Origin of the sequence: Chlorobium sp. KB01, assembly GCF_001975465.1 — a bacterium.
Classification (GTDB): domain Bacteria; phylum Bacteroidota; class Chlorobiia; order Chlorobiales; family Chlorobiaceae; genus Chlorobium.
On record NZ_MPJE01000066.1, the window covers coordinates 1 to 115,343 of the forward strand.

Annotated in this window: 107 protein-coding genes, 3 tRNA genes and 2 pseudogenes (1 of these 112 running past the window's edge); 41 read left to right on the top strand and 71 right to left on the bottom strand. The window is 49.3% G+C overall.

Annotated features, from left to right (window positions below):
* Together BOO20_RS06500 and BOO20_RS06505 are read right to left on the bottom strand one after the other, a co-directional pair.
* Positions 1 to 1,445, bottom strand: a 1,445-nt coding sequence (locus BOO20_RS06500) for a VCBS domain-containing protein (RefSeq protein ID WP_144277132.1), incomplete at its 3' end; no start/stop codon positions are given.
* A gap of 730 nt (positions 1,446 to 2,175) precedes the next feature.
* On the bottom strand, positions 2,176 to 2,868 hold the full coding sequence (locus BOO20_RS06505; protein WP_076791495.1) for a YukJ family protein: 693 nt from the start codon (positions 2,866 to 2,868) through the stop codon (positions 2,176 to 2,178).
* Between the two features lie 170 nt (positions 2,869 to 3,038).
* Here BOO20_RS06505 and tkt point away from each other — a divergent pair, with 170 nt between their 5' ends.
* Positions 3,039 to 5,063: a transketolase gene (gene tkt, locus BOO20_RS06510; protein ID WP_076791497.1), complete on the top strand. Its 2,025-nt coding sequence runs from the start codon at positions 3,039 to 3,041 to the stop codon at positions 5,061 to 5,063.
* Positions 5,060 to 5,878, top strand: coding sequence for a 6-phosphogluconolactonase (gene pgl, locus BOO20_RS06515; RefSeq protein WP_076791498.1), 819 nt, complete (start codon positions 5,060 to 5,062; stop codon positions 5,876 to 5,878). The genes tkt and pgl overlap by 4 nt, the downstream gene beginning before the upstream one ends.
* Here the strand turns inward: pgl and zwf are convergent.
* The 8 genes from zwf to BOO20_RS06555 form a co-directional block, all read right to left on the bottom strand.
* Positions 5,869 to 7,305: a glucose-6-phosphate dehydrogenase gene (zwf, locus tag BOO20_RS06520; protein WP_076791500.1), complete on the bottom strand. Its 1,437-nt coding sequence runs from the start codon at positions 7,303 to 7,305 to the stop codon at positions 5,869 to 5,871. The two genes, pgl and zwf, sit on opposite strands and share 10 nt — an antisense overlap.
* Before the next feature lie 10 nt (positions 7,306 to 7,315).
* Positions 7,316 to 8,215 carry a phosphogluconate dehydrogenase (NAD(+)-dependent, decarboxylating) gene (gnd, locus tag BOO20_RS06525; protein WP_076791502.1) on the bottom strand — a complete coding sequence of 300 codons (900 nt, stop codon included), beginning with the start codon at positions 8,213 to 8,215 and terminating at the stop codon, positions 7,316 to 7,318.
* 32 nt (positions 8,216 to 8,247) lie between these two features.
* Positions 8,248 to 11,247, bottom strand: a complete 3,000-nt coding sequence (locus BOO20_RS06530) for a response regulator (protein ID WP_076791503.1) — start codon at positions 11,245 to 11,247, stop codon at positions 8,248 to 8,250.
* 147 nt (positions 11,248 to 11,394) lie between these two features.
* Positions 11,395 to 12,537, bottom strand: coding sequence for a glycosyltransferase family 1 protein (locus tag BOO20_RS06535; RefSeq protein ID WP_076791653.1), 1,143 nt, complete (start codon positions 12,535 to 12,537; stop codon positions 11,395 to 11,397).
* A gap of 134 nt (positions 12,538 to 12,671) precedes the next feature.
* A complete protein-coding gene (locus tag BOO20_RS06540; RefSeq protein ID WP_076791505.1) occupies positions 12,672 to 13,142 on the bottom strand; it encodes an aminoacyl-tRNA deacylase in 471 nt (156 codons plus the stop codon).
* A gap of 246 nt (positions 13,143 to 13,388) precedes the next feature.
* Positions 13,389 to 13,937 carry an outer membrane protein gene (locus tag BOO20_RS06545; protein WP_076791506.1) on the bottom strand — a complete coding sequence of 183 codons (549 nt, stop codon included), beginning with the start codon at positions 13,935 to 13,937 and terminating at the stop codon, positions 13,389 to 13,391.
* 88 nt (positions 13,938 to 14,025) lie between these two features.
* Positions 14,026 to 14,787, bottom strand: coding sequence for a patatin-like phospholipase family protein (locus BOO20_RS06550; RefSeq protein WP_076791508.1), 762 nt, complete (start codon positions 14,785 to 14,787; stop codon positions 14,026 to 14,028).
* Positions 14,788 to 14,848: 61 nt separating this feature from the next.
* Positions 14,849 to 16,225, bottom strand: coding sequence for an aldehyde dehydrogenase family protein (locus BOO20_RS06555; RefSeq protein WP_076791509.1), 1,377 nt, complete (start codon positions 16,223 to 16,225; stop codon positions 14,849 to 14,851).
* A 194-nt stretch (positions 16,226 to 16,419) separates the two neighbouring features.
* Here BOO20_RS06555 and BOO20_RS06560 point away from each other — a divergent pair, with 194 nt between their 5' ends.
* From BOO20_RS06560 to BOO20_RS06580, 5 genes and pseudogenes are all read left to right on the top strand, one after another.
* Positions 16,420 to 17,175 carry a TerC family protein gene (locus BOO20_RS06560; RefSeq protein ID WP_076791511.1) on the top strand — a complete coding sequence of 252 codons (756 nt, stop codon included), beginning with the start codon at positions 16,420 to 16,422 and terminating at the stop codon, positions 17,173 to 17,175.
* A gap of 131 nt (positions 17,176 to 17,306) precedes the next feature.
* Positions 17,307 to 19,730, top strand: a complete 2,424-nt coding sequence (locus tag BOO20_RS06565) for a Lon protease family protein (protein WP_076791512.1) — start codon at positions 17,307 to 17,309, stop codon at positions 19,728 to 19,730.
* 18 nt (positions 19,731 to 19,748) lie between these two features.
* The gene (locus tag BOO20_RS06570) at positions 19,749 to 20,603 is read left to right on the top strand and encodes a universal stress protein (protein WP_076791513.1); all 855 of its coding nucleotides are present in this window, start codon (positions 19,749 to 19,751) and stop codon (positions 20,601 to 20,603) included.
* A gap of 169 nt (positions 20,604 to 20,772) precedes the next feature.
* Positions 20,773 to 21,651, top strand: coding sequence for a site-specific DNA-methyltransferase (locus tag BOO20_RS06575; protein WP_076791514.1), 879 nt, complete (start codon positions 20,773 to 20,775; stop codon positions 21,649 to 21,651).
* Positions 21,611 to 22,347 (top strand): annotated as a pseudogene (locus tag BOO20_RS06580) (PmeII family type II restriction endonuclease). Before BOO20_RS06575 ends, BOO20_RS06580 begins: the two are co-directional and overlap by 41 nt.
* Before the next feature lie 72 nt (positions 22,348 to 22,419).
* On the opposite strand, the gene BOO20_RS06585 reads toward BOO20_RS06580, so the two are convergent.
* The 11 genes from BOO20_RS06585 to BOO20_RS06630 form a co-directional block, all read right to left on the bottom strand.
* Complete coding sequence (locus tag BOO20_RS06585; RefSeq protein ID WP_076791516.1) at positions 22,420 to 23,220, bottom strand: RNA methyltransferase; 801 nt, start codon at positions 23,218 to 23,220, stop codon at positions 22,420 to 22,422.
* Positions 23,217 to 24,026 carry a hypothetical protein gene (locus BOO20_RS06590; protein WP_076791517.1) on the bottom strand — a complete coding sequence of 270 codons (810 nt, stop codon included), beginning with the start codon at positions 24,024 to 24,026 and terminating at the stop codon, positions 23,217 to 23,219. Before BOO20_RS06590 ends, BOO20_RS06585 begins: the two co-directional genes overlap by 4 nt.
* A 122-nt stretch (positions 24,027 to 24,148) precedes the next feature.
* Positions 24,149 to 25,345, bottom strand: coding sequence for a M48 family metallopeptidase (locus tag BOO20_RS06595; RefSeq protein WP_076791519.1), 1,197 nt, complete (start codon positions 25,343 to 25,345; stop codon positions 24,149 to 24,151).
* Between the two features lie 311 nt (positions 25,346 to 25,656).
* Positions 25,657 to 26,490, bottom strand: a complete 834-nt coding sequence (locus BOO20_RS06600; protein WP_076791520.1) for a caspase family protein — start codon at positions 26,488 to 26,490, stop codon at positions 25,657 to 25,659.
* A 383-nt stretch (positions 26,491 to 26,873) separates the two neighbouring features.
* A complete protein-coding gene (locus tag BOO20_RS06605) occupies positions 26,874 to 27,245 on the bottom strand; it encodes a hypothetical protein (protein ID WP_076791522.1) in 372 nt (123 codons plus the stop codon).
* 399 nt (positions 27,246 to 27,644) lie between these two features.
* Positions 27,645 to 27,791, bottom strand: a complete 147-nt coding sequence (locus tag BOO20_RS12865) for a hypothetical protein (protein WP_158068733.1) — start codon at positions 27,789 to 27,791, stop codon at positions 27,645 to 27,647.
* 259 nt (positions 27,792 to 28,050) lie between these two features.
* Positions 28,051 to 28,626 carry a flavodoxin family protein gene (locus BOO20_RS06610; protein ID WP_076791524.1) on the bottom strand — a complete coding sequence of 192 codons (576 nt, stop codon included), beginning with the start codon at positions 28,624 to 28,626 and terminating at the stop codon, positions 28,051 to 28,053.
* A complete protein-coding gene (locus BOO20_RS06615) occupies positions 28,627 to 28,827 on the bottom strand; it encodes a hypothetical protein (RefSeq protein WP_076791525.1) in 201 nt (66 codons plus the stop codon).
* Positions 28,828 to 28,919: 92 nt separating this feature from the next.
* Complete coding sequence (locus BOO20_RS06620; RefSeq protein WP_158068734.1) at positions 28,920 to 29,345, bottom strand: PIN domain-containing protein; 426 nt, start codon at positions 29,343 to 29,345, stop codon at positions 28,920 to 28,922.
* Positions 29,336 to 29,611 (bottom strand): hypothetical protein, encoded by a 276-nt coding sequence (locus BOO20_RS06625; protein WP_076791528.1) that lies wholly within the window; start codon positions 29,609 to 29,611, stop codon positions 29,336 to 29,338. Before BOO20_RS06625 ends, BOO20_RS06620 begins: the two co-directional genes overlap by 10 nt.
* Before the next feature lie 318 nt (positions 29,612 to 29,929).
* Positions 29,930 to 30,607 (bottom strand): hypothetical protein, encoded by a 678-nt coding sequence (locus BOO20_RS06630; protein ID WP_144277133.1) that lies wholly within the window; start codon positions 30,605 to 30,607, stop codon positions 29,930 to 29,932.
* 313 nt (positions 30,608 to 30,920) lie between these two features.
* Here BOO20_RS06630 and BOO20_RS06635 point away from each other — a divergent pair, with 313 nt between their 5' ends.
* Together BOO20_RS06635 and BOO20_RS06640 are read left to right on the top strand one after the other, a co-directional pair.
* A complete protein-coding gene (locus tag BOO20_RS06635) occupies positions 30,921 to 31,103 on the top strand; it encodes a hypothetical protein (RefSeq protein WP_006367239.1) in 183 nt (60 codons plus the stop codon).
* Between the two features lie 24 nt (positions 31,104 to 31,127).
* Positions 31,128 to 31,703, top strand: coding sequence for a GIY-YIG nuclease family protein (locus tag BOO20_RS06640; RefSeq protein ID WP_076791531.1), 576 nt, complete (start codon positions 31,128 to 31,130; stop codon positions 31,701 to 31,703).
* Between the two features lie 12 nt (positions 31,704 to 31,715).
* Here the strand turns inward: BOO20_RS06640 and BOO20_RS06645 are convergent, their stop codons facing one another.
* Complete coding sequence (locus BOO20_RS06645) at positions 31,716 to 31,997, bottom strand: hypothetical protein (RefSeq protein WP_076791533.1); 282 nt, start codon at positions 31,995 to 31,997, stop codon at positions 31,716 to 31,718.
* Positions 31,998 to 32,109: 112 nt separating this feature from the next.
* Positions 32,110 to 33,255, bottom strand: coding sequence for a lipid-A-disaccharide synthase (gene lpxB / locus BOO20_RS06650; RefSeq protein ID WP_076791534.1), 1,146 nt, complete (start codon positions 33,253 to 33,255; stop codon positions 32,110 to 32,112).
* Positions 33,256 to 33,421: 166 nt separating this feature from the next.
* Here lpxB and BOO20_RS06655 point away from each other — a divergent pair, with 166 nt between their 5' ends.
* The 5 genes from BOO20_RS06655 (at position 33,422) to BOO20_RS06675 (ending at position 37,336) form a co-directional block, all read left to right on the top strand.
* Positions 33,422 to 34,804, top strand: coding sequence for a phosphoglucomutase/phosphomannomutase family protein (locus tag BOO20_RS06655; protein ID WP_076791655.1), 1,383 nt, complete (start codon positions 33,422 to 33,424; stop codon positions 34,802 to 34,804).
* A 241-nt stretch (positions 34,805 to 35,045) separates the two neighbouring features.
* On the top strand, positions 35,046 to 35,588 hold the full coding sequence (locus tag BOO20_RS06660) for an RNA polymerase sigma factor (RefSeq protein WP_144277136.1): 543 nt from the start codon (positions 35,046 to 35,048) through the stop codon (positions 35,586 to 35,588).
* Positions 35,589 to 35,653: 65 nt separating this feature from the next.
* Positions 35,654 to 36,043: a hypothetical protein gene (locus BOO20_RS06665; protein ID WP_144277134.1), complete on the top strand. Its 390-nt coding sequence runs from the start codon at positions 35,654 to 35,656 to the stop codon at positions 36,041 to 36,043.
* A gap of 86 nt (positions 36,044 to 36,129) precedes the next feature.
* Entirely contained in the window at positions 36,130 to 36,720 is a 591-nt protein-coding gene (locus BOO20_RS06670; RefSeq protein WP_076791539.1) for a Spy/CpxP family protein refolding chaperone, read from the top strand.
* Between the two features lie 70 nt (positions 36,721 to 36,790).
* Positions 36,791 to 37,336, top strand: coding sequence for a Spy/CpxP family protein refolding chaperone (locus tag BOO20_RS06675; protein WP_076791540.1), 546 nt, complete (start codon positions 36,791 to 36,793; stop codon positions 37,334 to 37,336).
* A 2-nt stretch (positions 37,337 to 37,338) separates the two neighbouring features.
* On the opposite strand, the gene BOO20_RS06680 is transcribed toward BOO20_RS06675, so the two are convergent.
* Positions 37,339 to 38,850, bottom strand: coding sequence for a lipopolysaccharide biosynthesis protein (locus BOO20_RS06680; RefSeq protein ID WP_076791542.1), 1,512 nt, complete (start codon positions 38,848 to 38,850; stop codon positions 37,339 to 37,341).
* Between the two features lie 22 nt (positions 38,851 to 38,872).
* Positions 38,873 to 39,217 (bottom strand): hypothetical protein, encoded by a 345-nt coding sequence (locus tag BOO20_RS06685; RefSeq protein ID WP_040433854.1) that lies wholly within the window; start codon positions 39,215 to 39,217, stop codon positions 38,873 to 38,875.
* A 123-nt stretch (positions 39,218 to 39,340) separates the two neighbouring features.
* Between BOO20_RS06685 and BOO20_RS06690 the strand changes: the two genes are divergently transcribed.
* A complete protein-coding gene (locus BOO20_RS06690) occupies positions 39,341 to 40,321 on the top strand; it encodes an SIS domain-containing protein (RefSeq protein WP_144277135.1) in 981 nt (326 codons plus the stop codon).
* A 136-nt stretch (positions 40,322 to 40,457) separates the two neighbouring features.
* On the opposite strand, the gene sucD is transcribed toward BOO20_RS06690, so the two are convergent.
* Entirely contained in the window at positions 40,458 to 41,357 is a 900-nt protein-coding gene (sucD, locus tag BOO20_RS06695; RefSeq protein ID WP_076791543.1) for a succinate--CoA ligase subunit alpha, read from the bottom strand.
* A gap of 49 nt (positions 41,358 to 41,406) precedes the next feature.
* Complete coding sequence (gatA, locus tag BOO20_RS06700) at positions 41,407 to 42,831, bottom strand: Asp-tRNA(Asn)/Glu-tRNA(Gln) amidotransferase subunit GatA (protein ID WP_076791545.1); 1,425 nt, start codon at positions 42,829 to 42,831, stop codon at positions 41,407 to 41,409.
* 222 nt (positions 42,832 to 43,053) lie between these two features.
* Here gatA and BOO20_RS06705 point away from each other — a divergent pair, with 222 nt between their 5' ends.
* From BOO20_RS06705 to BOO20_RS06715, 3 genes are all read left to right on the top strand, one after another.
* On the top strand, positions 43,054 to 43,902 hold the full coding sequence (locus BOO20_RS06705) for an isoprenyl transferase (RefSeq protein WP_076791547.1): 849 nt from the start codon (positions 43,054 to 43,056) through the stop codon (positions 43,900 to 43,902).
* Positions 43,903 to 43,925: 23 nt separating this feature from the next.
* On the top strand, positions 43,926 to 46,415 hold the full coding sequence (gene bamA, locus BOO20_RS06710) for an outer membrane protein assembly factor BamA (protein ID WP_076791548.1): 2,490 nt from the start codon (positions 43,926 to 43,928) through the stop codon (positions 46,413 to 46,415).
* Positions 46,416 to 46,525: 110 nt separating this feature from the next.
* The gene (locus tag BOO20_RS06715) at positions 46,526 to 47,035 is read left to right on the top strand and encodes an outer membrane protein (RefSeq protein WP_233120915.1); all 510 of its coding nucleotides are present in this window, start codon (positions 46,526 to 46,528) and stop codon (positions 47,033 to 47,035) included.
* Between the two features lie 67 nt (positions 47,036 to 47,102).
* On the opposite strand, the gene BOO20_RS06720 is transcribed toward BOO20_RS06715, so the two are convergent.
* From BOO20_RS06720 to rpsT, 9 genes are all read right to left on the bottom strand, one after another.
* Positions 47,103 to 47,696 (bottom strand): bifunctional nuclease family protein, encoded by a 594-nt coding sequence (locus tag BOO20_RS06720; RefSeq protein WP_076791550.1) that lies wholly within the window; start codon positions 47,694 to 47,696, stop codon positions 47,103 to 47,105.
* 80 nt (positions 47,697 to 47,776) lie between these two features.
* The gene (locus BOO20_RS06725) at positions 47,777 to 48,763 is read right to left on the bottom strand and encodes an electron transfer flavoprotein subunit alpha/FixB family protein (RefSeq protein ID WP_076791551.1); all 987 of its coding nucleotides are present in this window, start codon (positions 48,761 to 48,763) and stop codon (positions 47,777 to 47,779) included.
* Between the two features lie 12 nt (positions 48,764 to 48,775).
* Complete coding sequence (locus BOO20_RS06730) at positions 48,776 to 49,531, bottom strand: electron transfer flavoprotein subunit beta/FixA family protein (protein WP_076791553.1); 756 nt, start codon at positions 49,529 to 49,531, stop codon at positions 48,776 to 48,778.
* A gap of 138 nt (positions 49,532 to 49,669) precedes the next feature.
* Positions 49,670 to 49,751 (bottom strand) — tRNA-Leu (locus tag BOO20_RS06735).
* Positions 49,752 to 49,784: 33 nt separating this feature from the next.
* Positions 49,785 to 49,857, bottom strand: a tRNA-Lys gene (locus BOO20_RS06740).
* A 281-nt stretch (positions 49,858 to 50,138) separates the two neighbouring features.
* Positions 50,139 to 51,428: a transcription termination factor Rho gene (gene rho, locus BOO20_RS06745; protein ID WP_076791555.1), complete on the bottom strand. Its 1,290-nt coding sequence runs from the start codon at positions 51,426 to 51,428 to the stop codon at positions 50,139 to 50,141.
* 321 nt (positions 51,429 to 51,749) lie between these two features.
* Positions 51,750 to 53,018, bottom strand: coding sequence for a folylpolyglutamate synthase/dihydrofolate synthase family protein (locus BOO20_RS06750; protein ID WP_076791556.1), 1,269 nt, complete (start codon positions 53,016 to 53,018; stop codon positions 51,750 to 51,752).
* A gap of 9 nt (positions 53,019 to 53,027) precedes the next feature.
* Positions 53,028 to 53,630 carry a Holliday junction branch migration protein RuvA gene (gene ruvA / locus BOO20_RS06755; protein WP_076791558.1) on the bottom strand — a complete coding sequence of 201 codons (603 nt, stop codon included), beginning with the start codon at positions 53,628 to 53,630 and terminating at the stop codon, positions 53,028 to 53,030.
* Between the two features lie 118 nt (positions 53,631 to 53,748).
* Complete coding sequence (gene rpsT, locus BOO20_RS06760) at positions 53,749 to 54,024, bottom strand: 30S ribosomal protein S20 (RefSeq protein ID WP_006366037.1); 276 nt, start codon at positions 54,022 to 54,024, stop codon at positions 53,749 to 53,751.
* 257 nt (positions 54,025 to 54,281) lie between these two features.
* On the opposite strand from rpsT, the gene glmM reads away from it, so the two are divergent.
* Both glmM and BOO20_RS06775 read left to right on the top strand, forming a co-directional pair.
* Positions 54,282 to 55,694, top strand: coding sequence for a phosphoglucosamine mutase (glmM, locus tag BOO20_RS06770; RefSeq protein ID WP_076791659.1), 1,413 nt, complete (start codon positions 54,282 to 54,284; stop codon positions 55,692 to 55,694).
* Between the two features lie 43 nt (positions 55,695 to 55,737).
* Positions 55,738 to 57,558, top strand: a complete 1,821-nt coding sequence (locus BOO20_RS06775; protein WP_076791561.1) for an ABC transporter ATP-binding protein — start codon at positions 55,738 to 55,740, stop codon at positions 57,556 to 57,558.
* A 228-nt stretch (positions 57,559 to 57,786) separates the two neighbouring features.
* Here BOO20_RS06775 and BOO20_RS06780 read toward each other — a convergent pair whose 3' ends face one another.
* Entirely contained in the window at positions 57,787 to 59,055 is a 1,269-nt protein-coding gene (locus BOO20_RS06780) for an FtsX-like permease family protein (RefSeq protein ID WP_076791562.1), read from the bottom strand.
* Between the two features lie 183 nt (positions 59,056 to 59,238).
* Between BOO20_RS06780 and fni the strand changes: the two genes are divergently transcribed.
* The 7 genes from fni to BOO20_RS06815 all read left to right on the top strand — a co-directional run bounded on the left by fni (position 59,239) and on the right by BOO20_RS06815 (position 65,005).
* Entirely contained in the window at positions 59,239 to 60,312 is a 1,074-nt protein-coding gene (fni, locus tag BOO20_RS06785; RefSeq protein ID WP_076791564.1) for a type 2 isopentenyl-diphosphate Delta-isomerase, read from the top strand.
* Between the two features lie 11 nt (positions 60,313 to 60,323).
* Positions 60,324 to 61,322, top strand: a complete 999-nt coding sequence (locus tag BOO20_RS06790; RefSeq protein ID WP_076791661.1) for a polyprenyl synthetase family protein — start codon at positions 60,324 to 60,326, stop codon at positions 61,320 to 61,322.
* A 30-nt stretch (positions 61,323 to 61,352) separates the two neighbouring features.
* Positions 61,353 to 62,480 carry a DNA-processing protein DprA gene (gene dprA / locus BOO20_RS06795; protein ID WP_076791566.1) on the top strand — a complete coding sequence of 376 codons (1,128 nt, stop codon included), beginning with the start codon at positions 61,353 to 61,355 and terminating at the stop codon, positions 62,478 to 62,480.
* A gap of 246 nt (positions 62,481 to 62,726) precedes the next feature.
* On the top strand, positions 62,727 to 63,269 hold the full coding sequence (locus tag BOO20_RS06800; RefSeq protein ID WP_006366044.1) for an OmpH family outer membrane protein: 543 nt from the start codon (positions 62,727 to 62,729) through the stop codon (positions 63,267 to 63,269).
* 9 nt (positions 63,270 to 63,278) lie between these two features.
* Complete coding sequence (gene lptC / locus BOO20_RS06805) at positions 63,279 to 63,830, top strand: LPS export ABC transporter periplasmic protein LptC (protein WP_076791568.1); 552 nt, start codon at positions 63,279 to 63,281, stop codon at positions 63,828 to 63,830.
* Positions 63,831 to 63,846: 16 nt separating this feature from the next.
* Positions 63,847 to 64,233, top strand: a complete 387-nt coding sequence (gene panD / locus BOO20_RS06810) for an aspartate 1-decarboxylase (RefSeq protein ID WP_076791570.1) — start codon at positions 63,847 to 63,849, stop codon at positions 64,231 to 64,233.
* 31 nt (positions 64,234 to 64,264) lie between these two features.
* Positions 64,265 to 65,005: a sugar phosphate nucleotidyltransferase gene (locus tag BOO20_RS06815; protein WP_076791571.1), complete on the top strand. Its 741-nt coding sequence runs from the start codon at positions 64,265 to 64,267 to the stop codon at positions 65,003 to 65,005.
* A gap of 151 nt (positions 65,006 to 65,156) precedes the next feature.
* Here the strand turns inward: BOO20_RS06815 and BOO20_RS06820 are convergent, their stop codons facing one another.
* The 17 genes from BOO20_RS06820 to BOO20_RS06900 form a co-directional block, all read right to left on the bottom strand.
* On the bottom strand, positions 65,157 to 65,654 hold the full coding sequence (locus tag BOO20_RS06820; RefSeq protein WP_076791573.1) for a VOC family protein: 498 nt from the start codon (positions 65,652 to 65,654) through the stop codon (positions 65,157 to 65,159).
* Positions 65,632 to 65,985: a DNA-directed RNA polymerase subunit omega gene (locus BOO20_RS06825; protein WP_006366049.1), complete on the bottom strand. Its 354-nt coding sequence runs from the start codon at positions 65,983 to 65,985 to the stop codon at positions 65,632 to 65,634. Before BOO20_RS06825 ends, BOO20_RS06820 begins: the two co-directional genes overlap by 23 nt.
* Positions 65,986 to 66,004: 19 nt before the next feature.
* Complete coding sequence (gmk, locus tag BOO20_RS06830; RefSeq protein WP_076791575.1) at positions 66,005 to 66,583, bottom strand: guanylate kinase; 579 nt, start codon at positions 66,581 to 66,583, stop codon at positions 66,005 to 66,007.
* 4 nt (positions 66,584 to 66,587) lie between these two features.
* A complete protein-coding gene (locus BOO20_RS06835; protein ID WP_076791662.1) occupies positions 66,588 to 67,475 on the bottom strand; it encodes a YicC/YloC family endoribonuclease in 888 nt (295 codons plus the stop codon).
* A 90-nt stretch (positions 67,476 to 67,565) separates the two neighbouring features.
* Positions 67,566 to 67,835 (bottom strand): 30S ribosomal protein S15, encoded by a 270-nt coding sequence (gene rpsO, locus BOO20_RS06840; RefSeq protein WP_076791576.1) that lies wholly within the window; start codon positions 67,833 to 67,835, stop codon positions 67,566 to 67,568.
* 45 nt (positions 67,836 to 67,880) lie between these two features.
* Positions 67,881 to 68,846 (bottom strand): bifunctional riboflavin kinase/FAD synthetase, encoded by a 966-nt coding sequence (locus tag BOO20_RS06845; protein WP_076791578.1) that lies wholly within the window; start codon positions 68,844 to 68,846, stop codon positions 67,881 to 67,883.
* Between the two features lie 17 nt (positions 68,847 to 68,863).
* Positions 68,864 to 69,586: a tRNA pseudouridine(55) synthase TruB gene (gene truB / locus BOO20_RS06850; RefSeq protein WP_076791579.1), complete on the bottom strand. Its 723-nt coding sequence runs from the start codon at positions 69,584 to 69,586 to the stop codon at positions 68,864 to 68,866.
* 21 nt (positions 69,587 to 69,607) lie between these two features.
* Entirely contained in the window at positions 69,608 to 69,973 is a 366-nt protein-coding gene (gene rbfA / locus BOO20_RS06855; protein WP_076791581.1) for a 30S ribosome-binding factor RbfA, read from the bottom strand.
* Positions 69,974 to 69,991: 18 nt separating this feature from the next.
* The gene (infB, locus tag BOO20_RS06860; protein ID WP_076791583.1) at positions 69,992 to 72,697 is read right to left on the bottom strand and encodes a translation initiation factor IF-2; all 2,706 of its coding nucleotides are present in this window, start codon (positions 72,695 to 72,697) and stop codon (positions 69,992 to 69,994) included.
* A 65-nt stretch (positions 72,698 to 72,762) separates the two neighbouring features.
* Positions 72,763 to 74,313, bottom strand: a complete 1,551-nt coding sequence (gene nusA, locus BOO20_RS06865; RefSeq protein WP_076791584.1) for a transcription termination factor NusA — start codon at positions 74,311 to 74,313, stop codon at positions 72,763 to 72,765.
* 113 nt (positions 74,314 to 74,426) lie between these two features.
* Positions 74,427 to 74,948 carry a ribosome maturation factor RimP gene (rimP, locus tag BOO20_RS06870; protein WP_076791586.1) on the bottom strand — a complete coding sequence of 174 codons (522 nt, stop codon included), beginning with the start codon at positions 74,946 to 74,948 and terminating at the stop codon, positions 74,427 to 74,429.
* A 124-nt stretch (positions 74,949 to 75,072) separates the two neighbouring features.
* Positions 75,073 to 75,282, bottom strand: a complete 210-nt coding sequence (locus tag BOO20_RS06875; protein WP_076791588.1) for a hypothetical protein — start codon at positions 75,280 to 75,282, stop codon at positions 75,073 to 75,075.
* 106 nt (positions 75,283 to 75,388) lie between these two features.
* A complete protein-coding gene (locus tag BOO20_RS06880; RefSeq protein WP_083694585.1) occupies positions 75,389 to 75,643 on the bottom strand; it encodes a glutaredoxin family protein in 255 nt (84 codons plus the stop codon).
* Positions 75,640 to 76,929: a histidine--tRNA ligase gene (hisS, locus tag BOO20_RS06885; protein WP_076791589.1), complete on the bottom strand. Its 1,290-nt coding sequence runs from the start codon at positions 76,927 to 76,929 to the stop codon at positions 75,640 to 75,642. Before hisS ends, BOO20_RS06880 begins: the two co-directional genes overlap by 4 nt.
* A gap of 102 nt (positions 76,930 to 77,031) precedes the next feature.
* Positions 77,032 to 77,502 (bottom strand): PTS sugar transporter subunit IIA, encoded by a 471-nt coding sequence (locus BOO20_RS06890; protein ID WP_076791591.1) that lies wholly within the window; start codon positions 77,500 to 77,502, stop codon positions 77,032 to 77,034.
* 125 nt (positions 77,503 to 77,627) lie between these two features.
* Positions 77,628 to 78,449: a phosphatidate cytidylyltransferase gene (locus BOO20_RS06895; protein WP_076791593.1), complete on the bottom strand. Its 822-nt coding sequence runs from the start codon at positions 78,447 to 78,449 to the stop codon at positions 77,628 to 77,630.
* 10 nt (positions 78,450 to 78,459) lie between these two features.
* A complete protein-coding gene (locus BOO20_RS06900; protein WP_076791594.1) occupies positions 78,460 to 79,431 on the bottom strand; it encodes a CPBP family intramembrane glutamic endopeptidase in 972 nt (323 codons plus the stop codon).
* Positions 79,432 to 79,688: 257 nt separating this feature from the next.
* Here BOO20_RS06900 and BOO20_RS06910 point away from each other — a divergent pair, with 257 nt between their 5' ends.
* The 3 genes from BOO20_RS06910 (at position 79,689) to BOO20_RS06920 (ending at position 82,901) form a co-directional block, all read left to right on the top strand.
* Positions 79,689 to 80,768 carry a glycosyltransferase family 4 protein gene (locus BOO20_RS06910; protein ID WP_076791598.1) on the top strand — a complete coding sequence of 360 codons (1,080 nt, stop codon included), beginning with the start codon at positions 79,689 to 79,691 and terminating at the stop codon, positions 80,766 to 80,768.
* Between the two features lie 17 nt (positions 80,769 to 80,785).
* Positions 80,786 to 81,835, top strand: a complete 1,050-nt coding sequence (locus BOO20_RS06915; protein ID WP_076791599.1) for a glycosyltransferase family 9 protein — start codon at positions 80,786 to 80,788, stop codon at positions 81,833 to 81,835.
* Positions 81,836 to 81,923: 88 nt separating this feature from the next.
* Entirely contained in the window at positions 81,924 to 82,901 is a 978-nt protein-coding gene (locus BOO20_RS06920) for a hypothetical protein (RefSeq protein WP_076791601.1), read from the top strand.
* Positions 82,902 to 82,912: 11 nt separating this feature from the next.
* Here BOO20_RS06920 and waaF read toward each other — a convergent pair whose 3' ends face one another.
* From waaF to BOO20_RS06960, 8 genes are all read right to left on the bottom strand, one after another.
* A complete protein-coding gene (gene waaF / locus BOO20_RS06925) occupies positions 82,913 to 83,893 on the bottom strand; it encodes a lipopolysaccharide heptosyltransferase II (protein ID WP_076791603.1) in 981 nt (326 codons plus the stop codon).
* A gap of 57 nt (positions 83,894 to 83,950) precedes the next feature.
* On the bottom strand, positions 83,951 to 84,820 hold the full coding sequence (locus tag BOO20_RS06930; protein ID WP_076791604.1) for a glycosyltransferase: 870 nt from the start codon (positions 84,818 to 84,820) through the stop codon (positions 83,951 to 83,953).
* A 2-nt stretch (positions 84,821 to 84,822) separates the two neighbouring features.
* Complete coding sequence (locus BOO20_RS06935) at positions 84,823 to 85,635, bottom strand: glycosyltransferase family 2 protein (RefSeq protein ID WP_076791605.1); 813 nt, start codon at positions 85,633 to 85,635, stop codon at positions 84,823 to 84,825.
* Entirely contained in the window at positions 85,607 to 86,365 is a 759-nt protein-coding gene (locus BOO20_RS06940; RefSeq protein WP_076791607.1) for a glycosyltransferase family 2 protein, read from the bottom strand. The genes BOO20_RS06935 and BOO20_RS06940 overlap by 29 nt, the downstream gene beginning before the upstream one ends.
* Positions 86,344 to 87,438: a glycosyltransferase family 9 protein gene (locus BOO20_RS06945; RefSeq protein WP_083694588.1), complete on the bottom strand. Its 1,095-nt coding sequence runs from the start codon at positions 87,436 to 87,438 to the stop codon at positions 86,344 to 86,346. The genes BOO20_RS06940 and BOO20_RS06945 overlap by 22 nt, the downstream gene beginning before the upstream one ends.
* A 70-nt stretch (positions 87,439 to 87,508) precedes the next feature.
* On the bottom strand, positions 87,509 to 88,336 hold the full coding sequence (locus BOO20_RS06950; protein WP_076791609.1) for a glycosyltransferase family 2 protein: 828 nt from the start codon (positions 88,334 to 88,336) through the stop codon (positions 87,509 to 87,511).
* Positions 88,337 to 88,396: 60 nt separating this feature from the next.
* Positions 88,397 to 90,322, bottom strand: coding sequence for an ABC transporter ATP-binding protein (locus BOO20_RS06955; protein WP_076791610.1), 1,926 nt, complete (start codon positions 90,320 to 90,322; stop codon positions 88,397 to 88,399).
* Between the two features lie 91 nt (positions 90,323 to 90,413).
* On the bottom strand, positions 90,414 to 91,319 hold the full coding sequence (locus BOO20_RS06960; RefSeq protein ID WP_076791612.1) for a lysophospholipid acyltransferase family protein: 906 nt from the start codon (positions 91,317 to 91,319) through the stop codon (positions 90,414 to 90,416).
* Positions 91,320 to 91,427: 108 nt separating this feature from the next.
* On the opposite strand from BOO20_RS06960, the gene rfaE2 reads away from it, so the two are divergent.
* From rfaE2 to ptsP, 6 genes are all read left to right on the top strand, one after another.
* On the top strand, positions 91,428 to 91,949 hold the full coding sequence (gene rfaE2 / locus BOO20_RS06965; RefSeq protein ID WP_076791667.1) for a D-glycero-beta-D-manno-heptose 1-phosphate adenylyltransferase: 522 nt from the start codon (positions 91,428 to 91,430) through the stop codon (positions 91,947 to 91,949).
* The gene (locus BOO20_RS06970) at positions 91,936 to 96,471 is read left to right on the top strand and encodes a translocation/assembly module TamB (RefSeq protein ID WP_076791614.1); all 4,536 of its coding nucleotides are present in this window, start codon (positions 91,936 to 91,938) and stop codon (positions 96,469 to 96,471) included. The genes rfaE2 and BOO20_RS06970 overlap by 14 nt, the downstream gene beginning before the upstream one ends.
* A 64-nt stretch (positions 96,472 to 96,535) precedes the next feature.
* Positions 96,536 to 97,783, top strand: a complete 1,248-nt coding sequence (gene coaBC / locus BOO20_RS06975; protein ID WP_076791615.1) for a bifunctional phosphopantothenoylcysteine decarboxylase/phosphopantothenate--cysteine ligase CoaBC — start codon at positions 96,536 to 96,538, stop codon at positions 97,781 to 97,783.
* A 4-nt stretch (positions 97,784 to 97,787) separates the two neighbouring features.
* On the top strand, positions 97,788 to 98,444 hold the full coding sequence (locus BOO20_RS06980; protein ID WP_076791617.1) for a uracil-DNA glycosylase family protein: 657 nt from the start codon (positions 97,788 to 97,790) through the stop codon (positions 98,442 to 98,444).
* Complete coding sequence (dnaB, locus tag BOO20_RS06985) at positions 98,441 to 99,967, top strand: replicative DNA helicase (protein WP_198935429.1); 1,527 nt, start codon at positions 98,441 to 98,443, stop codon at positions 99,965 to 99,967. Before BOO20_RS06980 ends, dnaB begins: the two co-directional genes overlap by 4 nt.
* 9 nt (positions 99,968 to 99,976) lie before the next feature.
* On the top strand, positions 99,977 to 101,782 hold the full coding sequence (gene ptsP / locus BOO20_RS06990; protein ID WP_076791619.1) for a phosphoenolpyruvate--protein phosphotransferase: 1,806 nt from the start codon (positions 99,977 to 99,979) through the stop codon (positions 101,780 to 101,782).
* An 18-nt stretch (positions 101,783 to 101,800) separates the two neighbouring features.
* Here the strand turns inward: ptsP and BOO20_RS06995 are convergent, their stop codons facing one another.
* A complete protein-coding gene (locus BOO20_RS06995) occupies positions 101,801 to 103,909 on the bottom strand; it encodes a peptidylprolyl isomerase (RefSeq protein WP_076791620.1) in 2,109 nt (702 codons plus the stop codon).
* A gap of 46 nt (positions 103,910 to 103,955) precedes the next feature.
* Entirely contained in the window at positions 103,956 to 104,615 is a 660-nt protein-coding gene (locus tag BOO20_RS07000) for a protein-L-isoaspartate(D-aspartate) O-methyltransferase (RefSeq protein ID WP_076791670.1), read from the bottom strand.
* Between the two features lie 142 nt (positions 104,616 to 104,757).
* On the opposite strand from BOO20_RS07000, the gene BOO20_RS07005 reads away from it, so the two are divergent.
* Positions 104,758 to 105,366 carry a DUF123 domain-containing protein gene (locus tag BOO20_RS07005; RefSeq protein WP_076791622.1) on the top strand — a complete coding sequence of 203 codons (609 nt, stop codon included), beginning with the start codon at positions 104,758 to 104,760 and terminating at the stop codon, positions 105,364 to 105,366.
* 51 nt (positions 105,367 to 105,417) lie between these two features.
* Here BOO20_RS07005 and BOO20_RS07010 read toward each other — a convergent pair whose 3' ends face one another.
* Complete coding sequence (locus tag BOO20_RS07010; protein ID WP_076791623.1) at positions 105,418 to 106,290, bottom strand: hypothetical protein; 873 nt, start codon at positions 106,288 to 106,290, stop codon at positions 105,418 to 105,420.
* 124 nt (positions 106,291 to 106,414) lie between these two features.
* Entirely contained in the window at positions 106,415 to 107,368 is a 954-nt protein-coding gene (gene ftsY / locus BOO20_RS07015) for a signal recognition particle-docking protein FtsY (RefSeq protein WP_076791625.1), read from the bottom strand.
* A gap of 109 nt (positions 107,369 to 107,477) precedes the next feature.
* Between ftsY and thiL the strand changes: the two genes are divergently transcribed.
* From thiL to BOO20_RS07030, 3 genes and pseudogenes are all read left to right on the top strand, one after another.
* Entirely contained in the window at positions 107,478 to 108,545 is a 1,068-nt protein-coding gene (gene thiL, locus BOO20_RS07020; RefSeq protein ID WP_076791626.1) for a thiamine-phosphate kinase, read from the top strand.
* Between the two features lie 112 nt (positions 108,546 to 108,657).
* Positions 108,658 to 108,743, top strand: a tRNA-Leu gene (locus BOO20_RS07025).
* 125 nt (positions 108,744 to 108,868) lie between these two features.
* Positions 108,869 to 110,242: pseudogene (locus BOO20_RS07030) on the top strand (TrpB-like pyridoxal phosphate-dependent enzyme).
* 64 nt (positions 110,243 to 110,306) lie between these two features.
* On the opposite strand, the gene BOO20_RS07035 reads toward BOO20_RS07030, so the two are convergent.
* Positions 110,307 to 112,844: an ATP-dependent Clp protease ATP-binding subunit gene (locus BOO20_RS07035; RefSeq protein ID WP_040433213.1), complete on the bottom strand. Its 2,538-nt coding sequence runs from the start codon at positions 112,842 to 112,844 to the stop codon at positions 110,307 to 110,309.
* 173 nt (positions 112,845 to 113,017) lie between these two features.
* Here BOO20_RS07035 and BOO20_RS07040 point away from each other — a divergent pair, with 173 nt between their 5' ends.
* Positions 113,018 to 113,488 carry a hypothetical protein gene (locus BOO20_RS07040; RefSeq protein ID WP_076791628.1) on the top strand — a complete coding sequence of 157 codons (471 nt, stop codon included), beginning with the start codon at positions 113,018 to 113,020 and terminating at the stop codon, positions 113,486 to 113,488.
* Positions 113,489 to 113,498: 10 nt separating this feature from the next.
* Here the strand turns inward: BOO20_RS07040 and BOO20_RS07045 are convergent, their stop codons facing one another.
* The 4 genes from BOO20_RS07045 to glpK form a co-directional block, all read right to left on the bottom strand.
* Positions 113,499 to 114,317: an SDR family oxidoreductase gene (locus tag BOO20_RS07045; protein ID WP_076791629.1), complete on the bottom strand. Its 819-nt coding sequence runs from the start codon at positions 114,315 to 114,317 to the stop codon at positions 113,499 to 113,501.
* Positions 114,318 to 114,332: 15 nt separating this feature from the next.
* Positions 114,333 to 114,653, bottom strand: a complete 321-nt coding sequence (locus tag BOO20_RS07050) for a hypothetical protein (protein WP_076791631.1) — start codon at positions 114,651 to 114,653, stop codon at positions 114,333 to 114,335.
* Between the two features lie 109 nt (positions 114,654 to 114,762).
* On the bottom strand, positions 114,763 to 114,984 hold the full coding sequence (locus tag BOO20_RS07055) for a cysteine-rich CWC family protein (protein ID WP_076791632.1): 222 nt from the start codon (positions 114,982 to 114,984) through the stop codon (positions 114,763 to 114,765).
* 44 nt (positions 114,985 to 115,028) lie between these two features.
* On the bottom strand, positions 115,029 to 115,343 hold the 3' end of the coding sequence (gene glpK / locus BOO20_RS07060; RefSeq protein ID WP_076791634.1) for a glycerol kinase GlpK. The gene runs 1,137 nt beyond the window's last position; 315 of the gene's 1,452 nt are visible here — the last part of the coding sequence; the start codon falls outside the window, past its right edge; it ends in the stop codon at positions 115,029 to 115,031.

The window sequence follows — 115,343 nt, forward strand, 5'->3', positions numbered from 1 at the left end:
AGTGTGCTGCTGCTTGTCGCTCCCTGGTCATCCGTTACCGTGTAGGTTGCTACAAGATCCTTCGTCTCACCTGCGGCAAGCGACTGATAGGCTGCGTTGGATGGATCGAAGCTGTAGCTGCCATCTGCATTAATCGTGAGACCGGCTACTGCTGCATCCTGTGAGTAGGCTGCTGTATGCAGGGTATCGGCATCCGTTGAGGTAACATAACCCGTCACCACTGCACTGCCTTCTATTGCGGAGTTTGTCGATAGTGCGGCGACCGGTCCATCATTCGTTCCGGTTACGGTGATCGTCTCTGTCTGTGTAACCGAGGCTCCTTTTGTATCAATGACACTGTAGCTTACAAGAATGGTCATTGATTGACCAACCGCAAGGTGGTTGAAGGCTTCGTTGGCAGGATCAACAGTCAGCGTGCTGCCGCTCAAACTTACTCCGGCCGGAGGAGTGCTGATGGCCAATGCACTATCAACGCTGTAGGTAACGATGCTTCCGACGCTCAGCGTATCAGCCGTGTCGACATCACTCGCACCGCTTAGCAGGTTCAGGGTGTAGGATGCTGTACCTTCTGCTGCCGTAGAGAGCAGCGCACCTGCCACCGTTGGTGCATGGTTGACAGCACCACCCTGGTTATGCTCTGCCTCTTCATGCTCATCGCTTTCATGATGATCATCTTCACCATGATGGGAATCGTCGTTATCGTGATGATCACCCTCACCTTTATGCGAATCATCGTTATCCCGATCCCTGTTGTTTTCGTTCCTGGAGCTTTTCGGCGAATCATCAACCCCCTGTAACGTCACCACGATCTCTTTGGTAGTACCGTCAGCAGTGTTAACCGTAAAGGTTTCAGTTGCGTTCGCCTTGCCTCCTCCAAGTTCCTGAAGTTTGGCATTGTCCGCAGTGTAGCTCCACGAACCATCTTTACTGATACTGAACTGTCCGTATTCGCCCTTCACCGAGTTCTGTGCAACAAAGGTGGCTGCACTGTCAATATCACTCGCACCCAGCTTCCCGTTAACACCATAACTACCGCTGTCTTCGGTGATAAGACCGGTACTTGTACCCGAAATAACAGCAGCATCATTCACCGCGGTCACATTGATCTTCAGGCTGCTGGCTGAACCCGTTTCACCCCTTGCATTCAGAACTTTAAAGCCGATGGAGGTGTAATCCTTCCCGTTTTCATCCTTGTCCGGAACGAACATCAATTTACCTGCGGCAATATCAGCAGCCGAAATCACCTGTTTTGCCGCAACATCCACCCAGCCTGTCCCGTTGAAATATTGCAATGATCCGTTACTCTCAGGAGTCGTTATCTGAACTCTGAGCGGATCACTCGCAACAGGATTATAGTTCTTAATGAAGTCGGAAATTTTCAGAATAAGGGAAGTGTCTTCAAGAGTTGTGACACTCGAACTGTAGGAATTGTTGGCGGCACTCATAATATGCTCCTTTCTGTTTTACAAAAGATTATGTGATTGGTATAAAAAAACTGAATCAATTGGCCTCACAGGGCAAAATCATAGTTAAACTCATCAGGCGATTATATAAATGACCTATACATGACTATATTTTATATATATCACCACACATCAAACCATAATAAATACACACAAAACAGCTATACATTAACGCTTATTAACACGATCCGAATCCGAACTTTTCACGACAATAACTCTGTCATTTTTTTGCTCTGCCTATTTGAAATCTTATCTGTCAACCGCCTAAAAAAGACGCCTATCCTTTTATTTTTTAAAGGATTATAATTTCACAATAGCACGAATAAAATATTTCAAACAGATCAAATCGCTTTATTCTCGATTAAAAAATTCTATTACGCGAATTTTCGTAACAGACATTTCGCGTCAAAATAAACCATACAAATACCAGCCACTCGAAAAACATATAACAGGCCGGCACAACAATATCAAGCAACTACTATACCAAACCGATTCAGTCCTGTTTACCCCGGTAAAAAGGAGCAAAATCGTATCAGTTTGATACACAGGTGTTTCAAAAGAAAGTGTATCACTGCAAGACTCGACAGCGGATAAAATCGGGTGGAATTGAAAAAGTGGGTACAGAGACATCGTAATAAACAGCAAGTTCATCCCGATGATCAGAAAATGATGCAGAAAGAGTAACTATATAGATACAGGTATATATTCGCAGCTAAAGAGCATGAGAGTGAAGAGCAAGTGACTCAGGGGCTGTTGAGGGGGAAGGAAAAAAGCTTTGGGTGTTGAATTTGCATAAAAAGGCGGCAAGGGTATGATCGCGGCGAAGAACAACAACGGCTCCATCCTGCCAGATTCCGTTTTCTGCATACCATTGACTTTGAGGTGGATCACCCTGATTCTGATGAATGTTGTGAACTCCGTTTCCGGTCCGGAAGGGCTCACCGAATATGAAGAGCTTCCGGGAGTGCATAAGCAGGAGTTCAAGATCCCTGAATGCCGCAAAACCCGTCCCGTATTTCCAGGCTTCACAGAGAGGGGATTCCGGTTCCGGACTCTTTTCGATGGATCCAGACACATGGTTAGCCGAAACAGAGCTACATGTTGGCTGAAGTTCCGGAGTGCGATAGTAATCCAGGGCACCGGAACCCGGCTCTGAATCAAGAGGGTGCCATCCATCCTGCAGGCGAAGGAGAGCGTGAAAAGCCTCGGGAAGAAGCTCTATCACCCGCCATTGCATCCCGTGAGCATCCCTTTTACTGTCAAGATCTACCGGACAACGAAAAACTCTTTTTCCGGCCTGCACTTTCAGATTACAGTGGTAGTATTTTCGCCTGCTGAAAGGATGATCACAATAATAATTGTAGAGGGTGCCGACCAGAACACCATAGCCATCGAAAAGAGCCATAACGATTCGTTTGCATGAATCCGGGTTATCGGAAAACGATAAGAGAAGTTACGCAACTGCCACAGAGAAGCAAGCCGGAATTCTGACAACGGAACCTTTGGATGGCTTCATGCGGTTTATCTCATCGAGGTTGTTACTTTCAGGCACAAGCAAACCTGAACCGTTCATGCATGCATAACCGTCCAGTTGACATGAAAACCATCAATACGGTAAGAGTGCTTGCCGTTGACATGGTGGAAAGAGCAAAATCGGGTCACCCCGGGATGCCTCTCGGAGCTGCGCCTATGGCCTGCGTGCTCTTTACCCGAATTCTGATTCACAATCCAGCCAACCCCCGCTGGCTGAACCGGGACCGCTTTGTCCTTTCAGCCGGACACGGTTCAGCCCTCCTCTATGCACTGCTCCATTTGAGCGGCTATGAACTGAGTCTGGATGATCTCAAAGCCTTCCGCCAGTGGGGGAGTAAAACCCCCGGCCATCCCGAGTATGGCCATACTCCGGGCGTTGAAACCACAACAGGTCCCCTCGGGCAAGGAGTTGCCACTGCGGTAGGCATGGCCATCGCTGAACGACATACTGCCGCGCTTCTGAACCGCGAAAAGCTTAAACTGATTGACTACTGCACCTATGTCATCTGCAGTGATGGCGACCTGATGGAGGGAATAAGCAGCGAAGCCTCCTCTCTGGCCGGTCATCTGAAACTCGGCAAGCTGATCTGCCTCTACGACAGCAACAGCATCTCCATTGAAGGCTCAACCAGACTCGCCTTTACAGAAAATGTCGGGGAACGTTACCATGCTTACGGCTGGCATGTTGAGCATCTTGACGGCAACAATCCTGAGGCTATAGAAGAGGCCCTGATCCGCTCAAAAAATATAACCGACCGCCCATCACTCCTCATTGCAAAAACCAATATCGGTTTTGGAAGCCCTAACAGGCAGGACAGTGCCGCCGCTCATGGCGAGCCACTCGGTGAGGAAGAGGAGAAACTGCTGAAAAAAGTGTTCGGGTTCCCGGAAGAAAAATCCTTTTATGTTCCGCCCGAGGTTCAGAACGAGTTTGACCAGGTAAAAACGAAGGGGCGTATTCTGGAAAAAGAGTGGATGGAGTTGCAGCACGAGTATCAGCAGACTTTTCCGGATTTATGGGGTGCGCTTGAAGAACGGCTTGCCCGGCGAATGCCGGAGGGGTGGAGAGAGCTGATGCCGGAATTCGACTCATCTGCCGGATTGGCAACCCGTCAGGCATCAAAAAAGATTCTCGAAAAACTCGCCGGAAAAATCCTTTTCCTTGCCGGAGGTTCTGCCGATCTGGCCCCCTCCTGCGGTACCCTGCTCAAGGATACTCTTGACTTCAGCTCTGAAACTCCGAACGGTGCCAACCTCCATTTCGGCGTCAGGGAGCATGCCATGGGGGCAATTATCAACGGCATGGCCCTGTCGGGCATCATCATTCCGTACGGTGCAACCTTTCTCGTCTTTGCGGACTATATGAAACCCGCCCTTCGACTTGCGGCACTGATGAAGGTTCACTCCATCTTTCTCTTCACGCACGACAGCATTGCTCTCGGTGAGGACGGGCCAACACACCAGCCGATTGAGCAGCTCGCCATGCTGAGGGCACTGCCCGGCTTTACAGTGCTGCGCCCGGCCGATGCCAATGAAACAAAAGCCGCATGGAAAGAGGCGCTCACAGCCAGAGCTCCTGTTGCTCTCATTCTCTCACGGCAACCGCTGCCGGTACTTGACGAAACCCGTTTTCCTGTCACTGCAGGAGTTCCGAAAGGGGGATACATCCTCTCTGACTGGCATCCGGAATCACCCTCACCTGAACAAGCAGCCATACTCATCGCAACCGGAGCGGAAGTGCATATCGCCCTTGATGCGCAGCGACTGCTTGCATCGGAAGGCATACCTGTCCGGGTAGTCTCGATGCCATCAACAGGGCTTTTTGACCTTCAGCCGGAGACATACAGAAACGCAGTACTGCCACCGGAAATAACCAACAGAGTTGTCATTGAAGCCGCATCACCTTTCGGATGGCACAAGTATGCCACAGAGAGAGGAAAAATCATCGGTATAGATCATTTCGGAGCATCAGCCCCCGGAACCATTACGCTCAAGGAGTTCGGGTTCACCGCTGATCATGCCGCAGAAACAGTAAGGAAACTGATCAATGGAAATGGAAACAGATGAACAACCAAAAGAGAGAGAAGAGTTTTTACAGCGGAAGTGTAGCGGCAATGACGGAACATGCCGCAGCGCTCATCATCACCGAAGCTTACCGATCAATTGCTGATCGAGGGAGATTCTCTCTTGTGCTTGCAGGCGGCAACTCTCCCCGTCCGCTCTACCGCCAATTGGCCGGGGGTATAGCGAGGGGACACCTTGAGCATTACGGCCTCCGGCTGCCGGAACCCGGACAAAGCAGGCAGAAAGGGAAACTCATACATATGCCCTGGCAGCAGACCTGGCTCTTCTGGGGGGATGAACGATGCGTACCTCCCGGTGATCCGGAGAGCAACTACAGAATGGCGGAGGAGACACTGCTTCTTGATACCCCTCTTCCTGTTGACCATCTCTTCAGAATACCTGCAGAGCAGGCTGATGCCGGACGGGCTGCAGAAGCATATGAAACCACAATCCGCTCCTTCTTTTCAACCCCCGGTCATCCTCATACACCGGAGAATATTCCGGCTTTTGATCTTCTCCTGCTCGGCCTCGGCGAGGATGGCCATACCGCATCACTCTTTGCCGACAACATTCAGGCACTTCAGGAATCAACGCGTTTGGCCGTAGCCGTGGATGCACCGAATGGAAACCCTCCGGGAAAGCGAATCACCATAACCCTCCCGCTGATCAACCATGCCCGGAATGTACTCTTTTTCACTTCCGGCAAAGCAAAAGCCCGGCTGGCGGAAAAAATATATCGCAAAGAGGAGTGCGAACTGCCGGCATCCCTCGTCTCCCCCGTCAACGGGCGACTCTTCTGGTTTACCACTCAGCCATAGATTCGCTGCGCTGCATCAGGTCCACCCGAGTGAACAGGGTATAAGGAAGGTTCCTCACCGCCGATTGCCTCCCGTATGGAGTCTATAATAGCCCACGAGTATTCGACACTGTCCTGACGGATAAAGTTCATCTGCTCACCTGCCATGGCATCAAGCAGCAATCGGTGATAAGGCGTTAAACCTGAATCGGAAAAAGAGGTTCTGTAATCGAATTTCATATAAACGGGATCAGTGATCACCTCTTCTCCGGGGCGTTTTGCTCCAAATCGCAGTGCGATGGTCTCTTCGGGCTGAATCCGCAGAATCACCTGATTGGCCGTATAGCTGCAGCTATCGGCCATACCGAAAAAGTTTTGGGGAGGGCACTTGAAGGTAATAACGATCTCGGTCACCGTTTCAGCAAGGTTCTTGCCTGCCTTTACAAAAAACGGGACATCTTTCCATCGCCAGTTGTCAATTAAAAACTTTACCGCAGCAAAAGTCTCAACCTTCGAACCGGCAGCAACATTTTTTTCACTGCGATAGCCTTCATACTGACCGAGAACAACTGATGTTTCAGCACTGTCAGACGAAAAATGACGGATCGAACGAAGTACCTTGGCTTTTTCATCGCGCACAGCATCAGCAGAAAAATCAACAGGCGGCTCCATGGCTACAGCGGCAAGCAGCTGAAGGGCATGATTCTGCATGATATCGCGCAAAAGCCCGGTCTCTTCATAAAAAGAGCCCCGGTCACGGATACCGAACTCCTCCGCAATGGTAATGGATACATTGGCTATGTAGTGGCGGTTCCATAAGGGCTCAAAAATCCCGTTGGAAAAACGAAAGACCATGATATTCTGTACCGTCTCCTTGCCGAGGTAGTGATCAATACGGAACACCCGCTCTTCGCTGAACACCTCACCAATCACATGGTTCAGTTCCCGCGCCGTCTGCAGGTTCCGGCCATAGGGTTTTTCAACAATTATTTTGCGCCATCCGCCACAGAAAACCGTTTTCTCTCCAAGTCCGGCACTTTCAAGGTTCCGCACAATAACCGGGGCCAGAGCGGGGGGGGTTGCGAGATAGAAAAGAAGATTCGTGCAGATACCCCTCTCTCCGGATACATCCATCAGCTCATTGTGCAGAGCATGATAACCGGCAACATCCTCAAGATCGACTCTGATATAAAAGAGCTTTCGGCTGATCTTCAGAAAGTCGGCCTCATCCTGAAGGGTTTCGGGCGAGAATCGTACAAGCTTTTCATGCACAAGGGAACGAAACTTCTCATGAGAAAGCTCTGCCCTGCCGACCCCGATAATGCGAAACTCCACCGGCATCTCTCCCCAAAGAGCCAGTTCACAAATCGAGGGAAAGAGTTTGCGGGCAGCCAGATCACTGTTTGCTCCGAAAATAACAAGGGTAAAATTATCGGGTTTTGCCTGCATGAGAACTCCTTTATGACTTGGCGGAAGAGCTGTGGCCGCCAAACTCATGGCGCAGTGCGGCCACAACCCTGTCGGAAAGATTATCGTCAGAGCGGGAGCGGAAACGGCTGAAAAGTGAGGCTGCAATCACCGGAATAGCGACTTCATGCTCCAGAGCAGCTTCAACAGTCCAGCGCCCCTCACCGGAATCGGCAATCCTTCCGCTGAGCGTGTCAAGAGCGGGATCCTTCTGAAAAGCACGGACTACCAGATCCATCAGCCAGCCCCGGATAACCGAACCATTCGCCCACACTTTTGATACCTCATGAAGATCATAGTCATAACTGCTTGACGCAAGCAGATCGAACCCTTCACCCATAGCCTGCATCATACCATACTCAATACCGTTATGCACCATCTTGGCAAAGTGGCCGGAGCCGGAGCTGCCCATATAGCCGTAACCGTTTTCAACGCAGAGATCTTTAAGCAGCGGCGCGATAAACTCATAAGCTCCCCTGTCACCACCGACCATAACACATGCACCGTTCAGCGCTCCTTCAAGCCCGCCACTGGTACCTGCATCAAGAAAATGAATGCCATGCCCACCCAGATATTCCGCCCGCTTTACGGAATCGACATAAAGAGAATTGCCTCCGTCAACAACAATATCACCCTGCTCAAGCAGGGGCACAAGCCGCTCTATGGTCGTATCGACAGGCACACCGGCCGGTACCATAAGCCAGATGAGTCGTGGAGAAGCAAGCATACCGGCGAGCTCCTCAACAGAACCTGCTGCAACAGCACCTTTTAAAGCCAGAGCGAGAACCGCTTCATCAGCAAGATCATAGACAATAAGCTCATGACCGCACTGAAGAAGATGCTGGGTCATATTGAACCCCATTTTCCCGAGACCGATAACTCCTGCCTTCATAATTCCAGATCATCATTATTTCAAACAGCTCCTTAACCGCCACCCGCCTCGCACCACCCGGAAGCCTCTACTCTCTCTTTAAAACGCAGGTAACTTGCATTTAAATCCCGAAGGAGTTCATCAATACCGGTTAAATCTCCCGACCTGGCCCCCTGCTCTATTATAGCGGCACTCCTGCTCAGCTCCTGACCTCCAACAGTTGCTGCGGCACATTTAATCGTATGCGAAAGGATACGGACTCTCTCGGTGTCATGCTCTGCCGCAGCTGCCTGAAGCTCTGTAATCTGAAGAGCAGCTTCAAGAAGAAACTGGCCAATGATAATAAGGATAATCTCCCGGTCATTCTGAAGGCGGAAAAGAACATCATCGATCAGAAAGACATCATCGGTTGAAAGTGCATCCGCACCATCCTCCTTTGGACTCTCCCGGACAAACAAACCGGGAAAATAGCATTCGAGAATCGCCTGGAAATCGGATTTTTTCAGAGGCTTTGCCATAAAGTCATCCATACCCGCTTCAACGCACTTCTCCCGGTCTCCTTTCATGGCATTTGCGGTCATGGCCACAACAGGAATATCCGGAGAACTGAGCAGGGTGTGATCCTTGCGAATACGGCGGGTAACCTCATAACCATCAATTTCAGGCATCTGGCAATCCATAAACACCAGATCATATCTCTTTTGACGCATGGCATCAATTGCCTCCCTGCCATTGGCGGCAACATCGGGAAAACAGCCGAGTTTACCGAGCATGGAAAGAGCTACTTTCTGATTGACAACACTGTCTTCAGCCAGAAGAACATGCAGGGGAAGCTGCTCCGGAGTCACAGCCCCACCTGAAGAAACTTTGCTTTCATATTCCGGTTCCACAATTGCCTCCCTTTCGATATCAAATGCTTCAGCCACCATTCTGCAAAGCTCCCTGCGCCTGACCGGTTTCTGAAGAAACCTGAAAATCCGGTCACCAAACTGTTTTTTCATCTCCTCCTGAGAGCCGATCGGCACCAGAAGAATGACGCGAATACCCTCTGCTGCAAACGGCATGGCTTCAAGCAGGGCATTGAGAGCTGCAGCTTCCTTTTTAATAAACTGTACATCAAGCAGAATGACCCCGCATGGTGAGGGGGATTTTGCCGCCTGTTCCAATACATTCCGGGCCGCTTCCCGATCATCGGCTTGAGAAGAGAGAGCGCCCCATGAATCCAGAAGCGACACAAGCATGGTTCTCAAAAAGGGGGACGGGCTTATTACCACTACTCCCTTGCCCTGCAAGCGCTCTTTTCCGGGGAGGCTGTGCTCCTTCTGCAGAGGTTGCTTTTCCAGACTTACATCAAACCAGAATGAGGCTCCACTTCCGGGCGCACTTTCCACATGAATGCCCCCGCCTCCCATCTTCAGGACAAGATCATTTGAAATTGAAAGACCCAAACCGGTTCCTCCGAATTTTCTTATGTTTGAACCATCTGCCTGGGTAAAAGGCTCAAAAATTTTCTGGAGCTTGTCTGCCGAAATTCCTATCCCGGTGTCACGGACATTGAATCGGATAACCGCATTTCGATCGGTTTGCTTCTGCATCATCACCTTCAGCACAACCTCCCCGCCCTCCGGAGTAAATCTGAGCGCATTACCGATAAGATTGACAAGAATCTGGCGAATTCTTGCAGGATCCCCTTTCAGTGAAAACGGGAGATCCAATCCGGTGATCAGCAAAAGCTCAAGACCTTTGGCTCTGGCTTCAAGTCCCAGAACACCACAGATCTCTTCCAGAAGATCGAACAGGTCAAAATCGATGGTATCGAGCTGAAGCATGCGCGCCTCAATTTTTGAAAAATCAAGAATATCATTGATGATTTTAAGAAGATTGCGACCGCTTCCGTTAATGATCTCAACATAGTTCCTCTGGTCGGTCGAGAGTCGGGTTTCAAGCAGGAGATCAGCCATACCGATAACGCCATTCATCGGCGTGCGGATTTCATGACTCATATTGGCAAGAAACTGACTTTTGGCCGCATTGGCCGCTTCTGCATTTCTTGCCCTCTCCTCTGTCAACCGCATTGACTCCTCAAGCTTCCGATTGGTTTCGATAAGTTCTTTTCGAGCCTGGTTGGCATCCTCAATAAGATTCAACAGTGCGGTTCTCTGATGTTTTCGGTAGATAAGATCGCTCTCACGGGAAGTCTCGTCACTGCCAATGTCAAGAAAATCGAAAAGCCCGGCTTTCTCAATAGCCAGCAGATGATCTTCAAGAGTAAAATCCTCCACCTTATCCTCTGAAACCATCCCGTCTGTATCCATACGGCTCTCCTCCTCCCTGCTTCTGCCCGCACGAAGTTTTTCGAGTTCTGCTTTCATCTCAATATTACGCAGCTCACGACCGACCATAAGACGGTTGAACCGTTCAAGATCATGAAGCGAGTGCTTAAGGTCGAGCTCCATCTGCTTGCGTTCCGAAATATCAGAAGCAAGAATAACCACAAAACCGACCTTTTCACCCTGGAAGCAGGGTGCAAATCTGGACTCAACCTCGATAGTAGCGTCATTGCCGGAGTGGATAAATCCGGACTCGATCACCCTGAGACGGCCAGTTTCAAATACCGTGTCGAGAGTCTGGAGATACTCCTCCCGACAGGGCCCGATAATATGATCAGAAAGATTTGCACCAACCGTGAGTGTACCATGAAAACATGGCATGGAACGGTTTACATAGATGATCCGGTAATCACGATCAACAGCAATAATGGTATCAGGGCTGTTAACAAGCACGGATGCAAGGGTATTTTCACTCTCCCTGAGCGAACCGAACGCCTCCTCTATCCGCTCACAGGAAAGCTCTCGTTCGATACTCTTCTCCTCAAGGCAGTGTTGAACATCAAAAAACTCTACGGACTGGCGTATGAGCGTACTGTTCTGATGGCGGAGAGCTGCCTGATTTTCAATCAGCTCCTGCTCTGTCTCGCATCGTTTCCGCAACTCGCGTTCGAGCTCATCAATGCGCTTCTGAAGCTCATGATAGAGGGGCTTCTTCATGACCATATGGAAGTGTCAATAACAGTTGGTCGGCATGGTACCACATGCACTTCTCCACCATAAAATTGAAGGGAGGTTCAGGTTGTCAACACCTTCCGGAAACACATCGCCGAAATGGAGTAACGTAACCCGATCCCGGCAGAACCTCCGCTGCTACAACCCTGCAGGAGCGGTTGACTGCCTGACCAGTTTGCTGTAGTGGTCAATAACAACACCGTTAACGGCAGACCATGATTGCGCTTCGGCATAGGCAAGCCCGAGGGACCTCAACTCGCTGTGCAGCCCTGAATGCTCGTGCAACTCACGGCATTTTGTAAAGAAATCCTCAACATCACCGGCACGGGCAACAACTCCCCCTCCCGATCTGTCAATAATATTCCTGCACCCGCCGCCATCAGAGACAACTGCCGGAAGTCCGGAGGCGAGCGCCTCGAGGGCAACATTGCAAAATGCCTCCGTGGTTGAAGGGAAAAAAAAGATATCACCGCTTGCATAAGCCTCCGGAAGTGCAACTCCGGTAAGATAACCGGTAAAAATTGCGTCCGGCATTCTTTCTCTCATCTCCTCTTCAGCAGGGCCGGACCCGATAAGCACAAACTTGACACTCCTGGCAAAGCCCGACTCCATAAACCGGTCATAAACCCGCATAACAACCTCTATATCCTTGTAAAGCACAAATCTTCCTGCATAGACAATAACACTCTTGCCGGATGCATCCCACGCTTCACGAAGTTTTTCGGAACGGCGCAATGGATCAAAAAGCTCCCGGTCTATACCCCTCGACCAGATTTCGACATTGTTGATATCTTTGTCAAGAAGTTTTCGCCGGACACTCTCGTTAGGAGCAAGAACCACATCACAGTTGTTGTAAAACCATGTCAGATATTTCCATGCATATTTTTCGGCAAATCCAAGATGGTAATAGCTGAGATAAGAGGGGAAATCGGTATGAAAGGCTGATGCCACCGGCAATGATCTTTTTCGGGCATAGAGAAGAAAGGCTCTGCCGATAATATCCGGTGTCGAGATGTGAACAATATCAGGCGCAAACTCGTCAAGCTGCCGCATTGTTTCCGCATTGAAAAACCCGATTTTGTAGTCAGGATAGAGCGGAAGGGGTACCGCCGGCATTTTGTGAACCGTCAATCCATTATGATTATCCCGGTTCGATACATCAGGAGACCAGACGGTAAGCTCATGGCCGTTTTTCCTGAATGAAGCCACAAGCTGATAGATCGATTTTACAGCACCATCCTTGTCCTTGACATAGGTTCCCGAGTATAAGGCAATCTTCATAAAGGGAGAAACAAAACAACTATAGAGCAATGCAATTGTCATGACAACGATATCATGACAACCTTTTCCCGAGCCTCAGGCTGACATCAAGGAAGGTAACATTTCCTGCTGAAAAATCCAGTTTGACCGCTCATTCACTTTACATCGAGAGCAAGCCGTGCAACTTCAGGATGAACCAGCCGTCGGTAATCTTCATAGGAGAGCCGCAAAAGCTCATTATGCGAGCCGGCATTGAAAGCGATTTCATCATCCTCCTCAAGTTCTTCTGCAACATAGACGTCCATGCCATAGAGATTGCCAAAGGGCGGCATGGCTCCAATTTCGCATTCGGGAAACAGGCCGGCAAACTCCCGCTCTCCTGCGAGCTCAACATCCCGCGTTCCTGTCACTTCCCGTAAACGCTCGAAATCAAGCTGACGTGAAGCAGGCAGTACGACCATAGCCATGGTGCCGTTTATGCTGACCATGACCGTTTTGGCAAGCTCTTTTCCCGGAACATGAGCCGCCGCTGCGATTTCCTGTGCTGTATAAGCCGGAGAGTGGCTGAGCACAAAATACCGGACAGCATGACTGTCAAGGAACTCCCTCAATTTGCGGATAGGCATGGCAACCTCACTTTTTTTAGCGGTTCACTACAAAACACCGGCCTTTCAACTCAAACAGAAAAAAGCCGGATTTGCGTACTGCTCCAGACGGTCGGTACTTCGACTCTCTAAAAAAAATCTGATCCTCAAACTATCCCGGGCATACTGAAGTTCCTGCCACGATAGAGACTTAGTAATCCTGAAAAAATCAATACCCGTTTACTGAACCGCTCAGCCAGCTAAATGAACACCCGAAGTCGGCTCTTTTCAGAGTCCGATTCTCAAACCAAGCGACACATTATGACTACCGATGCTGTATCGGCTGTTTCCGGTAAGCTGCGGATCGGAAGCTGAAAAATACCGGTACCTGAGATCAATGTTAACCAGAGGCGAAACACTGAATCCTGCTCCGGCACCTGCCTGCCAGGCAAAAACCCTGTCGCTGACCGTCTTGCCGGCTCCGTTATCATCATTGAACGTTGCCACACCAAGACCGGCAGTTACAAACGGTTTTACCTGTGCGAGCGGCAGCTCAAGATCATAATAGCCATTGGCCATATAGGTCGTCATGGAGATATCCGCAAGAGAATTTTTGAGCGCATTTTTCTGATATCCGAGCTCAGCTTCAAACCGGTATCTGCCACGGTCAAGTCCGGCAGCGCCGGTAAGCGCATAACCGGAATCATAGTACCTGTCAATAGAACTCAGCATGGCAAGCCCGCCGGAAAAACTCGCATAGGGCATGGCAGCATCGGCGGTACCGCCTGTAGCGGCAAGTGCAAGCACTCCAAGCACTATTCCATATAATCTCTTCATCAGTGACCGTTCTCCGTTACAACGTTAAAAAAACGCCTGCTTTTACCGGTAAAGTAACACATTACAAAGAGCTTGCCAAGCTATGGAGCTACCGGTTTTCACCAGCCCATCCGCTCAATACGGGCAGAGCAGCACGGTAACCCGCATCCATGAGATCCGGCACCTGGCTGACATCCAGAAGGCTGAATCCCGAAAGATCCGGCAGAATCGATAAATCTGCATCTGCAATCTGTAAGGCAGTGGTATTGATGATGGTACTGTAAAAGGCATTGAGCAACAGGTCAATAATGTTGTCGGGCTTTTTATAGCAATGGGAAGCAAGCAGATCAACACAGATAACCGATTCAGCACCACCTTCGATCAACGGAGAGACCGGAACATTTTCCATAAGAACCCCATCGACAAGCAGCACCCCGTGATAATCTACAGGCTTGAAAACACCCGGAATACAACTGCTTGCCATAACGGCCATAGCTACATCGCCTTCGGTAAAAACAAATTTCCTGCCCGCTCCGATATCAGTAGCTACAATTGATAGCGGAATCCGGGCATCCCTGATATCCCGTTTTCCAAGCAGATCAGTGACCATCGTCCCGAATTTCTTGTTTGACAGAAGACCGAACTGAGAAAGAGCCAGACCCGAAAGATCAACCCAGTCGATAGCAAGGGCGATATCACGTATCTCTTCCCAGCTTTTTCCGAAAGCGTAGAGTGCCGCGATAAATGCACCGATACTGGTACCGCTGACCATAGAGAGGTGAATATCCAGTTCACTCACGGCCCTGAGTACTCCTACATGGGCTGCACCGAGCACCGCTCCACCTCCGAGCGCAAGCGCTGTTTTTTTCATAATTTTCCGAAGAAACCGGTTTTACGTTTAAAGGAGCACGCTGATTATCCTGCCATCGCCCCTACTGAAAAAGGGTAACAAGCATTTTAAGCAACCTGAACTTCAACCTGCCGTAAGGCGGATAGCGCAGAGCGGGATCAGGATTGAGTGAACGCTCCAGAATACTCCGCTGAAAAGAGAAGGTATCAAAGCCAGCCCTGCCGTGATAAGCACCAAATCCGCTGCTGCCGAGACCGCCGAAAGGAAGATGGTGCATGCTCGCCTGAAAGAGCAGATCATTAATACAGACTCCGCCCGACCTGGAGTGCAGCAACACCTTCTCCTGCACGCTCTTGACAGAAGAAAACAGATAGAGTGCAAGGGGTGCTTTTTCTCGCCGGATGCAGCTCAATGCTTCTTCAATACCGGTATAGGCAATAACCGGAAGAAGAGGGCCGAAAATCTCCGACTGCATAAACGCGGAGTCCATGGAGGACCCCTGCAAAATAGTCGGCGGGATGTAACACTCGCCATGGTCGGTAAAAACTCCTGCAGACGGCACCGAACCTGCAAGCAGCTTTTCAAGCCTTAAAAAATTATATGCGTTTCCGATACGGGGAAAATCAGGGCTTGAACGGGGATCATCACCGTAAAAATCGGCAAGTGCCTCATGCATATACCTGATCAGCTCAGCCTCTTTCTGTTCTTCGACCAGAACATAATCCGGTGCAATACAGGTCTGACCGGCATTTAAAAACTTTGCCCACACAATACGCCGCGCAGCCACCCGGAGATCGCCCGATCCATCCACAATACAGGGACACTTCCCGCCAAGTTCCAGCGTCAGGGGTGTCAGATGTTTCGCCGCCGCATGCATGACCTCCCTGCCGGTCATCCGGCTTCCGGTATAAAAAATATAGTCAAACCGCTCTTCCAGCAGGGTGCGGGACTCTTCAACCCCGCCCTCAACAACACAAAGCGCACTCCGGTCAAGATAATCTCCAACCCCTGAAGCAATGACCGCTGAGGTATACGGCGCATGTTCCGAAGGCTTTACGACCGCACAGTTACCCGCAGCAATTGCGCTGATGAGCGGAGCAAGCGTAAGGTTCAGGGGGTAGTTCCATGCGCCGATGATCAGCACAACACCATATGGTTCGGGGCGGTAATAAGCTGTTGCCGGCTGATAGAGGAACGGAACAGCAACCCGTTGATGCTTCATCCATGATTTCAGATGCTTCAGGGCAAAGCGGATTTCACTCCGGAGGTATCCCGTCTCAGTCAAAAAAGTCTCTGCCGCTGACTTCCTGAAATCAGCATGGAGTGCCGCAGCGATCTCTTTTTCCCGTTCAACAAGAAAGGTTTCAAGCGCCAGCAGTTGTGAGCGCCTCCATGTAAAATTGCGTGTGGTGCTCGTCTCAAAGGTGGTTCGCAACAACGCAGTAACAGAATCCCTCATAACAGATTGTGATAACCAGGTTCAACCCCTGCTTTCAGAAAAAACGCCATGACGGGGCTGTAGAAAACAATGTAATGAAATCACCGGAACCTGTCCTGCTCTCCTACACACTGTTTGCCGGATGGAATCCTGTTCGGTACATTACGGTTTGATACAAACATGATACAAACACCTGCAACGCTTATTACGCAACTATGGAATGGATCACACAGCCGGAAGCATGGATCGCCCTTGCAACCCTTACGGCGCTTGAAATTGTTCTCGGCATTGACAACATTATCTTTATTTCGATTATAGTCGGACGGCTGCCGAAAAACCAGCAGCAGAAGGGAAGAATTATCGGGCTTGGTCTGGCCATGTTGACCAGAATAGCTCTCCTGCTCTCAATCACCTGGGTTATGGGGCTCACTGCCGGCCTTTTCAGCGTTCTTGAGCACCATGTTACCGGCAGAGACCTTATTCTGATCGGCGGCGGTCTCTTTCTGCTGGCAAAAAGCACCCAGGAGATCCACCAGAGCCTTGAGGGGTCGGAAGAGGAGAAAAAACGCGCCTCAGCCGGCAGCTTTGCCGTCACCATGCTGCAGATAGCCGTCATCGACATTGTTTTTTCGCTTGACTCCGTCATCACTGCGGTCGGTCTCGCCAAAGATGTGGAGGTGATGATTATCGCCATCATGATCTCGATCGGCATTATGATGGTTGCCTCAAAATCCATCAGTGATTTTGTCGAGGAGCACCCGACCATCAAGATGCTCGCACTCAGCTTTCTTATTCTTGTCGGCGTCACCCTGCTTGCCGAGGGTGCCGGTTTTGAGATACCGAAGGGGTACATCTATTTTGCCATGGCCTTTTCCGTTTCGGTTGAAATGCTCAACATCCGTCTCCGCAAAAAAACCGCAACACCGGTACATCTGCATCCGACGATGAACATTGACGGGGAGAACGCATAATCGGTGCTATGGATACAACAATTGCCCTTATGCAGTAGTTGAAACCTCCGCAAACGTTATAACGGTTGTGGAGGTTTTGTATTTTACAAGGAAAGCCGCGACCAGGATCAACCCAAACAGGAGCGATCACGATGTCTCTTCCAGAAAAGCTCTCTCCGGAAAAACTCTACAAAACCTGTAACCCCGGGGAATTCAGCTTCCTCAGTACAGCCGACCTTGACGGCCCGATAAAAGCCACCGGCCAGGATCGGGCCTTTGAGGCCATAGCCTTCAGCATGGGCATAAAGCATGACGGCTTCAATTTGTTTGCCCTCGGTCCAAACGGCACCGGAAAACAGACCGCAATCATGCAATTTCTTGCTACGATTGCCCCTCTCGCACCGGTACCATCCGACTGGTGCTATGTCAATAACTTTAAGCATCCGAGACACCCCGGGGCATTGAAACTTCCGCCAGGAAAAGCTTCAACGCTCTCCCGTGATATGGAGCACCTTGTCGAGGCGCTCCTGACCGTTATACCCTCGGCTTTCAGCAGTGAAGAGTATCAGGTTGAGGAAAAGAATATCCGCGAAAAATTTCAGGAACATCAGGCCGAAGCCTTTGAAGATCTCGAAAAAAAAGCTGCTGAACAGCACATTGCACTGATAAGAACTCCCGCAGGATTTGCCTTTGCGCCCGAAAAGAACGGAGAGGTACTCAAGCCCGAAGAGTTCATGAGTCTCAACAAAAAGGAGCGGGAGGCAATCGAGAAGGAGATCACAAACCTTAAATCGGCCATGCAGCTCATCATGGTCCAGATCCCGAAATGGCAACGTGAAACACAGGAAAAGATCAATGAGCTCAACCGCAACATTGCCAATTTTGCCGTCAAACCCCTGATGGCTGAACTCAAAAACAGCTATGCCTCACTCAGCGAGGTCATCGAATATTTTGAGACGCTGGAAAATGACATCATTGAAAACTTCGACCAGTTCCTTGAAAAAGAGCCCGATCCAAGAGAGATGCTGCTCGGGCTCTCTACCGGAAAATTTCAGCAGAAAGGCGCACTGCTCAACCGTTACCGGATCAACGTCATTGTTGACAACAGCAAGAGAGAGGGGGCTCCGGTCGTTTACGAAGACAAACCCGCCTGCCAGAATCTGGTCGGGGACATTGAACACATATCACAGATGGGCACCCTTCTCACCGACTTTACCCTGATCAAACCGGGTGCCCTGCACCGGGCGAACGGGGGCTATCTGCTGATTGATGCAAGAAGATTGCTGCTTGAGCCTCTTGCCTATGAAGCGCTCAAAAAAGCCCTGAGAACACGCCAGATTCGCATTGAATCACTGGCACAGCTCTACAGCCTTGTCAGCACAGTATCGCTTGAACCGGAACCGATTCCGCTCGATATCAAGGTTATTCTTATCGGGGAGCGCCAGCTCTACTATCTGCTCAACGTCTACGATCCTGACTTCAGTGAGCTGTTCAAAGTCGCTGCGGATTTTGAAGATGAACTCCCCTTTGACGGTGACGGAAAGCTTGCCTACGCCCGCATTATCAGCGCCATCGCCAAAACGGACAAACTTCGTCATTTTGACCGAGGTGCGGTGGCAAGGGTGATTGAGCACGGCAGCAGGATTACCGGGGACTCCACAAAACTGAGTGCGCACCTGCAAAGCATCAGCGATCTGGTACGGGAAGCCGACTACTATGCCGCATCGGCCAAAAGAAAGCTGGTCAAAGCAGCCGATGTTCAGAAGGCCATTGATGCAAGAGTGCTGCGCTCTTCCAGAATCCAGGAAAAGATCAGGGAGGCAACCCTGAAAAACGCTATCCTCATCGATACGGAGTCGGAAAAAGTCGGCCAGATCAATGGACTGGCCATCTACTCACCCGGAGGTCAGAGCTTCGGGCACCCCGGAAGAATAACGGCAAGAGTCCGGCTCGGGAAAGGAGAGGTTATTGATATTGAGCGGGAAGTAGAGATGGGCGGACCGATCCACTCAAAAGGAGTTTTGATCCTTTCAGGCTTTCTCGGGGCAAGATTCGCCATCGATCAACCGCTCTCGCTCTCCGCATCCCTTGTGTTCGAGCAGTCATACAGCGGAGTGGAGGGCGACAGTGCATCGTCAGCCGAGCTCTATGCACTGCTCTCGGCCCTCTCGGGAGTACCCATCCGGCAGTGGTTTGCGGTAACCGGATCGGTGAATCAGTTCGGTCAGGTTCAGGCAATCGGCGGAGTCAATGAAAAAATCGAAGGGTTTTTCGACCTCTGCAACGCAAGGGGACTGAGTGGAAAACAGGGAGTACTGATACCAGCTTCAAATGTTGACAACCTCATGCTCCGAAGCGATGTGGTCAATGCAGCAAAAAAAGGGCGTTTCTCTATCTATCCGGTGACCCATATTGATGAAGGCATTGAGCTGCTGACCGGCGTTCCGGCAGGCGTATTGGATAAATCCGGCAACTACCCCCCCGGTAGCGTCAATGGCATGGTTGTAGCGAAACTGAAGGAGATGGCAGAAAAAATCAGAAAATTCACGGCATCGTCAAGCGATGACGAAGATTAACCATGCACAGGAACAACAATGAAACTCCTGATACCGCCCGAAGAGCATACTATACTCTTCCGCCATATCACCGTAGCACTCGACTGCTCGCCACACAGCCTGGCTTCACTGACAGCCGCAGCCGAACTTGCCCGAAAGATGCATGCCGACCTGACCGGCATTTTTGTCGAAGACATCAATCTGTTCCGGATGGCCGAACTCCCCTGCAGCCATGAAATACGGATGTACACCCCGGAACCGGAAAAAATCGATACGCTTCAGCTCGAACGCTCGGTTAAAATCCAGGCAAAAAAGGCTGAAAGCTCCCTGCAGCGTGTCGCAGGAGAGTGTAACGTGGAGTACTCATTCAGGGTCTGCCGTGGTGTGGTAACCGGAGAGGTGATCGCTGCCGCACTTGAAGCAGATCTGCTTGTTCTCGGCCGCAGCGGACGCTCGCCCTCATGCCGGAAAGGACTTGGCTCAACAGCAAGAAAAGCACTTGCAGAAGGCAAAAAGCCGCTCCTCTTCATGCGCCCCGGAATTCCCGCAAAAGCAGGGCCGATACTGGTTCTCTATGACGGTTCGGAAGGCTCAAACCTCGCACTCTCAACCGCTCTGGCACTTATGGAAAAAGAGCAAATACTCCATATTCTGATCCTTGCAGAGAGCTATGAAAAAAGCCTTGGGATAGAGCGTGAACTATCGCAAAACAGGGTTCTCGCCGATACCGTTGCCGAGTACCACCATCTGCCACCAAAAAACGGAAAAACCCTTGAGCGCTACATCCGTATGGCAGCCTCCGGCATGCTTGTTCTCAGCGACAGCATGAATCTTCCCCGTGAGTCAGTCCATGAACTTGTCCGGGAACTCGACTACCCCGTACTGCTTGTATAACAGAGTGGTGAGGGATGAGTGGATAAGTGGGAATGAATTTCGTATACCATCATGAGTTTCAGATTTTTGAAATTCCGGCGCCTCCGTTAAATCAGAAAAAAATGTAAGTTTCATCCAGCACGATATGACTCGTAACCTGTGAACACCTTACAGCTTTGAACATTTACAGATGGAAATAAGAACTGATCTCTACCTTGGGGACTGCACTGAACTGCTCAAACAGTTGCCGGATGACTCGGTAGATTTGATATTCACCTCCCCACCCTATGCTGACCAGCGAAAGCAAACCTATGGAGGATTTCATCCTGATGATTATGTCGAGTGGTTTTTACCGATATCCCTGCAACTTTTGAGAGTACTCAAGCCCACAGGTACCTTTGTTTTGAACATCAAAGAGAAGGTTGTCAATGGTGAACGCAGCACCTACGTGATGGAACTCATTCTGGAAATGAGAAAACAGGGGTGGCTCTGGACTGAAGAGTTTATCTGGCATAAAAAAAACTGCTATCCCGGGAAATGGCCCAACAGGTTCAGGGACTCCTGGGAACGACTTATCCAGTTTAACAAAAACAAGCAGTTCTATATGAATCAGCAGGCTGTTATGGTTCCTATGGGTGATTGGTCGAAAAGCCGGCTCAAAAACCTGAGCGATACCGATAAAATCAGAGATGAATCGAAGGTTGGCAGCGGGTTTGGAAAAAACATTTCAAACTGGATTGATCGGGAGATGGCCTATCTGACCAATGTGCTGCATCTCGCCACAGAGTGCAACAATAAAAAGCACAGTGCGGCATTCCCGGAAGATCTGCCTGAATGGTTTATAAAGCTGTTCACAAAGGAAGGCGATACCGTACTTGATCCCTTCATGGGTTCCGGCACTACAAATGTAGTTGCGCAAAGAATGAAGAGGCACTCCATCGGTATTGAAATAATGGAAGAATACTACGCGGTGGTAGTAAAAGAGTTGAAACCCGTTGAACTCTATCTGCTTGAAAAAAAGGATAACTATGACCCCACTTGTACTGAGCGACGTATCAGCGTACGTTGAAGAGAACATTGGAACTTTTCACCAGAAAAGAATCGCAACACTTAATAACCTGAGCCTGTCGAGGGTGCTGAAAAGAAAAAATCCGTATCTCTTCAAGGCAAAGTCTGTACAGACTGCCCAAGAAATAGTCAAAGGGCTGGTGGATGCACATATCTCGTCGAACGAGGAGACTGTTTTGGCGACTGGCTTGAAGGGCTGGCCATTTTTATCAACAGCAAGGTTTATGGCGGATGGAAATCAGGTATCCCCGGAGTTGACCTTGAGTTTGACAGGGATGGCAAACGCTGCATTGTCAACATCAAGTCCGGGCCGAACTGGGGAAACAGCAGCCAGATTGCCAAAATGAAATCGGACTTCAAAACAGCGGCAAAAACCCTGCGCACCAGTAATTCAGGAGTTCAGATTGTTGCCGTCAACGGTTGCTGCTATGGCAAAACGATAAAAGCCGACCAGGGCGACTACTTCAAATATTGCGGGCAGACCTTCTGGGAGTTTATCTCCTCTTCACCCATGCTCTACACCGAACTCATCGAACCATTGGGGCATATGGCCAGACAGAAAAATGAAGAGTTTCTTCAATCCTATGCCTGCATGCTCAACAGGTTCACGCGACAATTTGGTGACGAGTTTTGTGAAGAGAGCGGAACCATAGACTGGAAAAAGCTGGTGGAGTTTAACTCTTCAGCCTCCCGGTAGATGGAAATGAGGGATGAGTGGAAAGTGATGAGTAGAAAGTGGTGAGTGATGAGAAGAAAAAAAATGCCGGAATCAGGCGAGGGCCATTCGTTCGATGAGTATGGCGGCTGAGATGGCGGCGTTGAGCGATTCCACACCTGCTGTTTTTCCCGAGTGTGGTATCCGGACAAGCCGGTCGGAGAGCGTCTGAACCTGTTCACTCACCCCGTTGGCTTCATTGCCGATGACCAGCACCTGTTTTTCAGGCCGGGAGCTGAACTCCCTGAAATCCTTTCCCTCAAGCGAAGCGGAAACAATACAATAACCAAGCGCCTTGAGCCGCTTGAGTTCATCGGCAATATGTTCAACCCCGTAATGAGGTATGGCATAAATGCTTCCGGCTGAAGAGCGAACCGTTTTCGCGTTGTACCGGTCAACCGTTCCTCCACTGCAGATCACGCCGTCCGCTCCGAACCAGACCGCTGTTCTGAGTATGGTTCCCACATTGCCGGGATCCTGTACATCATCAAGCACAACTATAAAGGATGCCCCCTTTTTTCCTTCACCGAAGGGCTCCGGATCGGGCTGCTGTCGAAATACACCGAAGACACCCTGAGGAGTTGTGGTCTGGGCAAGCTGCGAACACTCTTTGTCACTTATCGAAAAAACTTTTCCGCTGAAAGCGTGAGCAAAACCCATATCATCCGACTGCGTCTCACGAATCAGAAGGGCAACAAGCATCTCTTCATCCGGAAGGTTCCGGCAGAGTTCGGTGACGGTGCGAAGCCCTTCTGCAAGAAAAAGCCCCTCCCGCTCCCGCTGTTTTTTCTGATGGAGTCTTGTATATTTGCGCAGTTTTTCCTTGCTGAGCGACTCCCGTTCCTGCCGCTTCATACGTTCGTGCCCGGTTTTTTCAGCTTTGAAAAGACCGCCTTGGGGTCATGCGAAAAATCCGACGGCATCGGGCCGGTTCGCTTTGAAAGGGCTTCACTGTCAAGCTCAACACAAAAACCGTCATCTCCTTCACTCTCTGTACTGCTCATGCTTCGCTGGATATAGAGATCAAAACTCTCGCTGTCAAGCGAAAAACCGTCGATGACACACTCTTTTTCACCAATACTACCGGTTTCATCCCGGTTCTGGAGGCACTCCGCTTCAGCCATCTGACTGAGCCGCTGAATCACCTCCTCTCTTGAAAAACCCTCACCCCTGCCAAAACCGGCTTTGGCCAACTGCCTCCTGAATGCGGCATCATCAAGCTGCTCCAGCGTCCGGAGAAGGGTTCCGAAACCGCCATACATCCGGGCAACCTCCCTGATCATCCCGTCAAGTGAATCAATATTGAGCGATGCAGGTTTGGTGTCGCTGCCAACAGGTGCCGGAGCCTGAGCTCTCACCTTTGCACTCCGCGCAGCATGATCACCGGTAAACTCGTCGTCAACCGAGTACTCCTTCAGACGATCCTGCATGACTCCGGCACTTTTCTGCCGCAGACGGCGCATGGAAACGGACTCAATCTCCGGCCGCTCCCGTAACAGAAGCTTTGCAACAATCACCATACCCGTCAGCGCAACCGCAACGATAAAAGTGAACAGTATCAGCTCAAGCCGGAATCCATAAAACGTTACAACCAGAAGCTCGGCAGCAATGAGTCCGGCAAAAAGAAAAAGCAGAAGTTTCAGAAAAAATCGTTCCTCCATATCATTCAATACCCTCGAATTATACCGTTAAAAGCTTTAAAAGAAAGAAGAACCGGAACCGATAACAATACAACTCCCTGCCGGTTCCGGCCATTCAGTAAATGTACATGTTATTTTTTCAATCAAGCCTGAAGGCAGGGATATTTTTCGATCCAGGCCTTCAAAAACCGCTCCTGTTCCTTTTTTCTGACAGCATATTCATTCTGCCCTATATGAAAGTTTCCGGCTCTTTTGGTTTCAGGAAGACGGACAGAATCCGGCATGTCAAAAAATCGATCATGAACAAAGCATGATTGACGAACAAAGCTCCAGACAGCGTCCCGCAAAAACCACTGGTCGATGTTGGGTGTTTCAACCGCTCTGGAGGTGTAGCCATCAGCCAAAGCCGAGAGTGATGGCAGAACTCCTGCCACACCACCCCACATACCCGCCAGCATCAAATCCGTATGCGTCCACCAGTCTCTCATGACATGGAACCATTTATCGGAATTCAGCCATTCAAAAACGGCTCCGGCTTCACGCATACCAATAACCGAATCCACATCGCGAACCATAAAGTAGCCAACCGAAGGATCATCTGCCACAGCAAACCGCCAGCAGAGTCTGGTTTTAATATCAGCGCTGGAAGGTTTTATGACAACCTTCCCGTTCAGTATCTGCAGCAGCTCAATAAATGGTTGCGGTACGGAATTATCAACATAAAACCGGAGCTCCCAATCAGGATAAAACTCTGGAGCCAGAAGCAGATTACGGAGTGCTCCGCGTAAATATCTATGGTTGGTTCCCCACAGGGAGAAGGCTATAACACTCTTTTTATCATCTTTCGCGGCAAACGTTTGAGTTTTTCCCTTCGGAAGTGACCAGTTTTCAGGCAGGGATGGCGCGGCACTATCCTTGATTTCAAGCGATTTTGTTCCTGCTCGACGGGCACTGGTGAATTGACCAAGATTAGCGTATGCATTTGCCAGAATATCGTAAGCAAGGCTGTTGGCCGGATCTTTTTTGATTACCTCTTTTGCACGCTTGACGGCATCCTCGCTCTTCCCTGAACGGGAGTGACAAACCGCCGCGTTGAGTAAAACCTGTAAATTAGCCGGAGTGCGGGTTCGCTGCTGCTCAAGAATCGTTGCGGCTGAAGGATAATCATTGACAAGAAAAAAATAATAGGCCAACTGTAACACCAGATCAACCGGTTTTTCCTCCGACTGAATGGCATTGATTTCGCCGATGGTTTCCTGAATAGCTTCAGCGCGGTTATTACTTAACCATTTTTGATGTGCGGATGCATTCCATCCGGAAGGAATCGTGGTAGTAGCCATATCAAGAATCTTTCTTTGGGACACCTCTATTTAATTGTATCGAAACCCGGCTGACTTGAAGCTCAAAGGGGAGTTCAGCAAATTTACAAGATATTGTTCAAATAGCAGGCGTCAAACTACTGATCAGCCTCACCGTGACCTGATACTCCCTGAAGCAGCGTCGCAGCAAAAGGATTTTTGCCATGAGATGGCCGCCTTAATGACAAAGAGACCTCCATGTTTCTCCTTCCTGATAAAAACGTAAAAGGGAAGAGGCTGCCCGAAAGTCGCCTCTCCCCTCTTGTAAAAACAGTTATGCCGTTAAAGCACCATCAGCCGGGTTTCAACTGGCGCTTCGTGGCCTCACACTCAAGTTGCGGAATCTGGTTGTATTTTCCCTTCTTCAGGTCGGCACGAATTTTGACCAGAAGATCTGCCCTTGAGAGTGCATTCTTGCATGCATACATCTGCTTGCAGAAATAGTAGGTGAATGCTCCATGCCAGCCCCCGGCAATATTGGCATCAGCACTTGTCTGGTCGGCACGGCAGGCTGCCCAGAGGATATTATGAACCATACCTTTTTCAAGCAATCCGTGACGAAGTCCGCGAGACCGCCTGCTGTCAACCTCAAGGAACGCTTTGAGAGAAGGGGGCGGCAGATATCGCGGAGTGCGGTCAAGCAGCATGTCAATCGCCTTCAGACCGGTACCGCTGTGGCAGGTATCGAGATAGACTTCAAGAAGCACATTCTCAGGCAACTGAATAAAAAGATCACGCAGCTCATCATCAAGGATAATGTGATTCTTGTCCCACTGGTTTCCGGACTGGGCCAGGTCATAAGGACAAAAGGCCTCATCGGCCCGGTCGGGCTCATCACCGCTCAGATCCGGTACCTGTGTGCCATGGCTTGAGAGGCTGAAGATCAGATAGGTATACTTCCCGGCCTTGGCTCCATCCACCATCGCTTTCAGGCTGCTTATAATGGCAGCTTTTGTAGCCTGGGCATCCGTAAGCACCGTGATATCGCTTTTTTTAAAACCAAGCAATTTCTGCAAAAGCGCTGACATCTCGTTGGCATCATTGACACAGCCCTGCAACGCTGCACTGGGAAAGTTCTTGAATTGATTGATTCCGACACACAACGCCTTTTTTTTCGAAGCGGCCATAGCTATCCTCCTTTATGGTGAGCTGACATAATGAAAAAAGAGACCCGGCAACCAGCAGGTCGAGCCATTTTAACAATACATGATTACTGAAAAACCGTTTGACTCGATTTCAACAAGTTTCTGCTGCTGAAGTGAAGGTCGTAACTGATTTCGCGTGAGAAATGCAGAAGTTTTGAGGAGTGAAGGCTGATAGCTCACCACATCAAAACACCGGTTTGCGATATCAGTTGTAATATAGAGTGCCTGTTAACGAAATCAAATGCAGTATGCCGATCTGTCTTACAACAGGTGATAGCCAGTACAAATAATAGAAGGTCTCTCGTTCAGCAGACTGTTCGTTCTGCTCCAGCAGAGCATTGTGGTAAAAACACTGCCTGGGAATGTCAAGCCGTTTTCCAGTCAAAACCAACTACTTTTCCATTAAGCTCATCCGGCACGAAATAATAGTGATCAGTTGGGGTATGAATCCCCAGGAACTTGGCCTTCCAAAACACAAAATGAGCTGAATCGGTAAATTTACTGATCGCAAGCTTTATTGTTTTTGGGCCATGGTCTGCATCCTGGGTTTCAACCCAACCAATACTTTGGTCATAAACACCGGAAATGGTGTCCACTGCTTTCCACCAGGTGACTGCCTGAGCGGTACTGAGACTGATAGTGATATAGCCAACCTCTCCGGCACCGTAGGTCAAGGTAACGTCATCACCATCAACTTTGATCGTAGTGTTTTTGTGGGGTAGCGCATAGATTGCCATGGTGGTGTCCTTCTTTTTTTATTAATTATATTACTAAATAACAACACGTTACAGATTAATTCGTGTTTTCTGCGAATCAATGCGTTATATGCTGTTTAACCTCTTTATTTCACAACAGATAAATTTACATCTATTATCGCAAAATAAAACACTCCATACGCATCATTCTCACTTCTTATAGAAACAAAAAAAGGAAACCCCTTTCTTGAAAAGTGGGGGGTACTGCTAATGAATCGAGACATATTGCGAGACAAAAAAACCGATCAAAATACGTTCCGCTTGTGTGAATTTTTGTGTCAAGCCGGAAGGCTGGATGAAGCTGCTTCTGTGGTTGTACAGGAATATTATGCCCAGACGACGGATGGAGGGCATCCGCCGCTCTGCTTCATGACGATGGATTCACTTTACATTTTCTTTGGTTCCGCTGCTTGATACGGCGAGCATGATGCCAATACCAACTGCTATGATGACCCCGATAGCTGTCCAGACAGTCCCGACAGTGGCAAGAACATCCAGTTGCCAGAGCGCGGCAAGGACTCCGCCCATCAAAATCACATAGCCAACAAGGTAAATACCGGTTCATTTCATAACCATCCTCCCATTGAATTTAACATGAATTCACTCCTGGATATCTGCATCCGTTCTACATCATGAGTTCTAAACCATCTGCGCCTCCTGAGAGTGCAGAAAGGGATCAGAGTGCGCTATCAGCAAAACTCCGTTGCAGTTTATGGGTCAGGGGATAGAGAAGAAACTCATTTAAAATAATGGGGAGATGCGGTGTATATCAGGGGGAGGTGAGTTGTTATGTATTCAGTTTTTTCAGCAGCCAGGCCATGTTCTGCCCGAGAACCTGCATGGTATGCAAACCATCCTTGTCTTCCGATACCTCGCCCTTGTCAAATCCGATACCGGTATTCCAGTAGCAGGAGCCCGACACAACCATCTCCTCAATCAGGAAGAAATCCGTGATGGCATTATAAACATTGAGCGCCCCCTCGCGACTGGCCGACACAACAGCAGCGCCAACCTTGCGCCTGAACATGTTGCCATTGGCGCACCCGACAGCTCCGGCTCGGTCAATCAGCGCCTTGATTTCGGTGGTAACGTTGGCAAAATAGGTAGGCGAACCGATGATGATGCCGTCTGACAGCACCATCTTTTCAATACAACTGTTGATAATATCGTCATCAATAACACACCGCCGATTTTGTCTCTTCCAGCACTCATTGCAAGCCGTGCATCCCCGGACAAGTTCTCCGCCGATCCGGATAATCTCCGTCTCTATCCCCTCTTTCTGAAGCTCACCCAGCACACAACTGACGAGAATATGCGTATTGCCACCATCCCGCGGACTGCCATTTATCGCAACTACTTTCATTTAGAGATCCCTAGTTTTGCCTGCCTGATGTTCGGCAAATGCCTCATTGATAAGTAAAGCGAGTTTACCGGCATTTGAATCATCTTCCAGTTGCTTATCCCAACGCTCCTGATCGAATTCAAAAAACCAGTCGCGAAGTTTGGCAAATGAAGTATCATCCAGTGAAGCGATTTGTTGTTCCAGTAGATCAACAAAAGCCATACACCCCTCCCTCGTTTATTAAAGGAAAAATAGTGCGCCGGAAGATCATAATCCACCAGGATTGGGACTAATTCGACCAGCGGTTGGTCGGGCTATCTCTGAGTCAAGACGTTATAAACATGAAGCGGCTCGACCTTGCTGAAAGCTCGGTCTTCAGTTAAAAACAGATGCTCGGATTCAAGTGACAAACAACAAGCCGCTTGAATAGCATCAGGAGTTTTCAATCCAAAACCGGCACGAATTCTCGTTGCACTATCCAGCACTGTGCGTGACAGATCAACAATTTGTAAACTCTCAGTAGAAAAAAACTCATCATAACGCTTCAACACCGCCGTATTTTTGTCACGCAATGGAGCAACACGGCACTCAAGCAAAGCGAGAGCGCTTACTGCAATACTGACATCTGAACAAGTATTGTAAAGTGTTTGAACTGTTTGTTGAACTCGTGCGGAAAGTATAGCATCACCTTCAATAAGGTAGATGAGGACGTTGCTGTCAAAAAACAGAATCACCGGCACTCCCAGGAACTCCGTTCTTGCGAAATTTGCTTGTCAATTTCATCTTGTGAACGGGTACCGACAGGCTTGAAATCCATTATCCAGCGGACAGCATCCGCATTATGCTTTCTGGACTTCTTTTGCACCAAAGTCTGGTACTCAGACTCAAGCATAACTACTGCTGCTGGCTGGTTGTGCTTCAGAATATGCACAGGCCCAAAAGCAAGCGCCTCCTCTATAGCAGCAATGCCCCTGCGCTTGAGTTCAACTGCACTGAGTGTATTCATGGTTATTGCGTTTTCGACTATTGATCCTTCGATCACTCAGAAATATACAGAGTTTCAAATACTATTCTGGCTTCGAACTTTTAAATGACTTTTCCTTGCCTGAGCTTTATGACAGTCATAAAAATCCACTTCGTTTTGCTAAAAAAACGTATTTCAGATTAACTCGTCAAGGTAAAAAGTTAACCGAAAGATCGGAGTCCACCGGCATTGTGCCCGATACAACAATGAAGTATCCTGCCACAGACATTCTCAAGAGTAAGGAACTACGAGCAAAACTCATCAGAAAACCACCGTTTTGTAATATCAGATTACTGGCTATCACTTGGAAATGTAAGCAGCAACAAGGGATCCGATAGTGCCAAGAATAATCGCAAAAATAGATGAAAGAGTAAGTGCTAACAATGGATGTAGTTTAATCACGTCTGCTATTTGGTAATACAGATGCTTCTTGATTCCCTGTATTTCCTTTTTAACGGTAGCCAAGAACTCATTGGGCACTTGATCCCCGCTGGCAGCAACACAACAAGACTCACAAAGTATAGGATTGTTAGATGAAAATATTATATCTGTTTTTATACCAGCCATATCAAAAATACACCCTTTGGTTTCGTGGTGTGCAAAGCTGGACAACTCCAATATTGAAGGAAAAACTCTTTTTCTTGTATACATCAAAGCGCATCCATAAATCAGCCTCAATACTGCATTCTCCAACGGGATATTACATGAACGAAGTGCATCAGCTATTTCAAAAAATGACATGCACGCCACATTGTCTGCAAGTCTTCTAAAATAATAGTTGTCTTGCAAAGGGACATTAAGGATGTAGAGCGTCATTTGTGCATCTGATGTAACTGGAGCGTTACCTGAAAGCACTCTGTCAGAGTACCCCCAACTTGGCAGATCAGAATCACCATTAAGTGTTATTGTATCTATCCTCCCTTCATGAATCTCCCATATATCTGACTTCCATCTGAGGCAAAACATCTCGATTGCCAACAGATTTCGACAACTGCAGGTAACATTAACTCGCTAACTCAACAAGGCATTTTCTCCATTTCCATCTGAGGCAAAACACTGTCTGTATCTAAGTCAGGAGCTTTGTGGCCGAGAATACGCAAAAAAAATCGTCAGTTTCATATTGTGTCCATAAACCGTAATTTAGTTTTTAACTCCCTCAATTTCATTATTTCACAATAAAATAACAAGCAATATACGCCTGTATGCCAGATGCAACTGCGACCTGCCCCGCATCGCATCTTTTCGCTATATTGCCCGATAATGCATCGATCAATTTAAAAGAGACCCACCCATGGCCATGACCGTCGAGATCAAGAACGGCAAGCTCTGCATAGAGATTGACCTTGAAAAGCCCACACCCTCTTCGTCAGGCAAAACGCTTGTTGTTGCAAGCACACGCGGCAATGCTGTCACCGAGGTGATGGTTGACGGCAAGCCGGTGACCATAGGTCTGAACGCCTATATCAAGAAATAAATCACTTATTGACAGAACTTTTGCATGAGCACCGTTTTTTCCCATCCCCAGTGCCTCTTTTCAAGAGCTGAGATACTCTCCAATCCAAGCCCTGTCGCAAAAGCACATGGCGTCTACGCACTCTTTTTCAAGGAGATCCCTCCCGGTGTCCCCGTTGAAGGCTGCCTGACTCACGAAGGGCTGAACCTGCTCTATATCGGGAGTTCGCCCGACAAAAAAGGGGATAAATACGCTGCACAAACCATTCAGCAGAGGGTTCGCTACCACTTCAACGGCAACGCCGACGGCTCCACACTGCGCCGTTCTCTCGGCATCCTGCTCGCAAAAACGAGCGGATTCCCGCTCAAAATGGTTGGTAACGGCAAAAAGATGACACTCACCAAACAGGGAGAGGAGTGGCTTGACCGGTGGATGGCGGAGAACACCTTTGCCGCGTGGGTGGAAAATGACAAGCCGTGGGATCTTGAGCATCAGCTCTTCCAGGCCATTTCGCTGCCGCTGAACATCCAGGGCAACAAACATAACCCCTTTGCGGCAGAGCTTATCCGATTACGGGCAGAGTCAGTGATAAACGCAAAATATGCTCCGGTAGCCGAGTAGGAAGAAGCGCGGCTACCCTTTCTTCGGAAACTTGAGCAGATCAAACAGAAAGCCGAACATGCCGGTGATGCCGTGCAATGCGTTGCTGAACCATTGTCCCAAGTGCTGAAAAGCCTCAAGCGTGTGCCCTCCGGTAAGCTGGAGATATGCTGCATAGAGCACCAGAATGGCGGCAACGACAATAAAGAGTCGCATGATCCTTCTCAGAAAGGAGAAGACGATGATGATCGAAATAATGACGGCAATAAAAAATATAACCGGGTGTGCGACGAGATAGGCAACTGCTTTTTCCATTCCTGATCAAACATTTATATGGACACAACCTTACCGTTTTATTTATCAGCACTGTAGGGGCGAAATATCGGTAGCGCAGGGTGCAAACCCTGGGTTGATGGATGCGTTTCATTCATTGTAAATATTCCTGCAAGATAGCCGCAATCTTGTGCGACGGCGATGCTCCGGCAAGCCGGTCACGGGTGGCAAGCAGCTCGCGACGCATCGAAGCGGCAAGATCCGGGCTGTCGAGAATCATCGAAGCCTGACGGAAAATCTCCGGACCGTTAGCTTCATGCTGGATCAGCTCCGGCACCGCCCTTTCGCTGCTCAGAAGCCCTTTGGCCACAATATTGGCGAGTGCGATATTTTTCAGCTTGACCAGCCGCCGGCCAATCATGTAGTTAAGCGCTCCCGTCCTGTAGACAACAACCATGGGGCAGCCGAAACAGAGGGTTTCAAGGGTTGCGGTGCCTGAGGTGACGAGAGCCACGTCACTGTACTGCATCACCTCATAGGCGGCGCAATTGACAACCGTAAGATCGCTGTACTCCTTCATGATACTGTAGGCTGCAGCATCAAGATGCGGTGCACGGCCGAGCAGAAAAACGACCCGGTACTTCCGGTTAAGCAGACGTGCAGCTTTGAGCAGTTCAGGCAGAATGTGCGAAAGCTCCTGCTTGCGGCTCCCGGGGAGCAGGCCGACCAACCTGGTTCCGGGCTGGATTCCATGGCTCCCGGTAAACGACTCCTTTGAAGGCAGAGAAAGTTCTGCCAGCTCTTCAATAACCGGATGGCCGACAAATTCCGCATTGATCCGGTGACGGCGGAAAAAATCGACCTCGAAATCAAAAATAACAAGCAGTCGGTCAATGTAGCGGCGGATCGCCTTGACCCGCCCCTCTTTCCAGGCCCAGACCTGCGGAGAGACGTAGTAGATGACCGGTATACCAAGTTCATGAAAAAAGCGCGCCATGACAAGGTTCATGCCCGGATAATCGACAAGAAATGCGGCTCGGGGTTTTTCCCGGCGTACCGCCTCCTTGAGGTCACGAAAAACCCTCCGGAGAAAGAGCGAATGCTTGAGCACATCGACAAAACCCATGATGCTCATCTGTGCTGTATCGTAGAGCAGCTCTGCGCCGAGAGTGCGAAGTTTCTCGCCTCCGATGCCAAAAACCCGGATGTCAGGTTCAGCCTTCAGCAGTTCACTGATGACTCCGGCAGCATGCAGATCTCCGGAAACTTCTCCGGCCAGGACAAAAAGCTTGATGGGCATCAATAACAATAGCTAAAAACAATATTCTGAATCAGTTACAGGCTTTTCCGAATAATCGCGACGCCTATAATTGGATCAACCGCAAAGAAACCGTATTTTGCGCTTTATTTTTATTGCAACTCCCTCCGGAGTTTTCATTCCCATTATATCAAAATCAATAAATAGAATGCAAGTTAAATTCGGAACTGATGGATGGCGCGCGATCATAGCCAAGGATTATACATTTGATAACCTGAAACTTGCAGCACTTGCCTCTGTACGCTACTTTCTCGGGCATCCAAACCGGGCAAAAGGAGTCTGTGTCGGCTACGATACCCGCTTCATGTCAAAAGAGTTTGCGGCATATACCGCCGAGGTCTTCTCGTCACAGGGACTGAAGGTCTACCTCTCCGACAGCTTTGCCTCCACTCCGGCTGTCTCTCTCTATACAAGAGAAAAACAGCTTGCCGGAGGAATTGTGATCACCGCTTCACACAATCCTGCAATCTATAACGGGTTCAAGGTAAAGGCCTCCTACGGCGGCCCGGCACACCCGGAAGTCATTACGGAAATCGAAAGTTACCTCCCGCTCGTGGACCCGGCAACAGAGATCAAGGCTGATAACAAACTGATCGAAATGGTTGATATGAAAGGGTTTTATGTGAGCTATCTGAAAAGCCGCATTGACCTGCCGCTCATCCGTGAATCAAGACTGAAAATTGCCCATAATGCCATGTTCGGCGCCGGGCAGGATCTCATCAAGAACCTCTTCGATGAGTCGATGGTCAATTGCTACCACTGTAGCCTTAACCCCGGCTTTGGTGGCATCAACCCTGAACCGATGCCGCAGTATATCGAAGAGTTCATTGAGTTCTTCAAGGAGGTTGAGACCGATGTAGCCATTATCAATGACGGTGATGCAGACCGGATCGGCATGCTCGACGAAAACGGGGCATTTGTTGATTCCCATAAACTCTTTGCCATAATTCTGAAAGATCTGGTCGAGGAGAAGCACCAGAAGGGCGAAGTTGCAAAATCATTTGCACTGAGTGATATCATCGACAAAATCTGCCGCAAAAACAATCTCATCCTTCACGAGTTGCCGGTCGGCTTCAAGCATGTCAGCAAACTGATGACCACCAATGATATTCTTATCGGCGGCGAAGAGTCGGGCGGCATAGGCATTACCTCGTTTCTTCCGGAACGCGACGGTGTCTATACCGGACTGTTGGTCCTTGAGATGATGACCCGCAAGGGAAAAACCCTTTCGGAGCTGGTGCAGGAACTCTACGATGAGTATGGATTTTTCTGCTTCAGCCGTCATGATCTGCATGTCAGCGAAGAGAAAAAGCAGGCAATAATTGCGAAGGCTTCAACCGGAGATCTTGAAACCATTGCCGGGTACAAGGTGCTGAAATTCAACGATCTCGACGGCTACAAATATCACTTTGAAGGAGGATGGATGATGATCAGGCCATCCGGCACCGAGCCGATTCTGCGTCTCTACTGCGAAGCGGACTCCCGGGAGAAGGTAGAGAAGGTGCTTACCTTTGCGGCAAAACTGGCCTGAACCGGCTCCGACATTCAATATAACACCCAGGGCCCTGAACTATCGGGGCCCTGGTTTTTCAGGCAAAAGTCGAGTCTGCATTTTTTTCAACTATCCGCGCATGAATTCAGGGCACTCAACGTCCAACATGCAACGGGTTCTTGAAACCAGGTAGCAGATCAGGTTCAATGCAGTGATGAATGATAGAGCAGATGCGACAATTGCCGCAAAGGCAGAAACAAGGTCATTTCAGAAATCGGGTATGACGTCAAAAGAAGTTCTCTTCAAAAGCCTTGTTGCCGAACATCAGGAGATGGTAATCAATACCTGCTACCGGTTTGTCTTTAACCGTGAAGATGCCGAAGATCTGGCTCAGGATGTCTTTGTAGAGGTGTTCCGTTCCCTTGAACAGTTCAGGGAAGAGTCAAAACTCTCAACCTGGATATACCGGATCGCCGTAACCAAATCACTTGACCACCTGCGCAGGATAAAAAGAGTCAAGCGGTTCGGCACCTTGAAAAGAATGATCGGTGTTGAGGACCCTTCGGCAGAACTTCCTTCTCCAGTCTGCGAAAATCCTGCCGAAGCATTGGCCGAAAGCGAACGGGCAACAATACTGCAGGATGCACTCAACCGGCTGCCCGACAGCCAGAAAGCGGCGTTTCTGCTCAGCAAGCAGGATGGTTTCAGCAACCAGGAGATTGCCGATATCCTCAAAACTACGGTATCCGCTGTAGAGTCGCTGATTCACAGGGCAAAAAAAAACCTGCACGACAGGCTCTATAGCTATTATCAAAACCATTGATTTTTTATGGAGGCTCGCACAAGGTTTTCAGAAACCTGTCGTCGAACTCAATGAAACAGGAATACATGATGAAACAACAGAACGAAAACATAGAGAGAGCGGTCGGCAAAACCCTGCAACTGCTTGATGAGCTGAAACCGCTTGAGGTGCATCATCTTTTCAGAGTGCGGCTTATGCAACGGATTGAAGGTGAGTTCGGCGAGGGATCGAAAAAAGGAAGCTCTGGTTTCAGCCGCTACTTTGATGTCCGGCTTGCCTTGATGGCTCTGCTTCTTGTCATCAATCTCAGCACTGCGCTGCTCTCACTCAAGAGTAATACGACACAGTTTGGTGCGGGAATCAGCGAACTGCTTGACAACATGGGTGATGACTATACAACCCAGGAGTTTGCCTACTACGACCAGACAGCAACGCAATCAGCTGATACAGGAACGGATAATAACCCGGCACAATAAAGCGCTTCGGCGTGTTGGCTGAAAGAACTATTTTTTTACCGTCACTGATGACTATGAAACATTCTAATAAGACAAATAGAGAAACGATGAAAAAGAGCATGATGATGATAATAGCCGCCGGGCTTCTCGGGTTCACTACCGCTTCGGCTGCACCTGCAACAGATTCCAGCCGTCCTTCAGATGCCGATACGGCCTCTGTTCGGGGGACGATGTGCAATCCTCCGGTTAACGGACAAAACGGGGGACAGAATCAATGGCAGCAAAATGGCTACTGTCCGGGACCGAATGGGCCGATGCAGCAGATGAGAAAACCGGGAGCAAGGGGAATGAACTTCGGTGCAAGAGCCTGTCAGCAGCAGCTCAAGCTTGATGATCGCCAGAGCGAGCAGATGGCAAAGCTCCAGAAAAAACATTTCGAGCTTATGGCAGCCGAACACCGGGAGCTGACAACTCTTAACCGCGAGCTTCGTACAGCGTCACTCAAAAGCAACCCTGACAGAAGAGTGATTCAGCGCCTCTCGGAACGAATTGGCAGAAAGCATGCAGAGCTGGCACGCATGAAAAGCCGCCATATCTCAGAAGTCGGCTCAATTTTGAGCCCGTCACAGCGCAATGAAATGCAGAAGATGATCGAGAGTCGTCCGATGCGCGGCAATTGCGGCACAAAGTGCCTGTAAGCAGAACCGCTCCTGATTTTCACCCCGGGAAGGGAACATGAATTCCCGGGCAACCTGACCTGATGATATCATGAATTTTCTTACTTCAAAGCGAGTTGTCACAACGCTGGTCGTTTTTCTTGTGCTGCTCAATATCGCGCTGCTCGGGTTTTTCTGGCGGCAGAACAGCTGCACCTTGCAACCAGCCGGCACCGGTGCCCGCCAATTCCATCGTCAGAATCCGTTTACTCTGCCGCTTGGTCTGAGTGAATCGCAAACCGTCAGTTTCCAGCAGCTCCGCCAGAAACATTTCCGTAAAGTGCAGCCTGATATGGAGGCGATCGGTGTGCTGAAAAAACAACTGGTGGAAGAGGCGCTGAACGATAAGCCTGACAGCGGAAAGATCTCGACTCTGGCCGCCAAAATCGGTTCACACCAGGCTTCGATAGAGAGAGAGCTTGCCCTTCATTTTTATGAACTGGCCAAGATATGCAAACCGGAACAGCGGGACTCTCTCAAAAAAGTACTTGATCGTATCTCCACAAGAAGATTCTCCGGCAGTCGAGAACGAGGGGGCTTCAACCACCCGACAGGTCAGAGGCGGTTTCACCCTGAAGGTCAGGGCGGCCCGAGATAGCGCTACCTCCCGAATTTTCCCCTCACCCGGATGGCAACAAGTGCAGCCTCTTCACGAAAGAGCAGCACGGCACAAACAAGGTAGAGGAGGAGCAGTCCGGTGTTCAACACAATTGCCGAACCTGCCAGAGGCACAGCGGATGGAAACATGCTCTGAAACCAGGCCAGGGCAACTCCCGCAGCAAGAAAGAGGCCCAGCTTGAGCCAGTCATGGCTGACAGGAAAGAGCCTCAGGGAGTACCATGCCATAACAAGGCACATCATGAATGTACCGGCAACAATAGCATAGGCAGCTCCATCCATGCCGCCGAGAGGGATGAGCCACCAGCAGCAAAGGGCAGTCACCGCAGCTCCTGAGAAGGTTACAACAGGCAGATAACGGGTATTGCCGGTAATAAGCAACCCTGCAGAGAGATTGGTGGAGACCATATCAAACACATAGCTTAAAAATATCCAGGGCAGAACCGAAAGGCCGATCCAGTATCGGGGAGGAAGGAGATAAAAGCTTCCCCCGTAGTGATAACGGACAAGGTCGGGGACAAACAAAGATGCGGCAAGCGCCAGAAACATGGTAAAAAGGGTAGAGATACTCAGGATATGCCGGAAAAGTTGTTTAGCATCAGGATCCTTCGAATGCTGAAGGAAAAAGGGCTGCCAGGCAAAACGGAACACCTGGATAAAGAGCTGAAGCACCACACCGAATGCTGCAATACGTCCATAGATACCGACAATATCCGAAGCCTCGAACCCTTTGCCATATATCCTTTCAATTTCCGCAGGTGATATCCTGATCAGGATGTTCCGGTCAATGAGGTGAATCAGTAGGCCGGCAATCCCGGTCGGAACGTAGGGAAGGCCGATGCGCAGCATTTCACGCAATTGCAGGGTTGAGAAAAAGAGCCTGAACTGCTGAAAAACGGGCACGACAAAAATCAGGCTGACTAAAGAACCCAATGCCTCTGCAATAAACACACCGTGCAGCCCGGCATTGAACTGAAGAATAAGCAGCAGAGCACTGATGACAACGGCAATAACCCCGCCGACTCTTGCCACGGCAAATTGCAGCGCCTTTCTTTTGAGACGAAGTTCCGCAAAGGGTATGACAAGAAGGGTATCAAGCCATAAAATCAGTGCCGCATAGCGGATAAATGGGAAATCAGAAGCCGACAGGCCTATCAATCGGGAAATTTCGGGAGCAAAAAGTGCTATCAGCAGGGCAAAAAGGGTCGAGGTAAGAAAAAGGCAGATAAACGCCGTTGAAAAAAGCCGGGTTTCATCTCTCTCCCTGCTGGAGGAATCAGAGGCAACCTTGAGATATGAGGTCTCAAGCCCATAGGAGAACAGAACATTGGCGAGCGCTATGTTGGCATAGACAATGGTCTGTATACCATTATCGAATGTCGTCAGCTTGTTTGCGTAAAGGGGAACCAGAAGATAGTTGAGACTGCGGGCAAGAATGGAGCTCACACCGTAGATAACTGTATCCTTGAAAAGAAGTTTCAGTTTTGAAAGCATGCAGTAAACAGATCAGAACACCTTAAACCGTATCATTATTTTTGTCGGACACACCATTGCCATTGCTGGCCTCCTTGCGCAACCGGAGTGCCTCCTCATCAATCTGAAACCTGCCATCCTTTTGTATCACGGGTATTTTTGAAATAACATCCCTGAGGTGGCGCTGAGCCTCCTGCTGATGCTGTTTGAGTTTTTCAAGTTCATCCCCGTAGAGACCGACCGGATTATCCTTGTCAATCAGCGTATCCCTCAAGGACTCTATCTGCAGATTCTGCTCCCTTTTCATATATCCGACAAACCTGGTGAAGAGAAAAGCAAAGACGGCAAATAATATCCAGGATAAAAACATCAGAACGACCCAACTCATACACAAAAAGCTTTATGATTAGCAAAGCAACTCATAATTGTTCAATTTAGCCGATATTACAGTTTATAAAAACAGAAACCGATCATCTTTTCGTCATTTGAAGCTACAATTTTTCTGGTAACTATGAGCGCAACGTCACAGAACCTGCATATAACAGAAACCGGCAAATCAATACTCATTCAGGAAGCACGGGCAATTCAGATGATGGCAGAGCGACTCGACAGCCGTTTTTCAGGTGCAGTTGAGCTGCTTGCATCGTGCAGCGGAAAAATCATCATCTCCGGTATGGGCAAATCCGGCATAATCGGCCAGAAAATTGCTGCAACCATGGCATCCACCGGATCGACCGCTCTTTTTCTTCATCCCGCAGATGCCGCGCATGGTGACCTGGGAATTGTCAGTCGTGGTGACGCGGTCATCTGCCTTTCAAAAAGCGGCACTACCGATGAATTGAACTTTATCCTGCCCGCCCTGAAAGAGATAGGGGTATCAATCATTACCATGACTGGCAACCCGCGTTCATTTCTTGCCCAGAATGCCGATATCATGCTCGACACCGGTATTGAAAAGGAGGCCTGCCCATACGATCTTGCTCCGACCACCTCAACCACAGCCATGCTTGCCATGGGAGACGCGCTGGCCATCGCCCTCATGCAACGGAAAAATTTCACCCAGCGGGATTTCGCACTGACTCATCCCAAAGGATCACTCGGACGCCGTCTGACCGTAAAGGTTTCAAGCGTCATGGCCAAAGAGAGTGCCGTCCCTGTTGTAGATGAACAGGCTTCTGTGACCGAACTTATCCTTGAAATGACCTCAAAACGGTATGGTGTAAGCGCGGTTGTTAATGAAGATGGGCGACTCACCGGCATATTTACCGACGGTGACCTTCGCCGCCTGGTTCAGAATGGCACAGAGTTTCTCAGCCGCACCGCCGGTTCGGTCATGACACCGAATCCGAAAACCGTTACAACGACAACCCTTGCCAAGGAGTGCCTTGATATCCTTGAAACCTACAGGATAACACAGCTTATGGTGTGTGACAGTGAACATCGGCCGGTCGGGCTTGTGCACATTCACGACCTGATTACACTGGGGCTTTAGGAACCGGGGGAAGGTATTGAAGAACAGGACAAATGGGACCTATAGAAGAAAAACGCGGTTTTTAACAAGGATCTTTCTTCGTGAAAAAGGGCGACCACACAGGGTCGCCCCTACACAAAATTCATAATCTCTTCTCTTATCGTCCAAGAGCCTTGAGCATGGCTTCACCGAGATCTGCCGGACTGTCAACTACATGAATGCCTGCGGCTTCCATTGCTTTTATCTTGTCTTCAGCAGTTCCTTTTCCGCCTGAAACAATTGCTCCTGCATGCCCCATCCTGCGTCCGGGAGGCGCAGTACGACCGGCAATAAATCCTACAACCGGCTTTTTGAAATGTTTGCTGATATACTCGGCAGCCTCCTCCTCGGCACTTCCGCCTATCTCGCCAATCATAACGAGACCTTCAGTCTCCTCATCATTGGCAAAGAGTTTAATGGCATCAATAAAGCGCGTACCGATGATCGGATCACCGCCAATACCGATACAGGTTGACTGACCGAGACCGACCTGGCTTAGCTGATGCACGGCTTCATAGGTCAGGGTGCCGCTGCGGGAGACCACTCCGATAGTCCCCTTTTTATGAATAAAGCCCGGCATAATACCAATCTTGGCTTCGCCCGGAGTAATAACACCGGGACAGTTTGGTCCGACAAGCACAGCACCTTTTTTCTGAACAAATGCATAGGCTTTCATCATATCATTGACCGGAATACCCTCGGTAATACAGATGATCACTTTAAGTCCCGCATCAGCAGCCTCCATGATGGCATCGGCAGCAAATGCCGCCGGCACAAAAATAACGGTTGCATTGGCTTCCGCCTTTTCCACCGCATCGCGCACGGTGTTAAAAACTGGCACCGGTCGGCAAAACTTGTCCTTTTCATTACCGTGATAGAGCACGCCGCCTTTTCCCGGAGTAACACCGGCAACGACATTGGTTCCATATTCAAGAATCTGGGAGGTATGAAAGGTACCTTCTCCACCGGTAATTCCCTGCACGAGCAGGCGTGTATCCTTGTTAACTAAAACACTCATAGAGCCACTGATTAGTATTGATGGTTATAAAATACGCCCTAAGAAATTATCAGGAAGCCTGCATATGTCTGGCTATACCAAGCAGTTTCCCCTCCTCGAAAAAGTTACAGATAAGGTGAAGACCGACAGGCAGGTTGAGGCTGTCGAATCCGACAGGCACACTGACAGCCGGCATACCGACAATACTGGCCGGAACGGTAAAGACATCAGCAAGATACATTTCAAGCGGATCTCCGGTTTTGTCACCGATACCGAATGGCGGAAACGGAGAGGTCGGTCCGGCAATGACGTCAACCTTCTCAAGCGCTTCACGATACCTGTCCTGAAAGACTCTTCGTACCTGCTGGGCCTTTTTATAGTAGGTATCGTAGTAACCGGCGGAAAGCACATAGGTTCCAAGCATGATCCTGCGTTTGACCTCCCTGCCGAAAGCTTCCGTTCTGGAGTTCACATACATAGCCGCAAGATCTTCCGCACAGCCTGAGCGATAGCCATATCTTGCTCCGTCAAAACGGGCAAGATTGGATGAAGCCTCCGCCGTGACCAGAATGTAGTAAGCCGCGATTGCATAATCACTTTCAGGAAGGGTTATATCAACAAGCTCCGCGCCCTTGTCACGGAGCTCATGAAGCTTGCCCTTTACAAGGCGGGCAACATCAGAATTGAGGCTTTCGTGAAAGAACTCCGAAGGAACTCCGATCCTGAGACCTTCAACAGAGACCGCTGCCATGTCAGCGCGATAGTCGGGCACAGCATGCAGTGAAGAGGTGGCATCATGCTCATCCTTGCCGGCCATGACCTCAAGCACCAGAGCCGCATCATCACAGTTCATGGCAAGAACCCCTATCTGATCGAAAGAGGAGGCAAATGCCACCAGACCATAACGGGAAATACGTCCATAGGTCGGTTTCAAACCGACAATATTACAGAAACCTGCAGGCTGGCGGACAGAGCCCCCGGTATCGGAACCAAGAGCTACCATTGCCAGACCATTGGCCACTGCCGCCGCCGATCCTCCCGAACTGCCGCCGGGCACCCGTGTTTTATCAAAAGGATTGGGAACATTGCCGAATGCCGAATTCTCATTCGAACTGCCCATGGCAAACTCATCCATATTGGTTTTGCCAAGAAAAACAGCATCAGCCTCTTCAAGGCGCAGAACGGCTGTTGCATCGTAGACACTTTCGTAATTCTCAAGAATTTTTGATGCACAGGTGAGTCCGGCTCCTTTTATAGCTATATTATCCTTTATAGCTATCGGCATACCGAACAGTTTTCCGGGGTTACCCCCTTCCAAGAGTTTCCTGTCAAGGGCTTTTGCCCGGTCAAGTGCCTGCTGATGGAAAACAGTTATATAGATATTGTCAGCGTGATGCTGATCAATACGGTCCAGATAGAGACGAACGACCTCCTCACAGCTTATTGCCCGGGAGAGAAGTCTGGAACGTAGATCCTCGTAACCACTTAATTGCACGTCAGTTATAAATTATTTTATGATAAGATTTTGCCGCGTCGATTGCTGCTCACTTTAACAATGAAAATGAGGATCTTACTACAGGAGCTGTGATCTGTCTAAAGTTTGTATAATAAGAAATAACTGCATATTATTCACTCAATTTAAGGTGTTTTCGTCTTCTGAAAACATCAGCGGCTTAGGTTCTCGTAGTCCCGTAAGCTATAAGGAGTAAAGAGCGTTATGGCTATAATCAAGACAATGGCTCAATCATCATCATTCAAGCCCCACTGGTTTTCAACTGACAGTGACACCTCTGACAAACGGCTGCAAGCCGAACTGAAATCATCCTGCCAACTCCCCTGTCATATTGCCATAATTATGGATGGAAACGGCCGGTGGGCCCGTTTAAAGGGAAAAACAAGACTTGAGGGTCATATTGCCGGTGTGGATTCAGTCAGGGATGTTGTTGAGGCCGCCTCCCAGCTTGGCATCAAATACCTTACCCTTTTCACGTTTTCTACAGAGAACTGGAACCGGCCCGAAAAAGAGATTTCAGCCCTGATGCAGCTTCTTGTCAGAGTTATTGGTCGCGAAACCAAAAAACTGCATGACAACAACATCCGGCTCAATGTTATCGGAAACATAGCGCGACTTCCTGAAAAAGTGAGAGCAGTGTTGCAAAACACCATGGAACTCACCAAAAACAATAACAAACTTGTACTGAATATAGCGCTCAGCTACAGCGGGAAATGGGATATAGTCCAGGCCTGCCGCTCCATGTTTTTTGAAATACAGGCTGGAAATATTGATCCGGATGCTATTGACGAACAGCTGCTCTCATCCTACCTCTCTACAGCATCAATGCCCGACCCCGAACTGCTGATCAGAACCAGCGGTGAGTTCAGGATAAGCAACTTTATGCTCTGGCAGAACGCCTATTCGGAAATATATTTCACCAATGCCTACTGGCCTGACTTTCGTCGGTCGCAGCTTTATGACGCCATACTGGAATATCAGAACAGGGAACGCCGATTCGGGCAGACAAGTGAACAGATTCAGAAAAAAAATATAGCTTCAACCAAGCACTAAAAGGATTGATACCTACGTAATTCATGAAAAAAACGCAACCACTGATAACGTTAGTTCTGACGGCCCTTGCATTAAATTTTACTGTAAATACTGTTGAGGCAAAAAAACGCACAAAGGTTACTGAACCGGCGAAAGCCATTGAAGCAAAACAGAATTCGTTCACGGTAGCAAAAATATCTTTTGTCGGACTGGAGACACTGAGTGAGCAGGAATTAACGGCAAGCCTTCCGGTCAAAGTCAATGACCGGATCACCATACCCGGAACGGAACTCTCCGGAGCAATGCAATACCTCTGGCAGCTCCAGCGCTTCAGCGATATCAGTGTTGAAAAAAACGATCTCGGCCAGGGCAGGATCTCCCTCAGGTTTACGGTACATGAACTGCGGATTCTTGATAAGGTAACCTTTGAGGGAAACAGAAAGTACAAAAGTGATGAACTGCTTACCAAAACCGCGCTTGTAACGGGTCAGAAAATCAGCGAGCAGGATCTGCTGACTGCGGCAAATAAGATCGAAAAGCTCTATGCCACAAAGGGCTATCTGACCGCCGGTGCAGAGTTTACTCTGAAGGATAATGGCAAAAATCATGTCTCCGCCCACTATACAATAAGTGAGGGGGCAAAGGTAGCTATAGAAAAAATAACCTTTCATGGCAACACGGCTTTCAGTCAGAATAAACTGAAAGGGGTGTTCAAGGAGACTTCCCAGAACTCCTGGTGGCGCAAAATCTTCGGCGCACCAAAGCTTGACAAGGATAAATTCAGCGATGACAAGAACCTTCTCGAAGAGTTTTATCGCAACAACGGCTATCGTGATGTAAGAATTCTTCGTGATTCGCTCAGCTACACCGCTGATAAAAAAGGGGTATTTCTTGACATTTTCCTTGAAGAGGGCCGCAAATACTCTATCCGCAACATTACATGGAGTGGAAACACCAAGGATTTTGCTACAACAGCAATACTCAACAACAACTTCAGGATCAAAAAGGGTGATGTCTACAATGCCAGAATGATTCAGGAACGGCTGAATTATTCCCAGGACAACAGTGATATCAGTTCACTCTATCTGGATCGCGGGTATCTGGCATTCAATGCAAAACTTGACGAAAAAGTCGTAAAACCCGACTCCGTAGATCTGGCGATCTCCTTACGGGAGGGGGAGCAGTTCCAGCTGAATACCGTCAACATTAAAGGCAACAGCAAAACGAAGGACCATGTGATCCGCCGCGAGCTCTACACGATACCGGGAGATATGTTCAGCCGCAGTAATGTGGTGCGCAGTATCCGGGAGCTCAACATGCTCAACTACTTTGAGCCGGATCGGATATCACCGGACGTTCAGCAGAACCCGGAGAACAACACGGTTGATTTGACCTACAGTGTAACGGAAAAGCAGACCGACACCTTCAACGCTTCGGTAGGATACGGGAACACCGGCTTCACCGGTGCCCTTGGTGTCACCTTCAATAACTTCTCCCTGAAGGATATTTTCAACCCGCAAGCCTACAACCCCCTGCCGCACGGTGACGGTCAGAAACTCGGACTGCAATGGCAGTTTGGCAGCTATAATTATAACACGTTAAGCCTCTCATTTTCTGAGCCATGGGCATTCGGCGGCCCGACAAACGTAGGATTTACAGCTTTTAAAACCCATAGTGCATACGATTATACCAATGACAGCGTCGACAACCCGACGGTCATTGACCAGTTGGGTACAACACTCTCTGTCGGAAGACGACTGACCTGGCCTGACGACTATTTCTCCATCAACTGGAAGCTGAAATATCTGAACAGCAAAGGCGGATTTCTCAGTTTTATCGATCTGCCTGCTGATGCCCCGACAGAAGCCAATGAGTATTCCATAACGCAGACTTTTGGCCGCAACAGTATCGACAGCCCGATCTATCCCAGAAAAGGAAGTAAAAATATCTTCACGGCTCAGCTCGCCGGAGGCCCGCTTCCCGGTTCGGTTGATTTCTATAAATTATCGGTGAACTCCAGCTGGTTCTTCCCGATCTCAAAAAAACTGGTACTGAACCTCTCCTCACAGCACGGCTACCTCTCAACATTCAGTGACAGTGATTATATCCCCTATACCGAATATTTTTATATGGGAGGCAGCGGCATGTCCAACCTTCCTACCATACCGCTCAGGGGATATGACGACCGGAGTCTTGGTTCACCTCTCGGCAGCACCAGCTCCAGTTCCACCCTCTATGCAGGAAAGATTTATTCCAAATTCACTTCGGAAGTGCGCTATCCGATCACCATGTCTCAATCGGTAAGTATCTATGGACTTGCATTTGTTGAGGCAGGTAACCTCTGGCGTAGCAAAGGGGAAGTGAATTTTTCAGACCTGAAAAAATCTGCCGGACTTGGCCTGCGACTCTACCTGCCGGTTATCGGGCAGATAGGTCTTGATTATGGTTACGGATTTGATGCCGTTAAAAGCATTCCGGCCAAGACAAAACAGGGATGGGGACTTCTCTTCAGCTTCGGCACGGCGAATGAATGAAATCAACTATGATCATAGTACGGTAATTTGTAAATTAAAGTGAACTATACAGAGTTAACCTATGTTCTATAGTATGATACGGTACGGAAATTTAACCTAACACAGGAGAGATGATGAAGAAAACTTATTCACTGCTTATTGCAGCTTTGGGATTGACTCTTTCGGCTGCACCAGCTCTGGCTGCAGACAGATATGTAAGCCTTTTCGGTGGTGCTTCGAAAATCAACAGCGGCTTATTGGACACAGGTCTGGCAGCAACAGCTGCACTTGGATGTGATTACGGAAGCAACCGGGTTGAGGCTGAAGTAGGTTACCAGAGTAACGGCTATAAAGCCAACACAAACGATGTGAAAGTTCTTACACTCATGGGCAATGGCTACTATGACATCGACCTTGGCGGTGTTGATCTCTATGCAACCGGTGGACTTGGTGTGGCTGAAGCTTCAGCAAATTTCGTAGGAAGCAACAATACCAATCTGGCATACCAGTTTGGTGCCGGTCTTGCCGCGCCGATCGGTGACAAGGTAAAGCTTGATGCACGGTATCGCTACTTTACAACTGTTGACAATCCGGCTCTCTCAAGCCACAGCGCCATGCTTGGACTTCGGGTAAGCTTCTGATCTGAACAGATGAACCTGAAAAAGGAGGCTTCGAACCTCCTTTTTTTTTCAAAAAAACCATACCATCTCAAGAGCTGCTTTTCAGGCGCGACAGCTCATCACGAAGTCTTGCCGCCTCTTCATAGTTCTCATTGCTGATCGCTTCATTAAGCGCATTCTGAAGTTCATCAAGCCGTGTATCCAGACTTGACGATACCAGCGGCATCTCCTCTTCGGCTTCAGCCGGGATCTCCTCTTCTCCCTCCTCCTTCTGCTCCTCTCTTATACCGGCCTCATTCATAATCTCTTCAGTAACAAAAAGGGGTGCATTGAACCTCACCGCAATAGCAATGGCATCACTCGGGCGGGCGTCGATTTCATGCACTTCACCATTTACCTCACAGACAACCTTGGCATAGAAGGTTTCATTATGCAGCTCATCAATAATGATTTCATTGACATGCAGATGAAATGCATCGGCTATATTTTTGAAAAGATCGTGAGTAAAGGGACGCGGGGGTTTTATGTTTTCAAGTTTCAGTGCAATGGCCTGTGCTTCAAACCCGCCAATAATAATTGGAAGCTTGCGCTTTCCCTCCAACTCATAAAGAATAAGGGCATATGCTCCATTGGTATGTGGACTGGTAGAAAGTCCGAGAATATCTACCTGAAGTTTACGCATCGGCTTACAAAAAATATTTTACGTTATACCCGAAAATGAAAAGCCTATCCGGATATTTATTAACCATAAGGTACTGTTAATCATTTCTTCTTCAAAAATTCCTTTAGCGCTTCGATCAGTTTTGGCAGCACAAGATGCACATCACCCACAATACCATAATCTGCAACCTGAAAAATTGATGCATCCGGATCACTGTTTATTGCCACAACAATTCCTGCTGAAGCGATCCCTGCAAGATGCTGGGGAGCACCGGAGACTCCACAGGCAAAATAGAGTTGCGGCGCAACCGTTTTGCCTGTCTGACCTATCTGCTCAGCATGAGCTCGCCACCCTTCATCAACAGCAAATCGGCTCGCGCCGACTGCTCCGCCAAGAAGAGCTGCAAGCTCTTCAAGCAGGGCAAAGCCCGCGCTGCTCCCCATTCCTCTGCCTCCGGCAACAATGATACCGGCTTCGGCAATATCAAGGCTGTTCTGGCGAAGAACAATCCTGCGAAGTTCAGCAAGAAGGTTATCGCTGCTGTGGTGATGCTGCGCTGTCGGCATCACCTGAACGGTGCCGTCGGCAGAAGAGCGGGTGACCATTCCCCGCGAAGGCGAAAGAGTATAGATGCTGATATTTCGTTGCGGTGAGAACGAAGCCGTGGCCAAACCCGAATAAACCGGACGAAAAGAACCGTCAGGATACCCCTGCCGGTTGAAAAGAAGATCTCCCGAGAGCAGTGAAGCCTTAAGCAAGACTGAAAGTCGAGGAGCCAGATCCCTGCTTAGAGATGAATCAGCAAAAAAGAGTGCGGAAATACTCTCCTGCGTGATCATCGAGGCAACAATGCGGGTATAGGATTCCTGCTGGTACGGGCGGAGCAGCTCTGCATTTGCATGATAAACGACCCCGTCTCCGGCAAGGAGATCGCCAATCGGCTGCCTGTCCAACGGGCCGACAAGAAGTCCGGTCACTATTGCGCCCGCAGATAAAGCCGCGAACTCCTGAACCCTGTTCCATGCAGCAATAGAGGATTTTTTCAGAACCCCCTCCCTTTGCTCCAGAAATACCAGAAATTTTGTCATGGTAACGGTTTATTAATCGCCCGAAAAAAGAGGGAACTCATTGGAAAGGAGCAGTACCAGATCCTTTTCATCCTCTGCAAATCGGCATACTTTTTTCCGTTCAAGCGCTTTAAGGTCACTCATGAGAACCAGAGGAGCCACGTCGACCGATACAGTTAAAAGATCTATCGGCTTTTTCCTGGCCTCCATGACGGCTTTGACCGTTGTTTTCCGGGGCTGATTCAACCCTTTTTCCGCACTGATCACGACAGGATAGTGAAGCTCAATCTGCTCAACCCCCCCCTCAATCTCCCGCTCAAGATGCAGATGCTCACCCGAAAGATTCAGCGAAGTTACGCCGCTTACGGATGCTATACCCAGCAATGCTCCAAGCATTGAAGGAACCTGTGCACTCTGAAAGTCGGTAGAGCTTTTCCCGCAAAAAACAAGGTCGGGAATAATCCCTTCATAAAATTCCATCAGCGCACTCTTCAACTGCAGGGCTCTCAGATAGGGATCAGAGGGTTCAGTTGCACTCACGAGAACTGCCCGGTCGGCTCCCAGTGCAAGCGCTTTGCGCAGCATATCTTTTGCCGACAAAGGAGCAACAGTGAAGACGGTTACCAAACTCCCCGCAATACGCTCTTTAAGGCTCACCGCTTCCTCAAGGGCATACTCGTCGTATGGATTGATAACCTCGTTGATTCTCGAACGGTCTAATGCTCCGTCAGCAAAACCGATAACCGACGCACTATCAGGCACCTGACAGAGACATACAGCAATATTCATGATGGGTTCCCTTGATTCCTGACTGTTAGAACAGAACGATCTCCCTTGAGATGCTTCTGTATAGACAAAATAAGAGCGAAGGAGAAGAAAAAAATGCAAAAAAAAAGCCGCGAAAACGCGGCTTTAATGATGAACAAGTGCCCGAGAGGAGATTCGAACTCCTACACCTTTCGGCGCTACCCCCTCAAGATAGTGTGTCTACCAGTTTCACCACTCGGGCTTGTCAAAATCCAGAAATAACAATACACATCAGTGAGAATAGAAGGACTCGAACCTTCGACCCTCTGCTTAAAAGGCAGATGCTCTACCGACTGAGCTATATTCTCAACCAATAACAAAAGTACAGACGTACCGGAACTTATTTGTTCTGGTATCTCAAGCGCTTCTTGTGCCGGTTCTTGCGACGCATCTTTTTGCGCTTGTGTACCGCCATTTTATGACGTTTTCTTTTTTTTCCGCAGGGCATGTAGTAAATGTCTTTCCACTTGTTTTAAAGGCAGATAATATAGGAAGTTTTCCCAAAAGCGCAAATACAAATTCATCCTTAAACAGTATTTCATTTTAAATAATGGTGTTGCAAACGATCCCGTCCGGCTTGAGAGCACAATCATGCATTCATGTATTTGAAAAAGTCCTTGTTGTCCTTTGTATCGGCCATTTTCTCTCGCATGAACTCCATACATTCGATCGGATTCTTGTCGGCAAGATATTTTCTGAGAAGCCATGTTCTGGAAAGCTCTTCCTGTGAAAAGAGCAGCTCCTCCTTTCGGGTGCCGGAACGGAGAATATCAATGGAAGGAAAAATCCGCCGTTCGGAAAGGCGGCGATCAAGCAGCAGCTCCATATTACCGGTACCCTTGAACTCTTCAAAGATAACATCATCCATACGCGAACCGGTATCAACAAGTGCTGTGGCTATAATAGTAAGACTGCCCCCCTCCTCAATATTACGGGCTGCACCGAAAAAGCGCTTGGGTTTGGTCAGCGCATTGGCATCAATACCACCGGAGAGAATTTTTCCGGAGTGTGGAATGATGGTATTATGAGCCCGTGCCAGCCTGGTAATAGAGTCGAGCAGTACCACAACATCCCGGCCAACCTCTACAAGCCGCTTGGCCTTCTCCAGCACCATATCAGCTACAAGGACGTGGCGTTCAGGATCCTCGTCAAACGTTGAACTGACGACCTCGGCAGGCACACTGCGTGCCATATCGGTTACCTCTTCAGGACGTTCATCAATGAGCAGCACAATAAGGTAGACCTCGGGATGATTTTTGATAATCGCATTGGCAATCATCTGCAGGAGCATGGTCTTGCCGGTTTTCGGCTGCGCAACAATCAAACCTCTCTGCCCCTTGCCGATTGGAGTGAAAATATCCATAATGCGCCCGCAGTATTCCGACTGCCTGGTTTCGAGCTTGAGCCGTTCGCGGGGAAAAAGAGGGGTGAGATTTTCAAAATAGGGACGCTCTCTTGTGATTTCGGGATCATTGCCATCAATGGTGTTGATCTTCAACAGTGCAAAGAAACGCTCACCCTCTTTCGGTGCCCGGACCTGGCCGGATACCGTATCACCGGTACGCATGTTGAAGCGCTTGATTTGCGAAGGAGAGACATATATATCATCAGGAGAGGAGAGGTAGTTGTAGTTGGCTGAGCGTAAAAAACCGTACCCTTCCGGGATAACCTGAAGAACACCGGTATTGACCATGACATTGCCACTTTCAGAATCGCTGTTTTTCTGAGACTGGGCTTCGATAATCTTGAAAATCAGCTCCTCCTTCCGCAACCCTGCCGCCATAACACCAATTTCTTTGGCTAAAGCATGCAGTTCAAAAACTTTCTTTTTCTGGAGCATATTGATGTCCAGACCTTTAAAAACCGGATTGTTCGACATTGTAATGGGATTCAACGCTTGTTATTCAAAAAAAATAAACAGGAAAAGATGAGGATAGCCCGTCATATCCGGACGGCATATCCACAATCATGGTCAAAACCAGCATCTTCGACGGGAGTTAGCTTTAACGCGTTTTCATGCAACATGAAAGCAGGGAAAAAGAAGATGACAGGGGAAGAGTTTCTATAATTGAAAAAGGGATAATCACAACAAGGAATTATGAAACGGATGTCTCTCTTGGGTAAATGAAGCATTTATGTGGCTTGACTAAAATATAAAACTTTTTCCGTAAAAAAACTCTCATTCAAACCGCAGCACGCTTCAGTAACCTGAAGCAATGATCTCTCCGGCAAGATAAAATGATCCGGTCACAAGAATCAGGTCATCGGATTTCGAATACTCCCTCAGATACCCGAGCGCCTCACTTCCTGTTTTAAACACCGTTGCCTCATTGCCCTCATCAATGCATAGCCGGGCAAGCTGTTCAGCTGGAACGCTGCGTTCCGAGGGAATATTGACCGGATATAAATCGCAGTCAAGACGGGCAAGCTCCCTGATAACCGAAACGGCATCCTTGTCCGAAGCCAGACCAAGAATAACGTGTACAGCCCGGTATGCACTCCGGAAATCAGCGATGGCATTGACCGTCTGGCACATGCCATCGGAATTGTGCGAGACATCAAGGAGCACTGCGGGATGCTCTCCTATCTTCTCCAGTCTTGCCCGGTAACCGGTCCGTAAAAGCTGCTCAAGACCTGCATAGATATATGCCGGTGCAACACCTGCATCCTCGGCAACCATCACTGCAAGTGCAACATTGGAGGCATGAAACGATCCGCTCAGGGGCGCTTTAAGAGCCGGATAATACCCTGAAGCCGTGCGGAGGTCAAGCTGAAGCGCTCCTGCTTCGGCAGAGAGAACACTCCAGACCGCATCCTGACCTGCAACAAAGAGCAATACTTCATGCAATCCAGCCACCCAGGATATCGGCTGAAAAGCTTCCGGATCGGAAACCGCAGTAAAAACCCTGCACCCTTTTTTTATTATGGCCGCTTTTTCCTCCGAAATCAGTGCACGGGTCTCTCCAAGCCAATCGGTATGATCCAGCCCGATGCTTGTAATAACGGCATAGTCTGGATCCAGAATATTGGTAGCATCGAGCCTCCCGCCCATGCCTGTCTCGATAATGGAAACATCAACCTTTTCATCAGCAAACCAGGCGAAGGCTATCGCTGTTGTTGCTTCAAAAAAGGTGTAATGAGTACCGGCCGCTCTCTGTTTGAGCTGTGAACAGTAACAGGCCACCCGCTCTCCGGGAATCGGTTCTCCGTTGATGCGCATTCTTTCACTGAAATCAACAAGATGAGGAGAGGTGTAGAGTGCGGTTTTTTTGCCGGAAGCCTGGAATATTGATGCAAGAGCGGCGGCAACGGTCCCTTTTCCATTCGTACCGGCAATATGAATCACCAGACCGAGACCTCTTTCGGGAGAACCAAGATGATCAAGCAAGGTACGCACAACGTCAAGACCCGGCTTTATGCCGAACCGGTGAAGCGGGTAGAGAAAATCAAGCGCGTCCTGATAGGTCACCGTTATCTGCTAACTGTTATGAATTGAAACAAGAGCTGATTTGATTACCTCCTCAACACTGAGAGTGGAATGTTTTTCAAGAATGGAGTCCACAGCTTTCTGTACCGTAACTCTGGAGAAACCGAGAGTCACAAGGGCATTGATTGCATCATCCCTCATCCGGGAGGAGAGCTGTGCTGCCGGTGCCGCAATAGTGCCGGCAGGAGAAAGCTTCAGGATTTTATCCCGCAGTTCAAGAATTATGCGTGCGGCGGTCTTTTTGCCCACACCGGTGATCCCGTAAAGCCGTTCAGGAGTGTTCGCGAGAATTGCGTCATAAACTTCCGCAACCTGCAGGCCGGAAAGAACCGCAAGAGCAAGCTTTGGCCCCACACCGGAAGTCAGTATAAGCAGGCGGAACAACTGCCGCTCAGCTTCTGTAATAAAACCATAAAGCTGATGAGCATCCTCTCTGACCGAGAGATGGGAATAAAGCAATATTTCATTGCCCGTTTCTGGCAGTTGTCGGCTGGTGCTCGCGGAGATAAGAAACCGGTAGGCAATACCGGAAACCTCTACAACCGCCTCTTCCGGCAGGAGTGAGACAAGCCTGCCACGAAAATATGCAAACATGAGAGAAGGAATGGAAACCCGGACTGAAAGCCGCTAACAGCGCGTCTGTTACGGATTTTTCAGGCCGGATGTCAGAGAATGAAGATCAGTATTGAACTGCAAAGCTGGCATTCAACGCTTACTCGGCCTTGCCGTAACTGTTCAAAAGACGAGTCAGCTGAGACTTCTTTCTGGATGCTTTATTGGCATGGATATAGTTCTTGACGCCAAGACGATCGAGTTTCTGAACAGCCGAACGATAGGCGACTTCAACTTCCGCCTTGTCTGCACGGGTATCAATCAGTTTCTGCATATTTTTGACAAGAACTTTAAGCTCTTTTTTCCTTGCTCTGTTCCTGGCATTTCTTCTTTCTGACTGCCGCAGTCTTTTTTCAGCCGATTTGTGTAAAGGCATATACGGTTGCTGTTAGGATATAAAATTTTTCAAAAGCCTCCTTGCTTCAATAACAAAGGGCATATAATATAGAAGAAAGGAGCAAATAATCAAAAGAGTATCAAGAAATCCTGAAAAAGCCCCGCCACGCTCTTCGGGTTTCAGTACAAGCCGACCCCGGTGCATGCCTGCTCCATTCCGGCAAGGAACGGCATTCAGAACTCGGCCCTTTTTCCTTATATTGCGCCAGATCTTTTTCAATTCATTCATTGATTCTTATGAGCCTGATGATCAGCGTTTCCGGCATACGCGGTATAGTCGGTGAAAGCCTTACCCCAAAAAATCTTACCGCTTTTGCCATGGCCTTTGCCTCATGGATTCTTCGCCGTAAGGATGACCGGACAAAACGTCCGAGGATAGTCATCGGCAGGGATACCCGGCCTACAGGCAAGGCTATCGGTGATCTTGTCAGCAATGTTCTGGTGCTTTGCGGCTGTGACGTTATCGACCTTGATATCGCAACAACACCAACGGTAGAGATTGCCGTCACCTCCGAATGTGCCGACGGAGGGCTGATCATTACCGCATCCCATAATCCTGTTGCCTGGAATGCATTGAAAATGCTCAACCACCTTGGCGAGTTTCTGACTGCCACGGAGGTTGACGAGCTGCTTGCAATAGCAGACAGAGAGCAGTTCTGCCCGGCCGGATGGGATCATATCGGCGCCATCACCCATGATGACCGCTATGACGACCTGCACATCGAAAAGATTCTGCAACTTTCTTTTGTTGATACAGCAGCAATAGCAAAAGAGCAGTTCCGGGTACTTGTGGACTGTGTTGAAGGTGCCGGTTATGCCGTAGTGCCGAAGCTGTGCAGAAAGCTCGGCATGGAGCATATCGTTCCGGTTGCCTGCGGCGGCAGCGGCCTCTTCCCCCGCAATCCTGAACCGATTGAGGAGAATCTTTCGGCAACCATCGCCGGACTCAAAGTGAGCGGATGCGATTTTGCCATTGTTGTTGATCCGGATGTCGACCGACTCGCACTCATCTGTGAAGACGGGACCCTCTTCGGCGAAGAGTATACCCTTGTAGCCTGCGCAGACTTTTATCTTAAAAAGCACAGCGGCGCTGTGGCAAACAACCTCTCCAGCAGCCGTGCACTGAGAGATATTGCCGGAAGGTACGGCGTCGAATGCTATAGCGCAAAAGTCGGAGAAGCCAACGTGATCGAATTGATGAAAGAAAAATCGGTCGTTATCGGCGGCGAAGGTAACGGAGGAATAATTCTTCCCGAACTGCACTACGGCCGGGATGCTCTAGTCGGCATAGCGCTCTTTGTACAAGCCTTCACCCACTGGCGCACAACAAACCCTAACGGCTCTCTTTCAGCTTTCAGAAAAGAGTTTCCCGACTATGTGATGTCAAAGCAGAAAACTACGCTCGGAAAAACTGACCGTTCATCGCTCGAGAATATTCTGACCGATATTGCCCTGCAATACCCTGAAGCTGAATCAAGCGCTCTTGACGGGTTGAAACTTGATTTTTCCAGCAGCTGGGTGCATCTGCGTCCGTCGAACACAGAACCAATTATCCGCATCTATTCCGAAGCGCCGTCAAAAGAGGAGGCTGAAGCGCTGGCTGATACACTGAAAAGGGATATAGAGAAACGAACGCAGGGCCATGAATGACCCCTGAAATGGCTGCAAACGGCAGGTATTTGGATGAAAAATAATGAGTAAAGAGCAGAACAAAAGCTTCCGGACACAACAGGACGAAACACTTGGCATAGAGAAAAAAGGCTCGGTGGACAGCTATATTGTCTCCCGTCTCTTCGCCTATATCAAGCCATTTAAAACCCTTGTGGCTGCCTCTGTTGCAATTACCATTGCAGGCTCTTTTCTTGGTCCGCTTCGACCCTATCTGACAAAAATCGCCATTGACGACCATATCGCACGTGGCGATCTCAGGGGACTCGCCTTTATCAGCATCCTGCTTGCAGGAGCCATACTGCTTGACGGCATCAAGCAGTATATCACCACATGGTTAACCCAGATTATCGGCCAGAAGGCCGTATTCAACCTCCGGATGGATATTTTCACCCATCTGCAAAAACTGCCGGCACGGTTTTATGACCGCAATCCCATAGGACGACTGATCACAAGAACAACAAGTGATGTTGAATCGCTCAACGAGATGCTCTCAAGCGGCATTATCACGATTCTCGGTGATATCCTGCAGCTGTTTTTTATCGTTGTCCTGATGGTGTGGATAGATTGGCAGTTGACTCTTATTGTACTCGCCGTTCTCCCCCTCATGCTCTATGCAACCATCCTGTTCAAAAACAGGGTACGGGTTGCGTTTCAGGATGTCAGAACCCATCTTGCGCGCCTGAACACCTTCTTTCAGGAGCATATTACCGGCATGAGCATCGTACAGCTCTTCAATCGCCAGGAGCAGGAATATGAGAACTATGCCGCCATTAACCGCGATCACCGGGATGCTAACATCCGCACGGTTTTTTATTTCTCCATCTACTATCCGCTTATTGAAGTGCTGAGTGCTGCGGCGGCGGGTCTGGTGATATGGTACAGCGGCGTACGCCTGCTCAAGGCTGACCTCACCATTGGAGTGGTTATTTCGTTTGTGCAGTATATATGGCTCTTTTTCCGCCCTCTTCAGCACCTTTCCGACCGGTTCAACGTTATTCAGACGGCAATTGCCGGATCAGACCGGATCTTCAGACTGCTTGATGAAAAGGAGGGGATTGAAAACCCTGCAGAAGTGCAGCCCGTCTCAACCTTCAGGGAGAAAATAAGTTTCAGCAATGTCTGGTTCGCCTACGACGGCGATAACTGGATACTCAAGAATATCTCCTTCGATATCCGGCATGGCGAAAAAGTTGCCATTGTCGGGGCAACCGGGAGCGGGAAAACCTCAATCATCAATATTCTCTCCAAACTCTACCCTTTCAGCAAGGGCTCCATCACCATTGACGACATCCCGATCCGGAAAATCGAGGCCAGTTCACTGCGAAAACTTGTCGGAGTTGTCATGCAGGATGTCTTTCTCTTTTCCGGCACCATTCGCGAAAACCTCGCCTTCGGCAATCCCGATGTCTCCGACGAAGCCCTGCGGGAAGCCGCAAGAGTGGTTGGAGCAGACCGGTTTATCGAGCAGCTCCCCGGCGGCTACCAGTACAGGGTGCTTGAAAACGGCACCGGCCTCTCCTCCGGCCAGAAACAGTTGATCGCATTCGTGCGGGCACTGCTCTACAATCCGGAAATTCTGGTACTTGATGAAGCAACCAGCTCCGTTGATACGGAAACAGAGACACTGATTGACGCGGCAACGGCGAAACTCATGAGTGAGCGTACCTCGATTATTATAGCCCACCGGCTCTCAACCGTGCAGAAAGCTGACCGGATCATCGTTCTGCACAAGGGCGTGATCCGGGAAACCGGCAACCATCAGGAACTTCTGGCAAAACGGGGCCTCTACTACAAGCTCTACCTCCTGCAGCACCCCGAACAGACCACTCAAAAAGAGGTTTGAAAATTATTGAACAACGAAACAGACGAAATTACACGAAAAGAAAACGAAGAGATTTTGGATTGAAAGAGGAAGAGGCTGTCCACGAATTGCACGAATTAACATGAAATAATGTAGGGGCGATCCTGTGTGATCGTCCTTTTTGGCAATTTTAATCTTCGTCCTTTTAGTCCTTTTTTAAAGCCCTTAAGCGATACAATCAAACTGCGCAACAGGTTAACAAAAATAGCGTTACAAACTGCTGTCGCGAAGCACACTAACCGGCTCCAGCTTCGCCGCTCTTGCGGAAGGGAGAATAGCTGCAAGCGTACTGATAAGCACAGTGACCCCGATGACTATAAAAAAATATATGGGATTGTAGGACATACTGAAGCCTGTTTTGGTCAGAGGTCCCTGGGAGCTCTCAACAGGCAGGCTTGCAAAGAGATTGATAGAGCCTATGGCAAGAACACCCCCTGTCAGGGCACCGGCGAGGCCCACAATAAACCCTTCAAGAACGAACATACTGACAAGCTGCAGGGCTGAAAATCCGAACGACTTCATGATGGCAATGTCACGACTCTTCTCAAAAACCGTCGTAACCAGAATATTGGCTACTCCGAAACCCGAGACAACGCCGACAAAGGCAACGAGAGAAAAGACGATATAGCCGATACGTTTAAAGAGGGAGAGCACACTTTCATTTTCCTCCTGCCAGGTCAGGCAGCGGTAACCGGTTATCTTCTCCAGCTCTCTTGAGAGCGCTGCATTGTTGAATGGATCAGCAACCTTCAGGGCAATCCCCGATACCTTGTTGGCCGGAAGTCCCTCAATGATCTGACCAAGTTTAAGAGAGACGAGAACACCATTATCGACAGCATTGACGCCGGAAAAAAAGATACCGGCCACCTTGCACTGACGACTCTTTCCGGAAGAGGGGATAATAACCACATCATCACCAAGCTGGAGATTCATATCCCTGGCTACCGTACGCCCCACCAGAAGAGCATTGGGTGTTTTTTCATAGAGGGTGATATCACCGGAAGTCAGTTTTTTTCGAATTCCGCTGATGGCATCCTCCCTGTCGATCATGACGCCCTTGAGCAGAAGCGGCTGGTTGCGGCTCCCCTTTACCGCCATTACCTGTGACTCAACATAGGGAGAGGCGGCAACGATCTGCCTGTTATACTGGGGCAGGTTGAAAACACCGAGAAGCTGGCCGTAATTGCGCACCTCATCACGCTCCAGCTTCTGGATATTATCTTCTACAATGGCAACAGAGGACTCCTTCTGGCCGGCAAGTATATTGACCGGCACCGGGTTCATCTTCTCCCCCTTGACGGTGATATGGGGCGCAACATTGACAATGGTTTCAATAAAGGAGTCAAGCAGACCGCGCGTAAGGGAGTTGGTTGTGATCAGCACCATGGTGCTCACTGCCACTCCGAATATGGTTGTGAGTGTCTGCCGCCGCCGCCCGAGCAGATGCCGTACTGCTATATCGAACAATGTTTTAAACATGGTTGACCCGCATGATAAGAGCGTAGCGAACAGCAATAAAGAGTAGTGTGGCCTGCTGCTTTGAATCAGGCATTGGCGTGACTCCTGATAATTTCTTTAGGTGCCAATAAGTTATGGGATATTTTTATTAAGTTATACCATTAAAATCCGGCATCATAAAGAAAGCAAGCTATCGTCAGGCGCATGAGCGAAACAGCAGGCAATATAACAATTGAGCGCAAGCATAGCCACGTGGAGATCTGCCTGCATGGCGATATTGCCTTCAGCGGCAAAACCACCGGTTTTGAGCGCTACGAATTTGAGCACAATGCCGTGCCTGAACTCTCGTTTGCCGATATCAGCCTTTCAACAACGTTCCTTGGCCGCACAATAGCAGCTCCGCTCATGATCTCCTCCATGACGGGAGGATACAGTGAAGCGACATATCTGAACCAGCGCCTTGCCGAAACGGCAGAGCAGTTCAGAATTCCTCTCGGTGTCGGAAGCATGCGTCAGGCACTTGAAAACAGTTCACACCGTGAAAGCTTTGCCATAGTCAGAAAGTACGCACCATCAATACAGATTTTTGCCAATATCGGCGCACCGGAGATCGCAAAAGGACTTACGGATAGCGATATCAGCATCATGCTTGATCTCCTTGAAGCCGATGGACTCATTGTTCACTTCAATGCCGCACAGGAGCTTTTTCAGCCTGAAGGCAATACGGATTTCCGCCATGTGCTTGATCATCTGAGCACACTAACGGCCAGAATCCCTGTTCCTGTAATTGCCAAAGAGGTCGGGAGCGGTATTTCGGGCGCGGCGGCATCTCAGCTTTTCGAGGCCGGCGTCAAGGCTGTTGATGTCGCAGGCGCAGGGGGAACCAGCTGGCAGAAAGTTGAAGAGATCCGTTATACACGCCAGTTCGGCACTGAGAGCCGTTTCAGCACCCCTGCGCTTGAAGAGCTGCTGAACTGGGGAATACCAACAGCTCAATGCCTGAAAGAGATCGCAGCCCTGAAAATATCGAACAAAATTTTCAGCACCGTAGAGCTCATCGCTTCAGGTGGTATAAAGAGCGGAATGGATATTGCAAAATCGCTGGCGCTTGGCGCAAATCTCGGAGCATCGGCAGGCCATCTGCTGAAAGCGCTCCATGAAGGAGTGCTTGAACTGACCATTGAATCATGGCTGAACGATCTCAGGGCCGTCATGTTTCTCACCGGAGCAGCTACCATCGAGGAGCTCCGGTGCAAAAGCCTTATCGTAAAACAATGACCGACTTCACCATGAATATACCCGTTACACAGGAACTTGTCGAGAAAAAGTACCGGCTCTACCACACCAAAATCAATGATGCTCTCGGAACATGTTTTGAAAAACAATCTCCGGTAACACTCTATGAGCCAGCCAGGTATATTCTGGAAGGAAAGGGGAAAAGAATCCGCCCGTTCCTGACTCTCCTTGCTTCTGAAGCCGTCTCCGGCTCTTCTGAAAATGCCCTCAATGTTGCTCTTGCTGTTGAGGTCCTGCATAATTTTACCCTGATGCATGATGATATCATGGATCAGGCCGACCTTCGCCATGGCAGACCGACTGTTCACCTTGAATGGAACGTCAATGCGGCGATACTCTCCGGAGATATGATGATTGCCTACGCTTACGAGCTTGCACTTCAGGCGAAAAGCAGCCGTCACGCTGAACTGGTTCACATTCTCAACGATGCCAATATCACAATCTGTGAAGGACAGGCTCTCGATATGGAACTCGAAAAGAAAAAAGATGCAACAATTGCCGACTACCTTGACATGATTGCCAAGAAAACAGGGCGCCTGATCTCAGCCGCGCTTGAAGCCGGAGGTGTTGCCGGAAATGCTACAGATGAACAGCTCAGAAACCTGGTACTCTTCGGAGAAAAAATCGGACGGGCATTTCAGATTCAGGATGACTATCTCGATATCATGGCGGACGACGGCAAATCAGGCAAGATTGCCGGCGGCGATGTCATGAACGGCAAAAAGACCTATCTTCTCCTCCGCTCACTTGAACTGACCTCAGGCAGGGAACATGATCTCCTTCACTCCATCTTCATGAATAAAGGGATCAGTGCCGACAGGGTACCGGAAGTAAAAGCCATCTATGAGCGGTGCGGTGTACTTGAGGAGACTGCAGCACTCATCAACACGATTACCGAAGAGGCTCTCTCAGCCATTGACTCGCTCCCCTATGCCGAAGGAAGAGAGTACCTAAAAGGATTTTCAAACATTCTCATGAAGAGGGATTTCTGAGTTTCCCGCTTCTTTCAACGGAAGCGTACCATGGAAAAGAGCATGTTGCTTCTGGCTCTGACCCTTATTCCGGGAATCGGACCATCAAGGATCAAGGCACTCATCAACCACCTGCCGGACATCAATGATGTGCTGCAGGCTGATGTTGACGCGTTGAAAACGATACCGGGCATAGGAGAACCTCTTGCACGTCAGATTCATGATTCTCTCGCTCACTCCGAAACAAGAGCTGCTGCTCTGAACGCAGCAGAGGAGCAGATTGCTGCCCTGCATCGCTGCAATGCAAAACTGCTTACCATTCTTGACCCTGACTATCCGCCCCTTCTGAAGGAGATATACGACCCTCCGCCATGCCTCTTCATCCGGGGTACACTGCCGGATCCACACACGCCCGGCATTGCAGTCGTAGGCACAAGAAAGGCTTCTGCATACGGCAAAGAGTGTACCGAAAAGCTCTGCCAGGGGCTGGTATCTCTCGGCGCGGTCATTTTCAGCGGTATGGCTTACGGTATTGATATGACGGCACATCTGGCTACCCTGAAACATGGAGGTACAACGGTAGCCGTTCTTGCCAGTGGTGTTGACACCATCTACACCGATCCACAGGGGAAAGTATGGCCTAAAATTGTAGAGCATGGCGCGCTCATCTCCGAAGAGTGGATCGGTTCATCACTCTCTCCGGGAAAATTCCCGAAAAGAAACCGGATCATATCAGGCATCTCTGCCGGAACTCTGGTGACAGAATCAGATCTGAAAGGAGGAGCACTGATTACTGCCGCAAATGCTCTTGAGCAGAATCGGGAGGTTTTCGCCGTACCCGGAAGTATTTTCTCCCGGAGCTCAAGAGGAACAAACCGGCTGATCCAGCAGGGACAGGCAAAAGCCGTCATGGGTGTTGAAGATATCATTACGGAACTCTGGCCGCACTTTGCAGGCACACTCACGGAAACCGCCGCTCTCCCGCCTGACAATCTCTATCTGAAGCTGAATAACCATGAACGGACTATATTGGAACGAATGACGAGAGAGCCGGTACATATCGATACCCTGGCGGCAGAAACGGGAATGGATGTCTCATTGCTGCTTGTACATCTTTTTGAACTCGAGATGAAATCCGCGATCATGCAGATGCCTGAACAGTTTTTCCGGAAAATATAGCAATCGGCCAATTATACAGAAAACCTGAAACTCTTCAGAGCCCCGCCCCGGCTCTCTTCCTGGCCTGTCAGCCATCCACATCCCGTCATCTTGTGACAGATCCATCACAATATCGGCAAGCATGCGGGCTTATCAGCTTTTTATCGTATTTTATCGGGGAATTATTACCTTTGAATGTATAATTTTGTCCTGTTACACGTTATACAATTTCGGCTCATAAACATGATAACCTAAACCTTGAAATTGATGAATCATTCAGGAGGATTTATAAACGTTTCCCGCCGGGCCATGGTTACGGCGGCATTGTCCCTTATGCTCATTGCTCCTTCCTCGCTCCAGGCTGCGCAGGATACCGGCAAGGTTGGTGTTGTTGATTTCGGAAAACTCATCCAGCAGTTGCCTGAAACCAAACAGGCGGAAACCACCCTGCAGGCTACGGCAGCCCCTCTCCAGAAAGAGCTTGCCCGCTTGAATGCAGAGTATCAGAAATCAGTCGTGGCTTACCGTCAGCTCCCGGCTGCTACAACCAAAGCGGCGAGAGATCAGAAAGAGCAGGAGGTAAACAGCAAGGCTCAGGCACTCCAGAAGTACCAGCAGGAGCAGGGTGGAGTTGTTGAAAGAAAGCAGCAGGAGCTCCTGACTCCGATTCGTGAAAAGGTACTCTCCGCAGTCAAGGCAATTGCCCAGCAGGACGGATTTACCCTGGTGATTGATAAAGGCGCCCAGGTCTACGGCACCCCTGATCATGATCTGACGTTCAAGGTAATGAACCAGTTGAATATCAAGTAATGATCCACGGTGTTCGATAAGTCCATCGTTCTTTTTCTGCTGGCTCTTCTGTTCGTCATGACGGGATGCGGCGCTTCTCAAAAGGAGCGTCGCTCTCCGGAGACCCGCTTTATAGGAATCAATCATCCCGTTCAGGAAAGCTGGAAGGCGAGGCTTGCTATTACCGATTCGGGTAGCAGGACGGGCGTTATTGAAGCCGGGCACGGTGCGATATACAGAACAAACACCGGAGATGAACATCATCTTGACGGGGGAATCAGGGTTACCTTCTTTGACGTCAACGGCCTACCCTCAACGTCAATAACAGCCGAAAAAGCTGTTATTCATGATAATCAGGATATTGAAGCTTCCGGTAATGTGGTCATTACCTCCGCCGTGACAACGGTTATAAGAACCGAGTATGTCAAACGGACAGCCAAAGACCGTATGATCCGCTCAGACAAGTTTGTAACGATAACAAGGCCCGGAGAAACCATACGGGGATATGGTTTTGAAAGCGATCAGGGGGTGAAGAAGTACCGCATTTTCAAGGGAAGCGGCGAAGCATTTATACAACAATAATGAAGTCAATCTGTTCATGAAATTACATGTATTGAAATCAAAAATCCACAACGCTATTGTAACCAGTGGTGATCTCGAATATGAAGGAAGTATCACCATTGACAATGAACTGCTTGATATGGTAGATATGATCCCCAATGAAAAAGTGCTTGTGGTCAACAATAATAACGGTGAACGGTTTGAAACCTATATCATCAAGGGTGAACATGGCTCCAGGGTGATTCAGCTCAACGGAGCCGCTGCACGCTGTGCACTTGCAGGCGATGAGATCATTATCATGACCTTCGCAGTCATGGACGAAGATGAGGCTCGAAACTATAAGCCAATGGTTCTTATTGTTGACAGAGAGAATAACCCCAAAAGCCGTCATCGCGTCGGCGAAATGAGTGAACCGTTATCGTAGCTCCCCCTTACTCCAATAGTTTATAATATTTATGGGACTTGCAGTAATCATCATGGCGGCCGGAAAAGGTACGCGCATGCATTCAGACCTTCCAAAAGTGCTGCATAGAGCAAATGGAAAACCGCTTGTTGAGTATGTTCTCGACACAGCAAACGCACTTGACCCGGAAAAGGTCGTACTCATTGTCGGCCATCAGGCGGAAGAGGTAAAACAAGCGACTGCCGGCTACGCTCTCATTGTTGCTCTTCAGGAACCTCAGCTCGGAACCGGTCATGCCGTCATGCAGGCCAAAGAGGCGCTGAGGAATTTTGACGGTGAGGTACTCATCCTCTCCGGAGATGCGCCTCTTGTCACACTCCGGTCGCTTCAGCAACTGATAGCGTTTCACCGTAGCCGGAGTGCGGTCGCTACCGTGCTGACGGCTGATCTTGCCGATCCGTCGGGCTATGGCAGAGTCATCCGGCACAACAACAGCGACATCGTTCTGAAAATTGTTGAACACAAGGATGCTACTGAAGAGGAACGCGCCGTGAGTGAAATCAACTCCGGTATCTATCTCTTCGATGCAGCGGTACTGTTTACGGCACTTGGAGAGATCACCACCAATAATGCACAGCATGAGTACTATCTGACCGATGTATTCGGGATATGCTTTACAAGCGGCAAACGGGTTTGTGCCTTCAAAACCGGAAATCCGGATGAGATACTTGGAATCAATACCCCTGAACAACTGAAAGAAGCTGAAGCAATACTGCTGAAGCAGCAAGCCTGATTAATAAACGAAATGGTGAACGTGCTTTTAAGCTAAAGCGTCTTGATCCTTTTATAGGCCCCATAAGACTTATAAGTCCTATGGGACTTATGGAAGAGCAAGAGTGCTTTTGGGGAGGATAACCAGGATTCCTGGTATCGGCAAAAAGGGTTTATTTCCTTGAACGGCGGGGCTTTTGAAGTTCTTTTTCCTCCGAAACTTTCAGGCGAGTTCCACTTGCAAGCGCACCGGGAGTGGAGACATCAATATCAGGACTCTCTTTCTGGATTCCAGCTTCATGCATGGAGTAGAACTCCACAAGATTTCCGTCCGGATCCATGACAAAAAAAGCCCTCCCCTCACGTCGATGGGCGGGTCGGGTCACGAGATGTACACCACTATCGTCAAGATAGCGTGCAGCAGCATCGACTTCAGCATCGGAGGAGAGCCTGAAACCGAAATGGTCAACCCTGATATCACGCGCTTCGGGAGATCCCGGAGTTTCGGCTTTTACCAGTACCAGAAGGTCAGAGTTGATACGCAGATAAGAGATATTCGCTCCAACCCGGTGGTCAAGCTTGAAACCAAGAACACCACCATAAAATGCTTCGGCAAGACGCAGGTCATTGACGCGAAGGGTAATCTGATTAATCCCCGTCAGTTTCATCATCTTCTTCTACTTGAACAGGCTTTTTCTCGGCAGTTTTCTCCAGGGTATAATCATATTTGTGTTCGAAATACTCCGCAACTGCTTTATGCGAGGCCTTTTCACGGACTTCAAACTCAAGACTGATAGCGATCTGTTCAGGAAATATCTTGTCCGATTCAGACTCACTGCTCGGGTTGCGGATCATCTCCTTGTAAGGGAGCAGCTTGTCTTCAAGATCAGCGCGCTCTTCATCATGTATTTTTTTCGCTCTTTTCGAAATCGCAACTACCGTCTCATACAAATTCGAGTGCGCACTTCTCAGCTTGTTCAAATCAACAGGTTTCACCGACATTGCACTATAATTATGACGTTTATAAAAGAAATTTTCTGACTTTTTCCGTGACCGTCTCCACGGTCAGATCAAGATTGTCGTTTACAATCACCTCATCAAACCGATCCGCATACTCAAGTTCAAGACGGGCACGCTCAAGGCGCAATTTCAGACTCTCTTCATCTTCACTCTCCCGCCCTTTGAGTCTGGCTTCCAGTATCTCCATACTCGGCGGCTTGAAAAAAATCAATAACGAGTTTTCAGGAAAGAGCCGCTTGAGATTCAGTGCGCCTTTGACGTCAAGATCAAGAAGAAGATGGCTGCCGCTCTCAATAACCTCACGGGTTTTATCAAGCAGGGTCCCGTAATGGTTTCCGAAAAAAAACTCATGTTCAATAAATCCACCGCTACGGATCTTCTCCTCAAAATCGTTTCTGCTCAGAAAATAATAGTTAATCCCCTCTACTTCACCAACCCTCTTCTCACGGGTTGTAGCGGATACCGAAAATCTGATATCAGGAATCCGCTCCAGCAAATGTTTGGCAATTGTTGACTTGCCGGTACCGGATGGTGCTGAAAAAACAATCAGTTTCCCCTGCCGTTTCCGCTCTTCAACCATAACATCACTCTATATTTTGCAGTTGCTCCCTGACTTTTTCAAGTTCTTCCTTTATTCGAACCATTTTCTGGGATATTTCCGCATTCTGGGATTTAGATGCGATGGTATTGGCTTCACGAAGCTGCTCCTGAAGAAGAAAGTTCAGTTTTCTTCCTGTACCGCTCTCATCATTTCCCAGCTCTTCAAGAAAAAACTTGTTATGACTGGCGAATCTGGTCAACTCTTCGGTAATATCAAGCTTGTCGGCAGCAAGAACCAGCTCCATTTCAAGACGATCCCTGCTGTATGCCAGATCCTTTGAAGCGATTGCCTCTACTTTTGCCGCCAGTCTTTTTCTGACCACTTCAAGGTTTTCTGCCGAAAGCGTGGCAACAAGAGCGAGTGTCTGTTCAATCTCCGCAATGCGTACACTGAAGTCAACCAGAAGCTCCTCCCCCTCCCTTCGGCGCATCGCCTTGAGACGATCTATGGCCTCCTGGAGCAGCTTTTTTGCGACAGGCCAGAGCTTTTCGATCTGGTCAAGTGAAGTTGTACCGTTATCGAATACTTCCGGGAAACGGAGCAGATGCTCAAGCGTAACCGGTGTAGTGAGCTGGGCTTCTCTCTGAAGGGTCTCAAGCAGTCCCTTGTAGGCTTTGACCTTTGAAGCGTTGACACTGACAGCTATAGGCTGCTCTTCATCAAGCTGAACCTGAATAAACGCGGATATTTTACCCCTTTGAAAATGGGCCCGTATCATTTCGCGGACTTCAAGTTCAAACGAGAGTAACTGACGGGGAAGCTTTACACTGATTTCTGCAAACCGGTTATTGACTGAGCGTAGCTCAACAAGCGTGCGAACACCGTTTTCAACTGACTCCGCACTGCCATATCCGGTCATACTTTCCAACATAGGCTTCCCTGCTTCATTCGTTGTTAAAAAGATAACCTGCAGAGCAAAAGCCCTGCAGAGATCGGGCAACAAGAGTTCGTACCGAACTGCTTACTTGCGGAGATCAAGTTCGGCAATCACCTTACGGTAACGGTCGATATCAACATTCTTTATATAATTCAAAACTTTTTTGCGCTTGCTTACCAGCATAAGCAGTCCACGGCGGGAGTGCTTGTCTTTCGGATGCAGCTGAAGATGGCCGGTAAGATCGGTAATTCTGCGGCTGAACAGTGCCACCTGAACTTCAGATTTTCCGGTATTCTTGTCAGATCCGCCGAACTGCCGGATAACTTCCGCTTTATGCTCTTTTGTGAGACTCATAGCTCTTCATTTGTTATGTTAAATCGATTGACCTGCAATATAATATTATATACTATACAACTCCACCGTTTTTTTATCTTTTTCAAGCTGGTTTTTCAGCTCATCAAGTGACGTAAACTTGCGCTCCTCCCGGATAAATCGAAAAAGGCTGAACTTCAGAGTACGACCGTAGAGCGCGCCGGAATATCCAAGAATATAGGCTTCGACGGTTGTAATCCCCTCTGAACTGACCGTCGGACGTACACCGATATTCATCATAACCCTGAATGAACGACCGTCAAGCTCGGTTCTGGCAAGATAGACCCCGCTCCTGGGCAGCAGCTTGTCCGGATCGGAAAGCTGAAGGTTTACGGTCGGAAAACCGATCTCCCGCCCCCGTTTGTCACCATCAACAACGACGCCGCTGATCATATAGGGAGAGCCGAGAAACTCATTAGCCTCGGCAATCAGACCGCTTGCAAGGAGTTGGCGGATTCTTGTACTGGAGAAATGCTCATCACCGATCAGCAGTTCATCCAGCACCTCTACATCAAAATCCAGCTCCCCGCTGAGATGCTCAAGTGTCGTACCGCTTCCGCGCCGGTCGCGTCCGAAAGCATGGTCATATCCGATGATGATACTTTTAGCTCCTATGAGGCTTACCAGCACATTGCGGATAAAATCCTCCGAGCTGCGCCGGGCAAAATCCGGTGTAAAACGGACCACAAAAAGCAGATCAACCCCCTCCCTCGAAAGCAGGTTGATTTTCTCCTCCAGTGTGGTAAGCAATCCAAGCGGACCGGTAACGGCACCCTTGAGCACTCTTCTTGGATGGGGTTCAAAAGTCACCACAACGCTTCGCAACTGACGATTGCGGGCAAGAGCAACAAGCCGGGCAATAATCATCCGGTGACCCTTATGCACCCCGTCAAACGAGCCAATAGTGACCGCAGAAGCTATAGCAGGGAATTCGACAGGAGAGGCAGTGCCAAAACCACAGACATGATGATTATCATATTCCACAATACGCATACTTCCGTTATCTCCCTTTACAGATCGGGTTGATGGGTGCTTTGAACAATATCCGCAATAGTGTCGGGCAGAGTTTTGGCTGAACTTAACTGATAGGGACCGATAGCCACTCTCCTCAGAGAGGCCAAATAGCCGCCTGTACCAAGCTCATGGCCGAACTCATGAGCTATAACCCTGATATAGGCTCCCTTGGAGACGTGGAGAACAAAATAGACCATCGGAAGGTCAATCCTAATAATTTCAAAGCGATGGATCACAATCTCCTTCGCCTTCCTCTCCCGTATCACCTCTCCTTTGCGGGCATGTTCATAAAGTCGTTTGCCCTGGTGCCAGGCAGCCGAATACATGGGAGGCTGCTGTTGATGAGTCCCGACAAACATTTCCGCCGTCTGCCTGATCAGCTCCTCTGTCAGGTGAGCGGTACTGCAGTGACCGTATTCACTGGTTTCACAATCATGGCTCTCCGTCATAACACCGAGCTTGATGACGCCGTCATAGACCTTGTCAAGAATCTCAAGAGTGGAAATCTCCCTGGTTTTCCGGCCGGAGGCGAGAATAAGAAGACCGGTGGCTTTCGGGTCAAGGGTACCGCAATGGCCAACCTTGCGCTTCAGACCGCATTGGCGGTAGGTATTCCTGATTTTGGCGACCACATCAAACGATGTCCAGTCCAACGGTTTGTCAATCAGGAGAAATGCACCTTCATCCTGAAGCTGCACCCTGTTTTGCTGTTCATCCATACTCACTGCCTGCAAAAAAGCTTACTCTTCACCGTTTTCAGGGGTGCTTTTACGCACACTGCTCAACAGCTCTTCAATCCTTGTGGCTCGCTCATAGAGATGATCTTCATGGAATTCAAGTTCCGGAATACGCCGGAAGTGGTGGCGGATTCTTGCGGAGAGAATCTTTCTGATACTTTTTGTCTCCTCACGCAGATATGCCATGGCTTCGACCTGTTCTTTGGTACTCCCGATAATGGATACATATATCCTTGCTATACCGAGATCGGCCGTTACCTTCACATCGACAACCGTGATAATCGGCCCGTTTCGGGGGAGCTCTTTCTGCATGATTGCTCCGAGCTCCTGCTGCAGGAGTGATGCTACTTTCTCAGTACGTATGGACATAACTCAACAATAAGAGGTTCACAATTTCCGTTTTTTCTCTACGATTTTGTAAGCCTCAACAATATCGCCAACCTTGATATCATCGTAATTCTTGAGACTCAGACCACACTCGTATCCGGCATCGACCTCCTTGACATCATCCTTGAAGCGTTTGAGTGCTGCAAGCTGCCCTTCATAGATCTGTACCCCGTCACGAAGCAAACGTACCCTGGAGTCACGGAAAATTTTACCCTCAAGCATATAGCATCCACCAACGTTACCGATCTTCGGCACTTTAAAGACCTGACGGATTTCAAGGGAGCCGAGACCCTCTTCATGAAGTTCCGGAGAGAGCATACCCTCAAGAGCCTTTTCGACATCTTCAAGAACATGATAGATGACGCTGTAGAAGCGAACATCAAGATCTTCCTTTTCAGCAAGCTTCTTGGCATTGACATTAGGACGTACCCTGAAGCCGATAATAATAGCATCTGAAGCCGCAGCAAGAAGAACGTCGGTTTCGGTAATCTGACCGACACCCTGGTGGATAATCTGCACCTTGACCTCTTCATTCTGAATCTTCATGAGTCCGTCAGCAAGAGCCTGTATGGAGCCATCCGTATCAGCCTTGATGATGACACTCAGCTCCTTCATGAGGCCCTCCTTGATCTGGCGGGCAATACTGTCAAGCTTGACACGCGTACTGCGACGGAAATCGTGCTCGCGACGGATGACCTGCCGCTTCTGCGCCAGGTCACGTGCCTCCCTGTCAGTTACCATAACTGTCAGAACATCACCGGATTGCGGAAGATCCTCGAATCCGAGCACCATAACGGGCTGTGAAGGGCCGGCAGAGGGAATTCTCTTTCCCCTCTCGTCCATAATTGCCCGAACCTTGCCAAGGGTATTGCCTGCAACAAACGGATCACCAACCTTGAGGAATCCGCGCTGAACGAGAACCGTCGAGATCACACCCTTGCCCTTGTCGAGCTCTGACTCAACAATAATACCGCTTGCCGGAACCTCGGCGGAATAGTTGCCGCGCAGTTCACGCATCTCAGCCTCGGTCAGCACCTTGCCCATAAGCTCTGAAATACCAAGACCTTTCTTGGCAGAGATCTCCTGGCACTGATACTCGCCACCCCACTCTTCAACAAGCACTCCCGCTTCGGAAAGCTGTGTTTTGATCTTCTCCGGATTGGCTTCAACCTTGTCAATTTTATTAAGGGCAACAACAATCGGGACACCGGCAGCCTTTGCATGATTGATCGCCTCTATGGTCTGGGGCATAACGCTGTCATCTGCAGCTACAACAAGGATAACAATATCGGTAACCTGGGCGCCCCTTGCACGCATGGCGGTAAAGGCTTCATGGCCCGGTGTGTCAAGAAAGGTGATCTTGCGGTTTCCGTCAACCGTAACTTCATAAGCACCGATATGCTGGGTTATTCCTCCGGATTCACCGGCAACAACATTGCTGTTTCGGATATAATCGAGCAGTGAGGTCTTGCCGTGATCAACATGTCCCATGATGGTGACAACGGGAGGTCGGGTCTGAAGATCCTCTTCTGCATCCTCCTCGGCAATAACGGCTGTTGCTTCAACTTCAGAGATGAATTCGGCCTCATAGCCAAACTCAAGAGCAATAAGTTCAATAGACTCCTTGTCAAGGCGCTGATTGATGGTGACAAACTTCCCGAGTGCAAAACACTTCTGGATAATATCCTTTGCCGTAACTCCCATAAGTTCGGCCAGTTCGTGGGGTGAAGCATACTCGGTTACCCTGACAATAAGCTCCTGTGACTCACGCAGAGCGTCAGCCTCCTCCTGTTCGCGCTCCCGATCGATCCGGCGCATCTTGCGGAATTTCTGGCGCGAACCGGTACCGCTGCCATCCTCCATACCGCTGATTGTCTTCTGGATATTTGCCGAAATCACCTTGTCATCCACTTCCGGCTTCTTTTTCTTCTTGCCCTTCTTCTTTTTGCCTGCACTGTCATCCAGCAGTGCTTTCGGCTTTTCTTCCCCGGCAGCTTTCAGCGGTTTTTTAACCACAGCGCCCTTCTCATCAACATGCGCCTCTTCAGTGACTTTCGTCTCAAACTCGTCTTTCAAGGCATCTGCCTGCTCCTTGAAATTCTTTTTCCGGTTTTTCTTGTTCCTGCCGGCCTGCATATCAAGCGTACCAAGTACAGTAAGGCCCCCCATATTCTGCGGGCTGTCAAAAGAGACCAGATGTTCGTTGATTGACGGTTCAATCTTTACAGGATCAAGAACTGCATCTTCGCCAATAATCGGAAACAGAGACTCAGCGTCAGCACGCTCTCCATCATCAGCAACCGGAGATGGCTGCTCAATAAAAGAAGGTGCCGGAAAATCGCCAGAAAGAGCGTGCTCGACATCTTCTTTTTTTACATCCCGATTCGTAACAGCCGGAGCTGACTGCGGACTAAGGGTGTCACGCAGCTGTTTCTCTTTTTCATACGTTTTGCGCGACTGCTCCTCAAGTCTTGACAACCGTTTCTCTTTTTCCGCTCTGATTTTATTGGTCTCATCAACCATTTTCTTTTCAACACTGAAGTGGCTGAAAATCTGGTTATGCATCTCTTCACTTACCATAGAGGATGTAGAGGCCACCTTGCCTCCTTCCTGCTTGACAAAAAGTAAGACTTCCTGCGGACTCAACTGCAGTTCTCTTGCTATATCACTTATTCGATATCTCTTTTCCATGTCCTCAAGGGCCATTACATCCTCCTCTGGATTTAAAAACTCTTTACTCTTTATCCAATGCTGACATCTACAGGGACTACTCAGGATTCATCCGCCGCCGGCTCTACTGAATCCTGATCGGCATCGTCATCAAAAAGACCCTGCAAATCCGATTCGGTGAACTGCTCTTTAACGGTTTTATAGATGTTCTCTGCAATCTTTTTCCAGTACCGCTTTTCATCCTCGGTTACTTTTCGCTCTCTCGGTTTTATGCCTGGTCTGCGACCCTGTGGCTGGCCAAAAACCGTTACCTCTTCAGGCTTGGAAGGCCCGAGCAATGCATTTTCAATCTCTTCAACTCCGGCTTTCAGCACTTTTTTAGCCGTATCAAGACCGCCATCCAGAAGCTGGTAGATCATATCATCACCAAACTCTTCACGGAATTCGATGATATCGATATCGGTCGGATCTTCCATCGACTTGTCGATAACATCACGATAGACATCGATCTCATAGCCGGTAAGTTTTTCTGCCAGATGAATATTGTTACCATTCTTTCCAATGGCATACTTGATCTGGTCCGGCTTGAGCATAACCCGAGCCTTCCTTGTTTTCGGGTCGGCGTGAACCGTCAGCGGATCGATTTTTGCAGGCTGCATCGCACGTGAAATATAGATCTGCGGCTCATCGGTGTAGTAGATCACATCAATGTTCTCGTTGTTCAGCTCCTTGACAATGCTCTGAATACGTTTACCACGGTACCCGACAGTCGCCCCTACAGGATCAATTCTTGCACTGGTGGATTCAACCGCAACCTTGGCTCTCTCACCCGGTACTCGTGCAATAGCCTTGATAACAATAAGACCATCCAGAATTTCCGGAACCTCATGTTCAAAAAGCTTGTAGAGGAAGCGGTCATCAACTCTTGATACAATAACCTTCATGCCGCCGTCCGCCTTTTCGCGCTCGACCACATTACCGTCATCAAGCTTTGTCTTCACTTTCTCCCGCTCAATACGTTTGATATAGAGTTTCATCCTCGGAGTTCTGCGGGGATTATCCTTTTTCATCATCTCCGACTTCGGCAGAACAAGTTCGACGCGGTGATCTTTTGAGGTGTTATAGGTAAAAATAACCTCATTTGAACGGATCTGATAGACCTCACCGGCAACGACCTCGCCCACCTTCTCAAGGCACTCTTCATAGACTACGAGACGCTCAAGATCCCGGACTTTTTTCTGAACGGACTGCTTGATGATCTGAATGGATTTACGGTTCAGATAATCATCCAGCTTGATAGGACCCTCTTCATAGTAATCGCCGATGTCAAGGGAGTCATCAATTTTCCTCACCTCATCAAGACTGATCTCGATGCTTTCAATGTCCACTTCCCTGACAATCTTTTTCAGAATATAGACTTCAAAATCTCCCCTTTCCGGGTTGATGAAAATGTTGGACTCAACTTCAGGATCGTAATCTTTTCTGAGCTGCTTCTGGATGATATCCTTGAGAAGATCGGCAATATCCATTTTAACAGCCGCACTTTCCGTGCGCTTGTCCAGAAAGATCTTGGACTGCTCGATTTCCCCGAAGGCACTGGCAATCTGTGCTCTTCTGTCCACTCCCTCATCTTTTATCTTTTTTCTGACCATCTCTTTCTTGATTGTGCTTTTTGAAAAGATAACTCCCGCTGATCCCTAAAAACCTTCTGGTCACCGCTATGTATTTGTTGCGAAACCCGATTACCGGGTTGGGCGGTGCCCTGTTATAACTGCGCCAGAGGAACCGCACGGTTTACCTGATCAAGGTAAAGGGTGACTTCCTCTCTGTTTGGCGTACTGCCTTTTTTCCTGTTTTTTTCCGGCATAATCACGATATGCGGCCGGCTCTCTTCCGATAGCGATACCCGCAGAAGACGGCCTTTAAGCTCTCTCTGCACCGCATCCTCATCCGTATAGGTTACTTCCATAATTTTCCCGCAATGCCTGACATACTGACGATGAAGCATGAGTGGCTCGCCAAGCCCCGGAGAAGAGACCGTGATTTCAAAATCCTCCCCAACCAGCGCAAGAAGCTCCTCATCACCCTCAAGCAGCTCCCTGAGCCTTCTGCTCAGCCATGCACACTGATCAATGCGAACACCGCTGTCGTCATCGACAAGTATCTCTATTTTCCTGGCTCTCTGTGGACCTTTCACCTTGAGATCAACAAGGTAGGACCCCTCTCCTCTGGTGCCTGCAGACCCGTCAATAATTTGGAGAACACTGCTCCTGATGCGCTCTTGCATAATCACCCCGTACAAACCTTTTGGAAAACAAAAAAGTGGGGAACCCCCACTTTCAGATAAGATAATTCTCGCGTCGTCAAATCAAGTGTACTAATGTACAAAAAATCCTTCAACGGCCAAATAGTTACACAACATCCCTCTCCTTGTCCGGTAGATGGCTCTCTATAACCTCATAGTCTGTCTCTTCAATCCGCTTCGGTGAAGCAGAAGGGCCCGGAGAGTTTTCCCGGTGACGGGGGGCACCATAATAAAAAAACAGTCCGCCTCTCAACAGACGCCCCGCCATTCTGAAGAGCAGATAGAAAACAAGAACAAGCAGAATAAATTTCAGCATTTCAGGAAGCTCCGGTCTGAACAATTAAACTATTGGTAACCGAACAAATTCGGTGAAGAATTTCATACAAGGACAAAGAAAAGACTTATCACCCACACTCTCCCTCTCAGGCTGTCAGTAATGATCGCAGTTTGTTTTCGTTTACCCGATAGTTGAATACCCTGACACCATCAACACAGATAACCGGTATCTTGAGTCCGAACTCCTCTTGCAGCCCGGGATTGCCGGAAATATCTATTTTCTCAATCTCGAATGGCACTGAAGCACGAACCCGTTCAAGCAGCTCCATAGCCTCATCACACAGACAGCACTCTTTTTTACCGTAGAGCGTTACACGGTGGCGAATGTTGCCTGTCATCATTTCTGCAGCTCTCCTGACGCCGTTTCATGAAGAGTCTCAAGCACAGCCTCCAGTGACAAAGTTGTCTGCTCCGAAGTAACAAGATTCTTGAATGCGTAGAGCCCTGTCGTCACTTCGGCACTGCCGATAAAGAGCGCCCAGGACGCCCGCATCCTGTTGGCCTCTCTCATCTGGGCCTTCATGCTCCTTGCGGCGAGGTCTATTTCCGTCCTGATTCCGGCTTTGCGCAAACGCCATGCGACCTGCATGCCGTGATCAGCAAGCTCTGCCTGCTGAAGCACAACATAGACGACCGGCCCTTGAGGGGTCAGCGCCGCAAACAGTCCCTGTTTTTCCATGGTCAAAAGCACTCTCTCCATACCTGCGGCAAAACCTGAAGCCGGCACTTCTGAGGAGCTTCCAAGCTCACGGGCAAGGCCATCGTATCGACCTCCTCCCCCTATGGCATCCTGGGCACCAAGCTCTGAACTGGTAACTTCAAAGGCTGTATGGCAGTAATAATCAAGCCCCCGGACAAGACGATGGTCGATCTCAAAGGTAATCCCCCGTTCGTCAAGATAGTAGAGCACCTTTTCAAAATCCTCAACCGAAGCGACTGAGAGGTAGTCATACAACCGTGGAGCACCTGCAACTATTTCCTGAATAGCAGGATTTTTTGAATCAAGAATTCTGAGGGGATTTTTTTCAAGCCGCTCTTTTGAGGAGTCATCAAGCCTGTCGTGAAAGGGAACAAAATAGGTTTTCAATGCCTCCCGGTAACGAAACCGGTCATCGCTATCGCCAAGCGAATTGATTCTGAGTCTCAGATTGCGTAGACCGAGCGATTCAAAAACCTGCATCATCAATGTGATCACTTCAGCCACTGCTGCCGGCGTTGAAACGCCGAGCAGTTCTGCCCCGAACTGCGAAAACTGGCGCTGACGGCCGGCCTGGGGCCTCTCCTTGCGAAACAGTTCACCGATATAGTAGAGCTTGTGAACCGGGGCCGCAGAGAGTATGTTTTTCTGAAGTGCCGCCCTCATTACTCCGGCGGTCATCTCCGGACGAAGCGTAATGGAACGCCCGTTCGGATCCGGCAGAAAAGAGAACATCTCTTTTCCGACAATATCCGTGGTCGAACCGATACCTCTCTGGAACAGCTCGGTATATTCAAAAACAGGAGTCCTTATTTCGCTGAACCCGTAAAGAGATGCGACTGTATGAATAACTCCTTCAACATATTTCCATTGAGCAGACTCTTCCGGGAAAATATCCCTTGCTCCCTTTACTGCCTGATACTGCGGCATAGCTTTAATAATCCTCTGATAGTAAAAATGATATGGGCATAGAACAAGAGCCGGTTTGCCCAGCCTGTATATAGTTTATGGACAATTCAAGGAGCGATCCCGTTAAATCTGGGGCAGATCCTTCTCCTCTTCTCTGAAAAGCTCAAGTACCTCGGATGGCGATCTGGCAAGAAGAAGGCTCCTGCGAACTTCCTCACGACCGGCAAGTCTTGTGATACGACCAAGCAGTTTCAGATGTTCAGCAAGCATCTCTGCCGGAGTTGCAAGAAGAAAAACAATCTGTACAGGCTCATTGTCAATCGAATCGAAATTGATCTCACGCTGAAGCGTTGCCAATGCCAGAACCGGCTCTGTGACCGCACTGGTCTTGGCATGGGGAAGGGCTATTTGTTTACCGATACCGGTAGACATCTCCTCTTCACGCCGGACAACATCCTCCCGCAGCTTATTGATATCCGTCACTCCTTTATGAGTGGCTGCAATAGAGAGCATTTTTTCAATAACCTGGCGTTTTGTTGCCAGTTCAAGATTCAGAACTATATGTTTTTCGGAAAGAAGACCTTCAATTTTCATTATGACAATCTCTTGCGGTTAATACGCTTATACCGGGGGAAACACACGAAAGCTGATCACCCGTTTAACGGGTAATATAAAACATTTATAATCCATACCGCATGTTGCTCGGGCTGGCAGCAGGATCAGAGGTAAAACGCTATAAAATAAAGAAATGGCGACACAAACATGATGGTATCAAACCGGTCAAGCACCCCCCCGTGGCCCGGTATCAGACCGGATGAATCTTTGACTCCGGCATCCCGTTTGAACATGGACTCAACAAGATCTCCTGCCGGACTGGCAAACCCGATCAGCAATCCCGTCATCAGCGCGGTATGCAATGGCAACGATGGAAAAAAGTTACCGTATATCAGTGCCGCCGATACGCTGCCAGCCAGACCGAACAGAAATCCCTCCCAGGTTTTATGCGGGCTCAGACGTTCAAACAGTTTGCGGCGAATAAATTTCCCGCCGAGGGTGCTTCCACCGAAATAAGCAAAAATATCAGCAGCCCAGACACAGAGAAAAAGAAGATAGACCATGGCAACACCACTTCCCTCCGGAGCATCAAGACGCAGCCGTAAAAGGGCGCCGAAGGTAAGGTTAACATAGAGAAGACCGGGGAAAACCGAGCCGAGATTAAGCAACGGTGAACCCTCCTTCGAAAAGAGTTCGAGCACGAAAAGAAAAAGCACTACCGCAAGCAGCAGCTCCCACACCTCAACAAGATGAAACGCAAAATCAAGCTGAAAGAGCAGTGTTATCAGCACTGCAAGCCAAAGGGGTGGAGGAGAAGCCTTGTGCGCGGCAAGATGATGAAACTCATAGACCGCAAGCAGTGCGAGCAGTGAAAAAAAGCCGGAAAACCACACCCCGCCGATCTTGATCAGCCAGAGCAGAAAAGGGATACCGGCAACAGCCACCACTACCCGCTGCAATAAATTTATCGTTAGGAGTTTAGACATAGATCATGGTTTAAACATCTGACCGGTATTTTTCTTCACCCTCTTCCGCCACTGAAGAGATGACCGGAAAAAACCGGCGAATCACCAGAGCAAACAGAGACAAACTCCCGGCAACAACAACCCACCACCATACACTCTGGAGTAGCGGTATCTGAGCGGATACGTTCAGAGAAAATCCTCTCTCCGCAGCATAAACCATGAGGAGAGCGGCGAGATTGTTTGCTAAATGTGCAGCAAAAGGCACCATAAGACTGCCTGAAGCGCTGTAGACATACCCAATATACCACCCCAGAAACGCAAGAGGAAGAAGATTCGCCGGACTCAGATGAAAGAATGCAAAAACCACTCCGGTGAGTAAAACAGCTTTGGCCGATGACATCGACCGGGTATAATTCTGCTGGATATATCCCCTGAAAAAGAGCTCTTCACACACCGCAGGAGTAAGAGAAAAAACCAACACAACCGAAAAGATCTCCGGCGTCGAACGCACAACCGCAAGTGCCTTGATAAAAGAGTCCATCATATCCCGCTGGCTGACAACAGCTGAACCCGCAGCGCCAAGAGCCGGCCACAGATAAAGATCCTGAAGAGCTGTGATGGTAAATAACACCGGCTGAAGCAGGAAAATACCCGCAACTGCCGGGAAAATGGCACCGGAGTGCGGACGCATCCCGATCCCCAGAAAAGCAAGGCTTCGCCGGGAAAACACATTTCTGCTGCCGGTATGCCAGCCGGCAAGCAGAATAACCGGAATGGCAAAAACAAGAATCTGACCGGCAACCTGAATCAGGCGCATAAGGGAAATCATGGTGCTCACCGAATGCATCAGAGAGAGCGCATCAAGGCGCTCACCATTGATCAGCCAGAACAGAAGCTCTCCGGCAAGAGAGTAGAGCACCATCAGAAGAGCCAGAATAAGGGTATTGACCAGAAAAGAGGGGCGCTGAGCCGTAAATGAGTCTGGAGAGAAAAATATCCGCATTGATTATCTGTTACAATGAAACTCCTGAAATTTGATACTTTATCATCCTGAACACCCTGAATTCAGGCCTTATGAACAGATAGGTATTGGCGAGAGAAAAAACAAGCAGAAACCATAACTCTCTCTTGAAAGCGTACCCTGCCGGCTGAAAATACAGCATCCGCAGTTGTTCCAATACGTTGCCAGCAAGCTGCCAATAAACGATAAAACCGGGTTTATCCATTTTCAGAATTTCTCGTCAATAAGAGCAGCCACAGATGAATCTTATGCTATTTGATGCCACACCCCACTGGTCTGGCGGCGCAAACAGAATTCTGCTCTTCAGCCGGGAACTGCAAATGCGGGGTCACAAGGTCGCGGTATGCTGTTTACCCGGAAGCGGCCTTGCACTCCGGCTTCCAGGGGAGAACATTCCGGTTTTCACGATCGACCCGACATCAGATATAAACCTGTTCGTTATCCCGGAGCTTATCCGGATGATAAAAGAGAACCATATTGATCTCATCGAGATCTGCTCTCCAAAATTTTACTGGGTCGCATCCCTTGCCGCAAAAATAGCAAACAGAAAAGTAATCCTGACCCGTAATGTTCCCTACAGAAAAAAAGGATTAAAAAAACAGATCAATAAACTCCTCTACTCCAGACTTATTGACAGAATCATTGCTGTTTCTGATAAGATAAAACGTGAGCTTGTTTCAGATTTCTCAATCCCCGCAAATAAAATCACGGTAATTTATGACGGCATCGAATTGAGCCGGTTCGACAGTAATGCAACTGCATCGCAAAAGGAGAGGGTTTCGCAATACGTGGTTGCCATCATAAGCCGACTGGACGAAAACAAGGGAGTGGAGTGCTTTATGGCAGCAATCCCGGAAATAGTAAAAAAAATCGGTTCAATCAGTTTTTTGATTGTTGGGACAGGCTGTATCGAAAAGAAGTTGCAGGCGTTTACAACACAAAGAGATCTTGAGGAAAAGGTGCTCTTCACCGGATTCAGAACAGATATTCCGGAGATACTTGCCGGAGTGGACATGACCGTTATGCCTTCACCCGAAGAGGGTATGTCGATGAGTGCACTTGAATCCATGGCGGCGGGCAGACCGGTTGTCGCTACATCCGGAAGCGGACTCGTGGATGTGATTGTCAACAACCAGTCCGGAATCATTGTTAAACCCGGCAGCAGTCAGGCACTTGCTGAAGGGGTAACAAGAGTGCTGCAATCTGACTATCGTAAGATGGGAAAAGCTGCACGAATGATCGTGGAAGAGAAGTTTGACCTGCAAAAAGTAGTTGACCAGTACGAGCTGCTGGCTGCTGGATTAATAGAAAGCATATAATCGTCTACACTGGAAGTATGAAATCGAAAAAAAAGGATCATCGGGTATTTCGTCAGCGCTTTGCAAAGAGCCTCCAGTTCGTTGGAAAGCGACCTGAGAACATCCCGCCTTTTCAGGAAACACCCGAAAGCATCGTTATTCTCGCCCGTGAGTGTTATGGCGACTGTATTCTGCTGACACCCCTGATCGGCACCCTGCGAAGGGAGTTTCCTGACCTCGCAATCCATGTTATCGCCTTCAGCCAGATTATTTTCAATTTTTTCAGTGCAGATAAAAATGTCACGGCGGTTTATCATGCAAAAAGAAACATGCCGCGATACTATAAAGGGATTCTTTCAAAAAAATTTGATCTGCTTTTCAATCCAAAGGATCACCCTTCATTCCATTTTCTGATCCAGTCGGTGCTTGTCCGCGCCCGAAGCAAGGTAAGCCACTTCAGCCCCAGTCATGAAGGTCTGTTCGACCACCTTATCAGAATGGAGCCCAACACCCATGAGTCACTGAAAAACCTTGCTCTGCTGAATTTTCTCGGGACAAAAACGTTAAAACCGCCATGCAGACCGTATCTGCCGGAGATGCCGGTATCGCATGAAACGGAAGCCTTACTGAAGAGTCTTGAGCCCGGAAAATACATAGGGATTAATATCAGTGCGGGGCATATTGGCGGACACCGTACGTTGCAGCAATGGTCGGAACTCGTTCAGGCCTTCCCTGACGAACGGTTTATAATCTTTTCAACGCCTCAGGACCTTGAAGAGAAAAGAGCACTTGAAAAGCCGCATACCAATGTCATTGCATCTCCGTCAACCCGTAACATCTATGAGGTAGGCGAAATCGTCAGGAAGCTCAGACTCCTCATCACTCCAGACACCTCCCTGGTTCATATTGCTGCCTGCTCCGATACGCCGCTGATAGCACTCTACAGGGAGTATCTCGCTGATCGAACACAGTTCGGACCGTTGAGTACCATACAGAAGGTTGTAGTGTCGCCGACACCTGATATTATTGATATCGATCCTGCCGAACTCTCTTCGGCACTCCGGGAGATGCTCAAAAAACTCTCATAACCGGCGGCGTTACGATCACCGGGAATAAAGCGGCTGCCGGGACATGGCATGCAGCACTCACTTTCAGCAACCATGTACAGAAATCGTTATGACGACAAGCCTCTTGCTGATCATCCTGCCAGCCATTGCGATTTTGCTGATCGTCACTGCCCGCTATAGAAAGCATTACAAAAAAAAGATTCTCAGGCGCAGCCGGGAAACCTGGGCAATCGGCATCTATGAAGGGCACTCGCCCGTTGAGCTTCACCCGCCGACAGCCATTACAAATCCTGTGCTTACTGCAAAAGATATCACCGATATCTCTGCCCGCTTTGTTGCTGACCCGTTCATGATAAAAACGGTGAGTGGCTATCACCTCTTCTTTGAAGTATTGAACAATAAAAACAACAGGGGAGAGATCGCTTATGCATTCAGTAGAAACGGCATAGCGTGGAGGTATTGCCAGGTTGTTCTCCGAGAGCGTTTTCACCTCTCCTATCCCTATCTCTTCATGGCAGAGGAAAACTATTACATGATCCCTGAATGTATGGGCTCAGGGGGCATTCAACTCTACCGTGCAGTGCATTTTCCTGACCAGTGGCAGCATCTGACAACACTTGTCCAGGGCAAAGACCGCCTTGCAGCCCTGGTTGACCCCTCAGTTATTCACTATCGGAATCGCTGGTATCTTTTCAGTTATTCCCTTAAATCAAAAAACCTCCACCTCTTCACTTCTGAAACCATTACCGGTCCATGGAAAGAACATCCAAAAAGCCCTGTAGTGTGCAACAGTCCGAATTTTGCCCGTCCCGGAGGAAGAGTAACGCTTTACAATGGGTTTATCTATCGATATGCACAGGATGAGATTCCGAACTACGGCACAAACGTTTGGGCGTTCCGGATAACTGAACTCACAGAAAACACTTACAGTGAAGAGCCGGCAAGGGAGCAACCGGTGTTACAGCCCGGCGATGAATGGTGGAACAGAGATGGAATGCATACCGTTGACCCCTTTCAGAGAGAGAACGGAGAGTGGTTTGCGCTGGTAGATGGATTCTCGATCGTTCGGCAACAATCGAAGCATTGAGCAGCTCTCCCTCAATTGCAGGCCTCTTGAGTGGCTGAATGTCCGGGTAATCCACACAATTTCTCCATTGCCTCCGCTACAGCTTCCGGAGTAATGTTTGCAAGACAGCGATAGTGGTGATACTTGCAGGTTCTCTGGAAACAGGGGGCACATGGCTCGGGAAAGTTCATGGCAATGCTTTTTTTCCCGAGAGGACCCGTCCAGACCGGGCTTGTGGAACCGAAAAGGCCGATGACCGGAGTGCCGATATAGCCGGCAAGATGCATCAGCCCGGAATCGTTCGAGACCACTCCGCGAGCAGATGACATGATCGCAGCAACCTCCTTCAGCGAAGTCCTTCCGGTAAGGTCCGTAACTCTTCCGGGCGCCATGCCTGCGATCTCCTCTGCCGACTGCCGGTCTTCTTTCATTCCAAGAACAACAATAGTATGGCGCTCCTGCAGCCTTGCCAGTTCAGCAAAGTGAGGCCATTTCTTGGCCGGCCCGTATGCCGCCCCGGGGCAGTAGACAATTGAACCGGCGTGACTCCAGCCTGGCTCAACCTGTACACCCATCCACTCTTCAGGGGGATGATATGGCATATCAAGAATGGCGGCATATTCTCTGGTAATATGCATCAGCTTGTTGTCACTGAACTCTTCGGAAACCGGATCGGTCAAAAGAAAACGCCTCATCTCTTCCGGCAGGCCTCGCCTGAGCGGCACCCCTGTCTTCATAGCAAACCATGCCGAAGAAAATGAAAAAGGGATGAGGTAGAAGGCGTGAAACCTCCCGTTGCGCACAGCATTCAGCGTACGCTTGCGCTCTTCGGCACTGCTCCGGAGATACTCAATCCGGGGCAGATCGCAGAGCTCTCCTACCAGGCCGCTCATCTGAGGCGGCACCAGAAGCGTGGTCTCTGATCGACGGCTTTCGGGCAGTCTCATGACCAGTGAAAGGGCAAGGAGCATGTCGCCAATCCAGTTCGGCAGAAGGACAATGGAAGGGTTCATAAACGAACTGCAAATGGTGGAGAAACTGTCTGCTGTGAATGCCGTCGGCAGTGATGGTCACTCACGGGTTACTCGATCAAAATGTTTTTTACTCAATTCCATCCCGAACCACCGTTCAAGATGGAGCATCAACCGGTGTTTTTTCTCCCGCCGGGTCAATATATGGCCGGGATTGGCCCGAAAAAGGCCCTTCTCTTTCGGAAGCCAGTCACGAATAACTGCAGGATGGGAACCCCTGAACTCGCGGACAATCTTCTGATCAATCTCACCATAGTCAATCCTGCTATGGTTTTTATTCCAGTACTTCTGAACGTTTTCCGATTTCCGGTTCATCGCCTCCTCGCTCCGGACCCATCCGTAGTGATAGATCGAGGCCCCGGTATGAGCACTCTTCGGATAGCGTGAAACCTTGTTATTGTCGGTAAGCACATGCCAGAAAAGCCCGTCAGGAGCTGTCGTTCTTATGGAGTTTCTGATGATTCTGGCAGCACGGCGGTACCAGCCGGGTGAATCGAGATAACTGTTCGCATTGCCATAGAAATGATAATAGTCGAAAGTGAGAGCCTCGATTCGCTCATCATCCAGATGGGTTCGGCATGCATCGACAATTTTTGTCAGCTCCTCTTCATGAACAATTTCGTCTCCCTCAAGATAGAAGGCCCAGTCGCCTGTACAGTTGAACTGTGCAATCATTTTCTGCTGACCGTAGACATAACCGCCAACCTTCATCCTGTCATTCCAGTGCGACTGGATGATCCGTATCTTCGGATCATTGATCTGCCGGATTCGATCAAGAGTGTCATCATCACTCACACCGACGTTGACAACAAACTCATCAACAATCGGCAGCACGGAACGAATTGATTCCGTGTAGGGAAAACCGAAGATGGTTCCGTTTTTGATAAAGGTAAAGGCGCTGATTTTCATAATTATCTCTTTGCCAGGTATTTATCGATGCCATTCGGGCAGGTGGCGAGCCTGCCGACGACAGCCTGTTCAAGTAAACGATCATTTTCAGAGAGCAGGTGCTTCGGGTTCTCCGGATGCCAGAGATGCGATGCAATGGCGCTGAACCTGACATTTCGGCGGAGAATGCCGCTGTTGATGAGCCGGGCGGCAAATTCACTGTCCTCGCGTCCCCATCCGATAAAATCCTCATTGAATCCGTTGATGCGGATGCAGTCGTTTCTGAAAAACGACATATTACAGCTTCGTATACCGTTCAGGGAGCCGCTTTTCAAGGCAAGAAGCTTTGAAAGCAGCGGTAAGTGCAGAACATTTTTACGGTTTTCAAGCCCCTTTTCGAAGAGGGAGACGGTGATATTCTTCGTAACGAACCGATTCAGGGTATTCTCCTTCGAAAGCAGCACTCTTGAACCCTGAATGAAAGTACCTGCAAGCGCCAGCCGTTTATGGTCCTTGATGAAGTCGCGATGCATCAGTATATCTCCGTCAACGATCACGATGTAATTGCCCTTTGCCGCAGCAATCGCCCTGTTCCTCGAAGAGGCGGCCCGGAACCCCAGGTCTTCCTGCCAGAGGTGAACCATCGGCACTCTCGAACGAACCCTGTGAGTTTCAATGAGCAGTGCGGTATCGCTTGTACTGCCGTCGTCGGCAACAAGGATTTCAGAGGGCGGCTCGGACTGCGCAAGTGCACTCCGGATGGCAAGATCCAGCAGATCAGGTGCGTTGTAGGTAGTGATGACCAGACTACAGGCTGTGAGATCTGTCGGATTCATAGAGCTTGATGTATTTGTAAAAAACCCCGTTCGCATTTGAAATCGAGATCAGAAGCCCCTCGTAACCGTAAAGCCACCCTTTCTTGAGCAGGTAGGACTTGAAAAAGGTGAGTACTCCGTAGAAGAGCGCCTTGAAGGGGGAGGCTTTTTTCCGACCACGATGCTCCTCAGCCCAGAGCGTGGAGTAGTGCTGCATTTTCTGGACGAGCTGCGACGCATTGTCGTAGGGATAATGGTTCAACCTGCCCTTCAGAAGCTCCGTTTGAAGCTGGTCATCCATTTTGAGCCCTTCATGAACCAGCTTGTCGTCGTATCGGGTACGCTTCCTGTTGAAGAGCCGCTGGACCTGATCGTTCTGCCAGCCGCAGCCACAAATCAGCCTTCGGCGGTAATGGTTATCACGCTCCACAGCATAGATGCGGCTGCTGTCCAGCTTGAGACTCAAAATCTCGGCCGACAGTTCCGGAGTAACAATTTCATCGCTGTCAACCGAGAAGATCCAGTCGTTGGCAGCCTTGTCAATCGCAATGTTCTTCATCGGGCCAAACCCGGTGAAGGGGTGCTCGAAGAGTCGGACGTTCCTGAAGCGTGAAGCGACAGCAATTGTATCATCGGTCGATCCATTGTCGACAACGACAACGTCCGTAAACACCTCAAGCGCACCGAGGCACTCGGCAAGCAAGGCTGCGGAATTCTTGGTAAGGATCGTTACCGAAATGTTGTTAGCCAATGCTCAATTTCGTTAGTGATGAGATCGGGATCAATATGGTAAAGGCATTCGCTGACACCATGTTGATCATCGCAACCAGCGCGACCGCAGGAGACGCAGGGCATGTCAGCCTGAAAGATGGTAATGTTGCCATAAGTCTGCAAAGGCCTGTTCAGCCTGGTTCCGGTGTGGAGTTCGTTGCACCAGGGAGACCACATGCCTGGAATTGTCGGGCCGAAAATGGCAAAAATACGTTTGTTCTGCGAAGCAGCAATATGCATGTTCAGCGTATCGGCTCCAATATAAGCAAGGGATCGATCACTCAGCGCAATCAATTCATCCATACTTGTCCTGCCGATAAAATCATGAACATTTTCAAGCTTCGGCAGTGTTCCTTTTATCTCAAGGTCAAGCAGGCTTTTGCCACCGGTGACAACTATCGGTATGCCGAAACTGTTCAGGCGCTCAAACAGAGTGTTTCTGAGCCGCTCGGGATATACCTTGTAGTTATACTGTGCTCCGGGGTGAACAATAAGAAATTCGCCGATACCGGCCCCTTCCAGCATCTGCCTGACACGTTCGTCAGCCTGCGGGGAGTGGCAGGAGCTGATGGTCGGCTTGCCGGAACCAATACCCAGAAGGTCAAGAGCGGTGGTATTGTTCTCAATGATGTGCCGGGTCGCATCAAACTCGTAATGGGCCGAAAGAAAGAGGCGCTTCCACCAGGATTTTTTCCGGTCAGGCTCCACTGCGCTTATGGCTCTTCGCCCGGAAAGCAGGGCAAACAGAACTGAACGGTCACTTGCCGTCAGATTGATACTCAAGTCATAGCGGCGGGAAATCCTTTTCAGCAGATCAGCAGTCTGGGAACCCCTCCCCTTGCCCGCGACATTGTAGGAGAAGAGATGTATCTGTTTTATATGCGGAAGCGTCCCGGCTATAGCAAGCGTGTCGCTGTTGACCAGCAGATCGATGTCCGGGCAGCCATAAACACGGAAAAGCACCTCGATCAACGGCGAACTCAGAAAGACATCGCCGTTGGAGCGTTGTACAATAACAAGTATGTGTCGCGGATTGCCTTTATGCATGGTCATCGCTCAAATACGGCTGCCGCAGCAAACATTAAACCCCTTAGAGTATTCCATATCATCAATGGCCGGATGATCAACGAAGCTCCCATGCTCCATCCCTGCGTATCATATGCAGTGAACAGCCTGTTCCTGCCCGTTCATCGCTGATCCATTTCCTGAAAATAAACCTTGACACAAATTTATCCCGCTTCCTTGACCACCATTTTGAACCAACCCTGGAGCGGAAATAGTTGAGGTCTCCGAGAGATTTCTGTCCCGTCTTCTGCTTGATGGCCTTCTGGGTAATAGAGCCGAAGTGGTGAAAGACCGAATCACCGACAATCCCGACCGGAATCCCTGCTCGCCGGCAGCGGAAGAAAAACTCGGCATCTTCATATCCCCCCAGACGCCGGTCGGTGTCAGGAAAACCGATTTTCTCAGTAACGCTCCGATGAATAGCAAAACAGACCCCATGGAAGCGCCCCCGACGAATCATACCGGACATGTTTTTCTGGAATTTCGAAGCAAAATCCTCAAAATCGTAGTCGTTCGGCCCCTCAAGCAGCGCCGGACTTACGACTCCAAGCTTTTCACGTTCTGCTGCATCAAGCAGGTTATGGATCGCTTCAGGCCCCGAAAGCACATCGTTATTGAGCAGTACTATCCATTCGGCATCCGGACTGAGAACCACGCCCTGAGCCCAGGCACAGCCGCAACCGAGATTGATCTTGTTACGGAGATGTTTCAATTCGGAATGTTGCGCCAGCCAGAGCGGTGTTTCATCGCTGCTGGCGTTGTCGATAATCAGGATCTCATCAGTTTCGACATGTTGCCTGAGCAGGCTTTCAACACACTGCGATGTGTAATGAAGCTGGTTGAATACCGGAATGACGACAACAAAACGATTTGGAATATTTGCCATGGTTGCGGAAGGATTGAAGGGATAAAAGAGCACCCGTACCAGTCGGCATTGGCGGTATATTCAGGAAGCAACCGGCGTCCGTTCGGACTCCTGCGTCTTGCCGGAAAACTGAATATCATAGAGCTGCCGGTATAACCCGCCAAGAGCGAGAAGCTCTTCATGACTTCCGGATTCAACCGCTCTCCCCCTCTCCATGACAATGATCCTGTCGGCATTCCTGACAGTTGAGAGCCGGTGAGCGACAACCAGAGCCGTACGGTTTTCAAGGGCATGGTCTATTGCCTCCTGCACTACCTTTTCGGATTCATTATCAAGAGCACTGGTCGCCTCATCAAAAACCAGCAGTTCAGGATTCTTCACCATGGCACGGGCAATAGCCAGCCGCTGTCGCTGTCCGCCTGAAAGCTGTACCCCACGGTCTCCGATCAGGGTATCATACTGCTCGGGTTTTTCCTCAATGAACTGATGGGCATTGGCCATTTTTGCCGCCATGATTACCTTCTCCTGGCTGATCTCTCCATGGATCCCGTAGGCAATGTTCTCCTTGATGGTATCATTGAAAAGAATCACCTCCTGGCTGACCACACCGATCATCCGGCGCAACTGCTTGAAGTCATACTCCCGGATATCGATCCCGTCAATGGTAATACGGCCTGAATCAACATCATAAAAACGCAGAAGAAGATCGACCGTCGTCGACTTTCCTGATCCCGACTGTCCGACCAGTGCAACCATCTCCCCTTTCTTCAGTTCAAAAGAGACATGGTCAAGCACATTGGGAGCATCTGCCTCCTTGCTGTATTTAAACGAGACGTCCTCAAAGCGGATCTCATGGGAAAAACCTGTTATGGAGCAACTCCCGTTACTGATATCCGGCACCGTATCAAGCAGCTCAAAGAGCCGTTCAGCAGAGGCCTTTCCGACAGCCATCTGGCTACTGATATCTCCGAATTTCTTGATCGGTCCCATGGTGGAGTAGAGTGTAAAGGCAAAGAGAATCAGTTCTGAGGAGGTCATCCTTCCCTCAAAGACCTGCAATCCACCAAACCAGAGCACGAGGGCAATGGCCGCAACCAGCAGCGTTTCATTAACCGGACTGATAATATTACGAAGTCTTGCAATCCGGATATCGAGTTTCCGGAAATCCCTTGTAAACGATTGAAAACGCTGAAGTTCGACATTTTCAAATGCACTTGACTTGATAACCTTGATCCCGCTGAACTTCTCCTGCAAGACCGAGTTCATATCACCCATTTTTGTGCGGAACGCTGCCGCCAGACCCTTCACCTGCTTGCCGATTATGCTGATCACAAAAAATATCAGCAGCGAAGTCACCGTTGCAAAAAGCGTAAGCTTCCAGCTCAAAACAAGAAGGACACAAGCGTAAACAACCACCGCAAACGGGTTCTGCAGAAAATTGACAAAGGTGGAACTTACCGATTCATTAACCGTCTGAACGTCGTTGTAAACCAGATTCATCAGATTGCCAACCCTGTTCTTGTTAAAATAATCCAGGTGCATCTCAATGATATTATTGAATACATCATCGCGGAGCTGTTTGGCCGTCTTGGTCTGAATCCGGTAGAGGAGCTGACCGTTCATATAGACAAACAGGTTTTTTACGGCAAATGCACCTATGAGAAAGAGACAGATATTGAGCAGGGTTCTCTCTTTGGTCTCGGCATGAAACGCTTCTGCAAAGGACTCCGTCACCGAAGCCTTGAGCTTTTCGGTATCAAAGCCATTAAAAACAACCGGAACCTGGTCGGAACTTTTTTCAGGCGCCCTGCTCTGCAGCGCGGCAGTTTCAGGGGGGACCGAACCCGCAATCGTGCGGTCGGCAGTAAAAACCGCATTCAGAAGAGGAAGGACTGAATAGATTGAAACAACCCCGAGCAGCGAGGTCATGATGCTGACAACCAGAACAAGTGCAATCTTGCCTTTTGAGGGGAGCAGATAGCGAACAATCCTTGATAATACTTTCATAAAGAGGTTATTGTGACAGCCAGCAATGCCCGAACGCAATCTACATTTTCAGCCCCTCTTATACAAAAAGGAGCCAGCGGTAAAACCCGCCTCAGGGTTCCGTTCGCTTCCAGCGATTATGCAGCCAGAACCACTCTTCAGGATATTTATAAATATAGCGTTCAATCACCTTTGTATACCGGCGGGCAAGCTCTTCGGCATCCGCCTTTTCACGTCCAAGATCACTCATATCAATCTCTTCTATATCGATGGTATACCGTCCATTGCCTATACTGCGACACATCACAACAAAGAGCGGCACTCCTGCTTTCAGGGCAAGAAAGGCCGGACCAAGAAATACTGCGGTCCTTCTTCCGAGAAACTCGGTAAAAAATGATCCCCCCGAATCAGACTGATCACCGAGAATTGTTACTATCCCCCCTTCCCGGAGCGTTCGCAACCCCGTGCGAAGCGCCTGCCAGTCATAGACGATCCTGTTCCCCTGCATCGTCCTCCAGCTATTGATTTTACGATCAATGGCATGATTCTTCAGCTCCTTTACCACGATAGTAAAAGGGGCCATCAACAGTCCGGAACAGAGCGCCATCAGCTCCCAGTTGCCAAAATGAGCTGATACGATCACGCATCCCCTCTTCTTCTCCAGAGTTTCAGAGAGCAGAAGACGAGCATCAAGATCAAGAAGCCGTGCGGCATCTTCAGCGGTTTTGATCATGGGAAGACGGAGTACTTCAATGAAATTCTCTGCCTGGTTCCGGTAAACCTGATGGGCAATCGCCGTAATCTCCCCGCTCTGTTTTTCAGGAAAAACAAGGGCAAGATTCTCTTCAACAAGTGAACGCCTCATTTTAAGCACCCTGTAGACAAAATCACCCAGCGCACGAGCCAACGCACTTGAGTGTTTACGGCTTATCGTTCTGACGAACCAGCCGATCATCATAATTAAACCATAAAGCACCCGATCGGCCACCCCGTCACTATCCTCCCAGCTTCGCTTCATGGAAAACCTGTATTTTAGCATGCGGACAATCGAAGAGTATACGCTAAATTGAAAAAAAATTCGGCCAATTATCTTTTCATACTCTACCGGGCAAAGTATAGCAAAAAGATGGCAACTATGCATGGTTCCCATAAGCTGCTGAGCCGGAATGAGGCTCTTGTCAATGTACGGGCATGGCAGGCTGACGGTAAAAAAGTTGTATTTACAAACGGCTGCTTTGATATCCTGCATGCCGGACACGTCGAGTATCTTGCTGCTGCAAAACAACTTGGAGATATCCTTCTGATCGGCCTCAACAGTGATGCTTCAGTAAGAAGGCTGAAAGGAGTGCATCGTCCTGTCTGTTCTGAAGCCGACCGGGCCGCCGTACTTGCGGCACTTCAGGCGGTCGATGCGGTTACCCTTTTTGAAGAAGATACGCCCGAATCGCTTATCAATCTTCTCTTGCCGGATATTCTGGTCAAAGGAGCCGACTGGGCTGTTGAACAGATTGCCGGAGCAAAAGCTGTCCTGGAAAATGGCGGCAAAGTACTGACCGTACCACTGCTCGAAGGCCGTTCAACAAGCAATATTATAGATAAAATTCTTCAGCTCTACACTAACCCATCACCCGGCAGTGGAAAGGATTAAACGCTACACCATCAAACTGCTGACAGTTTTCACGGCATTCATTTTTCTTCTGTCGCTTGTCGCTCTGTTTGTTCTGAACAGCGGAGTCATTGACCTGCTGGTCAAAGAGCGGGCAACTGCTCTTTTTAACGAAAACTTTGTCGGTCGTCTTGAACTCGGCGAACTTCACCTGAAGTTCCCCAACAGTGTCACCCTGATTAACCCCCGTATATACAGCCCCGGCGAAGCGGTTCCTGCGCTTGAAGCGCGCAAAGTTTCAGCAAAAGTAAACTTCCTCACCTTCCTCCAGCCTGAAATCAGAAAACTCTATTTGCGGCGGCTTGTTGCCGATTCGCTGAACGCGAGAGTTATCGAACAGGAAAACGGCAAACTCAATATTGAACAGCTCTTTGCTTTTCGCGATCCCAATATAAAGCAGGCTCCACTGGATCATTTTTTCAGCAAAAAACTGCAACTGAAAAACAGCACGCTCACCTATACCGGAAAGAAGAGCAACCCGAACGCCCTTCAGCTTTCGGTGAACCATATCAACCTGGAACTCACATCGTTCACCATAAAGGAAAAATTTCTGAAGGGCAAACTTGATACACTCCGGCTCAGACTCACACTCCCCCGCGAAAACATCACCCTGCACCAGGCATCGGGCAGTTTTCTCTTTTCGGAAAACCGCGCAGAAATAATTGCACTGAAAGCCGAGGCAAATAAAAGCAAAGCTGAACTCTCGGCCACTTTTGACAATTTTACGATCTTCTCCTCCCTGATTCAAAAGCAACTTTTACGCGCCGACTCATTTTTGAATATTCAGGAGCTCTCCCTCCAAAGCAGTGATCTGAAACCGTTTTTTCCGGCACTTCTTCTTCCCGACGGAATGTACACCCTGAAGGGTAACGCAAAAGGAAAAAAAGATAATGTCAAAATCCTGGATGCAAACCTGACACACCTTAAAAACCGCATCATCGTAAAAGGCGAACTGCTCAACCTGCAAAACAGAAATGCCCTGGCTTATCAGCTTGAATGTGACAGCTCAAGGATTGAGGGTGCATTTATCGAGTCTCTCCTGCAGAAGAGTACCTACCGGGAGATCGCAAAAAAAACCGGTAACATTACCTTTCTCGGACGGGTAAAAGGTAATCTGAAAACGGTCAAGTCAGAACTGACCCTTCGAACTGCTCCTGGAGATCTCTCCCTGAATGCAGAGACATCAAAAGAGGGATCGGAACAGTTTTCCTCCAAAGGCACCATGGTGCTGAAAAACCTGAAACCGCAAAAACTGGTTGACGCGGGTGGAGAAAAAAGTCTGATCAACGCATCCGGCAGTTTTGAAGGCGTTATGGTCAACAAAAAGATCAACCGCCTGAAGCTTGACTTGAAGCTGGCCGACTCCTACTGGCAGAATCAGCCGATCAAAGAGGGTAGTATGCTGCTTGACTTCGGTAATGACATGCTGGCAGCTACGGTCTCGCTCAAAAACAATCTCACAACATTCAGCCTTGACGGGGGAGTCGACCTGAAAGATAAAGCAACCCGTTACCAGGCATCCGGCAAGGCCACGGCTCTTGATCTATCAAAAATCCTCGGTTCAGAGCAGTATAAAACCGATCTGAACGGCACATTCAGCATGAATGGATCAGGTGTTGACGCGAAAGCCCTGAATGTTTTTGCCATGATGAAGTTCGCGCCTTCTCAAATCAACAATATCCGGCTGAAAGAGAATTCAAAGGCATCGGTCGAAATTGTACAGAAACCCGGCAGCTCCAGAACCACGATCAACAGTGATTTTTTTGACCTGCTTACCGAAGGAAATTTTTCATTTGACGAGCTGATTGCTCTTGGCAGGCTTGCAGGCTCCGGAATCGCAAGGGAGATCGCATCACAGAATATCTGGCAGTCAACCATGCCTGCTCCTGAAAACAGCTCGGGCAAACTGACAAAACCATTCACGGTCAACTACCTGGTAACAATCAAAGATCTCTCACCCTTTCAGCGACTCTTCCCTGTGGAGGCGCTCTCTGTGAAGGGACGTGCTGAAGGGAGAGCCCTGTACAGTAATGGTGAGTGCTCGATAGAGAGTGCAATCAGAGTCGAACAATTGAAGGCCAAGAACAGTGTGCTCATAGAGAAGCTCGCTATGGCGGCCGGAGTGGAGTGTACTGCCAGCGGGACGAAAAAAGCATCGGTAAATGCAAAGGCAGCATCACTCTCCCTGGCCGGCAAAAAAACAGGTGCAGCCATCTTTACTGCGCTGTATACCCCTTCACGGCTTGAGACCACTCTCGACATCTCCACCCTTGAACCGAAGCAGAACTTTTCGGCAAAATTATCAGCCGCAAAAAGCGGCAGCAGCTATGATTTGACCGTTAACCACCTCTCTCTGAAAGATGCTGAAGGTATCTGGCAGGCATCTGAAAAGTCACATATCATGCTCGGCAGAACTTCAGCACTCTTCAACCGTTTCAGTCTGATGAAAGGGGGTCAGCAGATTGTGCTTAATGGAGAGCTCAGCAATTCTCAGTCAGGTACCTTTCAATGTATACTCTACAAAGTTCAGCTCAGGGAGTTGAGACAGTTAGCCATCAATCCATCACTTGATCTGCTTGCAGGAACCATCAATGCCTCTCTGACAGTCAGCGGTACACCCGGCGCGAAAACAACGGCACTCAAACTGAACGGAGAGGATATCCGCTATGATAAAATCCGGATAGGAACCGTGCAGGGCACAGCTCGGCACAGTTCCGGCCAGCTTCAGTTTGAGATGCATAACAGCTCACCGGGCTCACTGAACAGTGCAAAACCGATAGTGGTAATGAACACGTTCGAGGGAAGCGGAACCATTCCGCTGGAACTCAGTTACTACCCCCTGCACTTCCGGACTGCACCGCAACAACCCATAAGAGTTTCATTCCGATCGGATAATCTTTCCGCGCAGTTGCTCAAATATATAGTTCCCATCGTGGATGATGCCGAAGGCATAATACCGACAACACTCAAAATTGAAGGGAGAACACCGACACCCGATATCTATCTGACAAGCCGGCTGCTTGATACAAAAATCAGAATTGAACCCACCCAGGTCACCTATCTGCTCAATGGGGAGCTCTTTATAACCCCGAAAGCGATCGAACTTCGCGATATCAAAATCCGCGACAATCTCAAGGGCACAGGGCGTATCAACGGCGTGGTAAAACTTGACAAACTGGAACCGGGAGCACTTGCTCTTGAATGCCGGATTGACAATCTGTTACTGTTCAACAAAAAAGACCGGAAGGATGAAACCTCTTTTGGAACCATAACCGGTTCTACAAACAATCTGCTGCTGCATGGCACATTCACCTCCCCGCTTGCCGAAGGAGAGTTGCGTATCAACGCTGCCGATTTCTCTCTCTACCGGGCTGGAGCCAATGAAAGCGCGAAGTATATTGGAGTCAACAAGTTCATTGAATTTGTTCCGCGCTATCCATCACAAAGTTCAGCTGAGATTGCCGGAAGTAACGCAGCTGTTCAACCCGCAGAGTTTTACTATTCACTGCTTGATATCCTCCAGATAAAAAACCTGAGGCTGACAAGTAACGTACCGATCAAGTGCAGTGTAATTTTTGACCGCCTCAGAGGCGAACAGATTGAAACAACGGTAAACAATCTCTCACTTGTTGTCAATAAAACCGATCAGCTCTACCGGCTCTTCGGTTCGGTGAATGTCATCGGAGGTAAATACAAATTTTCCAACTCAAATTTTGACCTGCAGGATGGTGGCAAGGTAGCCTGGAACAACGCTGACATCCGGGGCGGCGTTATGGACAATCTGTATGGAGCCAAATACGTAACTGCTGTAAACCAGCAGACCGCTGAACGGGATAATGTAAAACTGCTGCTTGCCATCACCGGTTCGCTCAATGAACCACAGGTGGAGATGGGCTATTACCTCAACGAGCAGTCTCAACCCTTCTCCTCCCGGAACACCATCGGCGGACAATCAAGCCAGATAGACCCGAACGCGCAGCTGAATGTTATCACCATGCTGCTTTCCAAGCAGTGGTATATCAGACCGGGCAGCAGCAGCCAGAATACCGGCTTTGCATCAAACGTCGGAATATCGACCGGAACCGGTATGATTTCTTCACAGCTCTCAAGAGTCGTGCAGGATATTGCCGGAATCGAAAGCTTCAATGTCAATGTCGGCGTGGACAACCGCGGAGCCCTTAGCGGACTTGATCTGTACTTTGCACTCAACGTCCCCGGTACCGGCGGGAAAGTCCGCTTTGTAGGCACAGGCAGTTCTCCGAGCATGAAACAATCTGTTATGTCAGACTATTACGGTACTGCACAAAAAATCGAATACCGTGTAACTCCGAAAATATACCTGGAAGCCTATCGCTCTTACGGTCAGACCGGAAATGAAACATCGAGCATCAATTTGCAGAAACCTTCGGAAACATGGGGTGCAAGTGTCTCCTACAGGGAGCGGTTCAACTCATGGGATCAGTTCTGGAAACGAATTATCCCTTCATCCGGCAAAAAAAAATAAATCCTGCTGTTTTTGTAAATTGACAGGTTAACCATTCTGAAATAAACCCACAGGAAATAAGCTCTTGAGAGGCAAAAACATCATCATCGGCATCTGCGGCGGCATTGCCGCCTACAAAACGCCGCAACTGGTAAGAGTGTTGAAAAAAGCAGGGGCAAATGTCAGGGTTGCCCTTACCGACGGCGGCGCCCGTTTTGTCAGTGAACTTGCGCTTGCAACCGTTTCCCAGGAGCCTGTCTACCGGAATATATTCCCTCCTGCTGACACACCGGAAACCGATTACACACACCATATCTCGCTTGGCGAGTGGGCCGACGCGCTGGTCATTGCCCCGGCCACAGCCAATACTCTTGCACGGCTGGCCGCAGGCCTTTGCGACGACATGCTCACAGCCTGCTTTCTCACACTGCGGCCAGGCAAACCGGTACTTGTTTTTCCTGCCATGGATGGCCAGATGTTTCTCTCTGCATCAGTGCAGCGAAATATTGCACTCCTTGAAAAACAGGGCTGCCTGGTCTTCAAACCTGAAAGCGGAGAGCTCGCTTCAGGACAATCCGGAACCGGCCGGATGCCCGAGCCCGAAACCATCCATACCCATCTTGAAGAGGCCCTCCACGCAACACAGCAAAAGTCCCCCCTGCAGGGCAGATCCATTGTTGTGACAGCCGGACCGACAAGAGAGAAAATTGATGGCGTGCGCTACATCTCCAACTACTCTTCGGGCAAGATGGGATTCGCCATAGCCGGTGCCGCAGCAAAACGCGGAGCACTGGTCACCCTCATTACAGGCCCGGTTCATCTTGAAACTCCTCCGGGAGTGCAACGCATCGATGTTGAAAGTGCTTTGGAGATGCATGCTGCCGCCCGAACTTTTTTCCAAAGCTGCCATATCTTTATCGGCGCGGCGGCTGTAGCAGATTATCGACCGGCCGCACCATATGAAAGAAAAATGAAAAAAGAGGCCGAAGAGATCGAGATTACGCTTGTAAAAAACCCGGATATCCTTGCAGAGTTCAGCCTGCAGAAAAGCACCAAACAACTTGCCATAGGATTTGCACTCGAAATGCAGTCAGATATCGATAATGCACGCAAGAAACTGGAATCAAAGCAGCTTGACCTGATAGCATTCAACTTTTTTGATCGCAAAACTTCCGGTTTTGAAGTTGATACCAATATTCTGACCCTGATAGAGCGTAGCGGCAAAACAACCGAGCTGCCTCAACTGACAAAACATGACGCGGCAGAGCGGTTGCTTGAGGTCATAGAAAAACAGTGCGAGATAAAGTCTCCTCTCCATAAAAACAGCCGATAATTGCATGGAAGGCCTGTTATTTGATCCTGTAGTGAGCACGCCGTCCGGCAGTGAACACCCTTCCGCTTCGGCTGCTGAACAGCTTGCGGAGCTGCAAAAAGCGGCAATGGCGTGCCGAAAGTGCCGGCTCGCCGAAACAAGGCGGAACGTTGTCGTTGGCGAAGGGAGCCCTCTTGCAAAAATTGTTGTCATCGGCGAAGCCCCCGGAGCGGAAGAGGATGCGTCGGGACGGCCTTTTGTCGGAAGATCCGGCCAGCTCCTCACAAAAATTCTGCAGGCTGTTCATTTTGAACGTGAAGAGGTCTATATCTGCAACATTCTGAAGTGCCGGCCGCCGGGAAACCGCAACCCGCTTGAGGATGAAATCGGATTCTGTCGGCCATGGCTGCAACAGCAGTTGCAGATTTTAAAGCCTAAAATCATTCTTATTCTTGGAAAGGTTGCCGCAAATACCATTCTTGAAAATAACCTCTCCATGGGAATGATGAGGGGAAAGCTGATCGAATGGAAAGGGTTTGACTGTTTTGTGACCTATCACCCGGCCGCACTGCTGCGTAACCCCAACTGGAAAAGGGCCTGCTGGGAGGATGTGCAGATGATGGAGCACCATTACAAAAAAACGGGCGGAAAAGAAACGCTTCACGACAAGGATATTGCATGATGATCAAGAAAGCAGCGGTTGCCATAGATTTTGACAAGGATATTGATTTCAGTCAGGAGAGCCGCGTTCCTCCCTATTCTACTGAAATCGAGCAGGAGGTCCTTGCCTGCATTCTGCTCGAAGATGATCCTATTGAACAGGTCATCCAGATATTCGGTGATAATGGTGAAGAGGTTTTTTATGAAAAACGTCATCAGATCATCTTCAGGGCGATGATGCAGCTCTACCATAAACGGCAGGCTATTGACATTATCACCGTCAGTGAAGAGCTGCTGAAAATGAACGAACTGGAGCCTGTCGGAGGACGGCACTATCTGGCGGAACTCTCCGGCAAAGTTATCAGCGCCGCCAATATCGAGTACTATGCCCGCCTGGCAAAGGAGAAGTATCTCTACCGGAGGATGATCTCCATATCAGCCAAGATATCCGGGGCTGCCTACAGCTCGTCAATGGATATTTTTGATCTGGTTGAACATGCTTCCCAGCAGTTTTTCAATATCTCCCAGGCGGGTATAAAAAAGAAAGCCTCACTGATAAAAGAGCTGGTGAAAAACGGCATCCGGATGCTTGAAACCCTCAGGGCATCACAATCCTCCGTCACCGGCATCGGATCGGGATTCTCTGAACTGGATCAGATGACTGCCGGATTCCAGGGCTCCGATATGATCATCATTGCCGCAAGACCATCTGCCGGTAAAACCGCGTTTGCGCTTGCCCTTGCGCGGAATGCAGCAGTCGATTTTGATACACCGGTTCTTTTTTTCAGCCTTGAAATGGCTGAGGTTCAGCTTGCCGTAAGGCTCATGTGCGCCGAAGCCTATGTTGAGTCCCAGCTTGTCAGAACCGGGCGTATAACGCCGGAAATGATGGGCAGGATCATCAACAGCATGGATAAACTCAATGAAGCGAAACTCTTTATTGACGATACACCGGGTATCTCGATTATGGAGCTTGCCGCCAAAACCCGCCGCATGAAGCAGGAGCACAATATCGGTATGCTTGTGGTCGATTACCTTCAGCTGGTCACGCCTGTACGTGACGGGAAAACAAACCGTGAACAGGAGATTGCGCAGATTTCAAGGTCGCTGAAAGCACTGGCAAAGGAGCTGAACATTCCCGTCATTGCGCTTGCCCAGCTTAACCGCTCGGTTGAACAGCGCTCGGGCGACCGTCGGCCCCAGCTCAGCGATCTCAGGGAGTCCGGCTCTATCGAACAGGATGCAGACGTTGTCATGTTCCTCTCCCGTCCGGAAATGTATGGTAAAACAACCTTCGAGGACGGCTCATCAACCAAGGATGTTGTAGAAATTGTTATAGGCAAGCAGAGAAATGGCCCGATTGGCGACATCCGTCTGCTCTTCCTGAAAAACTACGGGCGGTTTCAGTCAACGGCAAATACCTATATCACCGCCGGCGAAGCTGCTGATACATCCCATGAGCCTGAACGCTACGCGCCCTCACTGCCGGAATCCGGTAAATCCAATGCCGGAGTATTCATAAATCAGGATGAAGCACCCTTTTAACCCTCACCTATGTCAGACAATACTCACTCCCCGGACTCCGGAAAAACAGATGGAGCAAAGGAACCAGCGATCAAAAACAGCGACACAGCAGGGCAGGAAATGGAACTGTCCTATGCAGGGATCGGTGCATCCAAAGGGATAGCAATCGGAACATGCTACAGTTTTGTCAAGGAGACCGATCATCATGAGATCCAGGAACTGAAACACGGGGATATCAATGACGAGATTGAACGTTTTCTTGCCGCACTGAACCGTTCCGAGAAAGAACTGAAAAAAATTGAGCGGGTAACAACAAGAAAACTCGGTAAAGGATACTCCAACCTTTTTCAGGCCCAGATCATGATCCTGCATGATCCGGTACTTATTGATACCATCTCATCACGAATTCTCTCCGAGAGAAAACCGGCACATATGGTCATAGAGGAGGAGTTCAACCTCTATCTTGAAAAATTCAAAACTTCTGAAGAACAGATATTCCGTGAACGGGCTGACGATCTCCTCGATATAAAGGACCGGATCATCAGAAACCTTCATGTACGAAAACTGCACTCATGGATTCCTGAAGGGGTCATTGTCGCATCCTATCATCTCTCTCCTGCCGATGTGATCCTGCTCAGCCGAAGCAATGTAAAGGGATTTTTAACCGATTCAGGGGGAACAACCTCCCATATCTCCCTGATATGCAAGTCACTCAATATTCCGATGGTCGTGGGACTCGGAAACCTCTCTCACAAGGTGACAACCGGCATGCCTGTGATCCTTGATGGAACAACAGGAGTGGTAATCACCAATCCCGGTCAGGAGCGAATTGATTGGTATGAACGGAAAAAAGAGGAGGAGAAAGAGCATGAAGAGAGTGCATCACTGACCGCTACGCTGCCGGCAACAACAAAATGCGGTGTCAGAATCACCTTTTTCGCCAATATCGATTTCAAGGAGGAGCTCCAGAACCTGACGGCTTCGGGTGGGGAAGGTGTAGGGCTTTTCAGAAGCGAGAACCTCTTTACTGACGGAACCAAAGTGCCAAAGGAGTCCGAACAGTACTCCTATTATCGAGATATGGCTGAGGTGATAGCACCCATGCCTCTTGACATCCGTCTCTTTGATATCGGTGGTGACAAGCTGATCTACTCTCCGGTAAGGGAACCCAATCCTAACCTTGGATGGAGGGGCGTCAGAATACTGATTGATATGCCTGAAATACTTGATGACCAGATACGGGCAGTAATCAGGGCTAATGTCCACGGCAACATCGATATTTTAATCCCCATGATCATCTCTCTTGAAGAGATTCACCATGTCCGGAAGGTTATCGACCGCCACATCGAGGAGCTATCCAGAGAGACGGAGCAACAGATTGACAGGCCGGGAATAGGGGCAATGATTGAGGTCCCGGCAGCAGTGGAGATCATTGATGAAATCACCAGACGTGTAGATTTCATCAGCATCGGGACCAATGACCTTACCCAATACACCCTCGCTGTAGACAGGAACAATGTTGTTGTGCAGAATCTCTTTGAAAAATTCCATCCGGCAATTATTCGCCAGCTGCACCGGGTTATTGCTTCCGCCAACAGAAACCACTGCAGGGCCATGATATGTGGTGACATGGGTTCAGACCCGCTTGCCCTGCCGTTCCTGATTGGATGCGGACTCAGACGATTCAGTGTTGTGGCCTCGGATATACCGAACCTTAAATCACTGGTATCACACTACACCATTGCCGAAACCGAAGAACTTGCCGGGGAGTGCCTGACACTCGATAGTGCCCAAGCCATCAAAGCCCGCCTGGAAACCTTCCAGGCGGCTCATTGATCCAAATCCGGGGAGTGATCAGGGTCGCAAATCCTCAACTTTTGCGTTTTTGCGAACAGCAGCAAAAAATTCAGCAAACAGTTGCTCCTGTTTTGCCCGGAGCAGTTGGGGTGTTACCGTGACTTTTTCCGCTTTGGGATCCAGCCCTTCGGGAAGCGCTCTCTTCGTGAGAAGAACCAGCGCATATCCATCGGTAGTTTTCACCGGAGAGGAGAGTTTTCCAACCACCATTCCTGACATGGCTTCAACAAGAGGGCGGTCAACGCCATAACCCGGAATAAGCCCGTCACTCCACTGAATATTCTCTGCTGACACGACAGCCAATCCCTGATTTGCCGCAGCGATCTTTTCAATCGACATTCCGGCTCCCTTCGCCATAGCGAAGAGCTTTTTCTCAAGGGCGGCACCTTTCTTCTCCCTTACCAGCTCTGCCGTAATCCTGCTTTTCATATCCTGATCCAGCAGCCGGTATCCGGTATCATTCTTCTCCGTAAGACGCATGACATAGAACCCTTTTTCAGTCTCAAGCAGATCAGAAAGGTCTCCTTCGGATGCCTTAAAGGCGAAAGCCGTTACCTTATCACTGTATCCGATCTGCGCAACCGCCATATGTTTGCCAAACTCTCCGGTCTTGTCAACACGAAATTTCGCAGCAGCCGCAGTCTGGTCGAAGCCCTTCTCCTTGGCCGAGGCCTGAAAGGCAAGAGCCTGACGCCTTACACTCTCGACACTCTCCGTGGAGGGGCGGATGTTGCGGACTATCTCCGAACAGACCACCGCACTCTGGTCAAAACCGGTAACCTTGATAATATGCAATCCGAACTGTGTCTGAACTGGACCGATAACCGCACCGGGACGGGCATTGAACACTGCTGCAGCAAATTCAGGAACCATACGTTCCCTGGTGAACCATCCGATATCACCGCCATTCAGCGCACTTCCGGGATCAGCAGAATATTTCCGGGCAAGGGACTCAAACGGAACCCCTGCCTGAAGCTGTTGTGAAATCAGCAGTGAAAGCTCCCTGACTTTCTGCACTTCAGCCCGGCTGGCCGGATTAAACCTCAGAAGAATATGGGATGCCCTTGCCACTGGCTGCCGGGAGGTAGTAACCTGCTTGATTTTTATCATACGGTACTCACCCCGATCAGCTATAGGACCGACAATCGTTCCCGGCTTGAGATTTGAAGGATTAAAGAGCGTTGCTCCGGCTGCCGGTGAAAAATCGCTGCGGTTATAGGTTACATTAATCCCTGTAGGACGGTCACTCTGTACCTTAACATAGTCGCTGTCATTAACCGCTGGAGCAGAAAACTCGGCCCTGATCGATTCAAGCTCGGTTCGAACGGCAAGACTGTCTTTTGCTGAGGGAGTAAGGGGGAAAAACACAAAATCGGCTTTCCTGGAAGGCGCCTGCCGGAAAAGCTCCTTGTGATCATCATAATACTTTTTGATCTCCTCTTCCTTTACCGGAAAGTTGCTGTCAGCACCGGCAAAGCTTAAGGGAACAGGTATAAAAGAGGCAGAAAACCTTGTGAACTGCCTGTTTATAATATCGTCAACCTCTCTGCCGGTCACATGGTCCAGGGTTTGCAATGCCCTGATCAGCTTGTTGACCTTCAGCTCCTGACGGACTATCTTCTCTATCTGCAGCCATAACTCCTTGTTGCGGGGATCACGTCGTGCACTGTCGAGCTTTTTTCGATCAAGTGCTCCGGTAGCCGGATCACTGAAATTCTGACGGATCACCTGAGGCGGAGCAGAACTATCCAGAGCTTCAACCACCTCCTGATCCTGCAGGGAGATGGAGAACTTTTCAAACTGCTGTTCAAGAAGAGTCTGGTCTATAACCGTATTCCAGGCCTGCTCACGAAGCGAGAGTTCGGCTTCCGGAGTCAGTTCAGCTCCGGGATTGGCTCTTCGATAATTTGCGGTATAATTTTTGTATACCTCATCATACTCTGCCATGGAAACCGTCTTTCCATTGATCTTACCCGCCTGATTTGCCTTGGTGGTAAATCCGGTAAAATTCATCCCCCACTCAAACACAATCAGCGCAAGAAATGCCGCCATGAGCGTGTAGAGTATAATATGAGTCTTATCACGCAAGCTGGACATGAGAGCCATAGATCATCCCTTCAATTATGATGTTATTAAATATAAAAATCGTCTGTTACTGGTCATCGCCCCAGCCCTCCCTGCCGATCAGCGGCACAAAAACAAACTGCTGAAACACCTCTTTTCTGAGTTCGTCACCAACTCGCTGCACAACGGTCATCTGCTGTGACACCGTCTCTCCAACGGGTATAACCATGCAACCGTTTTCCGCCAGCTGTCTCAGCAATGGCGCAGGTTCTTCCGGAGCACCTGCAGTTACTATGATCCCGTCAAACGGAGCTTCCTCTTTCCAGCCCAGAGTGCTGTCATCATAACGACATGCAATAGGCAAACCAAGCCTTGAAAAAAGCCGTTCAGCACGCTGAAACAACTCATTGATCCGTTCAACCGTATAAACCGAATAACCAAGCGCATCAAGAATAGCCGCCTGATAACCTGATCCGGTTCCAATTTCAAGCACTTTTCCTGATGGACATCGATCAACGAGCAGAGTTGTCATATAAGCAACCGTAAACGGCTGCGAAATGGTCTGACCGAACCCGATGGGATAAGCTCCATCGTCATAGGCCAACTCCAGGGCATCCTCAGGAAAAAACAGGTGCCGCCTGACCTCCAGAAAAGCATCAAGCACCCTGTTGTTTGTTATCCCGTAGCGTTTCAGCGCCTCAACCATCTCCCTGCGCCTCTGCTCCATATGTTTTTCCGAAACCTTCATCGAAAAAAACATTGCCCCGTTAGCTTCGAAAACCCTTACTTTTCTTACTGCGTTGAAAGCATCCTGATTCACTACCGTATAATAATAACGATCACGCTGTAGTGAGTCGCTGCTAATATTGCATCAAAAACAACAAAAAACAATGTCCGTTCGCCAGTTTACCATTTTCGGCAATAAATACCGCATGGGTTCCTATATCCTCCTGATACGGCTATCCTGTTCGGTTAAGCTTGCATTCGGACGGTTTCAGTGCGGCACCCTGATCACTTTTCCCAGGGGAGAGTACCTCTACATAGGCTCAGCTTTGGGAAAAGAGGAGAGCACAGGAAGCCCGCTTGCCCGGAGAGTGATCCGCCATGCATCAAGAAGCGAAGAGAAAAAGCCCCACAAAATCCGTCCCGCCCTTTTGCAGCTCTTTTCCGGAAATGACGTTGCCGGCAACCGCAACCGTGCTCCTTCCAAAAAAAAACTCCGTTGGCATATCGATTATCTCCTTGATCTACCCGAGGCGGAAATCACCCATATCGTCATCATGCGAAGCCCGCTGAAACTCGAAGACAAACTTTCGGAACTTCTTGATTCCAGCAATGCGACATCAATAGTAGCCCCGCACCTTGGTGCCGGAGATACCCGAAACAGCACGCATCTTCTAAGGATCACCGATCAGAAACAAATTCTTGACCTTCTGAAACAGGAAATTCCGGAAATGCTGAGTTCGATAGAAGCCGGTTATACCCCTCGTCAGAAATAATAACAGTAGTGATATCAACGCAAGCCTGTCATAACAAGATCCTGTTCATTACTATTCCAAATCAGTATATCGTCCAAAATCAGCTTTATGCCCGATTCCATCCATAAAATGATCAAGATAGAGCCAATATCTGGGCGGATTATACAGGTTTTCAGGCGTCGAGTCAGGCTCAAATTTACCTTGCACTAAATCTTTACGAACAAAAAAAGCATTGGCTCCCGTTATATTTGTAGCGACAAGCACATAGCCTTTCTGTACGGCTACTTCATGAAGTGCAACCAGGCTGGAACCCATATAATCACTTCCCTGCCATACATTGTTCTGATTATAAACAGGTTTTTTTGACAACGGGGGCGGGAATTTCGCATTGTATTCAATACAAATAACCTTTGGGGAATATTCCAGCCATTCAAACAAATAAATATCGTTACCATCAATATCTATTGACAGGAAATCCAGACTGTTAATATCAACATTCAACAACTGAAAAGTTTCCCTCAATGCTTCATTGATATTGTCTTTTGTTATAAAACCAACACCTAAAACAAGGCGTTTTTGTTTCGCATTTAAAAGCGAACCGAATTTATTTTCTATCGGCAGCTTTTGCTGTACGTTACCTTCGATCCAAACGCCACGCCATCCGTTATGAATCAAGTAGAGGGTATTACATTCCAGACCATTCTCAACCCCTATTTCACAAAAAGATCCGTTAACAATCTCAAGTCTCCGGAATATTTCAAATAATATTCCGTCTTCATCGTTTTGGCTATACACCTTATACCCATAAGGCTCAAGACGATTGGGCATAGAACGTAAAGGCTCCAGAATCCTCTCAATCTCTGCACGAGACAAATAACCGGCATTTCTCCTCAACTGGTAGATTATGCTGGCTGTTGCACTTTGTAAGTCATTATTAGTAAGCATTGCATTCAGAACATTACTTTTCCGCGTTGACCTTTACTCACACAAAACAAATTCCTTTTGCAAAAAGAAATTCCGAAGTGAAACGAATACGTTATAAAACGTCTATTTTGATTGCTATCTGAAACTAATTGCGGTCACGACCCAAAAGCGCTCCGACAAACTCCGCACGATCGAACAACTGTAAATCATCAATCTTCTCGCCCACGCCGATATATTTGACAGGCAGACCAAGTTCACGGGAAATGGAGAGCACTATTCCGCCTTTTGAGGTCCCGTCAAGTTTGGTAACAACAAGTCCGGTTACCTTGACAAACTTTGTAAACTCCCGGGCCTGCTGCACCGCATTCTGACCGGTTGTACCGTCAAGCACAAGAAGCACCTCATGAGGCGCCTCGGGAATTTTCTTTTTGGCCACCCTCATGATCTTGGCCAGCTCCTCCATGAGATGGCTTTTGTTGTGCAACCGTCCTGCGGTATCGACAAGTACCACATCAGCATGTCGCGCAACCGCTGCGCTGACTGCATCATAGACCACCGACGCAGGATCGGAACCATGCCCTTGACCAATCATTGGAACGCCTGCCCTGTCCGCCCATATCTGAAGCTGTTCATATGCTGCGGCGCGGAAGGTATCGGCTGCCGCTATAATCACTTTTTTACCTGCTTTATCATAATTGTGGGCCAGTTTGGCAACACTGGTAGTCTTTCCGGCACCATTCACCCCGACAATTAAAATTACATAGGGTTTGGCCGACAGCGGAGCATCAAACTCTATCGGGTGATCCAGCCCGCTCTCCTGAAGCATATGCTGAATCTCCTCCATCAGCATGTTGTTGAGCTCCCCTTCCGAGCGATAGGTCTCCTCTTTTGCCCTCTCCGTTATGGCGTCAACGATACCGAGTGTTGTTTCCACTCCGACATCGGCAGCAACAAGAATGGTTTCAAGCTCTTCAAGGAACTCCTCATCTATCTCCGTTTTCCCCTGTGTGATAACCGAAAGCTTTTCCCTGAGGGTTTCACGGGTTTTTCCGAGCCCTTCCGTCAGTTTTGATAATTTGAACTTGTCAAAAAAACCCATAAAAAGAAGATATTGTCTCTGTTATTGAAAGAGTAGGGAACCGGCCGGGCTGTTGACAACGCAACGATCCCCGGAATGGTTCAGAGTGAATTTTAATTTACGTAAAAATATGCCATATAAAGCCATCAGAGAGATCGGGGAGTTCGGTCTGATCGACAAAATTGCCGCCCTCGCAGAACCAACCCTTCAAGCTGTACCTGAACTGCTGAAAGGCATCGGTGATGACTGTGCAATCTATCAACCCTCCGGAAAGCTCCTTCAGGTCGCAACAACCGATCTGCTTGTCGATCAGGTACACTTCGATCTATTGACAACACCGCTTAAACATCTTGGAAGCAAAGCCATAAGCGTCAATGTCTCCGATATCTGCGCCATGAATGCCTTTCCCCGCTTCGCGCTTGTCTCCATTGCCATCCCTCCCTCATTTTCAACAGAGATGGTTGAAGAGCTCTACAAGGGCATGAGCCATGCGGCAAAAGAGTATGGCCTTGCCATCGCCGGCGGCGACACCTCTGCATCCCGATCGGGGCTGATCATCTCCGTTACGATAATGGGGGAGGTGGAACCGGAAAAGCTCACAAAAAGAAACGGAGCCAAACCCGGAGAGCTGATCTGCGTTACCGGCTCACTCGGGGGTGCCGCTGCCGGCCTCAAGCTCCTCATGCGTGAAAAAGCCATCATGCTTGACCATTTTGAAAACAATGAGCCCTATAACAAAAGTGTTATGGCCGACCTGAAGGAGTACAGCGAAGCCATACAGTGCCAGCTGCTCCCCACGGCCCGTCTCGATATCGTAAGATTCCTGCACTCCAGAAACATCCGGCCGACGTCGATGATCGATATTTCCGACGGTCTCTCTTCAGAGCTGCACCACATCTGCCGCCAGTCAAACACCGGAGCCCTGATTCATGAAAGCCGGATACCCATAAGTGCATCAACACGCAGGGTAGCCGATGAACTGCAGGACGATGCCATCACATGGGCACTGACAGGAGGAGAGGAGTATCAGCTGCTCTTCACCATCCCGAAAGAGGAGTACGAACTCATTGATGACTACAAGGAGATATCGGTTATCGGTGAAGTTACCGATCCGGATTCAGGTGTGTTCCTTTCAGATATTTACGGCATGAGGATTGATCTTGCCTCGATCAGGGGATTCGATCATTTTGGCCGGTGAGCGGCTGCTTTTCCGAAGCAAAAAGTGGCGTGAACGGGGCGATTTATTTTTTTGGGAAACCCTGTGAAGATAGTAAATTACCCGACCTGTCCGGTACCCCGGTACCCGGCCGGCCGAAGTGGCGGAACTGGTAGACGCCCGGGACTTAAAATCCCGTGTTCAGCAATGGACGTGCGGGTTCGATTCCCGCCTTCGGCACTTGTGCAGCAGTGCAGCTGCCATGTAATTCATTCAGGAAACCGTTTCCCGGTTTTATGGTATGACCCTCGCTATCCATTACACTCACCCTTGCAGTACTACTTCACCCTAAATTCAGAGTAATCATGAGTTCTGAACCCACGAAGATCCTGCTGACCGAAGATGAAATGCCCCGACAGTGGTACAATATTCAGGCAGATCTCCCTTCACCGCTCCCTCCGCCACTTGGTACTGACGGCACCCCGATAGGACCGGATGCCCTGGCAAAAGTTTTCCCCATGAACCTGATTGAGCAGGAGGTGAGCACTGAACGCTGGATTGACATCCCCGATGAGGTGCAATCCATTCTGAAGCTCTGGCGCCCTTCGCCGCTCTACCGGGCAAAACGGCTTGAAGCCGCACTCGGGACTCCGGCAAAGATCTACTATAAAAACGAAGGTGTCTCTCCGGCAGGAAGCCACAAGCCGAACACGGCTGTAGCCCAGGCATGGTAAAACAAACAGTTCGGCATCAAACATCTTATCACGGAGACCGGAGCCGGCCAGTGGGGAAGCGCGCTTGCCATGAGCTGCAAACTTATCGGTATCGACTGCAAGGTCTTCATGGTCAGAATAAGCTTCGACCAGAAGCCCTTCCGCAAAATCATGATGCGAACCTGGGGAGCGGACTGCATTGCCAGTCCAAGCAACCAGACTGCGATAGGGCGAAAGATACTCTCTGAAATGCCTGATACCCCCGGCAGTCTTGCCATTGCCATCAGCGAGGCAATCGAACAGGCTGTGGAGCGTGACGATACCCGCTATGCTCTCGGCAGCGTACTGAACCATGTCATGCTGCACCAGACCATTATCGGCCTTGAAGCACGCAAACAGCTTGAGAAGGTGAACCTCTACCCGGATATTGTCATCGGATGTGCCGGAGGTGGATCAAATTTTGCCGGTATCAGCTTCCCCTTTATCTGCGACAAGATCCATGGAAAAGAGGTCCAGATCATTGCTACAGAACCGGAAGCATGCCCTACACTCACCAGAGGACCCTATATCTATGACTCGGGTGATGTCGCAAAAATGACCCCGTTACTCCCCATGCACAGCCTTGGCCATGGGTTTATTCCTCCTGCCATTCATGCCGGCGGATTGCGATACCATGGCATGGCCCCGCTGGTCAGCCATGTCAAACAGCTCGGACTGATCGATGCCACATCAATCGGCCAGACGGAGTGTTATGAGGCCGCACTGCTCTTCGCCCATACCGAAGGGTTCATCCCTGCACCGGAAACATCACATGCCATCGCGCAGACCATACGCGAAGCCAAAAAGGCAAAAGAGGAGGGAAAAGAGAAGGTGATTCTCATGAACTGGTCCGGCCATGGCCTTATGGACCTCCAGGGATATGAGGCATTCCTCTCCGGCAAACTCAGCGACTACCCTCTGCCCGAAGAGCTTCTTCAACGCTCTCTTGCCGCAGTCAAAGACCACCCGGCAGCACCGCAGATGTAGCCATAAAAAAACCCCCGGAGTCCGGGGTTTTTTTTATGCATGACAATCAAGCTGTTTTTGCTTCTCACGCCTCTTTTTCACGCTTGGCTTTTTTAGCAGGTGCCGCGCCATCAAGAAACCGCAGTTCATTCTCCTTTTCGTCAAACGAGATCCTGATGGTACTGCCCTCCGTAAACCGCCCTTTAAGCATCTCCTCGGCAAGCGGGTCTTCCACATATTTCTGCAGCGCCCGTTTGAGCGGACGGGCACCATACTTCTGGTCATAACCCTTGTCAACAAGAAACTCCTTGGCTTTCTCATCAATCTCCACCTCGATACCCATCTCGCGAATCCGCTTGAAGAGCTTGCCGGCAGTGATATCAATGATCTTGAAGATATGCTGCTTTTCGAGCGGGTGAAAAACGACAATATCATCAATACGATTCAGAAACTCGGGATTGAAGACCCGTTTAAGGGCGTCCTCAATGGTGGACTTCATCGCCTTGTAACTTCCTGTTGAATCATCAGGCGCAGTAAAGCCCATACCCGCACCGGCGCCAAAACTCTTGATATCCTTGGCTCCGATATTGGAGGTCATGATGATGATGGTATTGCGGAAATCCACTTTCCGGCCAAGTCCGTCGGTCAGAACCCCCTCATCAAGCACCTGAAGCAGGATGTTGAACACATCGGGATGCGCTTTCTCGATCTCATCAATGAGCACCACAGAGTAGGGCTTGCGGCGAACCTTTTCAGTAAGCTGCCCCCCCTCTTCATAACCGACATATCCGGGAGGTGCACCGACAAGCCTGCTGACCGAAAACTTCTCCATGTACTCGCTCATATCAGCCCTGATCATGGCATCCTCGGTATCGAAGATATAGCGGGTCAGTGCCTTGGCAAGCTCGGTCTTGCCGACACCGGTAGGACCGAGAAAAATAAAGGAGCCGATCGGACGGGAAGGATCTTTCAGTCCGGCACGGGTACGCTGAATAGCCTTGGTGATCTTTTTGATCGCCTCATCCTGCCCTATCACCTCTTTGGTAAGATCCGCCTCCATGGAGAGCAGTTTCTTGGACTCGGATTGAGCTACCCGATCCACAGGAATACCGGTCATCATGGCAATAACGGAGGTGATATCAGCTTCGGTAACATCGTACACACTTTCTGAAGCCCTCTCCTCCCACTCCTGTTTGGCCCGGTCAAGCGACTCAAGCAGATTCTTCTCCTTGTCGCGAAGCCGTGCGGCCTCCTCGAAGTTCTGCATCTTCACAACCTGATTTTTTTCGGTCTTGATCTCCTCAATGGATTTCTCAAGCTCAAGAATCTCAACAGGAACGTGAATGTTGCTCAGATGAACACGGGCTCCGGCCTCATCCATCACATCAATTGCCTTGTCAGGCAGAAAACGGTCGGTGATATAGCGCTCGGAAAGCTTGACCGCCTTCTCAATCGCATCCCCCGAATAGTTTACATGGTGGTGTGACTCATATTTCGACTTGATGTTGTTGAGAATCTGGATGGTCTCATCAACAGAGGTCGGCTCAACCATGATCTTCTGAAACCTCCGGTCAAGCGCGCCGTCTTTTTCGATATACTGACGATACTCGTCAAGCGTGGTTGCTCCTATACACTGCAATTCGCCGCGGGCAAGAGCCGGCTTGAAAATATTGCTCGCATCAAGCGAACCCGAAGCACCGCCTGCACCGATAATGGTATGCAGCTCATCAATAAAGAGAATCACATCGCGTGAACGCTCAAGCTCGTTCATAAGCGCCTTCATTCTCTCCTCAAACTGCCCCCTGTATTTCGTGCCGGCAACAAGCGCTGCAAGATCAAGCGCAACAACACGCTTGTCATAGAGAACCCTTGATACCTTGCGTTGCACAATCTTGAGGGCAAGGCCTTCGGCAATAGCCGTCTTGCCGACACCGGGCTCACCGATCAGCACAGGGTTGTTCTTTTTGCGGCGGCTCAGAACCTGGGCAACACGTTCTATCTCCTTTTCACGGCCGATAATGGGATCCAGCTTGTCATCAAGCGCGAGCCGGGTGATATCACGGCCGAAATTGTCGAGAACCGGGGTCTTCGTTCGCTCCCCTTTGCGCTGTTCCGGCTTTTTTTGCTGACGTTCGCCGCTTCCTGAAGAGAAGGCTCCCTCCATCGGCGGCTCATCCGAATCGCCCGAACTGCTTGAGATATTCATAAGCTCATCCTTGACAAGATCGTAGGTCACGCCAAACTGTTCAAGAATCTGGGCGGCAATATTATCATCCCCTTTAAGAATGGAGAGAAGCAGATGCTCCGTGCCGATAATATTCGACTTGAAAATTTTGGCTTCAAGGTAGGTGATTTTAAGCACCTTCTCCGCCTGCTTGGTCAAAGGCACGTTCCCCATAAGGGTCGCCGGAACTTTCGGATGCGTACTCTCCTCAATTTTCTGCTTGAGGCTGAAAAGATCTATCTTGAGATTCTTCAGTATTCTGGCTCCTATACCTTCTCCTTCGCGTATGAGACCAAGAAGAAGATGTTCGGTACCGATATAATCATGTCCTAACCGGAGGGCTTCCTCCCGGCTGAGACGGATAACATCCTGAACTCTATTTGAAAAATTTCCTTCCATTATGTATGTATCGGTAAAATTATTATGGGTACCCTTTCTCATCATCTCCCTGCATGGAGAGGGTAAAAATCTGTGTATTAAATAATTATATAAAGATCGCGAGTTAAAACCAATTCCATAAAGAGAGAAAACTCTGACGGCCGGTAAAAGGTTCGCTCAATCCCTGACAAGCCATGAATGTTCAATACATCCTTCTTGACGACAGCAATCCGCAACACCGTGAACTCTCCATCTACCGAACCGGTACCATAAACCGGGTAAGGCTTGAGGATACAGCCTACAAAGCCTACAGCTCACTGGAGATCGGAGCACACGACTATGCAGCTTTTTTTCACTACGCTGCTGCCGAAGCGCTGAACGCTCTTCCCTTCTTTTCGGAAAGCGGAAACGGGCTTGACAGCTGGGATGAATCCTTTCTGCACAACAGCAGCCTGAACGAAATGAAGCGGATAATCGGGGAGTGCAGAGCAGAAATAAACCCTGAAAAAAATGAAACGATCCTGCTCGGATGGCAGGATCAGCCCATAGGTGTAGCCTATATGCGGAATATTGACGCCGCGAAATTTATTGCCTTTCTCGACACCCTCATGCAGTTTGTCGAAGAGACAGAAGCGGAAGAGTGCGACCTTGAATTCATCCTCTGAAATCAGGGCACTAAAAAAGAGCCGGATCGGGATGAAGATATGTATAGCCCAGTGCATTCACCAGCTTGTCACTGTTGACCAGCTTGAATGGGGCCGGCTCATCAGAAGCCCCGACTGGAGGCAGTGTCATTCCCGAAACAGCCGCCGCTTTGCTGTAGTACTCCTTTCTTGAAGGATGAACCGGAGAGCAGGCGTTGAACACCTCTCCCCACTGCTGCAGACGGATGATCTCCGAGATGATCTTCACGCAATCGTCCTGATGAATGAGGTTCATCGGCTGATCGGGATTCGAAATCTCTTTCATGCTGCCAAGATACTTTTCCGGACTGCGGTCGTAGCCGACAAGACCGCCAAAACGAACAACCGTGGTCTGAAACCCCCTCTCCTGCATCAGCATCTCCTCAACAAGAAGCAAAGCCTCTCCGGCAAGGCTCTCCGGAGTTCCTGCATCCTCTTCGGTAACCTCCCGGTTGAGCGACGCATAGACGGAGGTGGAACTGACAAAGAGCACCGAGCAAACCTGTGACTGGCCGAGCGCGTCTATCAGTGAGGAAAACTGCGCGATATGATACTCAATAATATCATCACGACGCTCGGGCGGAATGTTGATGACGAGAATATCACTCTGCAGAAAATCGGCAATCTCCTCACCATTCACCTCCCGGTCAACCTCCACGAGATAGGGTTCGATGCCTGCATCGCGAAGCTGTTCAAGGTTCTCCTCTCTTCTGGTTGACCCCTTGACGGCGTAGCCCTCCTTGATAAGCGCTTTGGCAAGCGGCAGCCCGAGCCAGCCGCACCCGAGTATGGTAATGGTTTCCTTTTGCATGGCACTGTTTTGCGGTTACTGTTTCAATGACCTAATGTACAGGATCAGGGAGTGCATAGCAACTGAATTCACATCAAGTTTTGTGCCCTGCAGCGGACCGGCAATACAGGTGTTGATCTGCCCGGAAAGATTGGGGTGTTTCCAGCCCTTTTCGAGCCCCGACCCTTTCGGATGGCAGGAGTTACAGCTTTTACCGGAAGTTGCACCCGCAAGCGTAACGGAATTGAACAACTCCCTTCCTTTTTCAACAGAAGGCCTTTCGGCGGCAGGAACTCCACAGGAAAACGCGGAAACACTCAACATGCCGGCCAGTGCAGATGCTATAACACGCTTCATCACTCTCCTCCCTGGGTTAAAACTCCATTGCATTATTATAAACTGAAACCTCGCGCTACACCAAGCAGAAAAAGGTGCTGAAAGTTTGCCTGAATGCACAAAAAGCGCACTAAAGCTTTTCACCCGCATTCGCTTTCTCTGTCAGCCGGTCAAGACAGTTGCTGCAGACGCATCTCTCGTATCGTTCAGCAAGATACTCCCGCACTTCAGCCGGAACCTTCCTTGTACTGCACCAGCAGGTTGAGGCACGTGTACAGGTAAAAGCTTTACCGCACATCGGGCAGGTTACCACTTCCGGGGTGCCGCTCTCATGTTCAATTGCATGGGACATCTCTGGTAGACGTTAAAGTTTAAATCGCCAATATTCCTGAACCTCTACAGCGCCAGAGTCTGACGCACTGCTCTCTGCCACCCGCTGAGCAGCTGACATCTCTCTTGAGGTGCCATATCCGGCAGATAGGTACGTGCAGCCTGATGCAGCTTCATCAGCTCATCGCCTGAACGCCACACTCCGCTCTGCAAACCTGCCAGGTATGCCGCCCCGAGTGAAGTTGATTCAGCATTTATCGGAACAAGAATCGGCACATCGAGAAGATCTGCCTGAAACTGCATCAGAAAGCCATTGCTCACCGCCCCGCCATCAACCATCAACGCCTCCGGAGAAAACCCGCTATCGGCTACCATGGCCCT

Bases quoted from the DNA above. Each gene is read 5' to 3' on its own strand.
- BOO20_RS06505 (WP_076791495.1), bottom strand. From the start codon at position 2,868: ATGGCTCTTTTCGATGGCTATGGTGTTCTGGTCGGCACCCTCTACAAT.
- tkt (WP_076791497.1), top strand. From the start codon at position 3,039: ATGCATAACCGTCCAGTTGACATGAAAACCATCAATACGGTAAGAGTG.
- pgl (WP_076791498.1), top strand. From the start codon at position 5,060: ATGAACAACCAAAAGAGAGAGAAGAGTTTTTACAGCGGAAGTGTAGCG.
- zwf (WP_076791500.1), bottom strand. From the start codon at position 7,305: ATGCAGGCAAAACCCGATAATTTTACCCTTGTTATTTTCGGAGCAAAC.
- gnd (WP_076791502.1), bottom strand. From the start codon at position 8,215: ATGAAGGCAGGAGTTATCGGTCTCGGGAAAATGGGGTTCAATATGACC.
- BOO20_RS06530 (WP_076791503.1), bottom strand. From the start codon at position 11,247: ATGGTCATGAAGAAGCCCCTCTATCATGAGCTTCAGAAGCGCATTGAT.
- BOO20_RS06535 (WP_076791653.1), bottom strand. From the start codon at position 12,537: ATGAAGATTGCCTTATACTCGGGAACCTATGTCAAGGACAAGGATGGT.
- BOO20_RS06540 (WP_076791505.1), bottom strand. From the start codon at position 13,142: ATGCCTATCCGCAAATTGAGGGAGTTCCTTGACAGTCATGCTGTCCGG.
- BOO20_RS06545 (WP_076791506.1), bottom strand. From the start codon at position 13,937: ATGAAGAGATTATATGGAATAGTGCTTGGAGTGCTTGCACTTGCCGCT.
- BOO20_RS06550 (WP_076791508.1), bottom strand. From the start codon at position 14,787: ATGAAAAAAACAGCGCTTGCGCTCGGAGGTGGAGCGGTGCTCGGTGCA.
- BOO20_RS06555 (WP_076791509.1), bottom strand. From the start codon at position 16,225: ATGAGGGATTCTGTTACTGCGTTGTTGCGAACCACCTTTGAGACGAGC.
- BOO20_RS06560 (WP_076791511.1), top strand. From the start codon at position 16,420: ATGGAATGGATCACACAGCCGGAAGCATGGATCGCCCTTGCAACCCTT.
- BOO20_RS06565 (WP_076791512.1), top strand. From the start codon at position 17,307: ATGTCTCTTCCAGAAAAGCTCTCTCCGGAAAAACTCTACAAAACCTGT.
- BOO20_RS06570 (WP_076791513.1), top strand. From the start codon at position 19,749: ATGAAACTCCTGATACCGCCCGAAGAGCATACTATACTCTTCCGCCAT.
- BOO20_RS06575 (WP_076791514.1), top strand. From the start codon at position 20,773: ATGGAAATAAGAACTGATCTCTACCTTGGGGACTGCACTGAACTGCTC.
- BOO20_RS06585 (WP_076791516.1), bottom strand. From the start codon at position 23,220: ATGAAGCGGCAGGAACGGGAGTCGCTCAGCAAGGAAAAACTGCGCAAA.
- BOO20_RS06590 (WP_076791517.1), bottom strand. From the start codon at position 24,026: ATGGAGGAACGATTTTTTCTGAAACTTCTGCTTTTTCTTTTTGCCGGA.
- BOO20_RS06595 (WP_076791519.1), bottom strand. From the start codon at position 25,345: ATGGCTACTACCACGATTCCTTCCGGATGGAATGCATCCGCACATCAA.
- BOO20_RS06600 (WP_076791520.1), bottom strand. From the start codon at position 26,490: ATGGCCGCTTCGAAAAAAAAGGCGTTGTGTGTCGGAATCAATCAATTC.
- BOO20_RS06605 (WP_076791522.1), bottom strand. From the start codon at position 27,245: ATGGCAATCTATGCGCTACCCCACAAAAACACTACGATCAAAGTTGAT.
- BOO20_RS12865 (WP_158068733.1), bottom strand. From the start codon at position 27,791: ATGGGCGGAGTCCTTGCCGCGCTCTGGCAACTGGATGTTCTTGCCACT.
- BOO20_RS06610 (WP_076791524.1), bottom strand. From the start codon at position 28,626: ATGAAAGTAGTTGCGATAAATGGCAGTCCGCGGGATGGTGGCAATACG.
- BOO20_RS06615 (WP_076791525.1), bottom strand. From the start codon at position 28,827: ATGGCTTTTGTTGATCTACTGGAACAACAAATCGCTTCACTGGATGAT.
- BOO20_RS06625 (WP_076791528.1), bottom strand. From the start codon at position 29,611: ATGAATACACTCAGTGCAGTTGAACTCAAGCGCAGGGGCATTGCTGCT.
- BOO20_RS06635 (WP_006367239.1), top strand. From the start codon at position 30,921: ATGGCCATGACCGTCGAGATCAAGAACGGCAAGCTCTGCATAGAGATT.
- BOO20_RS06640 (WP_076791531.1), top strand. From the start codon at position 31,128: ATGAGCACCGTTTTTTCCCATCCCCAGTGCCTCTTTTCAAGAGCTGAG.
- BOO20_RS06645 (WP_076791533.1), bottom strand. From the start codon at position 31,997: ATGGAAAAAGCAGTTGCCTATCTCGTCGCACACCCGGTTATATTTTTT.
- lpxB (WP_076791534.1), bottom strand. From the start codon at position 33,255: ATGCCCATCAAGCTTTTTGTCCTGGCCGGAGAAGTTTCCGGAGATCTG.
- BOO20_RS06655 (WP_076791655.1), top strand. From the start codon at position 33,422: ATGCAAGTTAAATTCGGAACTGATGGATGGCGCGCGATCATAGCCAAG.
- BOO20_RS06660 (WP_144277136.1), top strand. From the start codon at position 35,046: ATGACGTCAAAAGAAGTTCTCTTCAAAAGCCTTGTTGCCGAACATCAG.
- BOO20_RS06665 (WP_144277134.1), top strand. From the start codon at position 35,654: ATGATGAAACAACAGAACGAAAACATAGAGAGAGCGGTCGGCAAAACC.
- BOO20_RS06670 (WP_076791539.1), top strand. From the start codon at position 36,130: ATGAAAAAGAGCATGATGATGATAATAGCCGCCGGGCTTCTCGGGTTC.
- BOO20_RS06675 (WP_076791540.1), top strand. From the start codon at position 36,791: ATGAATTTTCTTACTTCAAAGCGAGTTGTCACAACGCTGGTCGTTTTT.
- BOO20_RS06680 (WP_076791542.1), bottom strand. From the start codon at position 38,850: ATGCTTTCAAAACTGAAACTTCTTTTCAAGGATACAGTTATCTACGGT.
- BOO20_RS06685 (WP_040433854.1), bottom strand. From the start codon at position 39,217: ATGAGTTGGGTCGTTCTGATGTTTTTATCCTGGATATTATTTGCCGTC.
- BOO20_RS06690 (WP_144277135.1), top strand. From the start codon at position 39,341: ATGAGCGCAACGTCACAGAACCTGCATATAACAGAAACCGGCAAATCA.
- sucD (WP_076791543.1), bottom strand. From the start codon at position 41,357: ATGAGTGTTTTAGTTAACAAGGATACACGCCTGCTCGTGCAGGGAATT.
- BOO20_RS06705 (WP_076791547.1), top strand. From the start codon at position 43,054: ATGGCTATAATCAAGACAATGGCTCAATCATCATCATTCAAGCCCCAC.
- bamA (WP_076791548.1), top strand. From the start codon at position 43,926: ATGAAAAAAACGCAACCACTGATAACGTTAGTTCTGACGGCCCTTGCA.
- BOO20_RS06715 (WP_233120915.1), top strand. From the start codon at position 46,526: ATGATGAAGAAAACTTATTCACTGCTTATTGCAGCTTTGGGATTGACT.
- BOO20_RS06720 (WP_076791550.1), bottom strand. From the start codon at position 47,696: ATGCGTAAACTTCAGGTAGATATTCTCGGACTTTCTACCAGTCCACAT.
- BOO20_RS06725 (WP_076791551.1), bottom strand. From the start codon at position 48,763: ATGACAAAATTTCTGGTATTTCTGGAGCAAAGGGAGGGGGTTCTGAAA.
- BOO20_RS06730 (WP_076791553.1), bottom strand. From the start codon at position 49,531: ATGAATATTGCTGTATGTCTCTGTCAGGTGCCTGATAGTGCGTCGGTT.
- rho (WP_076791555.1), bottom strand. From the start codon at position 51,428: ATGTCGAACAATCCGGTTTTTAAAGGTCTGGACATCAATATGCTCCAG.
- ruvA (WP_076791558.1), bottom strand. From the start codon at position 53,630: ATGTTTGCATATTTTCGTGGCAGGCTTGTCTCACTCCTGCCGGAAGAG.
- rpsT (WP_006366037.1), bottom strand. From the start codon at position 54,024: ATGCCTTTACACAAATCGGCTGAAAAAAGACTGCGGCAGTCAGAAAGA.
- glmM (WP_076791659.1), top strand. From the start codon at position 54,282: ATGAGCCTGATGATCAGCGTTTCCGGCATACGCGGTATAGTCGGTGAA.
- BOO20_RS06775 (WP_076791561.1), top strand. From the start codon at position 55,738: ATGAGTAAAGAGCAGAACAAAAGCTTCCGGACACAACAGGACGAAACA.
- BOO20_RS06780 (WP_076791562.1), bottom strand. From the start codon at position 59,055: ATGTTTAAAACATTGTTCGATATAGCAGTACGGCATCTGCTCGGGCGG.
- fni (WP_076791564.1), top strand. From the start codon at position 59,239: ATGAGCGAAACAGCAGGCAATATAACAATTGAGCGCAAGCATAGCCAC.
- BOO20_RS06790 (WP_076791661.1), top strand. From the start codon at position 60,324: ATGAATATACCCGTTACACAGGAACTTGTCGAGAAAAAGTACCGGCTC.
- dprA (WP_076791566.1), top strand. From the start codon at position 61,353: ATGGAAAAGAGCATGTTGCTTCTGGCTCTGACCCTTATTCCGGGAATC.
- BOO20_RS06800 (WP_006366044.1), top strand. From the start codon at position 62,727: ATGAATCATTCAGGAGGATTTATAAACGTTTCCCGCCGGGCCATGGTT.
- panD (WP_076791570.1), top strand. From the start codon at position 63,847: ATGAAATTACATGTATTGAAATCAAAAATCCACAACGCTATTGTAACC.
- BOO20_RS06815 (WP_076791571.1), top strand. From the start codon at position 64,265: ATGGGACTTGCAGTAATCATCATGGCGGCCGGAAAAGGTACGCGCATG.
- BOO20_RS06820 (WP_076791573.1), bottom strand. From the start codon at position 65,654: ATGATGAAACTGACGGGGATTAATCAGATTACCCTTCGCGTCAATGAC.
- BOO20_RS06825 (WP_006366049.1), bottom strand. From the start codon at position 65,985: ATGTCGGTGAAACCTGTTGATTTGAACAAGCTGAGAAGTGCGCACTCG.
- gmk (WP_076791575.1), bottom strand. From the start codon at position 66,583: ATGGTTGAAGAGCGGAAACGGCAGGGGAAACTGATTGTTTTTTCAGCA.
- BOO20_RS06835 (WP_076791662.1), bottom strand. From the start codon at position 67,475: ATGTTGGAAAGTATGACCGGATATGGCAGTGCGGAGTCAGTTGAAAAC.
- rpsO (WP_076791576.1), bottom strand. From the start codon at position 67,835: ATGAGTCTCACAAAAGAGCATAAAGCGGAAGTTATCCGGCAGTTCGGC.
- BOO20_RS06845 (WP_076791578.1), bottom strand. From the start codon at position 68,846: ATGCGTATTGTGGAATATGATAATCATCATGTCTGTGGTTTTGGCACT.
- truB (WP_076791579.1), bottom strand. From the start codon at position 69,586: ATGGATGAACAGCAAAACAGGGTGCAGCTTCAGGATGAAGGTGCATTT.
- rbfA (WP_076791581.1), bottom strand. From the start codon at position 69,973: ATGTCCATACGTACTGAGAAAGTAGCATCACTCCTGCAGCAGGAGCTC.
- infB (WP_076791583.1), bottom strand. From the start codon at position 72,697: ATGGCCCTTGAGGACATGGAAAAGAGATATCGAATAAGTGATATAGCA.
- nusA (WP_076791584.1), bottom strand. From the start codon at position 74,313: ATGGTCAGAAAAAAGATAAAAGATGAGGGAGTGGACAGAAGAGCACAG.
- rimP (WP_076791586.1), bottom strand. From the start codon at position 74,948: ATGCAAGAGCGCATCAGGAGCAGTGTTCTCCAAATTATTGACGGGTCT.
- BOO20_RS06875 (WP_076791588.1), bottom strand. From the start codon at position 75,282: ATGCTGAAATTTATTCTGCTTGTTCTTGTTTTCTATCTGCTCTTCAGA.
- BOO20_RS06880 (WP_083694585.1), bottom strand. From the start codon at position 75,643: ATGATGACAGGCAACATTCGCCACCGTGTAACGCTCTACGGTAAAAAA.
- hisS (WP_076791589.1), bottom strand. From the start codon at position 76,929: ATGCCGCAGTATCAGGCAGTAAAGGGAGCAAGGGATATTTTCCCGGAA.
- BOO20_RS06890 (WP_076791591.1), bottom strand. From the start codon at position 77,502: ATGAAAATTGAAGGTCTTCTTTCCGAAAAACATATAGTTCTGAATCTT.
- BOO20_RS06895 (WP_076791593.1), bottom strand. From the start codon at position 78,449: ATGTCTAAACTCCTAACGATAAATTTATTGCAGCGGGTAGTGGTGGCT.
- BOO20_RS06900 (WP_076791594.1), bottom strand. From the start codon at position 79,431: ATGCGGATATTTTTCTCTCCAGACTCATTTACGGCTCAGCGCCCCTCT.
- BOO20_RS06910 (WP_076791598.1), top strand. From the start codon at position 79,689: ATGAATCTTATGCTATTTGATGCCACACCCCACTGGTCTGGCGGCGCA.
- BOO20_RS06915 (WP_076791599.1), top strand. From the start codon at position 80,786: ATGAAATCGAAAAAAAAGGATCATCGGGTATTTCGTCAGCGCTTTGCA.
- BOO20_RS06920 (WP_076791601.1), top strand. From the start codon at position 81,924: ATGACGACAAGCCTCTTGCTGATCATCCTGCCAGCCATTGCGATTTTG.
- waaF (WP_076791603.1), bottom strand. From the start codon at position 83,893: ATGAACCCTTCCATTGTCCTTCTGCCGAACTGGATTGGCGACATGCTC.
- BOO20_RS06930 (WP_076791604.1), bottom strand. From the start codon at position 84,820: ATGAAAATCAGCGCCTTTACCTTTATCAAAAACGGAACCATCTTCGGT.
- BOO20_RS06935 (WP_076791605.1), bottom strand. From the start codon at position 85,635: ATGAATCCGACAGATCTCACAGCCTGTAGTCTGGTCATCACTACCTAC.
- BOO20_RS06945 (WP_083694588.1), bottom strand. From the start codon at position 87,438: ATGACCATGCATAAAGGCAATCCGCGACACATACTTGTTATTGTACAA.
- BOO20_RS06950 (WP_076791609.1), bottom strand. From the start codon at position 88,336: ATGGCAAATATTCCAAATCGTTTTGTTGTCGTCATTCCGGTATTCAAC.
- BOO20_RS06955 (WP_076791610.1), bottom strand. From the start codon at position 90,322: ATGAAAGTATTATCAAGGATTGTTCGCTATCTGCTCCCCTCAAAAGGC.
- BOO20_RS06960 (WP_076791612.1), bottom strand. From the start codon at position 91,319: ATGAAGCGAAGCTGGGAGGATAGTGACGGGGTGGCCGATCGGGTGCTT.
- rfaE2 (WP_076791667.1), top strand. From the start codon at position 91,428: ATGGCAACTATGCATGGTTCCCATAAGCTGCTGAGCCGGAATGAGGCT.
- BOO20_RS06980 (WP_076791617.1), top strand. From the start codon at position 97,788: ATGGAAGGCCTGTTATTTGATCCTGTAGTGAGCACGCCGTCCGGCAGT.
- dnaB (WP_198935429.1), top strand. From the start codon at position 98,441: ATGATGATCAAGAAAGCAGCGGTTGCCATAGATTTTGACAAGGATATT.
- ptsP (WP_076791619.1), top strand. From the start codon at position 99,977: ATGTCAGACAATACTCACTCCCCGGACTCCGGAAAAACAGATGGAGCA.
- BOO20_RS06995 (WP_076791620.1), bottom strand. From the start codon at position 103,909: ATGGCTCTCATGTCCAGCTTGCGTGATAAGACTCATATTATACTCTAC.
- BOO20_RS07000 (WP_076791670.1), bottom strand. From the start codon at position 104,615: ATGAAGGTTTCGGAAAAACATATGGAGCAGAGGCGCAGGGAGATGGTT.
- BOO20_RS07005 (WP_076791622.1), top strand. From the start codon at position 104,758: ATGTCCGTTCGCCAGTTTACCATTTTCGGCAATAAATACCGCATGGGT.
- BOO20_RS07010 (WP_076791623.1), bottom strand. From the start codon at position 106,290: ATGCTTACTAATAATGACTTACAAAGTGCAACAGCCAGCATAATCTAC.
- ftsY (WP_076791625.1), bottom strand. From the start codon at position 107,368: ATGGGTTTTTTTGACAAGTTCAAATTATCAAAACTGACGGAAGGGCTC.
- thiL (WP_076791626.1), top strand. From the start codon at position 107,478: ATGCCATATAAAGCCATCAGAGAGATCGGGGAGTTCGGTCTGATCGAC.
- BOO20_RS07035 (WP_040433213.1), bottom strand. From the start codon at position 112,844: ATGGAAGGAAATTTTTCAAATAGAGTTCAGGATGTTATCCGTCTCAGC.
- BOO20_RS07040 (WP_076791628.1), top strand. From the start codon at position 113,018: ATGAATGTTCAATACATCCTTCTTGACGACAGCAATCCGCAACACCGT.
- BOO20_RS07045 (WP_076791629.1), bottom strand. From the start codon at position 114,317: ATGCAAAAGGAAACCATTACCATACTCGGGTGCGGCTGGCTCGGGCTG.
- BOO20_RS07050 (WP_076791631.1), bottom strand. From the start codon at position 114,653: ATGAAGCGTGTTATAGCATCTGCACTGGCCGGCATGTTGAGTGTTTCC.
- BOO20_RS07055 (WP_076791632.1), bottom strand. From the start codon at position 114,984: ATGTCCCATGCAATTGAACATGAGAGCGGCACCCCGGAAGTGGTAACC.